The 115,343-nt window shown below is 68.3% G+C and carries 101 protein-coding genes and 2 pseudogenes (2 of these 103 cut by a window edge); 43 read left to right on the top strand and 60 right to left on the bottom strand.

The genetic code is table 11. The features are described 5' to 3' along the window. Positions 1-536, top strand: the 3' portion of a protein-coding gene (locus tag BLU77_RS16785; protein WP_175477174.1) for a DUF7537 family lipoprotein. It extends 145 nt beyond the left edge of the window; 536 of the gene's 681 nt are visible here — the last part of the coding sequence; its start codon lies beyond the left edge, outside the window; it ends in the stop codon at positions 534-536. A gap of 6 nt (positions 537-542) precedes the next feature. On the opposite strand, the gene BLU77_RS16780 is transcribed toward BLU77_RS16785, so the two are convergent. Next, positions 543-1,397: an HAD family hydrolase gene (locus BLU77_RS16780; protein ID WP_089774186.1), complete on the bottom strand. Its 855-nt coding sequence runs from the start codon at positions 1,395-1,397 to the stop codon at positions 543-545. Further along, positions 1,394-2,662 carry a serine--tRNA ligase gene (gene serS / locus BLU77_RS16775; RefSeq protein WP_089775946.1) on the bottom strand — a complete coding sequence of 423 codons (1,269 nt, stop codon included), beginning with the start codon at positions 2,660-2,662 and terminating at the stop codon, positions 1,394-1,396. The genes BLU77_RS16780 and serS overlap by 4 nt, the downstream gene beginning before the upstream one ends. A 56-nt stretch (positions 2,663-2,718) precedes the next feature. On the opposite strand from serS, the gene BLU77_RS16770 reads away from it, so the two are divergent. Together BLU77_RS16770 and BLU77_RS16765 are read left to right on the top strand one after the other, a co-directional pair. Then, positions 2,719-3,846 carry a diacylglycerol/lipid kinase family protein gene (locus BLU77_RS16770; protein WP_089774185.1) on the top strand — a complete coding sequence of 376 codons (1,128 nt, stop codon included), beginning with the start codon at positions 2,719-2,721 and terminating at the stop codon, positions 3,844-3,846. Between the two features lie 160 nt (positions 3,847-4,006). Beyond that, positions 4,007-6,268, top strand: a complete 2,262-nt coding sequence (locus tag BLU77_RS16765; RefSeq protein WP_089774184.1) for an alkaline phosphatase family protein — start codon at positions 4,007-4,009, stop codon at positions 6,266-6,268. On the opposite strand, the gene BLU77_RS16760 is transcribed toward BLU77_RS16765, so the two are convergent. Together BLU77_RS16760 and BLU77_RS16755 are read right to left on the bottom strand one after the other, a co-directional pair. Continuing rightward, positions 6,219-7,142 (bottom strand): glycosyltransferase family 2 protein, encoded by a 924-nt coding sequence (locus BLU77_RS16760; protein WP_245708916.1) that lies wholly within the window; start codon positions 7,140-7,142, stop codon positions 6,219-6,221. The two genes, BLU77_RS16765 and BLU77_RS16760, sit on opposite strands and share 50 nt — an antisense overlap. Before the next feature lie 19 nt (positions 7,143-7,161). Then, on the bottom strand, positions 7,162-8,046 hold the full coding sequence (locus tag BLU77_RS16755; RefSeq protein WP_281242115.1) for a DUF5926 family protein: 885 nt from the start codon (positions 8,044-8,046) through the stop codon (positions 7,162-7,164). A gap of 92 nt (positions 8,047-8,138) precedes the next feature. Between BLU77_RS16755 and pgm the strand changes: the two genes are divergently transcribed. Next, positions 8,139-9,818: a phosphoglucomutase (alpha-D-glucose-1,6-bisphosphate-dependent) gene (pgm, locus tag BLU77_RS16750; protein WP_089774182.1), complete on the top strand. Its 1,680-nt coding sequence runs from the start codon at positions 8,139-8,141 to the stop codon at positions 9,816-9,818. An 80-nt stretch (positions 9,819-9,898) separates the two neighbouring features. Here the strand turns inward: pgm and BLU77_RS16745 are convergent, their stop codons facing one another. After that, the gene (locus BLU77_RS16745; RefSeq protein WP_089774181.1) at positions 9,899-10,537 is read right to left on the bottom strand and encodes an MBL fold metallo-hydrolase; all 639 of its coding nucleotides are present in this window, start codon (positions 10,535-10,537) and stop codon (positions 9,899-9,901) included. 44 nt (positions 10,538-10,581) lie between these two features. Here BLU77_RS16745 and BLU77_RS16740 point away from each other — a divergent pair, with 44 nt between their 5' ends. Both BLU77_RS16740 and BLU77_RS16735 read left to right on the top strand, forming a co-directional pair. Then, the gene (locus BLU77_RS16740) at positions 10,582-11,778 is read left to right on the top strand and encodes an MFS transporter (RefSeq protein WP_245708915.1); all 1,197 of its coding nucleotides are present in this window, start codon (positions 10,582-10,584) and stop codon (positions 11,776-11,778) included. A gap of 61 nt (positions 11,779-11,839) precedes the next feature. Further along, positions 11,840-12,751 (top strand): class I SAM-dependent methyltransferase, encoded by a 912-nt coding sequence (locus tag BLU77_RS16735; protein WP_245708914.1) that lies wholly within the window; start codon positions 11,840-11,842, stop codon positions 12,749-12,751. A gap of 22 nt (positions 12,752-12,773) precedes the next feature. Here BLU77_RS16735 and BLU77_RS16730 read toward each other — a convergent pair whose 3' ends face one another. The 5 genes from BLU77_RS16730 to BLU77_RS16710 form a co-directional block, all read right to left on the bottom strand. Beyond that, complete coding sequence (locus BLU77_RS16730; RefSeq protein ID WP_089774179.1) at positions 12,774-13,337, bottom strand: TIGR03086 family metal-binding protein; 564 nt, start codon at positions 13,335-13,337, stop codon at positions 12,774-12,776. Between the two features lie 14 nt (positions 13,338-13,351). After that, on the bottom strand, positions 13,352-13,693 hold the full coding sequence (locus tag BLU77_RS16725) for an ArsR/SmtB family transcription factor (protein WP_089774178.1): 342 nt from the start codon (positions 13,691-13,693) through the stop codon (positions 13,352-13,354). After that, a complete protein-coding gene (locus BLU77_RS16720) occupies positions 13,690-14,151 on the bottom strand; it encodes an SRPBCC domain-containing protein (RefSeq protein ID WP_089774177.1) in 462 nt (153 codons plus the stop codon). Before BLU77_RS16720 ends, BLU77_RS16725 begins: the two co-directional genes overlap by 4 nt. Before the next feature lie 128 nt (positions 14,152-14,279). Next, a complete protein-coding gene (locus tag BLU77_RS16715) occupies positions 14,280-14,771 on the bottom strand; it encodes an inorganic diphosphatase (protein WP_089774176.1) in 492 nt (163 codons plus the stop codon). 123 nt (positions 14,772-14,894) lie between these two features. Further along, positions 14,895-15,716 carry an IclR family transcriptional regulator gene (locus BLU77_RS16710; RefSeq protein ID WP_175477173.1) on the bottom strand — a complete coding sequence of 274 codons (822 nt, stop codon included), beginning with the start codon at positions 15,714-15,716 and terminating at the stop codon, positions 14,895-14,897. 534 nt (positions 15,717-16,250) lie between these two features. On the opposite strand from BLU77_RS16710, the gene BLU77_RS16705 reads away from it, so the two are divergent. From BLU77_RS16705 to BLU77_RS16660, 10 genes are all read left to right on the top strand, one after another. Continuing rightward, the gene (locus tag BLU77_RS16705; RefSeq protein WP_281242114.1) at positions 16,251-17,705 is read left to right on the top strand and encodes a sulfatase family protein; all 1,455 of its coding nucleotides are present in this window, start codon (positions 16,251-16,253) and stop codon (positions 17,703-17,705) included. A gap of 325 nt (positions 17,706-18,030) precedes the next feature. Then, entirely contained in the window at positions 18,031-18,231 is a 201-nt protein-coding gene (locus tag BLU77_RS16700; RefSeq protein ID WP_139177817.1) for a hypothetical protein, read from the top strand. Between the two features lie 774 nt (positions 18,232-19,005). Next, complete coding sequence (locus BLU77_RS16695; protein ID WP_175477172.1) at positions 19,006-20,400, top strand: ABC transporter substrate-binding protein; 1,395 nt, start codon at positions 19,006-19,008, stop codon at positions 20,398-20,400. Positions 20,401-20,461: 61 nt separating this feature from the next. Then, a complete protein-coding gene (locus tag BLU77_RS16690; protein WP_175477171.1) occupies positions 20,462-21,337 on the top strand; it encodes a carbohydrate ABC transporter permease in 876 nt (291 codons plus the stop codon). 42 nt (positions 21,338-21,379) lie between these two features. Then, positions 21,380-22,252, top strand: coding sequence for a carbohydrate ABC transporter permease (locus BLU77_RS16685; protein WP_217632488.1), 873 nt, complete (start codon positions 21,380-21,382; stop codon positions 22,250-22,252). Positions 22,253-22,263: 11 nt separating this feature from the next. Further along, positions 22,264-23,862: a sulfatase family protein gene (locus tag BLU77_RS16680; protein ID WP_217632487.1), complete on the top strand. Its 1,599-nt coding sequence runs from the start codon at positions 22,264-22,266 to the stop codon at positions 23,860-23,862. Between the two features lie 540 nt (positions 23,863-24,402). Next, entirely contained in the window at positions 24,403-25,782 is a 1,380-nt protein-coding gene (locus BLU77_RS16675; RefSeq protein ID WP_139177816.1) for a glycoside hydrolase family 27 protein, read from the top strand. A gap of 47 nt (positions 25,783-25,829) precedes the next feature. Further along, the gene (locus tag BLU77_RS16670; RefSeq protein WP_089774167.1) at positions 25,830-28,004 is read left to right on the top strand and encodes a hypothetical protein; all 2,175 of its coding nucleotides are present in this window, start codon (positions 25,830-25,832) and stop codon (positions 28,002-28,004) included. Positions 28,005-28,175: 171 nt separating this feature from the next. Beyond that, positions 28,176-28,439: a hypothetical protein gene (locus tag BLU77_RS16665; RefSeq protein WP_089774166.1), complete on the top strand. Its 264-nt coding sequence runs from the start codon at positions 28,176-28,178 to the stop codon at positions 28,437-28,439. Positions 28,440-28,635: 196 nt separating this feature from the next. Next, a complete protein-coding gene (locus BLU77_RS16660) occupies positions 28,636-30,699 on the top strand; it encodes a thioredoxin domain-containing protein (RefSeq protein WP_089774165.1) in 2,064 nt (687 codons plus the stop codon). Positions 30,700-30,808: 109 nt separating this feature from the next. Here the strand turns inward: BLU77_RS16660 and BLU77_RS16655 are convergent, their stop codons facing one another. Together BLU77_RS16655 and arfB are read right to left on the bottom strand one after the other, a co-directional pair. Next, positions 30,809-31,150 (bottom strand): HesB/IscA family protein, encoded by a 342-nt coding sequence (locus BLU77_RS16655; RefSeq protein WP_245708913.1) that lies wholly within the window; start codon positions 31,148-31,150, stop codon positions 30,809-30,811. Between the two features lie 115 nt (positions 31,151-31,265). Continuing rightward, complete coding sequence (gene arfB / locus BLU77_RS16650; protein ID WP_089774163.1) at positions 31,266-31,697, bottom strand: alternative ribosome rescue aminoacyl-tRNA hydrolase ArfB; 432 nt, start codon at positions 31,695-31,697, stop codon at positions 31,266-31,268. Positions 31,698-31,754: 57 nt separating this feature from the next. Between arfB and BLU77_RS16645 the strand changes: the two genes are divergently transcribed. Further along, positions 31,755-33,308 (top strand): patatin-like phospholipase family protein, encoded by a 1,554-nt coding sequence (locus BLU77_RS16645; RefSeq protein WP_089774162.1) that lies wholly within the window; start codon positions 31,755-31,757, stop codon positions 33,306-33,308. A 123-nt stretch (positions 33,309-33,431) separates the two neighbouring features. On the opposite strand, the gene BLU77_RS16640 is transcribed toward BLU77_RS16645, so the two are convergent. Then, the gene (locus BLU77_RS16640) at positions 33,432-34,355 is read right to left on the bottom strand and encodes a ribokinase (protein WP_245708912.1); all 924 of its coding nucleotides are present in this window, start codon (positions 34,353-34,355) and stop codon (positions 33,432-33,434) included. A gap of 68 nt (positions 34,356-34,423) precedes the next feature. Here BLU77_RS16640 and BLU77_RS16635 point away from each other — a divergent pair, with 68 nt between their 5' ends. The 3 genes from BLU77_RS16635 (at position 34,424) to BLU77_RS16630 (ending at position 36,520) form a co-directional block, all read left to right on the top strand. Then, positions 34,424-35,284, top strand: coding sequence for a diacylglycerol/lipid kinase family protein (locus tag BLU77_RS16635; RefSeq protein WP_089774161.1), 861 nt, complete (start codon positions 34,424-34,426; stop codon positions 35,282-35,284). After that, positions 35,257-35,394: a hypothetical protein gene (locus BLU77_RS22195; protein ID WP_175477170.1), complete on the top strand. Its 138-nt coding sequence runs from the start codon at positions 35,257-35,259 to the stop codon at positions 35,392-35,394. Before BLU77_RS16635 ends, BLU77_RS22195 begins: the two co-directional genes overlap by 28 nt. Positions 35,395-35,551: 157 nt before the next feature. Beyond that, on the top strand, positions 35,552-36,520 hold the full coding sequence (locus tag BLU77_RS16630) for an ADP-ribosylglycohydrolase family protein (protein WP_175477169.1): 969 nt from the start codon (positions 35,552-35,554) through the stop codon (positions 36,518-36,520). Between the two features lie 4 nt (positions 36,521-36,524). Here BLU77_RS16630 and BLU77_RS16625 read toward each other — a convergent pair whose 3' ends face one another. The 4 genes from BLU77_RS16625 to BLU77_RS22965 all read right to left on the bottom strand — a co-directional run bounded on the left by BLU77_RS16625 (position 36,525) and on the right by BLU77_RS22965 (position 42,139). Then, complete coding sequence (locus BLU77_RS16625) at positions 36,525-38,813, bottom strand: heavy metal translocating P-type ATPase (protein ID WP_089774159.1); 2,289 nt, start codon at positions 38,811-38,813, stop codon at positions 36,525-36,527. A gap of 119 nt (positions 38,814-38,932) precedes the next feature. Then, on the bottom strand, positions 38,933-40,033 hold the full coding sequence (gene ald / locus BLU77_RS16620) for an alanine dehydrogenase (RefSeq protein WP_089774158.1): 1,101 nt from the start codon (positions 40,031-40,033) through the stop codon (positions 38,933-38,935). 298 nt (positions 40,034-40,331) lie between these two features. Next, positions 40,332-40,841 (bottom strand): Ig-like domain-containing protein, encoded by a 510-nt coding sequence (locus tag BLU77_RS16615; RefSeq protein ID WP_139177814.1) that lies wholly within the window; start codon positions 40,839-40,841, stop codon positions 40,332-40,334. After that, positions 40,838-42,139 carry a sigma-70 family RNA polymerase sigma factor gene (locus tag BLU77_RS22965; protein WP_089774156.1) on the bottom strand — a complete coding sequence of 434 codons (1,302 nt, stop codon included), beginning with the start codon at positions 42,137-42,139 and terminating at the stop codon, positions 40,838-40,840. Before BLU77_RS22965 ends, BLU77_RS16615 begins: the two co-directional genes overlap by 4 nt. Positions 42,140-42,445: 306 nt before the next feature. On the opposite strand from BLU77_RS22965, the gene BLU77_RS16605 reads away from it, so the two are divergent. After that, positions 42,446-43,759 carry a mechanosensitive ion channel gene (locus BLU77_RS16605; RefSeq protein WP_089774155.1) on the top strand — a complete coding sequence of 438 codons (1,314 nt, stop codon included), beginning with the start codon at positions 42,446-42,448 and terminating at the stop codon, positions 43,757-43,759. Between the two features lie 151 nt (positions 43,760-43,910). On the opposite strand, the gene BLU77_RS16600 is transcribed toward BLU77_RS16605, so the two are convergent. Next, the gene (locus BLU77_RS16600) at positions 43,911-44,777 is read right to left on the bottom strand and encodes an alpha/beta hydrolase (RefSeq protein ID WP_089775938.1); all 867 of its coding nucleotides are present in this window, start codon (positions 44,775-44,777) and stop codon (positions 43,911-43,913) included. A gap of 144 nt (positions 44,778-44,921) precedes the next feature. On the opposite strand from BLU77_RS16600, the gene BLU77_RS16595 reads away from it, so the two are divergent. Together BLU77_RS16595 and BLU77_RS16590 are read left to right on the top strand one after the other, a co-directional pair. Beyond that, positions 44,922-45,332 carry a YciI family protein gene (locus tag BLU77_RS16595; RefSeq protein WP_089774154.1) on the top strand — a complete coding sequence of 137 codons (411 nt, stop codon included), beginning with the start codon at positions 44,922-44,924 and terminating at the stop codon, positions 45,330-45,332. A 4-nt stretch (positions 45,333-45,336) separates the two neighbouring features. After that, positions 45,337-46,470 carry an RNA polymerase sigma factor gene (locus BLU77_RS16590; protein ID WP_089774153.1) on the top strand — a complete coding sequence of 378 codons (1,134 nt, stop codon included), beginning with the start codon at positions 45,337-45,339 and terminating at the stop codon, positions 46,468-46,470. Positions 46,471-46,525: 55 nt separating this feature from the next. On the opposite strand, the gene BLU77_RS22185 is transcribed toward BLU77_RS16590, so the two are convergent. Beyond that, positions 46,526-46,672 carry a hypothetical protein gene (locus BLU77_RS22185; protein WP_175477168.1) on the bottom strand — a complete coding sequence of 49 codons (147 nt, stop codon included), beginning with the start codon at positions 46,670-46,672 and terminating at the stop codon, positions 46,526-46,528. 219 nt (positions 46,673-46,891) lie between these two features. Between BLU77_RS22185 and BLU77_RS16585 the strand changes: the two genes are divergently transcribed. Next, the gene (locus BLU77_RS16585) at positions 46,892-48,544 is read left to right on the top strand and encodes a BCCT family transporter (protein WP_089774152.1); all 1,653 of its coding nucleotides are present in this window, start codon (positions 46,892-46,894) and stop codon (positions 48,542-48,544) included. 63 nt (positions 48,545-48,607) lie between these two features. On the opposite strand, the gene BLU77_RS16580 is transcribed toward BLU77_RS16585, so the two are convergent. Beyond that, complete coding sequence (locus BLU77_RS16580) at positions 48,608-50,461, bottom strand: DUF5979 domain-containing protein (protein ID WP_175477167.1); 1,854 nt, start codon at positions 50,459-50,461, stop codon at positions 48,608-48,610. Between the two features lie 183 nt (positions 50,462-50,644). On the opposite strand from BLU77_RS16580, the gene BLU77_RS16575 reads away from it, so the two are divergent. From BLU77_RS16575 to BLU77_RS16560, 4 genes are all read left to right on the top strand, one after another. Beyond that, positions 50,645-51,460: an HAD family hydrolase gene (locus BLU77_RS16575; protein WP_089774150.1), complete on the top strand. Its 816-nt coding sequence runs from the start codon at positions 50,645-50,647 to the stop codon at positions 51,458-51,460. Beyond that, the gene (locus tag BLU77_RS16570) at positions 51,457-53,886 is read left to right on the top strand and encodes a glycoside hydrolase family 65 protein (protein ID WP_089774149.1); all 2,430 of its coding nucleotides are present in this window, start codon (positions 51,457-51,459) and stop codon (positions 53,884-53,886) included. The genes BLU77_RS16575 and BLU77_RS16570 overlap by 4 nt, the downstream gene beginning before the upstream one ends. Positions 53,887-54,016: 130 nt before the next feature. Further along, the gene (locus tag BLU77_RS16565; RefSeq protein ID WP_139177813.1) at positions 54,017-54,298 is read left to right on the top strand and encodes a hypothetical protein; all 282 of its coding nucleotides are present in this window, start codon (positions 54,017-54,019) and stop codon (positions 54,296-54,298) included. A gap of 101 nt (positions 54,299-54,399) precedes the next feature. Continuing rightward, the gene (locus tag BLU77_RS16560; RefSeq protein ID WP_139177812.1) at positions 54,400-54,927 is read left to right on the top strand and encodes a hypothetical protein; all 528 of its coding nucleotides are present in this window, start codon (positions 54,400-54,402) and stop codon (positions 54,925-54,927) included. Here the strand turns inward: BLU77_RS16560 and BLU77_RS16555 are convergent. The 9 genes and pseudogenes from BLU77_RS16555 to BLU77_RS16515 form a co-directional block, all read right to left on the bottom strand. Further along, positions 54,921-55,469: a gamma carbonic anhydrase family protein gene (locus BLU77_RS16555; RefSeq protein ID WP_089774146.1), complete on the bottom strand. Its 549-nt coding sequence runs from the start codon at positions 55,467-55,469 to the stop codon at positions 54,921-54,923. The two genes, BLU77_RS16560 and BLU77_RS16555, sit on opposite strands and share 7 nt — an antisense overlap. Continuing rightward, positions 55,462-56,313: an amidohydrolase family protein gene (locus tag BLU77_RS16550; RefSeq protein ID WP_175477166.1), complete on the bottom strand. Its 852-nt coding sequence runs from the start codon at positions 56,311-56,313 to the stop codon at positions 55,462-55,464. Before BLU77_RS16550 ends, BLU77_RS16555 begins: the two co-directional genes overlap by 8 nt. Continuing rightward, positions 56,310-57,092, bottom strand: coding sequence for an enoyl-CoA hydratase-related protein (locus tag BLU77_RS16545; RefSeq protein WP_089774144.1), 783 nt, complete (start codon positions 57,090-57,092; stop codon positions 56,310-56,312). Before BLU77_RS16545 ends, BLU77_RS16550 begins: the two co-directional genes overlap by 4 nt. Beyond that, positions 57,089-58,167 (bottom strand): annotated as a pseudogene (locus BLU77_RS16540) (CaiB/BaiF CoA transferase family protein). The gene BLU77_RS16545 and the pseudogene BLU77_RS16540 overlap by 4 nt, the downstream one beginning before the upstream one ends. A gap of 160 nt (positions 58,168-58,327) precedes the next feature. Then, positions 58,328-59,692, bottom strand: a complete 1,365-nt coding sequence (locus tag BLU77_RS16535; RefSeq protein WP_089774143.1) for an ABC transporter substrate-binding protein — start codon at positions 59,690-59,692, stop codon at positions 58,328-58,330. A gap of 28 nt (positions 59,693-59,720) precedes the next feature. Next, a complete protein-coding gene (locus tag BLU77_RS16530; protein WP_089774142.1) occupies positions 59,721-60,629 on the bottom strand; it encodes a carbohydrate ABC transporter permease in 909 nt (302 codons plus the stop codon). Beyond that, complete coding sequence (locus BLU77_RS16525) at positions 60,626-61,558, bottom strand: carbohydrate ABC transporter permease (protein WP_089774141.1); 933 nt, start codon at positions 61,556-61,558, stop codon at positions 60,626-60,628. Before BLU77_RS16525 ends, BLU77_RS16530 begins: the two co-directional genes overlap by 4 nt. Further along, positions 61,555-62,406 carry an NAD(P)-dependent oxidoreductase gene (locus BLU77_RS16520; RefSeq protein WP_089774140.1) on the bottom strand — a complete coding sequence of 284 codons (852 nt, stop codon included), beginning with the start codon at positions 62,404-62,406 and terminating at the stop codon, positions 61,555-61,557. Before BLU77_RS16520 ends, BLU77_RS16525 begins: the two co-directional genes overlap by 4 nt. 2 nt (positions 62,407-62,408) lie before the next feature. Further along, positions 62,409-63,263 carry an RraA family protein gene (locus BLU77_RS16515; protein WP_217632486.1) on the bottom strand — a complete coding sequence of 285 codons (855 nt, stop codon included), beginning with the start codon at positions 63,261-63,263 and terminating at the stop codon, positions 62,409-62,411. 100 nt (positions 63,264-63,363) lie between these two features. Here BLU77_RS16515 and BLU77_RS16510 point away from each other — a divergent pair, with 100 nt between their 5' ends. Continuing rightward, positions 63,364-64,056: a GntR family transcriptional regulator gene (locus BLU77_RS16510; RefSeq protein WP_089774139.1), complete on the top strand. Its 693-nt coding sequence runs from the start codon at positions 63,364-63,366 to the stop codon at positions 64,054-64,056. A gap of 22 nt (positions 64,057-64,078) precedes the next feature. Here the strand turns inward: BLU77_RS16510 and BLU77_RS16505 are convergent, their stop codons facing one another. Continuing rightward, complete coding sequence (locus BLU77_RS16505) at positions 64,079-65,503, bottom strand: aldehyde dehydrogenase (NADP(+)) (RefSeq protein WP_245708911.1); 1,425 nt, start codon at positions 65,501-65,503, stop codon at positions 64,079-64,081. 2 nt (positions 65,504-65,505) lie between these two features. Beyond that, positions 65,506-66,237 (bottom strand): FadR/GntR family transcriptional regulator, encoded by a 732-nt coding sequence (locus BLU77_RS16500; protein WP_175477165.1) that lies wholly within the window; start codon positions 66,235-66,237, stop codon positions 65,506-65,508. Positions 66,238-66,288: 51 nt separating this feature from the next. Here BLU77_RS16500 and BLU77_RS16495 point away from each other — a divergent pair, with 51 nt between their 5' ends. The 3 genes from BLU77_RS16495 (at position 66,289) to BLU77_RS16485 (ending at position 68,984) form a co-directional block, all read left to right on the top strand. Then, on the top strand, positions 66,289-67,485 hold the full coding sequence (locus BLU77_RS16495) for a fumarylacetoacetate hydrolase family protein (protein WP_089775935.1): 1,197 nt from the start codon (positions 66,289-66,291) through the stop codon (positions 67,483-67,485). Beyond that, complete coding sequence (locus tag BLU77_RS16490; protein WP_089774136.1) at positions 67,482-68,441, top strand: C-terminal binding protein; 960 nt, start codon at positions 67,482-67,484, stop codon at positions 68,439-68,441. Before BLU77_RS16495 ends, BLU77_RS16490 begins: the two co-directional genes overlap by 4 nt. 87 nt (positions 68,442-68,528) lie before the next feature. Further along, on the top strand, positions 68,529-68,984 hold the full coding sequence (locus BLU77_RS16485; protein ID WP_089774135.1) for a hypothetical protein: 456 nt from the start codon (positions 68,529-68,531) through the stop codon (positions 68,982-68,984). Between the two features lie 26 nt (positions 68,985-69,010). Here BLU77_RS16485 and BLU77_RS16480 read toward each other — a convergent pair whose 3' ends face one another. From BLU77_RS16480 to BLU77_RS16455, 6 genes are read right to left on the bottom strand one after another with little or no spacing between them, the layout of a single operon-like run. Next, on the bottom strand, positions 69,011-70,063 hold the full coding sequence (locus BLU77_RS16480) for a LacI family DNA-binding transcriptional regulator (RefSeq protein ID WP_089774134.1): 1,053 nt from the start codon (positions 70,061-70,063) through the stop codon (positions 69,011-69,013). 51 nt (positions 70,064-70,114) lie between these two features. Further along, positions 70,115-71,053 (bottom strand): ribokinase, encoded by a 939-nt coding sequence (locus BLU77_RS16475; protein ID WP_217632485.1) that lies wholly within the window; start codon positions 71,051-71,053, stop codon positions 70,115-70,117. Then, entirely contained in the window at positions 71,050-71,916 is an 867-nt protein-coding gene (locus BLU77_RS16470) for a carbohydrate ABC transporter permease (RefSeq protein ID WP_089774133.1), read from the bottom strand. Before BLU77_RS16470 ends, BLU77_RS16475 begins: the two co-directional genes overlap by 4 nt. Further along, positions 71,913-72,863, bottom strand: coding sequence for a carbohydrate ABC transporter permease (locus BLU77_RS16465; protein WP_089774132.1), 951 nt, complete (start codon positions 72,861-72,863; stop codon positions 71,913-71,915). The genes BLU77_RS16470 and BLU77_RS16465 overlap by 4 nt, the downstream gene beginning before the upstream one ends. Positions 72,864-72,876: 13 nt before the next feature. Further along, positions 72,877-74,190, bottom strand: coding sequence for an ABC transporter substrate-binding protein (locus tag BLU77_RS16460; RefSeq protein ID WP_089774131.1), 1,314 nt, complete (start codon positions 74,188-74,190; stop codon positions 72,877-72,879). 35 nt (positions 74,191-74,225) lie between these two features. Continuing rightward, entirely contained in the window at positions 74,226-75,176 is a 951-nt protein-coding gene (locus tag BLU77_RS16455) for a nucleoside hydrolase (RefSeq protein WP_175477164.1), read from the bottom strand. A gap of 304 nt (positions 75,177-75,480) precedes the next feature. Here BLU77_RS16455 and BLU77_RS16450 point away from each other — a divergent pair, with 304 nt between their 5' ends. Continuing rightward, a complete protein-coding gene (locus BLU77_RS16450; RefSeq protein WP_089774129.1) occupies positions 75,481-77,166 on the top strand; it encodes a dihydroxyacetone kinase family protein in 1,686 nt (561 codons plus the stop codon). A 966-nt stretch (positions 77,167-78,132) separates the two neighbouring features. Here the strand turns inward: BLU77_RS16450 and BLU77_RS16445 are convergent. The 5 genes from BLU77_RS16445 to BLU77_RS16425 form a co-directional block, all read right to left on the bottom strand. Further along, entirely contained in the window at positions 78,133-80,121 is a 1,989-nt protein-coding gene (locus BLU77_RS16445) for a DUF7927 domain-containing protein (protein WP_089772531.1), read from the bottom strand. Continuing rightward, entirely contained in the window at positions 80,082-81,647 is a 1,566-nt protein-coding gene (locus BLU77_RS16440; RefSeq protein WP_089774128.1) for a CshA/CshB family fibrillar adhesin-related protein, read from the bottom strand. The genes BLU77_RS16445 and BLU77_RS16440 overlap by 40 nt, the downstream gene beginning before the upstream one ends. 586 nt (positions 81,648-82,233) lie before the next feature. After that, entirely contained in the window at positions 82,234-83,055 is an 822-nt protein-coding gene (locus BLU77_RS16435; protein ID WP_139177810.1) for a hypothetical protein, read from the bottom strand. Positions 83,056-83,191: 136 nt separating this feature from the next. Continuing rightward, positions 83,192-83,641, bottom strand: coding sequence for a nitroreductase family deazaflavin-dependent oxidoreductase (locus BLU77_RS16430; RefSeq protein ID WP_089774126.1), 450 nt, complete (start codon positions 83,639-83,641; stop codon positions 83,192-83,194). 40 nt (positions 83,642-83,681) lie between these two features. Then, a complete protein-coding gene (locus BLU77_RS16425; protein WP_139177809.1) occupies positions 83,682-84,509 on the bottom strand; it encodes a hypothetical protein in 828 nt (275 codons plus the stop codon). A 148-nt stretch (positions 84,510-84,657) separates the two neighbouring features. Here BLU77_RS16425 and BLU77_RS16420 point away from each other — a divergent pair, with 148 nt between their 5' ends. Continuing rightward, positions 84,658-86,016, top strand: a complete 1,359-nt coding sequence (locus BLU77_RS16420; RefSeq protein WP_089774124.1) for a cryptochrome/photolyase family protein — start codon at positions 84,658-84,660, stop codon at positions 86,014-86,016. Positions 86,017-86,067: 51 nt separating this feature from the next. Here the strand turns inward: BLU77_RS16420 and BLU77_RS22180 are convergent, their stop codons facing one another. The 4 genes from BLU77_RS22180 to BLU77_RS16400 form a co-directional block, all read right to left on the bottom strand. Then, positions 86,068-86,748, bottom strand: coding sequence for a hypothetical protein (locus BLU77_RS22180; protein ID WP_089774123.1), 681 nt, complete (start codon positions 86,746-86,748; stop codon positions 86,068-86,070). A gap of 99 nt (positions 86,749-86,847) precedes the next feature. Then, a complete protein-coding gene (locus BLU77_RS16410) occupies positions 86,848-87,687 on the bottom strand; it encodes a hypothetical protein (protein ID WP_089774122.1) in 840 nt (279 codons plus the stop codon). 38 nt (positions 87,688-87,725) lie between these two features. Next, positions 87,726-88,268 (bottom strand): DUF421 domain-containing protein, encoded by a 543-nt coding sequence (locus BLU77_RS16405; protein ID WP_089774121.1) that lies wholly within the window; start codon positions 88,266-88,268, stop codon positions 87,726-87,728. A gap of 84 nt (positions 88,269-88,352) precedes the next feature. Then, entirely contained in the window at positions 88,353-89,861 is a 1,509-nt protein-coding gene (locus BLU77_RS16400) for an amidohydrolase (protein ID WP_089774120.1), read from the bottom strand. Positions 89,862-89,989: 128 nt separating this feature from the next. Between BLU77_RS16400 and BLU77_RS16395 the strand changes: the two genes are divergently transcribed. Further along, positions 89,990-90,454: an SRPBCC family protein gene (locus tag BLU77_RS16395; protein WP_089774119.1), complete on the top strand. Its 465-nt coding sequence runs from the start codon at positions 89,990-89,992 to the stop codon at positions 90,452-90,454. 93 nt (positions 90,455-90,547) lie between these two features. Here the strand turns inward: BLU77_RS16395 and BLU77_RS16390 are convergent, their stop codons facing one another. Continuing rightward, positions 90,548-90,940 (bottom strand): winged helix-turn-helix transcriptional regulator, encoded by a 393-nt coding sequence (locus BLU77_RS16390; RefSeq protein ID WP_089774118.1) that lies wholly within the window; start codon positions 90,938-90,940, stop codon positions 90,548-90,550. Between the two features lie 120 nt (positions 90,941-91,060). On the opposite strand from BLU77_RS16390, the gene BLU77_RS16385 reads away from it, so the two are divergent. Both BLU77_RS16385 and BLU77_RS16380 read left to right on the top strand, forming a co-directional pair. Beyond that, on the top strand, positions 91,061-91,918 hold the full coding sequence (locus tag BLU77_RS16385) for an SDR family oxidoreductase (protein ID WP_089774117.1): 858 nt from the start codon (positions 91,061-91,063) through the stop codon (positions 91,916-91,918). A 49-nt stretch (positions 91,919-91,967) separates the two neighbouring features. Continuing rightward, positions 91,968-92,996, top strand: a complete 1,029-nt coding sequence (locus BLU77_RS16380; protein ID WP_089774116.1) for an LLM class flavin-dependent oxidoreductase — start codon at positions 91,968-91,970, stop codon at positions 92,994-92,996. Positions 92,997-93,082: 86 nt separating this feature from the next. Here BLU77_RS16380 and BLU77_RS16375 read toward each other — a convergent pair whose 3' ends face one another. Both BLU77_RS16375 and BLU77_RS16370 read right to left on the bottom strand, forming a co-directional pair. Continuing rightward, complete coding sequence (locus BLU77_RS16375; RefSeq protein ID WP_175477163.1) at positions 93,083-93,580, bottom strand: GNAT family N-acetyltransferase; 498 nt, start codon at positions 93,578-93,580, stop codon at positions 93,083-93,085. Between the two features lie 70 nt (positions 93,581-93,650). Continuing rightward, positions 93,651-94,175: a MarR family winged helix-turn-helix transcriptional regulator gene (locus tag BLU77_RS16370; RefSeq protein ID WP_089774114.1), complete on the bottom strand. Its 525-nt coding sequence runs from the start codon at positions 94,173-94,175 to the stop codon at positions 93,651-93,653. A gap of 29 nt (positions 94,176-94,204) precedes the next feature. Between BLU77_RS16370 and BLU77_RS16365 the strand changes: the two genes are divergently transcribed. Beyond that, positions 94,205-94,954, top strand: a complete 750-nt coding sequence (locus tag BLU77_RS16365; RefSeq protein ID WP_089774113.1) for an SDR family NAD(P)-dependent oxidoreductase — start codon at positions 94,205-94,207, stop codon at positions 94,952-94,954. Positions 94,955-94,972: 18 nt separating this feature from the next. Here the strand turns inward: BLU77_RS16365 and BLU77_RS16360 are convergent, their stop codons facing one another. From BLU77_RS16360 to BLU77_RS22760, 9 genes and pseudogenes are all read right to left on the bottom strand, one after another. Then, positions 94,973-95,407, bottom strand: coding sequence for a type II toxin-antitoxin system VapC family toxin (locus tag BLU77_RS16360; RefSeq protein ID WP_089774112.1), 435 nt, complete (start codon positions 95,405-95,407; stop codon positions 94,973-94,975). Beyond that, positions 95,404-95,646, bottom strand: coding sequence for a hypothetical protein (locus BLU77_RS16355; RefSeq protein WP_089774111.1), 243 nt, complete (start codon positions 95,644-95,646; stop codon positions 95,404-95,406). Before BLU77_RS16355 ends, BLU77_RS16360 begins: the two co-directional genes overlap by 4 nt. 79 nt (positions 95,647-95,725) lie before the next feature. Next, the gene (locus tag BLU77_RS16350; RefSeq protein ID WP_175477162.1) at positions 95,726-96,562 is read right to left on the bottom strand and encodes a CPBP family intramembrane glutamic endopeptidase; all 837 of its coding nucleotides are present in this window, start codon (positions 96,560-96,562) and stop codon (positions 95,726-95,728) included. Positions 96,563-96,665: 103 nt separating this feature from the next. Continuing rightward, entirely contained in the window at positions 96,666-97,637 is a 972-nt protein-coding gene (locus BLU77_RS16345) for an LLM class flavin-dependent oxidoreductase (protein WP_089774110.1), read from the bottom strand. Between the two features lie 197 nt (positions 97,638-97,834). Continuing rightward, positions 97,835-99,184 carry a sn-glycerol-1-phosphate dehydrogenase gene (locus BLU77_RS16340; RefSeq protein WP_089774109.1) on the bottom strand — a complete coding sequence of 450 codons (1,350 nt, stop codon included), beginning with the start codon at positions 99,182-99,184 and terminating at the stop codon, positions 97,835-97,837. Then, entirely contained in the window at positions 99,181-100,749 is a 1,569-nt protein-coding gene (locus tag BLU77_RS16335; RefSeq protein ID WP_089774108.1) for an FGGY-family carbohydrate kinase, read from the bottom strand. Before BLU77_RS16335 ends, BLU77_RS16340 begins: the two co-directional genes overlap by 4 nt. Before the next feature lie 3 nt (positions 100,750-100,752). Continuing rightward, positions 100,753-101,595, bottom strand: coding sequence for an HAD-IIA family hydrolase (locus BLU77_RS16330; protein ID WP_089774107.1), 843 nt, complete (start codon positions 101,593-101,595; stop codon positions 100,753-100,755). Between the two features lie 16 nt (positions 101,596-101,611). Beyond that, positions 101,612-102,070 carry a ribose-5-phosphate isomerase gene (locus BLU77_RS16325; RefSeq protein WP_089774106.1) on the bottom strand — a complete coding sequence of 153 codons (459 nt, stop codon included), beginning with the start codon at positions 102,068-102,070 and terminating at the stop codon, positions 101,612-101,614. A gap of 91 nt (positions 102,071-102,161) precedes the next feature. Beyond that, a pseudogene (locus BLU77_RS22760) lies at positions 102,162-102,982 on the bottom strand (DeoR/GlpR family DNA-binding transcription regulator). Positions 102,983-103,192: 210 nt separating this feature from the next. Between BLU77_RS22760 and BLU77_RS16315 the strand changes: the two are divergent. From BLU77_RS16315 to BLU77_RS16305, 3 genes are all read left to right on the top strand, one after another. Next, positions 103,193-104,197 carry a LacI family DNA-binding transcriptional regulator gene (locus BLU77_RS16315; RefSeq protein WP_089775929.1) on the top strand — a complete coding sequence of 335 codons (1,005 nt, stop codon included), beginning with the start codon at positions 103,193-103,195 and terminating at the stop codon, positions 104,195-104,197. A gap of 188 nt (positions 104,198-104,385) precedes the next feature. Then, positions 104,386-106,071, top strand: a complete 1,686-nt coding sequence (locus tag BLU77_RS16310) for a glycerol-3-phosphate dehydrogenase/oxidase (RefSeq protein WP_089775927.1) — start codon at positions 104,386-104,388, stop codon at positions 106,069-106,071. A gap of 254 nt (positions 106,072-106,325) precedes the next feature. Continuing rightward, a complete protein-coding gene (locus tag BLU77_RS16305) occupies positions 106,326-108,380 on the top strand; it encodes a PhoX family protein (RefSeq protein WP_245708910.1) in 2,055 nt (684 codons plus the stop codon). 104 nt (positions 108,381-108,484) lie between these two features. On the opposite strand, the gene BLU77_RS16300 is transcribed toward BLU77_RS16305, so the two are convergent. Both BLU77_RS16300 and BLU77_RS16295 read right to left on the bottom strand, forming a co-directional pair. Then, complete coding sequence (locus BLU77_RS16300) at positions 108,485-111,886, bottom strand: carbohydrate binding domain-containing protein (protein WP_089774105.1); 3,402 nt, start codon at positions 111,884-111,886, stop codon at positions 108,485-108,487. Positions 111,887-111,998: 112 nt separating this feature from the next. After that, positions 111,999-113,279: an AGE family epimerase/isomerase gene (locus BLU77_RS16295; protein ID WP_089774104.1), complete on the bottom strand. Its 1,281-nt coding sequence runs from the start codon at positions 113,277-113,279 to the stop codon at positions 111,999-112,001. Between the two features lie 93 nt (positions 113,280-113,372). On the opposite strand from BLU77_RS16295, the gene BLU77_RS16290 reads away from it, so the two are divergent. Beyond that, positions 113,373-114,377: a hydroxyacid dehydrogenase gene (locus BLU77_RS16290; RefSeq protein WP_139177806.1), complete on the top strand. Its 1,005-nt coding sequence runs from the start codon at positions 113,373-113,375 to the stop codon at positions 114,375-114,377. Positions 114,378-114,464: 87 nt separating this feature from the next. After that, positions 114,465-115,343: the 5' portion of a Gfo/Idh/MocA family protein gene (locus BLU77_RS16285; protein WP_245708909.1), read on the top strand. 150 nt of this gene lie beyond the right edge of the window; the window shows 879 of its 1,029 coding nt (coding positions 1-879); the start codon lies at positions 114,465-114,467; the stop codon falls past the right edge of the window.

Raw genomic sequence — 115,343 nt, 5'->3', positions numbered from 1 at the left:
AACCGACCGTCGACCTTGCCGACCCGCTCACGCCCGACACGATCGGCACCCGTACCGCGGACGCGATCCGCGCGGCTGGTTCGATGCAGTTCGAGCAAACCACGGTGGACGGCAGCGTCACCGGGGCGATGGCGTATCAGGGCACCGAGGTGGTGGCCATGGAGATCACCACCCGGAACCCTGACGGTGAGGTCACCCTGCACGAGTGGTTCGTCGACGGGACGTACTGGCGGGCATCGGACGGCGGCGCCGCCAGCACCGCTGGCCCTGGTGCGGCCGAGGACTTCCTCGCCCTGTGGAACTGGGCGGGCGCGCTGGAGAACGTCTACACCGACGTCGAGGCAGTGCGGCCGGTGGACGAGACCGAGCTCGACGGCATTCCGGTGACGGTCTACGAGGTGGCACTGCCGGACCGGACCGAGACCTGGTGGGTGGACGAACAGGACCTGCTGCGCCGGTACACCTACGGAGACGACCTGGGCGGAACCCTGACCGGCTTCGGTGCGGATCTCGAGATCACACCACCGGAAGGCTGAACGTCATCACTCCCCCGCGAGCAGCGTGCGCAGCACCGGCACCAATCCGTCGGTCTCCACCGGCCCGGTGACCAGGTCGGCCGCGCCGCGGGTGGTCTCGTCGGCGCCGCCCATGGCCACGCCCACACCCGCCCAGGTGAGCATCTCGATGTCGTTGCGTCCGTCCCCGGCCGCCACGGTCGCCGTCGGGCCCACCTGCAGGTACTGGCGCACCTGCTCCAGCGCCGACGCCTTGGAGACCCCCTCGGGGGCGATGTCCAGCCAGGCGGTCCACCCGACGGCGTAGCTCACCCCGTGCAGTCCGGACCGGTCCACCAGCTCGTGGAAGTCGTCCGAGCCCAGACCCGGTGCTCGCATCGTCACGCGCGAGGCCGACATCGCGCAGAGTTCTTCGAAGTCCACCACCCGCAGGGTCCCGGTGAGCTCGCCGTCCGGGAACGGGGCGGTGAGAGCGAAGCCGCGGCCGAGGTCCTCCACCGCGAAGATGCCCTCCGGCAGGTGTTCCCGCAGCAACCGCAGCGTGGGGCCGGGGTCGAAGGTGACCACGTCGTGGATCTCGTAGCCGCTGGCCAGGGTGGAGTCGAGCCGGATGGTCACCGCGCCGTTGGAGCACACCGCCCACGCATCCGTGATGCCCAGGGCCTCGGCCACCGGCAACACGGCCTGCAGGGAGCGCCCCGTGGAGAGCACCACGTGCGTGCCCGAGGCACGCAGATCCCCGACGGCGGTACGCACCTTCTCCGACAGGCTCTGGTCGTGCCCCAGGATGGTGCCGTCGATGTCCAGGGCGACCAGCAGGTCGGGCCCGGGCCGGTACAGCGCCAAGGCGCCCAGGTGGGCAGAGGGGCGGGCCGTCGTCATCGGGGCTCGAGCACCTCGAGGCCGCCGAGGTAGGGGCGCAACCCTTCAGGCACCCGCACCGAGCCGTCGGGCTGCTGGTGGTTCTCCAGGATGGCCACGATCCATCGGGTGGTGCCGAGGGTGCCGTTCAGGGTGGCGACCGGATGTGTCCCTCTCTCCCCCCGCTCACGCACGTTCAGGCGGCGAGCCTGGAAGGTGGTGCAGTTCGAGGTGGAAGTCAGCTCCAGATAGCGCTCCTGGGTGGGCAACCAGGCCTCGCAGTCGAACTTGCGGGCGGCGCTGGAGCCGAGGTCCCCGGCGGCCGTGTCGATCACGCGGTAGGGCAGGTCCACCAGGGCGAGCATCTGCTCCTCCCAGCCGAGCAGGCGCTGGTGCTCAGCGTCGGCGTCCTCGGCGCGAGCGTAGGAGAACATCTCCACCTTGTGGAACTGGTGCACTCGAATGATGCCGCGGGTGTCCTTGCCGTGCGAGCCGGCCTCGCGGCGGTAGCAGGCCGACCAGCCGGCGTACCGTTTCGGGCCGTCGGACAGGTCGATGATCTCCCCGGCGTGGTAGCCGGCGAGGGCCACCTCGGACGTTCCCACCAGGTAGAGGTCGTCCACCTCGAGGTGGTAGATCTCGGCAGCGTGCGCACCGAGGAAGCCGGTGCCGGCCATGATCTCGGGCTTGACGAGGGTGGGGGTGATCACCGGGGTGAACCCGGCCGCGGTGGCGGTGTCCATCGCGGCGTTCAGCAGGGCCAGCTCCAGGCGGGCACCGATGCCGGTGAGGAAGTAGAACCGCGACCCGGAGACCTTCGCGCCGCGCTCGGTGTCGATCGCACCGAGCCCTTCGCCCAGGGCGAGGTGGTCCTGCGGCTCGAAACCCTCGGCGGTGAAGTCACGCGGGCTGCCGACCTCCTTGAGCACGACGTAGTCATCCTCGCCACCGGCGGGGACGCCGTCGGCCACCAGGTTCGGCAGCTGGGTGAGCAGCTCATCCAGCTCTGCCTGCGCGGCATTGGCCTCGGCCTCGGCCGCCTTGACCTCCTCGGCGAGTGCCTTCGCCCGGGTGAGGATGGCGGGTCGTTCCTCCGGGGAGGCCTTGCCGACGGACCGGGAGACCTCCTTCTGCTGGGCTCGCAACTGCTCGAAGCCGGTCAGCATGCCCCGACGGCGTTCGTCGGCTGCCAGCACTCGGTCCACCAGTTCGGGGTCCTCACCCCGGGACCGCTGGCTGGCTCGGGCGACGTCCGGATCCTCGCGAAGGCTCTTCAGATCGATCACCCCACGAGCGTATCGGCCCCACACCCCTGCGTGGACTCTCGGCTACCGTTCACCTCATGACGTGGGAGCAGACCATCAGCCTGGTGGCTCTCGTGCTAGCGCTCGCCGCCCTGGTGGTCGGCCTGGTCGTGTTGCAGCGGATCCGGGAGCGGGGTGCGCGGGTGGACCCGCTGGTGACGCACGAGCCGGAACGTGATCGCTCCCCGGGGCCACCTGCCTTCGTGGTGAACCCGATCAAGGCGCGTGACCCGGTCGGGTTGCGCCGGCTGGCCGGTGAGATCGCCGACGAGCTCGAGTTGGCCGAACCGCTATGGTTCGAAACCACCGCCGAGGACCCGGGTGTGGGTCAGGCGCGTGCTGCCGTGGCGGCCGGGGCGAGCGTGGTGGTGGCCGCCGGCGGCGATGGCACGGTACGAGCGGTGGCCACCGCATTGGCCGGGACTGAGGTGCCGATGGCACTGCTGCCGATGGGCACCGGGAACCTGCTCGCCCGCAACCTCGACCTCCCGCTGGACGGGACCGCCTCGTTGGTACGCACGGCTCTCGGCGGCACCGACCATCCCATCGATATCGGCTGGCTCCGCGCGCACCGACTCTCCCCAGCCGCGGGCGCCGCCCTCCCTTCGCCGACCAGCGAGCCGGACGGGGCAGACGGCGATGAGCACCTGTTCCTGGTGATGGCCGGTCTCGGTTTCGACGCGGCCATGGTGGCCGGGGCAGACGATGAGCTGAAGTCCCGGATGGGCTGGCTCGCCTACTTCTTCGCCGGTGCTCGGCACCTGCACGGGCGCAAGCTGCATGTGCGCATGCGGGTGGGTGAGGGCGAGGTGCGGCCGTTGAAGGTGCGCAGCCTGCTGTTCGCGAACTGCGGGCGGCTGCCCGGCGGGATCGTGCTGCTCCCGGACGCCGAGTTGAACGACGGATGGCTCGACGTGGCCGCGCTGGACACCCGGGGCGGTGTGCTCGGCTGGTCGTCACTGTTCGGGAAGGTCGTCGCCCAGGGGGTAGGGCTGCGCAAGGATCTGCCGGTGAGCCCCAGTTCCATCGAGTTCTGGCGGGGCCGGGAGGTCTCGGTCAGCTGTGACCAGCCGGAGCACGTGCAGGTGGATGGCGATCTGATCGGCGAGGCGACCGCCGTCACCGCCCGCCTGCAGGCCGGCGGCCTGCGGGTACGCACTCGCTGAACTCTCCCCCGGCCCACACAGTTTCTGCACGTCGCGCCGCATAGGCTGGCAGGCGATGATCACCCCATTGGAACCGACTTCCCGCATTCGAACGGGCTTCGGACTGCCCGGAAGCCCGTTCCCACGCGGGAAGTCCGTTCGAACGGGGTGGACACTGGCGATGATCGCTGGGCTGATGCTGCTCCTCGGGTGGGTGAACCCCGCCCCGGCGCGCGCGGAGACACCCGCGGCACCGGTCGTCGTCATCGGGGTGGGCGGCCTTGCCTGGGACGACATCGACGCCGACACCCCGGCTCTCGCCTCCCTGACCCATCAGGGGGTGGGGTCCCTGGTGGTGCGCAGCGTGCGATCGTTCACCTGCCCCGCCGATGGCTGGCTGGCGCTGACCACCGGCACCCGGGCCGCTGACCAGGAGGGACCGTGCCGGTTCCTGCTGGAACCTTCCGACGGCGAGGTCCGTGGGTGGCAGGAGTACCAGGAAGCGATCGGCGGGCAGAACTTCGACGCCCAGCCCGGGCTGTTCGGGGACGTGCTCGACGAGACCGGCACGCGCGCCCGCAGCATCGGACCGGGGGCAGCCATCGCCGTCGCGGACAGCACGGGCGATGTCGCCGACCACACGAACCGCCCGGCCGACCCGGCCGAGTTGAGTGCGGCCGCTCGCGAAGCGGTCAGCGAGTCCGATCTCCTGGTGATCGATGCCGGCTCGATCCGTGACGGTGACGACGGGTACACCATCTCCTCGACTCCGCAGGCCTATCGCGCCGAGCAGATCCGGATCGTGGAGAACCGGGTTGCAGCCATCCTTGCCGGCCTGGCCGACGCCGCGACCGACCCGGTCGTACTGCTGGCCGGGGTCGCGGACTCCGGCTACGAGCCCGGGTTGCGCGTGCTGGCGATCAGCGGCCCCGGAACAGCCAGCGGGGTGCTCAGTTCCTCCTCCACCCGGCAGGACGGATACGTCCTGGCCACCGACCTGCAACCGACGATCGCCGAACTGCTCGGTATCACCGACGCGATCCCCACCGGGGCCACCATCGGGGCGCCCGCACTCCTCGCAGCAGGGCCGCCCGGCCCGGTGGCCGCGGCCGACCGGCAGGCCGCGCTCGAGGACGATGCCGTGCACGCCAGCGCCGTGCGCCCGCTGGTCCCCACCTTCTACGCCGGGCTGGTCGCCCTGAATCTGCTGCTGTTCGCAGCGGTCGCACTCGCGCTGAAACGCCCGGCAGCAGCACGGATACGCGCATGGGCCGCCCAGCGGTTCCCGGCGCACAGCCGGTGGCTGCAGCGGCTGTTCGCCCAACGGGAGCTGGCCCTGAGCGTGCTGCGGGTGGTGGCGCTGGGGATCGCCAGCATCCCGGTGGCGTCCTACCTGACCAACCTGCTGCCGTGGTGGCGCGCGAACCCTGCGATGCTGGCCCTGCTCGGCGGTACGGCCGCCTGGATCGCGGTGATCGTCGCGGTCGCTCTGGCCGGTCCGTGGCGGCGGCACACGTTCGGGCCCGCTGCTGTGGTGGCGGGAGCCACAGCGCTCGTGCTGGCCGTGGACGTGGCGACCGGGGCCACCCTGCAGCTCTCCGCCGTCATGGGCGTACCCACCCTGGTGGCTGGCCGCTTCTACGGGATGAACAACACCACCTTCGCCCTGTTCACCACGGCGAGCCTGCTCGTCACCATGGTGCTGACGAACCCTCTGGTGCGTGCCGGACGGCGGCGCCTCGCCGCTGTGGTGGTGCTCGCCGTCGGGGCCGTGGTGGTGGTGCTGGACGGTGCGCCCTCGATCGGGGCGGACTTCGGCGGCCCGCCGGCCCTGCTCCCGGCGTTCATGGTGACGGCGTTGCTCGCCGCGGGGATCAGGCTCACCTGGAAGCGTGTGGCGGCCGTGCTGCTGATCGCCGCGGTGGCCACGATGGCCATCGCCTACGTCGACTGGCTGCGACCGCCGGCCGAGCGCACGCACCTAGGACGGTTCTTCCAGACGGTCCTCGACGGTGGTCTGTGGGGGGTCGTCTGGCGCAAGCTCGACCAGAACATCTCGATCCTGTTCGGCAACCGGCCGCTGACGATCCTGGCGATCTGCGGGGTGCTCACGGTGGTGTTCGTGCTCGCCAAGCCGATCCGGCTCGCACTGACCTCCCCCGACGGCGGGGCGTTCTCCTGGCTGTCCGGCGGAAACCCGATCTCCCTGATGAGCCGGGACGTGCCGATGCTGACCCCGGGTCTGGTGGGTGCTGCCGTGGCCCTCGGGCTCGGGCTGGCGGTGAACGACTCCGGGATCGCGATCCCTGCGCTGGGCGTCGCGCTCGGGGTGCCGTTGCTGATCGCTGCCTGCGCCACCTGGATGCTCGGGCTGCACGCCCAGCGAGGCAGCCTCAGTTCCGAGACCTCCGGCGACGCTTCCGCGGCTGCGGATTCTCGGTGATCGCCCGCTCGGCCGGAGGAGCCGGCGAGCGCCCGTCCTCGGCGGGTTCACCCGAGGTCTCCCGGGTGACCTTCTGCTTGTAGTGGCGGAACTTGCGGGCGGCCACGGCCATGGCCACGTCCCGGTACTGCCCGGCGCGGTGCAACTGCCCGGCCAGGTCGCTCCCGGAGGCGCGGTGGCGCAGATCGCAGGGCACCTCCACCACGGCGAACCCCTGCAGCAGCACGTCCATCGTCATCCCGGTCTCCACGCCCCAGCCGTGCGCGAGCGGGGTGGACGCGTCGAAGGCGGCGCGGGTCATACACCGCTGCCCGGAGAGCGGTTGGGTGGGCGCCCATCCGGTCGCTCGCTGGATGGCCCGCCGGGCCAGCCCGGTGACGATCCCCCTCCCGGCCGCACCGGACTGTTTCGGCAGTACGGCGATGGAGAGGTCGGCCTTGCCCGCCAGCACCGGCGGCACCAGGGGTGCGGCATTGACAGCGGTGGCACCGAGGTCGGCGTCCACGAACAGCAGCAAGCGGGCCGGGCCGGCCTCCACATCACGCATCGCCACCACGGCGGCCCCGGTCTCCATCGCAGAGGCCTTGCCGCGGTTGTGCGAGTGACGCACCACCACGGCACCGGCGCCTCGGGCGAGGTGCTGGGTGTCGTCCTCGCTGCCGTCGTCCACCACGAGCACGAGATCGACGTGCGGGATAGCACGCACGGCACGGACGGTGGCCGCGATCCGCTCGGCCTCATCCTTCGCCGGGATCACGGCAGCGACCCGCTGATTGTCCGGATCGGGGCGCTGCACCGGGATCGGACCGGTATCGGGCGCACGCCGCCGGATGACCCGTAGCGGGTTCATCCCGTCGCCTGGCGCCCGGCTCACGATCCTCAGCCTATCGTCGTCAGCGCAGTGTGACCTGGCGCGACACGATGCCCGCCCGAGCCCGGCGCTCGTCGGCGTTCAGCGGCTCGGTCACCGCGAGCGCCTCGGCCAGACGTTCCTCGAACGCGGGGGCGACGCCCTCGAGCTCTTCGGCCTCGGTTCCAGGGGCGAGCTCCCACACCGGAACCACCAACGCGCAGGAACGGAACGCGCCGATGAACCGGGCGTCGTCGTCGATCGCCGAACTGCGGGCGGCGTGCAGGCGGGCGAGTGCATCCAGGAGCGCTTCCTCGTCCTCGGTGCGGGACCAGCGCAGGAACTCGCGTGCACCCATCCGGCACCAGTACGCGCTCGCCACCGACTCCAGCTTCACCGTCGGCACGATGGCACCGGCGAACTCCTCGAGCGCAGACGTGAGCTCCGGGGTGGGTTCGGTGTCGGGCGGGAGCACGAAGTCGAAGGTGTCGTGCAGGGTCACCTCGAACGGGGCGTCCAGATCCAGCACGTCCTGCAGGCGGGGCCCCGGGCCGGGCAGATCGAGGTGGGTCAGACTGGTGCCCGGTTCGGCATCGAGCACCTGCAGCAGAGCCGCTGCGACATCGCGACTCGGGTCCCCACTGGAGGTCACGTTCTGCAGGGCCACCAGGATCTGGCCGTCCTCGCGGTGCATCGCCGGCAGCAGGCCGGGGAGCACCGTCACCACGGTCACCTCGCGCGCACCGTACTCGGCGGTGGTGCGGGCGGTGGCGCTGGCCGCGGGAACCACCTCGCGCATGGCGACCCAGTCGGCCTCGCCGGGCAGTCCCTCGAACGATCGGCGGGGAGCCGCGAGCGCCGCCTTGCGGGCGGCTTTGCGGGCCGCCACCTTCTCATTGACCTGCCCGGACTTCTTGCGCTTTGCCATACCTGCACCCTATCGATCCGAGCGGCACTTTTTGCCATCGAGTGACCCGGTTCCTATCGCTCGCCCGCGATGGTGGTGGCACGATGGCTCCCATGCATTCCCGCGCAGGGCAGGTAGCCCTCCCCGAGGACCTGATTGACACCGATGCCGTGCTCTCGGCGTACGTCGACCGCACCCCGGACCTGGACGACCCGGCCCAGCAGGTGGTGTTCGGCACCTCCGGGCACCGGGGCTCCAGTCTGGACGGCGCGTTCAACGAGGCACACATCGTCGCCATCACCCAGGCGATCGTGGAGTACCGCACCGCGCAGGGAATCGACGGCCCGCTGTACCTGGGCCGGGACACACATGCGCTCTCCGAGCCGGCACAGCGCACCGCGCTGGAGGTGCTGGCCGCGGCGGGCGTTGAGGTGCGGATCGATGCCCGGGATTCGTACACGCCCACGCCGGCACTGTCCCACTCGATCCTGCGGCACAATGGCGCCGGATCGACCGAGGGGGTACGCACCCGCGGACCCGGTTTGGCCGATGGCATCGTCGTGACCCCGTCGCACAATCCGCCGCGGGACGGCGGATTCAAGTACAACCCGCCCCATGGTGGACCGGCCGGGAGCGATGCGACCGGGCAGATCGCCCGGCGGGCGAACGAACTGCTCCGCTCCGGCATCGGTGCGATCGCACGCATCCCGTACGAGCGGGCACTCCAAGCGGAGAACGTGCACAAGCACGACTACCTGCTCACCTACGTCGACGACCTGGAGTCGGTGCTCGACCTGGATGCGATCCGGACCGCCGGGGTACGCATCGGAGCGGACCCGCTCGGCGGCGCGGCCGTGGAGTACTGGGCAGAGATCGCCGAGCGGCACAGCCTGGACCTGACCGTGGTGAACCCGCAGGTGGACCCGCGCTGGTCATTCATGACGCTGGACTGGGACGGCAAGATCCGGATGGACTGCTCCTCGCCGTCGGCGATGGCGTCACTGGTCTCGATGATGCGAGGCGAAGGCGGCGCTGCCCCCTACGACATCGCCACCGGCAACGATGCTGACGCCGACCGGCACGGGATCGTCACCCCCGACGGCGGGTTGATGAACCCCAACCACTACCTCGCGGTGGCGATCGACTACCTGTTCGGGCACCGGCCGGACTGGTCCGACGAGGCCGCCGTGGGCAAGACCCTGGTGTCGTCGGCACTGATCGATCGGGTGGTCGCCGGTGCGGACCGGCGGCTGCTGGAGGTTCCGGTGGGCTTCAAGCACTTCGTGCCCGGGCTGCTGGACGGGTCCGTCGGGTTCGGCGGTGAGGAGTCCGCCGGTGCCTCGTTCCTGCGCCGGGACGGGTCGGTGTGGACCACCGACAAGGACGGCATCGTGCTGGCTCTGCTCGCCGCCGAGATCCTCGCGGTGACCGGCCGCTCCCCCAGCCAGCTGCACGAGGAGCAGGTGGCCGAGTTCGGGGAGAGTTGGTACGCCCGCGTGGACGCGGCCGCCACCCGTCAGGAGAAGGCCACCTTGGCGAAGCTCTCGGCCGAGGATGTGACTGCGACCGAGCTGGCCGGCCAGCCGATCACCGCCTCGTTGGTGGATGCCCCTGGGAACGGCGCCGCGATCGGCGGCCTGAAGGTCACGACGGCGGATGCCTGGTTCGCCGCGCGCCCGTCCGGCACCGAGGACGTGTACAAGATCTACGCCGAATCGTTCGTCTCCGCTGACCACCTGGAGCAGGTGCAGTCGGCGGCGAAGGATGTGGTCTCGGCTGCGCTGGGCAGCTGAGGAGTATCGACTGGCCTGAGTCGCCTGCTGCCAGATGGGGCAGCTCGCCACTCAGGACCGTCGAAAGCTCCAGGACCGGCTCACACCCGCACCGGCTCCCCGACCTCCGGGGTGAGTAGCCGCCCGCCGTACTCGGCCACCACGTGGGAGAGCCTGGTCAGGGCCATCCGTTGCCCCACCTCGGAGTTGTGCGCCTCGTGGATCGGCAGCACCAGCTCGGCGCGCGCCTCGGCCACGAAGTCCATCACCTCACCGATCTTGAGCCAGGGCCCGCTCACCGGCGCGGCGAGCAGACCCACCGCACCGTCTGGCAGGTCGAACGAGTCGCCGGGGTGGTAGAGCAGGCCGTCCACCAGCACACCGACGTTGTCGACCACGGGCAGGTCCCGGTGTACGAGCGCATGCTCACCACCGCTGAATGCCAGAACCACGGTGCCGATCGCCGCAGCGGTGCCGGGGCGAACCGCCTCCACCGGAAGCCCGTCGCCCTGCCACAGGGCAGCCAGATCGGGAGGCGCGAGCAGCACCGCCTGCGGGCTCTCCTGATGCACCCGCCGGGCGACATCGATGTCGGCATGGTCGGCGTGGGCGTGGGTGAGAACCAGCGCATCGACACCGCTGAGCGGGGGCTCCTGGGACAGGTTCCCGGGGTCGATGAGCACACGCATTCCCTGGGTACGCACGTCCAGGCACGCGTGCCCGTAGTGGGTGACCTCCATGCCAGCAGGGTAAACCCGCACCGGAGGAGTGGCAGGATCAACGGGTGCTCGCCCCGTACCGCCGCGTCCTGTCCACTCCCGGGGCACTGGCGTTCTCCACCGCCGGCGTACTGGCCCGGCTTCCGTTGTCGATGGTCACCCTCTCCATCGTGCTGATGGTGACCGCCCTGTACGACGAGTACGGGCTCGCCGGGCAGATCACCGGTGCCTATGCGGCCAGCCAGGCGGTCTTCTCGCCACGGCTGGCGCGGCTGATCGACTCCTTCGGGCAGGCGCGGGTGATGCGCCCCGCGTTGGCGATTTGCATGACGTCGTTGCTCGGCATGGTCGTCGCCGCCACCCTGGGTGCCCCGGTGGGCTGGCTGTTCCTGACGGCGGCCCTCACCGGAGCGACCACAGGTTCCGTGGGTGCGATGGTGCGGTCCCGCTGGAACCACACGCTCACCGACCCGAACCGGCTGCACACCGCGTACGCCCTCGAGGCGGCCCTGGACGAGACCGTGTTCATGACCGGACCGGTGATCGCCACCGCACTGGCCACCTCGGTCTCCCCGACGGCCGGGCTGGTGGTGGCTGTTCTCGCCGCGGGGACCGGCGGCTTCTGGTTCCTCTCGCAACGGGCGACAGAACCGGTGCCGACCGGACGGGCGGCGAAGGAGGGGCGCAGGTCCGTGCTGCGCTCGGGCGCCCTGCTCGCCGTCGTGCTGGTGTTCTTCGCCACCGGTGTGGTGTTCGGCGCCTCTGACGTCTCGGCCGTGGCGTTCAGCGAGGAGCACGGCGCCAAGGCGTGGGCCGGCGTCATGCTCGCGTGTATGGCAGCAGGCTCGCTGACCGGCGGGCTGGCCTACGGCGCGCGGACGTGGGTGATGGACCTGCGGAAGCGGTTCGTGATCGGGGTGCTCGTCCTGACCGGGGGGATGTGCCTGTTCCTGCTGGTCGACTCGCTGCCGATGCTGGCGGCGACGATGTTCGTGGCCGGCCTGGCGATCGCGCCCACGATGATCAACGGCAACGCGCTGGTTCAACAGCTGGTACCTCGCGGACGCCTCACGGAGGGGTTTACCTGGGAGAGCACCGCGATCTGGGTGGGGTTCGCCGTCGGGACCGCCGTAGCGGGAGCGGCGGTGGACGCCTTCGGGTCGGCGGGCAGTTACCGGGTGCTCGCCGGTGCCGGCGCCTTCGCGGCACTGCTCGCACTGGTCGCCGCGCCGCGCCTGCGCGCCGCGCACCCCCGCCCCTGAGTTCGAGAGGGCGAGGGGTATCCGCTGGGAGATCGCTCGTGCACGTGTCACGCTGACGTCCATGAGCATGCCCACTGACCCGTTGGTCGAGACCAGCACCAGCACCGCACACGCCTACGCCGCGAACCGGGCGAACTGGGACGGTCGCGCAGCCGTGCACGCGACCAGCGCTGCCTATGACGTCGAGGGCCTGGTGGCCGATCCGACCCGCATCTCGTCGGTGATCCGCACCGACATGGCCCTCCTCGCCCCGCACCTGGGCGGCACCCGGATCGACGACGACGCGCCTCTGGACGGGCTGGACGTGTGCCACCTGCAGTGCCACATCGGCACCGACACCGTGTCCATGGCACGCCTCGGGGCGCGGGTGACCGGCGTGGACCTCTCCCCCGGATCGCTGGCCGTCGCACGTGACCTGGCCCAGCGGTGCGAGATCGACGCACGCTGGGTGGAGAGCGAAGTGAGCGAGGCGAGCTCCGCCGTCGGGGGCACGTTCGACCACGTGCACACCTCGATCGGGACGATCTGCTGGGTGCAGGATCTCGACGGCTGGGCACGCACCATCGCGGCACTGCTACGCCCGGGTGGCACGTTCTTCTTCCGGGACCAGCACCCGGCCCTGGCAGCGATGAACGATCTGGTGCGCGACGACGTCCGGCTCGGCAACCGCTACTGGCCGCTGCCGCTGGGCCGCGCGTTCACCTACTCCGACGGAATGACCTACACTGACGGCGACTACAGCCAGATCAAGGCGGCCCGCAACTACGAATGGCCACACCCGGTCTCCCAGACCCTGCAGGCGCTGCTGGATGCCGGTCTGCACCTGGTGGCAGTGGCCGAGCACGAGTCCCTGCCGTGGCAGGCCCTGCCGGTGATGGTGCCCGGCGAGGACGGCTTCGTGCTGCCGATGCCCTGGCGGGAGCAGCTGCCGGTGGCGTGGTCGGTGGTGGCGCGCAAGCCCGCGCAGGGATAGTGCGCTGTACGGACAGCATCCCTCACGACGGGCGGCGGCCGAGGTAGGCGACGAACCGGTCGCTCGCGCTCGCCGTCGCAGCGACCGGGACGGCCGGGCCGAAGTTCGTCCCACGCGCTGTCTCGTCGAGGCGGCCCTCGATCAGGGCAAGCAGCCCGCTCGCTGTGTCTTCCGGGACGGGCCGGCCCGCCTCCAGCGCCACGGCGATGTCCCACCCGTGGGCGGCGAGCTCGTTCGCGCCGCCCTGGGCGGCGCCGAGGAGCAGGTCCTCCTGCTGTCCGCTGGCAGCCATGGTGGTCAAGGTCTCGCGCAGTGCATCGATCCGCTCCCGGGCCACAGCGACGGGATCAGGTGTGCCGGCTGACCGTGGCGTCGGCAGGGCGAGCTCACCGGTGCGGGTGAGGTCGATGACGGCGTCGGCGACGTCGGCCAGGTGCAGCACCACCGCGCGCACGTCCCAGGGGTCGCACGGTGTGGGACGGTCCAGGTCGCCGTCGGAGATCGCACCGATCGTCGCGAGGGCATAGTCGGCAGCCTGCTCGAACAGGGCAAGGCGCTCGGTCGTGGCTGGTTCTGTGGTGGTCATCTGTTCTCTCCTCGTCACTGGTCGTTCTGGGCCTGCTGAATCTGCTCAGCAATCCGCTTGACCCGGTGCAGCCGGGCATCCCAGGCATCGCCAACCGCGGCGAGCTGGGCGACGGCGCGGGCAAGTTGGTCGTCATCGACCCGGTAGCGCTTCTCCCGACCGCTGGTGGCGCCGTGCACGAGTCCGGCGCGGTCGAGCACGGCCAGATGCTTGGCGATCGCCTGCCGGGTGACCGGCAGATGCTCGCTGAGCGAGCTCGCCGTCTCGGCCGTGCCCGCGAGCAGCAGGTCGAGCATCCGCCGCCTCGTCGGATCGCCGATCGCCGACCACAGCTCGTCGTTCACGACTGCGGTCACGGCTGCTCCACGAGGGTGGCGACGTAGGGCGCGATCCGCGGCAGGAAGTGGTCCCATCCGCGCGAGTGGTCGCGGTACCACTCCTCCAGCACGGCCGCCTCCCAGCCCCTCTCCCGGAAGCCGGTCTCGCTGAACCGCAGCAGTGTTCCTGCCCCCTGCGGCACGAGGTCGATGGTCACCAGCAGCGAGTTTCCCGTTGCAGCCACCTCGTCGGCGGCGTGTGTCCAGCGGAACGAGAACCGAGTCGGTGGTTCCACCTCGACGACGGTGAGCGCCACGACCTTGCCCTCGCCGTCCGGGTCACCGAAGAGGATCTCCCCCTCGGCCCCCACCACTGCCTCGTAGCGGGCCTCGTCGGGCCACCACTGCTGGACGTGCTCAGGTTTGCTCACCACGTCGAAGACGATCTCCGGCGCTGCCTCGATGTACAGCTCACGTTCGATGGTGCCGAGCTCCATGGTTTCCTCCTGCAACATTTGGTTGCAGGTCACGATAGCGGCGCACCGCGCGATGCGCAACCCTTAGTTGCACATCGTGATCATCGCGGCGATCGCCCCCACAGACCCACCGCTGGAGAGGGGTGCGGTCACGTTCCGGTGAGCACCGCGATAGCCGCCTGTCGGTCCAGCCGGTCCAGCACCGCGACGTCCTTGGACTCCAGCATCCGGTAGGCGTGGAAGAACGCCTCGAGCTCCTCGACCGCCGCCTCCGGCAGATCGTCGATGTCCGTCAGGTGGTCGGAATGGTGATCGGCCTCGGGCACCACGAGCAGCTTGGTCTCGGCGATGTCCCCGACCTGCAGTGACATCCCGCCGATCACCCGACAGCGCATGTGCACCCCGGGAAAGGTTCCCTCGTCGATGAGCACGAGCGCGTCGAGCGCGTCCCCGTCCTCGCCGTCGGCCCCGATCACGTACCCGTAGTCACCGGGAAAACCGGCCGGTCCGCCAAGGCGACGGTCGAACCAGATGACCCCTCCATCGTCGGCCTCGTACTTGTTCCGGCTGCCGCGGGGGATCTCCACCACCACCACGCAGCGACCTGCTCGATGTTCTTGTGCCCGCTTCTCATTGGTCATCTCTGCACCGTAACCACGGCAGGTCGGCGATTCCGGGGATTCGGACGCCAGTTGCCGCTGCGCAGCAACGTAGTTCACCCACGTGGCATATCTTCCCCGGGACCTAGCCCCATACCGCCCCCGCTACGCCCCTCCCGGGTCCGTGGCGGCCGCACGAGGGCTCAGTTCGCGCGCACCTGGTCCGTTCAGCCATTCGACAGCCGACAGCTTCGAGCCGATCTCTCGAGCAGCCTCCTGAAGGTCACCGAGATGCTCCTCGAGCTGCTCCAGCGTGCATCGTTGGACGGGAACGGTGATGCTAATCCCGTACAATCCCAAGTCCGTGGTAATCGCGACCCCGATACACCGCGCACCTGGCGTCGACTCCTCGTCCTCAATCGCATACCCTCGCCGACGGGCGGCCGCCAATTGATGAAGCAGCGCATCCCGCGTCCGAATGGTGCGGCTCGTGACCGTCGGGAGCTCCTCAGGATACAGGCTGACGATCTGCTCATCGCTCAAGGTGGCCAGCATCGCCTTGCCGAGACCAGTGCCGTAGGCGGGCTTCCGGTCGCCAAGGTGCGCAACATAGCGCACCTCATGCGTGCAGTCCCGTCGATCGACATAGATCACATCACCATCGCGGAGGGCGCCAAAGTGCACGGTCTCATTGAAGGTCTCGACGAGTCGATCGAGCACGACACCAGCCACATCATGGATCGACCGGTGTCGATGGAAGGCCGCCCCCACCTCGAACGCGCCGATGCCGATCGTGTAGCCGTCCGAATCGCGCTCCAGGAACCCCGCTGCGACCAAGGACCCCAGGAGATTGTGCAGGGTACCCTTCGGCACATCCAGACGCCGTTGCAGATCCACGAAACGCATGGACCGCCCCGCCCTGGCGACCAGCTGCACGGCAGCAAGCGATCGATCCACGCTGTGGTTGGTTCGTCCGGTGCGTTCCATCACGGCTCCCTCGTTCGCGCCTGCCTGTCTTTCCGACTCAAGTTCATCATAACGAACTCTGGCCGCCGAAACGGCAGAGCGGATATGTGTCCAAATCCCGCGCATCCGTGCTGGCGAGGCGCCACGCCGGTGATTAAGCTCGCGCGAGCAGGCAATGCACACAGGTTGCTGCAGTAGGCCCGATCGACCGTTGCATCTGGCCCGGGTCAAGGCGTCGATATTGGGGCGACGACCTCGTCGGTGCCGTTGCAATGAAGCGATGCCGCGCTCATCTGGTCCGACGAACATCACCACGTTTGCCGGATCCGTCCCTGGGCCCTGCTTCTCGCCCGAGGGCGTACCGGCGGATCCGGCAGGCAACTTCGATGCAGTGTTGCGGGTTGAGGCTGAGGCCAGTCGGTTGATCGTTCTGATCGATGTCGCGATCTTCCGTGTGCACGGTCGACGGAGAATCGACCAACGACACAACTGCCTCGAATTTCGCTATAGTGAACATCGTTCACGCCGATCGCCAGTCGACCACCTCCTCTTTCGATGAAGGGACGACCACGAACCGTGCAGGCACCCAACATCTTGTTCGCCATCGCTGACGATGCTTCCCACATGAGTGCGTACGGTCATTCGTTCGTGCACACCCCGAACTTCGATCGGGTAGCGGAGCAGGGTGTTCTCTTCATGAACGCCTTCACGTCGAACCCCAAGTGCGCTCCATCTCGAGCGAGCATCCTGACCGGCAGGCACTCGTGGCAGCTCGAGGAGGCGTGCAACCACTTCGGGATCTTCCCATCGAAGTTCGCGGTGTTCCCCGACCTTCTGGATGATGCGGGATATCACGTCGGGTACACGGGGAAGGGATGGGGCCCGGGTGACTGGCGAGCCGGTGGCTGTTCCCGGAACCCTGCCGGACCCGAGTACAACGACGCGAGGTTGACACCGCCGGAGAAGACGGGGATCCGGCCCATCGACTACGCCGGAAACTTCGAGGCATTCCTCAACGATCGCCCTGACGGCGCCCCGTTCTATTTCTGGTACGGAGGTCACGAGCCGCACCGGTCCTACGTCGAGGGCGAAGGCATGCGCGCCGGGAAGGATCCCGCTGACGTCACAGTGCCCCCGTACTTGCCCGACCACGAAGTCGTACGCAACGACCTGCTCGACTATGCCTACGAAGTCGAGTGGTTCGACCAGCACTTGGGCCAGATGCTCGATCTTCTGGATCGCACCGGTGAGCTCGAGAACACTCTGGTGATCGTTACTTCGGACAACGGGATGCCGTTTCCACGCGTCAAGGGGCAGATGTACGAGGAGGACTTCCGGCTCCCTCTCGCGATCAGCTGGCCGCGCGAAGTTCCGGGTGGACGCACGGTCGAAGACCTGGTCAGCTTTATCGACCTCGCACCCACACTGCTCCACGCCGCCGGTCTCAGTCCAGGTGAGCAGATGGAAGGGAATCCCCTCACCGACGTCCTCCGATCGACATCCTCAGGTGTGATCGACCCCGACCGCGACCGGGTCTACATGGGCCGGGAGCGCCACGACCTCGGTCGCGAAGACGACCTCGGGTATCCGGTGCGATGCATACGCACTCCCGAGTACCTCTATGTGTGCAACTTCCATCCCGAACGGTGGCCGGCCGGCAACCCTGAGACCGGGTTCACCAACGTCGACGCCTCTCCAACGAAGTCCCTGGTGCTCGAACAGCACTACCAGAACGAAACCGACCGCTACTTCAACCTGGCGTTCGCCAAACGCCCCGCCGAGGAGCTCTATCGGATCGACCGCGACCCCTCCTGCCTGCACAACCTCGCGGAGGACCCCGGCCATCAGGCGACGAAGAAGTCGTTGCGGCAGGAACTGGAGCACACGCTCGTCAGTACGCGCGACCCCCGGATCCTCGGTGACGGCGACACCTTCGAGACCTACCGGTACACCGGCAGTGACGCGCATTCCTGGCGCAGTTACCGGGCGGGAACCTGGGCGCCGTTGTGACTGCCGCCCTGCGGCCGGGATATACAGACGCAGCCGCACACCAGCGGGCGATCTGATCATCCGCCCGTCACGTTCAAGCAGTCGGATGCCGACCCGACCCGACCTACTCGTGGTCTTCGGTGACCAGCATCGCTGGTGCGGCCTCGACTGCTACGGCAATGAGGAAGTCGACTCGCCCGCATTCGACGACCTGTGGGGCTGTCTCGAAGCACCCTGCTGCGTGTCCCCGCACGCGCCAGCATGCTCACCGATCAGCTCAGCCAAGCACCGGGCAATGCGCAAGTGTTGCCTGCCATGACCATGGGATCGGGCGGGGTTGTCGATCGTGAAGATCGAGGAGCTGCTGGCCCGGCAGGGTGTCGTGCTGTACCGGACGCTGCACCGCTTCGCGACCCCGCGCGGAGCGGCTACCGGGCCAGGGAGAGCCGCCGTCCGCGTCAACGATGGCGACGCCGGGCGGCAGTGGAAGATGCACGCCCTGATCTACTCGCGTGTGGCTGACCTATGCCCAGCCCGTCACGGATGATCGCCGGTTGTGAGGCGGCGGCGTGTTCTGGGTGCTGGTCCCGGACAACGTGAAGCCGGTCGTGGACGACACTGAGGCGGTCAACCCGCGGCTGTCAACCGGCTGGTTGGAATTGAGTCTGGCCCCGTTGAGTGGACATCCTGATCGCCAGGTTCGCCCCTGGCAGGAGAGGATGCCTCAGGGGTGCGAAGAGGAAGATCGACACCCCGAAGTACCGCCAGGATGCTGCCACGCACGCGATTCCGGACTCGGTCGGACGCCGTGCGACCGAGGTGAGTTGAAAGCGGTGTGGACCTCCGATATCACCTACCTGGCCACCGGTCAGGGCTAGTTGTACCTGTGCGCTGTGCGTGACGGGGCTCGCACCGGATCATCGGGGACACCTTCGCCGACAACTTGCGCACCGATCTGGTCGAAACCGCCATGCGCCGCGCGGTGACCTTCCGCGACGCAGATACCACCGGCACGGTCTTCCATGCCCGATCGGGGCGCCTTGACACGCTCCATTTCCGATGGGTAATGTCCGGAGCGAACATGGTTCGTAATAGTGAACATCTGAGCGGTCCTGCCGAGTGAGCCGGGGACCTGCATCAATTGGTGCCAACTGGGAAGCATCGACCGCCAATGGAGGCCGTCATGAATGGAATCTCACAGAGCTTGCGGGGCCGCAGTGTGAGCCGACGCCACCTTCTGGCTGGAGCAGCGGCTGCTTCAGCAGCGGGGGCATTGGGGTTGACCGGGTGTGATCCGGAGGGTGCTGCTCCGTCTACTGAGGTGGGGCAGTTCGAGATTCCGGATCCGGCGGGGGAGCTACCGACCGGTGATGTGGAGCTACGGGTTCTGGGAACGCCGGACAGCCATCCGGCCTTCTGGGCTGCGTTCGGGGGTGCATACGAGGAGAAGCATCCCAATGTCACCATCGAGTATGAGGGTGCGCCGCATCCCAGGATCAGGGAGATTTTGCCATTGGCGGTCCGGAATGGGACCGCTCACGACATGTTCCTGATGTCTGGTGGATTGGTGCCGGATGCGGTCGCGTCGGGTTGGGTTCGGCCGCTTGACGACATCATCCCGAACTTCGACGAATGGAAGGCTCAGTTCCCCGAGGGCATCTTCGTTCCCGGCGCACATCTGTTTGATGGCAAGACTTATTCCGTCCCTCTCTCCACCCGAAAGCTTCAGGCGACGTTCCTGCTGAGCAACACCTCGATCCTCGAGCGGGCCGAGGTGGAACTGAGTGAAACGCCGACGTGGGATGAGTTTCGGGACGCGGCCAAGAAGATCACCGAGGTCGGTGATGGGGAGTTCTATGGATTCGCACTGCCGGGCGTACGGATGACGAACAATGTGCGACGGCTCACTCAAACCGCCGGGGTGGGCGGACCGGGGGACATCGACACCCAGACCGGCCGACACATTGCGAGCAGTGACGAATATCGGGAAGCTGTCGAGCTGATTCTGGCGATGCAGGCGGATGGCAGCTTGTTGCCGGGGTCGGTGTCGATGACTGCACAGGAGGCGCCGCCCCGCGTGGTGACCGGGAGTGTTGGCATGATCATCGATGGTGGCTGGATGATCGAAGGGTGGCAGAACGACAGCCCCGATTTCGAGTTCGGGGTGTCGGGACCGCCGCGGCCATCTGTGGACTCGCCTCCGACCCTCGCGAGGGATCCTCAGGGCGGCTACTGGGTGAACGCCGAGACCGCCAATCCCGAGGTGATCGGCGACATCTACTCCTACATGGGTGGCTTGGAGGGTCAGATCGCCAGTGCACAGGTCAAGGGAGTGACCTTTCCTTCCTTGTTCCCCGAGGCGCGGGAGGCTCTCGCAGCCGTTGTCACGGGTCCCCGCGCGCGTGCGATGGCGGAGCACGAGCAGGTCGTCCTTCCGCCGTATGTTCAGGTCCGCAACACTGACGCGCTCATGGTCTTCGAGGAGCTGGAGGAACCGAGGATGCGCACCCCGCAGGTACTGGAGGCGATCATGGTCGGTGACGTGTCTGATGTGGGTCAGGCGCTGCAGGATCTGGGCGACGGTTACGACCGGGCGTTGGACGACGCTATCGCAGCGGCAACGGCAAAAGGTGCGGAGATCTCACGGGACGAGTGGATCTTCCCTAACTTTGATCCGACCGAGGACTACACCAGCGCAGACTATGACGCTCTCTGACCTGCAACAGAGCTCTGGGCTTGCGACGAAACTGTGGCGTGCGCGGTGGTGTTATGTATTCATGGCGCCGTCGTTGGTGTTGAGCGTGTTGTTCACGTTCTATCCCACGGTTGCGTCATGGGTGTTGTCGGCCCAGGAGTGGTCCGGGGTCGGGGACCCGACCTTTGTGGGGTGGGCCAACTACGTCGAGGTCGTGCGGGACGAGTACTTCTGGGCTGCGATGGGTCGCACGTTCCAGTTCGCGATCGTTGCATCGTTGTTCAAGTTGGTGTTGGCGTTGTTCATAGCGATCGTCCTGAACAACGCGGCGATGCGATTGCGAGCAGTGTTTCGCACCATGATCTTCCTGCCGGTGGTGACCACCGCAGCGGTGATGGGTGCGGTAGCGGTGTTGTTGTTGAACCCGTTCGATGGCCCGCTGAACCAGATCCTGACCGGGATCGGGTTGCTGGAGCAGCCCGTCAACTTCTTGGGCAATCCTGACCTGGCGTTGTGGTCGGTGGCCGGGGTCTGGGTGTGGAAGGGCCTGGGTATCACGATGGTGTTCTGGTTGGTCGCGTTGCAAACGGTGCCGCGGGAGTTGTATGAGGCGAGCTGGATCGACGGCGCTTCAGGTCTGCGGAGCCATCTGACCATCACGATGCCGTTGATCGTCCCGTTTGCGTTGTTGATCTCGTTGCTGACGTTCGCGAGCGCGCTGCAAACGTTTCCGTTGGTGCAGACCATGACTCGGGGCGGGCCGAACCTGGCTACGGAGCTGGTGGAGCTGTACATCTTCCGGATCGCGTTTGCGCCGGACGCTGGGCTGGAAGCCCGGTTCGGGTACGCCTCGGCTGTGGCGGTGGTGTTTGGGGTGTCGGTGTTGCTGGTCGCGTTGTTGCAGTTGTGGGGTGTGCGGCGGATGCGGTCGTTGCGTGCAGCGATGGGAGGGCAGTAACTCATGACAGTTGTGGGACCTGGCACCGAGGTGGAGGATCGCGTGCACGAATCGCCCGGTACCGACCCGGCGCCGCGGCTACGGAAATCGTACAAGCACAGGATCCTGGCGATCTGGCCGTATGTGTTGATGGTTCCGGTGGCGTTGACGTGGGTCTATCCGTTCGTGTGGATGGTGACCAGCTCGTTCAAGTCCAACAGTGAGATGTTTGGCAGCACCAGCTTGATCCCGGAGTCGTTTCACTGGGAGAACTGGCAGCGAGCCTGGTACCAGGTCGACATCGGCCGATACTTTGGCAACACCGTGTTCGTCACCGTGGCCACGATCTTCATCGTGGTCGCAACCTCGTCGATGATCGGATACGTGCTGGGTCGCTACACCTTCCCCGGCAAGAAGATTGTGATCGCAGCGTTCATCGCGACCGTGCTGGTCCCGGAGGGCTACACCATCATTCCGTTGTTCGATCTGATCAACAACCTCGGGTTGGGCGGATCGTTGTGGGGGGTGGTACTGGCCGAGTCCGGTGGTGCCCACGTGATGATCATCCTGCTGTTCGCCGGATACTTTCGACAGATCCCGAACGAGATTGAGGAAGCCGCTCAGATCGATGGTGCAGGGTTTGTCCGCCAGTTCTTTACGATCATGTTGCCGTTGACTAAACCCGTCGTCGCCACCGCAGTCATTCTCACGTTGATGCGGTCGTGGAACAGCTTCTTGATCCCGTTGGTGCTGACCTTGTCCAATCCTGATGCTCGTACCCTCGCTGTCGGGGTGTACTCGTTCCAAGGCGAGAACATGACCGACTGGACGGGCATGACCGCAGCATCCACCATCAGCCTGCTCCCGATTGTGATCGTGTTCTTGTTCTTGCAGCGTTATTTCATTGAAGGCATGACCGGCGCCGTCCGCGGCTGAGATCGACCAGCGTGGCCGACGCACCAGATCAATCTCGCACCATTCGTGATCAACACCGAGCAAAGAAGGGTCCATTCATGCCACCAGCCGATCCTACCCAGCCTGCGCAGCCTGGCCCGCGGCCGAACGTGGTGGTCTTCGCTGTTGACCAGATGGGTGCTGCATCCCTGGCCTGCAACGGCAACCCCGACGTAGAAACGCCGAACCTCGACGCCCTGGCCGACGCCGGCCACAGCTTCCAACGTGCCTACTGCAACAATCCCGTCTGCATGCCGTCCCGGGCAACTTTGATCACCGGCCGCACACCACGCCAGCACGGCTGTATCTCCAACGGCATGGTCCTTGATGAGCAGACCACCACGATGCCGGGAGTGCTGGCCGAGTCGGGGTATCGCACTCATGCGGTCGGGAAGCTGCATCATCAGCCCTTCGGCCTGCCCGCCGATGTCGATGCTCATTCGTGGGAGTCGAGGGCAGCGTGGGACAGTGGCGAGATCACCGGGCTTCCGGCCGGCTACTACGGCTATCAGACCACCGACTTCGTTGGCGGTCACGGCCGCGGTGTCTTCGGCGACTATGCGAACTGGCTGGATCGTGAACACCCAGGAGTGCGCGAGCTGTACTCCCCAGAGCGGGCCTACGCCGCGACCGGCCTGGGCTATCGTCTCGAGGTCCCCGCCGGGCTGCACTACAACGACTGGATTGCCTCCCGTGCGTGCGACTTCTTGAGCACGGTCGAGGACGACGAGCCCTTCTTCCTGTCGTGCTCGTTCCCGGATCCCCACCTCCCGTTCGCAGCGACCAGACCATACAGCGAACGCTACGATCCCGCTTCGATCACCCTCAGCCCCACCTGGAATGACCCGGCGGATCCGGTGCGATGGCTCGCGCGGCGACGGACCGAAGTCGCACACTTCACCCAGTTCGACCAAGCCGAACTGAGAGAAATCGTGGCCCAGACCTACGGAATGATCAGCCACATCGACGACTGCATTGGCCGCGTCCTCCACACCCTGCGGCAGGGCGGCAAGTATGACAACACCATCATCGTGTTCCTCAGCGACCACGGAGAATACCTGGGGGCCCATCACCTGTTGAGCAAAAGCGTCTGGCCCTACGAAGACCTGCTCCGTGTCCCCTTCATCTGGCGCACCCCGCACGGGACCGCGCGAGGACCAGACCCAGCAATCACCAGCCACCTCGACCTCGTGCCGACCATCCTGGACTACACCGGAGTTGGTTGCGACGCCTTCAACAATCGTGAGGGCGCCCGAAGTGACTGGCCCGGCCTGCCAGGACGATCCCTGCGTCCGCACCTGGAAGGCACCGAGACGCTACCCGACCAACCAGCACTGGTGGAGTTCGACGAGGACTGGACCCCGGGAACCATGACCCGCATGCGCACTGTGGTCAGCCGCCGCCACAAACTGGTCCAGTATGCGGGGTACACCGAAGGGATTTTGTTCGACCTCGAATCGGATCCGAACGAGACCACGAACCTCTGGAACGATCACGATTACGCTCAGGTGAGATCTGACCTGACCACGGAACTCGTCGACCAACTAGCTTGGAGCGACCCGCTCCCGGGACCCAGAATCAGCGGTGCGTGACATCGTAGCCATCTTGACGTGTGCGAAAGAGGGACTGTGTCCACGGTTCCACGCGCTTCAGGGCTGACACGACCTCGAACGAGTTGACCCGTCGAAGTGAGGGAGAATGACGCTGTGCATGGATCTCCGAATCGACGGGCATAACGTCGCAAAATGTGAGTTTTCCGGCATAAGTGCGGGTCGCGGGGAGCCTGATCTGGGTGTGACCACCAGCGCATCTCGTCGTGCGGCGCGCGTGTAGTCCCGGTGTCAGCCGGTCAGGTCAACCAGCTCGTACAGGACCCGGGTCTTCCCGGCCCGGTCAACTCTCCGGTAGGCCAGTGCCTTTTCTTCGTCACAGTCTTGCGTTGACTCATCGTCAGTTCCATCCGCCGTCGTGCTCACGCGGAGGTCCTCACCTGAGGCAAGGGCACCCCACAAGCGGAGACTTCAGATGAGTCAACTCTGGTCTTGACGCTCACAGACTCCCCGTTCTAGGGTAAACGAGTTCCTATATGCGAATATAGTTCGGATCGCTACAGGTAAGGATCACCGTTGATCATGACCGACGCAGTTGTTGGGTCCCGAGCCACGCCGGCTTCCGGCACTGGTCCACGGCTCGATGCCAAAGCTCCGTGCCCCAGGCCGCCGATGGGGTGGAACAGCTTCGACAGCTACGTGGTGTATCTCGACGAGGAAGCCGCGATGGTCAACCTGGACCACATGGCAAGAATCCTGCAACCTCATGGCTACGAGTACTTCGTGGTCGACGGCGGATGGTTCGAGGAACGTGACCTAGTCCCCGGAACCAAACGGCCACAGCGGCGGAAGGCGCAGGACTGCCGCCTTGACAAGTTCGGGCGATACCTGCCTGCCACGACATACTTCCCTCACGGGATGCAGCCGCTGATCGAGCGCACACACGCGTACGGCCTGAAGTTTGGGATCCACATCATGCGTGGAATCCCGCGCAAGGCGGTCGAGCTCAACCTCCCGATCGAGGGCACCGAGCACCGCGCCGCTGACATCGCCGACACCAGCGACGTCTGCCGGTGGTGGGACACCAACTACGGCATCGACATGTCCAAGCCAGGCGCCCAGGAATACTACGACGGATGGATTGCTCTCCTGGCTTCGTGGGGGGTCGACTACATCAAGGCTGACGACATCACCGCATTTCCAGCCGAGATTGAGGCGGTCTCCACGGCCATCGCCAGGTGCGACCGGCCCATCGTGTTGAGCCTGTCCCCGGGCCAGGACACTGACCCCGACCTGGTCGACACCTACCAGCGCCACGCGAACCTGCTGCGCACCACCCGTGACATCTGGGACGAACGCGACGACCTCGACATCGCTTTCGACGCCTGGAAACAGTGGCAGGACCGAGGCGGCCCGGGGTTCTGGCCAGATCTGGACATGATCCCGTTCGGCCGACTCAAGGTTCGCACCCCCGCACAAGCACCCGTAGTCAACGACGTAGCTCTCCAGGGACGAGGGCTGGAGAGAGACTGCTCGCTCACACGCGACCAACGGCGGACCTTCATCACCATGCGCGCACTGGCCGCCTCACCGTTGTTCATGGGCGGCGACCTTCCCACGTCCGATCCGTTCGATCTAGCACTGATCACCGACGCTGACGTGTTGGCGTGCAACCAGAATGGGGTGGTTGGTCATCTGGCGTGGGAGCGGGACGAGGTCGAGGCATGGCTAGCACCGAACGCAGCCGAATCAGGATCGGGCTGGGTCGGATTTTTCAACCGCAGCGAAGAAGCCACGACCGTGGCCACCTCGCTGCACCACCTGAATGTCCCGGGATCCACGGTGCATCTCTATGACGTCTGGGCCGCACAAGATCTCGGCACCCAGCCAATCGGTGACGACCTCACCACCGAACTCCCGCCCGACGGGGTCTGGTTCCTGCGATACACACCCGGCCCATGAGGCGTATCCGCCCGGCTCTGAAACCACACAGAACGGAAGTGATCACCATGACAGCACAGGACAACAATCACTCGACCGAACGTCCGAACACCAGCGCCCCCTTGAGGATCACGCGTCGCCAGCTGGGAGTGGCGTCAGGCTTGGCTGTGTTGGGCGGCCTCGTGGGCACGACAGCGCCGACAGCGTGGGCTGCGCCCTCGCCGACCCTGGGGACCCCCAGAGATCTGCCGCTGTTCTCCGGCGGGTTCCCTCGCTCGTTCTTCTTCCGCAGTAGCGAGGTCCTCATCGGGGGCAGAGGGTTGGAGTATGACGAGTGGGAGGAGACATTCCTTCCCCTGAACGGAATTCAGGGGAAGGTGCTGCAGGAGACACGCAGCGACTGGGTGAGCCCGGACAATGTGGTGTATTTCAACCGGTTCAAGGAGCGCCACCCTGAGAAGGCCGTGATGCTGCACTACAACGGCTCGGGGCGCGACCCACTGTATGGAACGGAGGGATTCTTTGCGGGGCACTGGCTGTATCGCGCGGGGACGCAGTCGACCGAGTCGGTGGGTGCCGATGCCACGGTGATCAAGGTCGGTGATACGGCGATGTTCACCATGCGCGCCGGCCGCCGCGGAGACCGGGGCGACGACATCTGTATCACCGCAGTGGGGGAGGATGGCCGCCCGGACTGGTCGGTCGCTGAACAGGTGCAGCTCGTGGGCATCGATGCAGCGGCCAGCACCATCACGGTTCGGCGTGGCCTGTTCGGCACCTCGGCGGTGACCTGGCCGGCCGGTGCGTACTTGGCGCCGCACGTGGTCACCGGTCCGTGGGGTCCGCCACATCTGTCGAACCTGTTGTGGAGCTACAACTTCTCCACACGTTGTCCCACCGATGCCGCGGGTCGCAACTGCGGGGACGCGCTGGCCGAGGACCTGGCAGGGCTGTTCAACCCCGGTGGTCTGTTGGAGAGCTTCGACGGCATGGAGTTCGATGTCTTCAACTTCCGAGCCATCGAGCACACCGACGGCGGAGGGCAACCTGCCGAAGACGCCGATGCCAATGGTGACGGACAGCCCGGCGGAATGTACGTCGACGGCGTGAACACCTACGGCATCGGAAGCCTGGAGTTCTCCCAGAAGCTCCGGGCACTACTGCCCAACAAAGTGATCATGGGCGATGGCCAGAACGAACTCAACAACCAGCGTGGATTCGGCGTCCTCGGCATGGAAGCCGAAGGTTTCCCATCCCTGGTCGACAGGGAGTACGTGGACTGGTCGTCAGCCCTCAACCGGATCGGCTTCTGGGTCACCAGGTCCGACGACACGGCGTTCAACTACATCAACTACAAGTACCGGGGCGAGCGATCCGCAGACATCGACTACCGCGATCTGCGCCTCAATCTCGCGGCATCCCTGGTGCTCGGCGCCGGCTTCACCTTCACCAAGCGTCCGCCACGCCCAGGCCATATCCTGGGACCCTTCGACGAACTGGTCAAGGGCAACCTCAACGAGTTGAACTGGCTCGGCGCACCCCTGGCGGACCCGGTCCATCTGGCCGAACGCCAGCCTGACCTCCTCACCGGCGCTGGAGTCTCCTGGCGCGAGTCGATGGTGTCCAAGTTCACCGGAACGAACATGACATTCACGCGCGATCTGGGTTCGGGAGACTCACCACGCCTGGTAGCGACCTATCACGGGGCGGCCCCCGAGCCCAGCCCGGAGCCACACTTCCAGCAGTTCGAGTGGGGCTCGATCGACCACCCCGGCGGCGACCTGCTGCTGGTCATGTCAGCCACAGGCACGCCCCTCGCCGACTACCCTTCCACCATTGGGCGGCGGCTCTACCTCAGCGCCATCGACGCCGAAGGCAATGGAGAGCAACTGTTCACCTGGATCGATCCGGACGCTTTCATGGCCCGGTTCTACTTCCGGGACCTGGCAGCCGGACCAGTTCACCTTCACTTCGAGGTGGAAGGAACCGAAGAGATCGTCATCGAGCGGCTCACCGCGCACAACAGTGCCGATACCGTCTACCGCGCCTTCGAGGGAGGGGTCACGTTCGCCAACCCCTCCAACCACGACCAGACTTTCGATCTGGCCTCAGAGTTCCCCGACCAGGGCCTGACGCGACTACAAGGCACACCGGATCAGGATCCGGTGGTCAACAACGGCCAGCCACTGGGAACCTCGCTGACCCTCCCAGCCAAGGACGGCCTCATCGTACGCAGAGCCTAGTTCACTCCACCGATGATGCGCGGGAGGAGCTAGCAGTCAGGATGCTGTTGCCCGGTTGCGCTCTTCCGTGCCCGCCCGCAGCGCGTCACGAGATTCGCGGCATATCCTGCGATATCCACAGGCTGTGGGTACGCTCCGCCGCGCGGGAGTCCGCTGTGCTGTGCTGGCGAGATGCCTGATCACCTCACGACGGCGGTCGTGGCCTGGTCCCCCGACCGCACCGTGGTCAGGCGGCTCATGACCGTGGCCGACCCGAGCGACACTGCGCGCATTGCGGAATTCCTCGACCACGACGAGGTCGGAGTTGATGTGCGCCAGAGCGCCGACTGGACCACCGACGTGCTGCGGGACCCCGTCAGCGTCGAGCGAGCCAAGGTGGCATTCGGCACCTTCGTCGATCCGGCGGAGATCGCCCGCGTCTTCGACGCGTGGTGAGGCATTCCCCAGGAGCGGGTGAGGCACAGGCCGGAGACAGCAACCCAGTCGAGCCACACCATCGCGACCACGCCTGCTACACCTAGGGTGGGAGGTAGCGATCCTCACAACCGGCCGTGCGGAAAACCTCCCATCCTCACGGGTGCGCCACCCAGCAAGACCGGGACGCAACCATCAATGGCAGGAGTGACAGGAAGTGGCAAACCGACTGGCAGCGGCGACGAGCCCCTACCTCCTCCAGCACTCCGGCAACCCGGTCGACTGGCACGAGTGGGGTGAGGCTGCCTTTGCGGAGGCCCGACGGCGGGAGGTTCCGATCCTGTTGTCTGTCGGCTACGCCGCGTGTCACTGGTGCCACGTGATGGCGCACGAGTCCTTCGAGGACGAGCAGGTGGCCGCGGTGATCAACGCGTCCTTCATCCCCGTGAAAGTGGACCGGGAGGAGCGCCCGGACGTGGACGCCGTGTACATGCGTGCCACCACCGCGATGACCGGGCAGGGCGGGTGGCCGATGACCTGCCTGCTCACCCCGGACGGGCACGCCTTCTACTGCGGCACCTACTTCCCCCGGGACCGGTTCGTCGACCTGCTCCGTGCGGTCACCGAGATCTGGCAGGACAAGCGTGACGAGGTGGTCGAAGGGGCCGCCGGGATCACCGCCCGACTGCAGGAGGCCACCCGCCCGCCGGCCGGTGCCTTGGCGGACGGACCGCTCGGCACCACCGGGTTGCGCGACGCCATCACCGGCCTGCTCGCCCAGGCCGACCACCACCATGGCGGCTTCGGAGGCGCACCGAAATTTCCGCCGTCGATGGTGCTCGAGCACCTGCTGCGCCACCACGCACGCACCGGTGACGACCGGGCCCTGGACCTGGTCGAGGCGACCTGCACGGCGATGGCCAGCGGCGGCATCTACGACCAGCTGGCCGGCGGGTTCGCCCGGTACAGCGTGGACGCCGCCTGGGTGGTGCCGCACTTCGAGAAGATGCTCGCCGACAACGCCCAGCTGCTGCGGGTGTACCTGCACTGGTACCGCGCGACGGGTTCCCCGCTGGCTGAGCGGGTGGTCCGGGAGACGGCCGAGTTCCTGCTCCGCGACCTGCGCACGCCCGAGGCCGGTTTCGCGGCGTCGCTCGATGCCGACACCGAGGGCACCGAGGGCCTCACCTACGTCTGGACGCCGGAGCAGTTCACGGAGGTGCTCGGCGCCGCTGACGGCACCCGGGCGGCCACGCTGCTGGGGGTCACCGAGCAGGGCACGTTCGAGGGCGGCGCGTCCACGCTGCGCATGCTCGAGGACCCACCGCCGGAGTGGCCGGGCTGGCGTCTGAGCCTGTTCGAGAAGCGCTCGCTCCGGCCGCAACCGCCTCGGGACGACAAGGTGGTCACCTCGTGGAACGGCATGGCGATCGCGGCGCTCGCCGAGGCGGGCGCGCTCCTGGGTGAGCCGTCCTGGCTGGAGGCGGCGCGCCGGTGCGCCCAGCTGGTGCTCACCCACGCCACCCCCGACGGCGCAGGTCACCTCCGCCTGCGTCGCGCTTCCCGAGATGGCCGGGTGGGTGAGGCGGACGGCGTCGCCGACGACTACGGCAACGTCGCCGAGGGGCTCCTCGCCCTGTACCAGGCCACGGGCGAGCCGCATTGGCTGGGCCTCGCCGAGGACGTGCTCGCGACGGCGCTGGAGCAGTTCCGCTCCCCCGACGGCGCGTTCTACGACACCGCTGAGGACGGGGAGCGGCTGGTGCTGCGGATGCGCGGGCGCACCGACAACGCCGAACCGAGCGGAACCTCGTCCCTGGCCGGCGCGCTGCTCACCTTCTCGGCACTGACCGGGCGATGGCGTGCCGAGGCCGAGGCCGCGATCGGTGCCGGCGGTGAGATCGCGGCACAGGACCCGCGATTCGCGGGCTGGTTCCTGGCCGCGGCGGAGGCGGCGGCGAGCGGGCCGGTGCAGGTGGCCGTGGTCGGCGACGACGCGGTCGCTCGCGAGATGATCGCGGTGGCACGGGCCGCGACCAGCCCGGGCCTGGTGCTGGCGTTCGACGGTGGTACCGAGCCAGTTCGACCGGGCTCGGGCAAGGTTGTGGCCGCTTCGGCGCCCGACACCGACCACAACGTTGCTCCCCCGGGACTGCTGGACAGCCGCGAGCGCATCGACGGTCACTCAGCGGCGTATGTGTGCCGGGGGTTCGTGTGCGATCTGCCGGTTACGACGGTCGACGATCTCCACGCCTCCCTCGCCTCGACGATCGACAGCTGAAGCCTCGGCACGCAGAGATCCGCCGCCGATCTGGTGGGTTGGCAGCGTCTCAGCGCATCCACCAGATCGACGACGGATTCTCCAAGCGTGACTCAGTGACCCGCGTGGATCACTCGGTTGCCGCGGCCCCCTCCTGGGCCGCCAGCGAGAAGCCGGTTCCCTCCTCGGTCTGGCTCGCGTCGAGCTGCTGGGTGTCGAGCAGCTCGGAGGTCTCAGGGGCGACGAACACACGCGCGCCCTCGTTCTCGATCACCTGGTCGCTCTCGGCGGGCTCCGGCACGAGCGACATCTGCAGCTCAGTGCCGCTCTCTGCCATCGCGATGCGGACGCCGCCCTCGGCCGGGAGCCCGGCCTGCTCGGTGATCGACTTGATCGCGGTCTGGGCGTTCTCGGTCAGGGTGAGCATGACGCTCCCTCTCGTTCCTTCGGCATAGACGCTGACGAGCAGCATGCGCTCTCACTACACGCGTTGCGCCTGGGGCGAATCCACCGAAACACCCCGCCGGTACTCATCGCAACTGCAGCGTCCAGTAAGCAAGACCACATCGACCACATGGCAGACATCGTCAGCTGTGATCGGGCCGGCGCCGCCACTGCTTCGTCTGCGCGTGCTGCTTCTTCGCCCGCAGCCGGCGTTCCTTCGATCCGCGGGTGGGCTTCGTCGCTCGCCGCCGTCGTGGCGGCGGTGCGAGACCGCCTGCGGCCAGCTCCGCCAGCCGCGCCCGGGCCGCATCGCGATTGCGCAACTGCGCGCGGTGCTCGGACGCTGTGACCGTGAGCACCCCGCCGGTGAGCCGCGGTTCCAGCCGGTCGAGCAGCCGGGCACGCTGTCCGTCCTCGAGCACTGCGGAGCGGGCTACGTCCCAGCTCAGCTCCACCCGGGAGTCGGTGGTGTTCACTCCCTGACCGCCCGGACCGGAGGAGCGCGAAAAGCGCCAGGCCAGCTCGCCGTCAGGAATCGTGAGCGAGCCGTTCACTCGCAACCCGGACCCAGCCATACCCCTCGACCCTACTCGCCCTCCCGCTCCGTCGTCGGCGTGACCTACTCTGGGGCCATGCCCGTCACGCACGGCCTGGTGACCCGCGCCCGGCACCGCCTCATCCATGCTCTCGGTGGCCAGCTTGCGCCCGAACCCGCCCCTCCCCCACGGGACGTCATCGGTCTGGCCATCGCCGGTGGTGGCGCCCGGTCCAGCTTCGAGATCGGGGCGATCGACTACCTGTTCTCCCGGGAGGGCATCACGCCGTCGGTGATCACCGGCACCTCGGCGGGGGCGATCCTGGCAGCCGTGATCGCCCAGTACCCGGACCGGGCCGGCCAGGAGGCCGCCGTGGCCGAGCTGGGCCGGCTGTGGCGGACGATGCGAGATTCCTCGGACATGTTCACCGAGCTCCCCTGGTTCACCAAGTTGAACGAGCACATGCCCACCTGGCGCAAGGTGATGGCGCTGCGGCACCGGGACGCACGCGCCGAGCAGAACGCGCAGCGCGCCCGGACCGAGCAGTCGATCAGAGCCGCCGCCGGGCGCCTCGCCGACCGCGCCACCGACCGCAAGCGCCCACCGGATGCGGGCGATCCGACCCCGCCCGAGCACGGTCTGAGCTGGTCCGTCACTAACGTCTTCGACACTCTCTCCACGCTGTGGGAGGCAGGCCGGACCAGTACGGATGTGGACCTGATCCTGGGTGGGGCGCAGAAGGAGCGAGCCGCCTTCACACCGGGCCCGCTGGTGAAGCACCTCACCAACCCCAACCTGTTCTCGTCCGAACGAGCAGCCGCATCGGGCGTCCAGCTGCGGATCGCCACCGTGGCGCTGGAGTCCGGGGAGCTGCGCTACGTCACCGAGACCGGTGAGATCCGGGACCGCCTCGATCAGCCCGTTCCCGGCGAGCCGGTGGTGGACCTCGTATCAGCGATCCAGGCCTCATGTGCCATCCCGAGCGTGTTCGCCCCGGTGCAGCTCGGTTCGGAGCACTACGTCGACGGCGGAGCTCGCGAATCCCTACCGGTGGAGGTGGCCATCGAGCACCTCGGGGTGAACCGCTGCTACGCCGTGGTGGCTTCTCCCTCCGGCCTCAGCCCGGCCACCAGCTTCGCCGAGAAGGACATGCTGGAGATCGTGATGCGCGCCGGCTTCGGGGTGATGACCGACGAGATCCAGGCCGATGAGGTGCGCCGGGCGCGCGCGGCGGGTGCGGTGGTGATCCAGCCGGAGCTGGACATCCACGACATCTTGACCGTGGATCCCGGGTTGGTGCGCATCTCGATGGACTACGGCTGGATCCGCGCTGCCGAGGTATGCACCGGCGTGGACGCGCAGCGGCACGCCGCCACCACGGCGATCATCGCGCTCCGGCGGGAGATCTGGGCGATGGAGAACACCCTGCTCCGACCGGAGGGCACCGAGGGCCCGCGCGCCGAAGGTGCGGCTGCCGCCGGCGCTGCCCAGCCGACACCCGATCTGCACCAGCTCTCCCGCCTCAAGAGGCAGCTGCGAGACGCCGTCCTCGCTGCCGACCCGGCCCTGCTCCCCCCGCACGCAGACGGCTGGTGGCGCGACTGGGAAGGCCACCCCTACGAGCTCCCCGCACCCGCCTGGCTGACCTGAGACCTGGCGCCCTCCCGCATTCGAACGGGCTTGCGTCGTTGGAACGGCCTTTCGTGCGCACGGAAGCCCGTTCGAATGACGGAAGTCCGTTCCAACGGGTGCGGCGAAGAGCGGAGGCTCGGACTACCGGGCTGCGCGTACCTCGTCGGCGTGCGGGACGCCGTCCTGTGCCCCGGGCCGCTGCACGGCCAGCGCCGCGGCCACCGACCCCCAGCGGGCTGCTTCCACGAGGTCGTCCCCGAGCGCGAGGCGTGCACCCAGTACGCCGACGAAGGTGTCCCCGGCCCCGGTGGTGTCCACCGGGGTGACCCGCACTGCGGGAACCTGCGTGCGCCGTCGGTCCTGCAGCACCAGGCACCCCTTGCCGCCCAGGGTGACCACCAGTGCGGAAACGCGCTCGGCGAGCCGGTCCACGGCCGCGTCCAGGTCCCGGTCCGGGGCACCGAGGGACTCGGCCAGGTCGGCCGCCTCGTGCTCGTTCACCACCAGCACGTCGACCTCGGCCCACATCTGTTCGCTCAGCGGCGCGGACGGCGCGGCGTTCAGCACGAAGGTGGCCCCCTCGGATCGGGCCTGCGCGGCGGCGAGCACCACCTCGGGGGCGATCTCCAGCTGAGCGAGCAGCACATCGGCCTGCCCCACCCGCTCGCGCTGCTCGCCGGAGAGCTCGGTGAAGTCGGCGTTCGCACCGCCCACCACCACGATCGCGTTCTCGCCGTCCTCGGCCACGGAGATCAGCGCGGTCCCGGTAGGCGCGTCGGAGACGGAGATCACACCGGTGTCCACCCCGGCGTCGGCAAGCCCTTCGCGTAGCGCGTCGCCGTCGGCGTCGCGGCCCAGAGCACCGACGAAGACAGTCTGCGCGCCGCCGGCACGCGCAGCCGCAACCGCCTGGTTCGCGCCCTTCCCGCCACCTCCGCGGGCGAAGGAGAGCGCGAGCAGCGTCTCCCCCGGCCCAGGGATGCGCGGCACCCGCGTCACCACGTCCATGTTCGCGCTGCCAACCACCACGACGCCCATCGCGTCTCCCATCACCTCGTTCGGCACAACCCCAGGCAGACTACGACGGATACTGGCACCAGCAGTACGTCACCAGAGACCGAGGGGGCACATCCATGGCAGGGCCACGTGCCGCCGTCGTCTATCACCCGGAGAAGCTGACCGGTGCTCGCTGGCGCCGGGTGATGGCGCGGGAGGAACGCCGCGCCGGCTGGGAGGCGAGCCTGTGGGTACCCACAGCGGCCGACGACGACGCCGACACTCTGCGCACCCGGCTCGCCGAGGCGGGCGGGGCGGACGCGGAGGTGGTCATCGCGGCCGGTGGTGACGGCACGGTACGGCTGACGGCGGAGGTGCTGGCCGGTACGGATCGGCCCCTGGGCGTGTGGCCGGTCGGGTCCACGAACCTGTTCGCCCGCAACGTCGGTCTGCCGGTGCTGGACCAGATCGCGTCGTTGCGCGCCGCCCTGACCGGGGTGGAGCGCCGGGTGGACACCGGGCACGTCACGGTGGACCTGTCCGACGGCCGGCGGCTGCACCGCATGTTCCTGGTGCTGGCCGGTTTCGGTGTGGATGCGCAGATGGTCGTGCACACCAGCGCCGAGGCCAAGGAACTGCTGGGCTGGCTCGCCTATGTGGCGGGGGTGACCCGTGGGGTGACCCGCTCGGACCGGATCGACGTGACGTACAGCCTCGACGGCGACCCGCCACAGGATGCCCGGCTCCTCACCCTGGCCATCGCCAACGGTGGGGCGCTGCCGGCCGGTCTGGTGCTGTTGCCGGACGCCGAGGTGGACGACGGTGAGTTGGACGTGCTGCTCCTGCACGCCGACGACGTCCAGGGCTGGGGGAGGTGGCCTCGTGGTTCCTGCAGGAGAACGGGCTCGTGCGGCGACTGCGCCGCAAGCACGGCCGGCGCCGTCCGCTGCGCACCGGGGCTGCCGTGCTGGTGCGACGGACCCGAGACATCAAGTTGACGCTGCGGCGGCCCGAGCACTTTCAAGTGGACGGCGAGTACCTCGGCGAGGCGACGGCGCTGCGGGCGCAGGTGGCCGGCGGGGCGCTCGTGGTACGCGTACCCCGCTGACGGAGGACTGGTCCGGCATTATCCGGGACACCGTCACCGACCAGCGCCTAAGATAACGATTGGGAGAACGGTGAGATCTCTCAGCGGAGGGATGCGGCGTGGCACTGGTGGCGTCGGTCTGATCCGTCGGCTATTCAGGCATTCGGGAGGACCTTGCGTGGTCTCGATCACTGCGGCGGGCGCCGCCGTTCACGACCGGACCTGCGGCGCGCTCCTCGGACTGGCGCTCGGCGACTCGATGGGACGAGCCGGTCGCGGCTGGACGCAGGACCAGGTACGCCACCAGTTGGGCTGGGTGAGCGGGCTGCTCCCCGGGAACTCCGGAGGACAGGCCGGCACTGTCGGCTCCGGCACCCGGGCCGTGCTCCAGATGGCGTCCGGGTGGCCGCACCGCGGGCGCACCGACCCGGTGGCCGCGCGCGATGCTCCCCTCGACGCCACGGACGTTCTTGAAGACACCGTCCCTTCCTCGGCGGTCCTCCGGCGAACGGCAACACGCGCCGTGGACGCCTCCAGCGGCCTCGCCCAACGCGCCGTCCCCATCGGGATCGCGTTCAACGAGACGCGCTCCATTGCCGCGCGTGTGGCCGAGGTGGCCGGACCGGGAACAACCTCCACCGCCCTGGCCGCGGCGGGGCTGGTCGGCGGGCTGATCTCCTCGGCCCTGGACGCGCCGACGGGCGCCGAGGACCCGGTCTTCCTGGCGGCCCACCTGGAGATGGGGTTCCGGTCCGCGGAAGCCACGGCGGGCTACGGTGCCGAGGATGCGGTGCCGTCAGTGATCGAAAGCGCGCTGCTCGCCCGGGACATCGCTGTCCGAGCCCCCGACGATGCGGTCTTCCTCCAACGTCTCTACGACGTGGTGGGCGTCTCCGCCCTGTGCACCGAGGCCGTGCCCGCGGCTGTGGGGATCCTGTTCCGGGCCGGCGGGCACCCGGCACGCACCTGTGTGCTCGCGGCGAACCTGGGCGGGGAGACGTCCCGGATCGGGGCCCTCGCCACGGCCATGGCAGGTGCCGTGCTCGGCCGCGACGCCATCCCCGCCGAGCTGAGTCAGCAGTTGGAGCAGGTCAACCATCTCCGCATCGCGGACCTGGCCGTGCAGCTGGTGCAGCTGCGCGGCTGAGGCCTCAGCGCAGCGCCGTGCGGAAGGTCCGTAGCCGCAGGCTGTTCGTCACCACGAACACCGAGGAGAACGCCATCGCGGCACCTGCGATCATCGGGTTCAGCAGGCCCAGCGCAGCGATCGGGACGGCCGCCGTGTTGTAGGCGAACGCCCAGAACAGGTTGCCCTTGATGGTGCTCAGCGTCCGGCGGGCCAGGCGGACCGCGTCGGCTGCGGCCCGCAGGTCGCCCCGCACCAGGGTGATGTCGCTGGCCTCGATGGCCGCGTCGGTGCCGGTACCCATCGCCAGCCCCAGGTCGGCAGTGGCGAGCGCGGCCGCGTCGTTCACACCGTCTCCGACCATCGCCACCACCCGGCCGGACTCCTGCAGGCGCCGCACCTGATCCACCTTCTCGGCGGGCAGCACGTCGGCGATCACCTCGTCGATCCCGACCTCGGCGGCGACTCGTCGCGCCGCACGCTCATTGTCACCGGTAAGCAGCACCGGCCGCAGGCCCAGGTCGCGCAGCATCCGGACCGCCTCGGCGGAGGTGTCCTTGACCGTGTCGCCCACCTCGATCAGCCCGTAGGTGCGCCCCGACCACCCGACGGCGATCACGGTGGCACCTCGCGCACTGACCTCGTCCCACACATCGGTGGGCGCCGGCGCGTACCCGGCCTCGGCGAGCACGGCCGGGCGGCCGACGAGTACCTCGACCCCGTCCACCGTTCCGCGCACGCCGCGTCCCGCGAGATTCTCGAAGTCGGTGACGGCAGGCAGGTCACCGAGCCGCTCCCGCGCCGCGTCGGCGACCGCTGCGGCGATCGGATGCTCCGAGGCGTGCTCGACGGCACCCGCCCGGCGCAGCACGTCGGCCTCGTCGGCGCTGTGGACGGCGGAGACCGAGAGCATCGCCATCTTCCCGGTGGTGACGGTGCCGGTCTTGTCGAGCACCACGGTGTCCACCTTCCGGGTGGACTCGAGCACCTCAGGGCCGCGGATCAGCACGCCGAGCTGGGCGCCGCGCCCGGTCCCCACCAGCAGCGCCGTCGGGGTGGCCAGGCCGAGCGCGCAGGGGCAGGCGATGATCAGCACGGCCACGGCAGCGGTGAAGGCGCTGGCCGGCTCGCCGGTGACGCCCCACCACACGGCCAGGGTGGCGAGGGCGATCACGATCACGATCGGCACGAAGACTGCCGAGATCCGGTCGGCGAGCCGCTGCACGGCGGCCTTACCGTTCTGCGCCTCCTCCACCAGGGAGGCGATCTTGGCGAGCTGGGTGTCCGCGCCGATCCGAGTGGCGCGTACCACAAGCCGGCCACCCACGTTCACCGAGGCGCCCACGACGGCGTCCCCCGCCTCCACCTCGGCCGGCACCGATTCTCCGGTGAGCATCGAGACGTCGACGGCGGAACGTCCGTCGATCACTTCGCCGTCCGTGGCGATGGTCTCGCCCGGGCGGACCACGAACTCGTCGCCGACGGCGAGCTCGGCAACCGGGCGGCGGATCTCCTGACCGCCATGCAGGATGGTGACGTCCTTGGCACCCAGGTCCAGCAGGGCGCGCAGGGCCGCTCCGGCGTTGCGGCGGGCACGCAACTCGAAGTAGCGCCCGGCGAGGATGAATGTGGTGACGCCGGCGGCGACCTCGAGGTAGAGGGCACCGGAGGGATCCTCGGTGCCGAGGGTGAGGCTGAACGGGTGCGTCATCCCCGGATGCCCGGCGGTGCCGAGGAAGAGTGCCCACAGGGACCAGGCGAATGCCGCCGAGGTGCCCATCGAGATGAGCGTGTCCATGGTGGCCGCGCCGTGCTTGAGGTTCGTCCAGGCGGCGCGGTGGAACGGCGCGGCGCCCCACACCACCACCGGCGCGGCCAGGGTGAGGGAGAGCCACTGCCAGTTGGTGAACTGGAGAGCCGGCACCATGGCGAGCACGATCACCGGCACCGAGAGCAGGGCGCTGACGATGAGCCGGTGGCGCATCGCGGCCAGGCTGTGCGGGCCGGTCTGCTCCTCCTCGGCGACGGACCCGCTTTCGGCGGGGCCGCCGTCGGACTGGGCGTTCTCTCCCGGCGCGCGCAGCTCGTGCGCGCTGTACCCGGCCTGCTCCACGGCCGCGATCAGTTCCGCCACGGTGACCGATGGCGGATGGAAGATCCGCGCCTTCTCCGTGGCGTAGTTGACGCTGGCAGTGGCGCCGTCGAGCGTGTTCAGCCGCTTCTCCACGCGCGCCGCGCAGGAGGCGCAAGTCATCCCACCGATACCGAGCTCGATGCGCTGCAGATCGTCCTGCGTCTGTTCGGTGGCGCTCATGGCTACCTCTCTCTGGCTCAACGCCTCACTCATATACCTCTAGGGGGTATCTCGACTATACCCCCCGGCGGTATTGAACGACAAGGGGAGGTGGGGCGCCGAACTGGGAGGGAGCCGCCTCACAGGGGCGTGACGTCGATCCCGTGCGCCTGCCCGACGGCACGGTTCACGAGCAGTCCCTCAGTGAGGTTCACCCCGCGAGCGAGCGCCGGGTCGGCCTCGACGGCGTCCTGCCAGCCCGCATCGGCGATCCGCAGGGCATAGGGCAGCGTGGCATTGGTGAGCGCGATGGTGGAGGTGATCGGCACCGCACCGGGCATGTTCGCCACGCAGTAGTAGAGCGAGTCGTGCACGCCGAAGACCGGGTCGTCGTAGGTGGTCGGGCGGGACCCTTCGAAGCAGCCGCCCTGGTCGATCGCGATATCCACCAGGACCGAGCCGGGGCGCATCGTGGCCACCATCGCGTCGCTGACCAGACGGGGCGCTTGGGCCCCGGGAACGAGCACGGCGCCGATCACCAGGTCCGCCTCACGCACCTGCTCGGCCACGGAGTAGGCGTTTGACCGGCCTGTCTGGATCCGGGAGCCGAACCGGGCGTCCAGCTCGCGCAGCCGGGACAGCGAGACATCCAGCACGCTCACCTGCGCCTGCATCCCGACGGCGATCGTTGCCGCCTGCTCGCCGGCTACGCCGCCCCCGATCACGAGGACCTTCCCCCGGGGGGTACCGGGAACGCCGCCGAGCAGCTGCCCTCGGCCGCGATGGGGCCGCATCAGGTGGAACGCGCCCACCTGCGTAGCCAGGCGCCCAGCCACCTCACTCATCGGTGCGAGCAGGGGCAGCGACCCGTTCGGTGCCTGGACCGTCTCGTAGGCGATCGCGGTGGCGCCGGAATCGAGCAGCGCCCGGGTGAGCGTCTCGCTCGCCGCCAGGTGCAGGTAGGTGAAGACGGTCAGGCCCGCACGCAGGTACCCGTACTCGGCCGAGACCGGTTCCTTGACCTTGAGGACGAGTTCGGAGCTCTCCCAGACCTCGGCAGCCGTGTCGACGACGTCAGCACCAGCCTGTGTGTAGACCTCGTCGATGAACGAGGAGCCGACGCCCGCACCGGCTTGGACCCGTACATGGTGGCCGTGCTCGACCAGCTCGTGCACCCCGGCCGGGGTGGCCGCGACGCGGTACTCGCTGTTCTTGATCTCGGTGACGATGCCGACGTGCATGGTGTGCTCGCTTCTCTCGTCCGCTGCTCGCGGCGCTGGTCGTCCCGGGGGTGGTGGGACCTGACCTCAGCGTGGCACCGGAGCACACCGGGCGCCACCAGGTCAGCGCGACGGGCGGCCGTGGGCGACGGGAACGACGCGCCGGGCGCGAAACACCCCCCTGCGGTGTTTCGCCCCCAGCTATGACGCACGACCCGGCAGCGGCCCAGACATCACGCCACCAGCGACGTGATATCCATCACAGTAGCCCAGTGGGTGTCGGCACTCACGATGTCCGCAAGCGACCAGGGTGGTCACCTCAGTCCGGCTCCACGGCGGTGACCGTGGTCGTCACGGTGGGACCGACCGCATCGGTCTCGGGATCGGCGTAGTGGATGCCGAGCTCGTAGGAGCCCGGATCGAGGTTCGGCACGTACCGCTGCGTCTGTCCTGGAGTGGCGATCATCGTTCCGCCGACGTCCTCCCCGTCGATCAGGACCCGGGCCTGCGCATCGCGTTCGCCGCGGAACTCGATCGGTAGCTCCGCCTGGACCCCGTCCCCGTCGAGGTCCTCCAGGATGCGGCTCGAGTCCCGGAGCGCTGCCGACCACACGGGCTCGTCGTACTCGAACGGGCCAGCGGGCTCACTGGCCGGCGAGGAGCCGGCGAACTCGCCGGACTCCGATACCTCCTGCGTGGCGGTGAAGGTCTCCGCGGGAGCGTCGGGAACCACGGCCCACGAACCCTGCTCGTCGGCCGTCGCGACACCGACGGCGGCACCGTCGCCGCGCACGGTCACCGTGGCCCCCGGCTCGGCAGTCCCGGTCAAGGGCGGGGCAACCAGCACAGTCCCGGCGGGGTGGCGATGGTCGGCGGATCTGGGGTCGGCAGGGACGGCTCCGGGGTGGGAGTCGGTTCTGGTGACGGCTGCGGTGTCGGATCACGTGTTGGATCTGGCGCCGGCCCGGGTGCCGGGGCCCGACGCTGATCCGGCGCCGGAGCCGGATCCGGGTCGGGCGTCGGCTCCGGCGTGGGTGTCGGATCCGGGTCGGGCGTCGGCTCCGGCGTGGGTGTCGGCTGGTCGTCGGGTGCTGTGCTGGACGGCGGTACGGCCGGTGATGACGGGGCGGTGGCGGCCGGAGCGGAGGTCGAGGGCTCTGAGGGGGTGGCGTCAGCAGGGCTCTCACCACCGGGTGAGAGCCACATGAACGCGGCCGCCACAATCACGCCGGCGGCCACGGTGCCGCCGCCGGCACTCAGGGCGACCTTCGGGTCGTGGATCGCGTGCCGGGCCTGGCCGATCCCACCGACCAGCAGCACGCCCGCCTTGGCCAGACCGCTCCCGAACACCCACCAGATGGCCTTCGGGGCAAGGATGACGATGGGCAGCAGCAGTACCCCGAGCCGTTCCGAGACCGCGGTCAGCTCGGCGATGAGGGCCGGGCAGGCGGCACAGCCGTCGAGGTGGCGTTCCACCTCTGCGCGCCGGCGAGGAGACAGTCGCCCGGTCTGGTAATCGCCGAGCCGGGCGACCACCGGGCGACACTCTGCAGGGACGTCGCCGGAGCGCACGTGCGCCTGCAGCCAGGCCGACCGGAAGCCGTGGCGAGCGCGCGCGGAGAGGGTGGAGACCGCCGTCGGGCGCATCCCCATCCGGTCCGACAGTTCTCCCGGCCCAGCACCTTCGACCTCGGTGAGCCAGAGCACCTCACGCCATCGGGGCGGCAGTTCCTTGAACGCATCCGAGACCAGGCCCCGGTCCAGGGCCCCGTCGGCGTCGTCCTCGACCACCCACAACCCGGGCGGGCTCAACGCCTCGATGTCGTCGGAAGGCACCTCCCGGCGCGTGCCTCGGTCGATCCGAAGGTTTCGCAAGGTGCGGAACAGATAGCCGGCCACGTCCTCGGTGGGGCCGCCCCCGTTGCGGATGGCGCGGAGCACCCGGGCGAACGCCTCCTGGACGAGGTCAGGGCCGTCGTCGGGACCTGCATCTCGGCGTGCGATCCGCAACGCCTCGTCCTTGTACCGCTCGTACAGCACCGCGAACTCGCCCACCCGACCGCGGCGAACAGCAGCGACGATGGCTTCGTCACTGTCGGGCGCCTCCAGATCGTGGGCGAGCGACACGGCAGACTCCAGTCAAGTGTGGGGGAACGCGCGGCGAACACCCTGCAATGTGCCACGCACCGTCGCCTGGGCGACGAGCCTGCGCCGCCGCCCAGGCGGGGCGAACGAGTACAGACCTGTGGTTGAGCGTACGAAGAAATCCGGCGGCGCGCCAGGGATGAGACGGCGATCACGTCGCCCGTGGACGCCCTGGGTGACGGCGAGGGCGTGCCTCTCCTGGTGCGGGCTCCCACCAGCGCTGCTAGCGTGCCACGCGCGTACCAATGCCTCAGCGGCGTCCGGCACAAAGTGACAAAGGAGTAGGCGATGGACTTCGGCAGTATTGACTGGCTAGGGATCCTCGGGAAGGTTCTGCTAGCAGTTGTCATCCTCCTGGTGACGTGGATCATTGCGCGCGTCGTCCGGTGGGCGATCGGCAAGCTCGTCGGGAAGGTGGCGTTCCTGCAGCGGCAGGGTCAGGACGGTCAGACGGTCGGTGAGTCACTGGGGACGGTGGCCTCGCTGCTCGTGTGGCTTTTCGGTCTGACGGCGGTGCTGCAGCTGTTCGCCCTCACCCAGGTGTTGGCTCCGATCCAGTCCCTGCTCAGCGGTGTGCTCGGGTTCTTGCCGAACCTGATCGGTGCCGCGTTCGTCTTCGTGATCGGCTTCGTGCTCGCGAAGATCGTGCGCCAGTTGGTGGAGACCGCCATCCGCGCCATCAACTTCTCCAAGCTGAGCGAGAAGGTGAAGTCCGGGACGGACACGGTGCTCGACGAGGCCACCGGCACCGACCCGGCCGCACCCGCCCCTGCGCAGCAGGCTGACGGCGCCGGCTTCGACGCGAACAAGATCGCGAGCCTCGTGGGCAACCTGGTGTTCGCCATCATCCTGATCGTGGTGTCCATCGCGGCGCTGCAGATCCTCGGCATCTCGGCCATCTCCGAGCCTGCCGAGCAGATGCTGAGCATGATCCTGAACGCCATCCCGGCGATCATCGCCGCGGCGATCATCCTCGGCCTCGGCTACCTGATCTCCACGTTCGTGAGCAACCTGCTCGAGTCCACCCTGCAGGGCCTGGGCACCGATCGCGCGATCGGCAAGCTCGGCATCGTGCCGGAGGGGCAGAGCGCGTCGGCGATCATCACCCGCATCGTGCAGGTAGCGATCATGGTGTTCTTCGCCATCATGGCGGCCCGTGCACTGAACTTCCCCGAGGTCACGAACATCCTCAACGAGGTGCTCGCGCTCGGTGGCAAGGTCGTCTTCGGTGGCGTGATCATCGCCGCCGGGTTCCTGATCGCCAACCTGATCTCGAACCTCGTCGGCAACGGCACGGCGAGCACGGTGATCAAGTGGGTCACCATCGCACTGTTCACCGCGATGGGCCTGAAGTACATGGAGATCGCGGACTCGATCATCAACCTGGCCTTCGGCGCCATCGTCGTCGGTGGCGCTCTCGCCGCTGCCCTGGCCTTCGGCCTCGGTGGCCGGGACGCCGCCGCGCGCACGCTGGCGAAGCTGGACGAGAAGAAGGCCGAGGCGGCCGCTGCACCGGCCCAGCCCGCTGCTGCCCCGCCGTCACCGGCCACGCCGCCGCCCGGCCAGCAGCCGCCCAGCCAGCAGCCGCCCAGCATTCCCTGACGAGGGGCAGTTGGCACTCAACCCGTGACAGGGCGCGGCGGGGCATCCACCATCTCGGTGGGTGCCCCGCTGTCCTGTGCGGGGACGCCGACAGTACGGCGTGGGGTGCCTTGTCGTCGCGGAACTCGACTCTGACGACGCGAACGCACCCCTACGGAGAGAGCACCTCGCGCAGCCGCTCGGCGAACTCGTCCGGCTTGCCCGGGTACCCGAACTCGTCGTCCAGGAAGCCGCCGTGGCCGCCGGGGAAGAGGACCGGCTCTTGACCGAGCAAGGAGGCCAGCGCTGCCGTGGTCCTCCCGGTAATGGTGGTGCCGGTCTCCTCCCCCACAGCGACCACCAGGCGGGTCGTCGCGGCCGCGAGCGCCTCGGCATCCGGGCGGTAGTCGGTGATCGGCGCCCCACGCCCCGAGAGCAGCGGGTCGTCCCGGCTGCCGTCGTCCTCGGTGGGCATGCCCATGGCCGCCGGGTCGGTGGCGTCCTGCGCGAAGTACGCCTCGGTGAACTCGCCCGACCACATCGTCATCGCCACGAACGCCGCCATGCCGTGGCCCCAACCGCGCTCGGCATAGGTGCGGTTCACCTCGTCGAAGGCGCGTGCGGCAGCTTGGGCATCCGGGAGCAGCGTGATCAGCGGCGGCTCGTGCGCCACCAGAGTGCGGACGTCGTCGGGGTAGGCGCTCACCCAGGCGAGGCCGGTGACGGCGCCCCCACTGCTGGCGAAGACGTCCACCGGTCCTTGATTCAGGTGGGCGACCAGGGCGTGCAGGTCCTCGGCCTGGGTCTGTGGGACCGAGTCGACCCGTCCGTCCGAGCGAGTGGACCGGCCCAGGCCGCGTGGGTCGTAGGCCACGACGGTGCGGTCCGGGGACCGGGCCGCCAGTGCGGCGAAGCCCGAGGCGTCCATCGGCTGACCGATTGCCACCAGCGGCGGGCGACCGTCCGCCGTCGGGAGGGGGCCGTGCACGTCGTAGACGAGCTCGACGTCCGGCAGGCTGAGCGTATGGGTGGCTGTCATGAAGGGATTGGACCACACGGGCGAGCCAGGCAGAAGACCTGCCCGGCAGATTCGCCGCCAAGCGATGTCGAGAACGAGGCGACGGCTCCGTCTCTGGGGTGATGGCGGCAGACTGGCCGGCACGAGACACAAGGAGAAGGAACCATGGCGAAGTACCTGTTGCTCAAGCACTACCGCGGCGGTCCGCAGCCCACCGCGGAGGGAAGTGTGCCGATGGAACGGTGGACGCCGGAGGAGGTGGACGCGCACATCGCGTTCATGAACCACGTGGCCGACACTCTGCGTGAGCGGGGCGAGTTCGTGGACGCCCAGGCCCTCTCCCCGGAGGGCACCTTCGTGCGCTACGACGGGGAGGGGAAGCCGCCGCTGACGGACGGGCCGTTCGCGGAGTCGAAGGACCTGATCGCCGGGTGGATGATGATCGATGTGGACTCGACCGAGCGTGCCCATGAGGCCGCGGCGTTCCTGTCCTCCGCACCCGGGCCGGGCGGGCGCCCGATCCGGGAGTGGATCGAGGTGCGCCCGTTTATGTCGGAGCCACCGACGATCGACTGAGTTCATGGACGATCTGCTGCGCACCCTCGGGCCGCGCACCCTGGCCGTCCTCGTCCGCCGTGGCGCTGAGTTCACGGCGGCCGAGGACGCCGTCCAGGAAGCGCTCGTGGAGGCGACCCGGCGCTGGCCGGAGGCGATGCCGACCGAACCGGCCGGATGGCTGGTTCGGGTGGCATGGCGCAAGTTCCTGGACGCGGTGCGCGCCGACGAGGCCCGCCGACGACGGGAGGAACGGTTCGGCGCGGAGCCTGCGCCCGGCCCCGTCGAACAGGCGGACGACACGTTGCTGCTGCTCACCCATTGTTGCCACCCGGACCTGAGCCCTGCCTCGGCGATCGCTCTCACGCTGCGTGCGGTGGCCGGGCTCACCACGGCGCAGATCGCGCGGGCCTACCTGGTACCGGAGACGACGATGGCGCAGCGGATCAGCCGCGCCAAGCGCACGCTCGCGCAGCACCGGTTCGATCAGCTCGGCGAGTCGAGCACGGTGCTGCGGGTGCTGTACCTGGTGTTCAACGAGGGGTTCACCGGGGCGGTCGACCTGGCCGAGGAGGCCATCCGGCTGACCCGCCAGCTCGCCGCCGCCGAGGACGACCCGGAGACCCGCGGCCTGCTGGCGCTGATGCTGCTGCACCACGCCCGGCGAGCGGCCCGGTTCACCCGGACAGGGGAGCTGGTGCCGCTGGACCAGCAGGACCGTTCGCTCTGGGACACCGCGATGATCGCCGAGGGTGTGGACATCCTGCAGCACGCACTCGCCCGGGACCGGGTGGGCGAGTACCAGGCGCAGGCTGCCATCGCCGCCCTGCACGATGACGCCCCGCGCGCCGAGGAGACGGACTGGCCGCAGATCCTCGACTGGTACGACGAGCTCGTTCGGCTCACCCCGGACAACCCGGTGGTGGCACTCAACCGTGCCGTGGCCGTCGGCCAGGTGGACGGCCCGCACGCGGGCCTACGAGTCCTGAACCACGTGCCCGACGACGTCCCTCGCCGTGATGCGGTGGCCGCTCACCTGCATGAACGCGCGGGTGAGCATGACACAGCCGCCCGGCTGTACGCCGTCGCGGCGGGCGTAGCCAGCAACGAGGCGGAGCGGGTGCACCTGACGAAGCAGGCGGCACGGTTGCGGACCTGATCGGAGCGCCGAGCGCCGCCGAAAACGGCGCGCGCGGTCGCCACGTCAGCCGCGTTCAGCGCTTCTCGCGATCGGCCCCGTGCGGGTCCGGCTTTGAGCGGAGCAGGTCAGCGGCCTCCTCCTCCGGTCGCGGCGGGATGGTCTCATCCTCCTCGAGCAGAGGCACCTCGTCGAAGTCCGCAGGCTCGGCTGGTGTAGACATCGCGACCTCCTCACGCCGTGGTGTGACGGTAGCGCGGACTGGGGTCGGGCGCGCGGGCAGCCGAGGCGAGCGCGACGAACGTCGCTTCACCCACTCAGTTTCCAGTTGCCGCACCAAGTGATCCACGCCACAGTGGATCGGATCGATCGGCTCGGACGGGGCACAGGAGCCATCCCGCACGGCTGACGTCAGTTCTGGCAGCTACCGAAGGGCACGCACATGACGGACCAGTCCGCCGACCAGCGCGAACCGCGCTCGGGCCTGACCCGCACGTTCCAGTCCTGGGCCGATCGGCTCGGGCTGCGGACGGACCCCACGATCTTCTTCATCGCGGCAGGGCTCATGGTCCTCTTCCTGCTCGTGCTGGTGCTCTTCCCCACACCGGTGGGTAACACGTTCAAGGCCGGCCGCGAGTGGATCGTGACGAACCTTGGCTGGTTCTTCATCTTCGGAGTCTCTGCCTGGTTGATCTTCCTGATCGGTCTGGCGATCAGCCGGTTCGGACGCATCCGGCTCGGCGACGACGACTCCAAGCCGGAGTACGGCAACGTCTCCTGGTTCGCCATGCTGTTCGCCGGTGGGATCGGCACCATCCTGATGTTCTGGGGCGTGGCCGAGCCGATCACGCACTTCGCCAATCCCCCGCGCAATGACGTCGCACCGTTCACGATCGAGGCGGCCGAGGAGGCGATGGGCTTCTCCATCTACCACTTCGGCCTGCACACCTGGGCGATCTTCACCCTGCCCGGTCTCGCGTTCGCCTACTTCGTCTACCGGTTCAAGTTGCCGATGCGCGTGAGCTCGGTGTTCTACCCCCTCCTGAAGGACCGGATCCACGGCCCGATCGGCAAGACGATCGACATCTTCGCGATCCTCGGCACCCTGTTCGGGGTAGCCGTCTCGATCGGCCTGGGCACCCAGCAGATCAACTCCGGTCTGACCGAGCTGCTCAACGTTCCTGACTCGGTGCTGGTGAAGGTGATCATCATCGTGGTGCTCACCACCGTGGCGGTCACATCGATCGTGAACGGTCTGGACAAGGGTGTGAAGCGCCTCTCGAACATCAACATCGGGGCCGCCGTCGGGCTGATGGTGTTCGTGTTCATCGCAGGCTCCACCGTGTTCCTGGCCCGGCAGATCGTGGAGAGCCTGTCCATCTACGCCACCTCGATCATCCCGCTGTCGTTCTGGAACGACGCGATGTCCCGGTACACCAGCGACGGCTGGGGCTGGCAGGCCGACTGGACGGTGTTCTACTGGGCATGGACGGTCACCTGGGCACCGTTCATGGGGATTTTCCTCGCCCGCATCTCCAAGGGCCGCACCATCCGCGAGTTCGTGATCGGTGTGCTGTTCGCGCCGACCTTGTTCACGGTCGTCTGGTTCGCGATCTTCGGCTGGTCCGCCATGGACTTCGACGGGATCGGAGGCAGCGGAGGGGAGCTCACCCAGAAGGTCGTCACCGAGGAGAACGTGTCGCTGGCAATGTTCACCTTCTTTGATCAGTTCCCGGTGCCCGACGGCGTGACCACACTCATCCAAGGTTTCGCCGTACTGATCGTGGCCGTCTTCTTCGCCACCTCCTCCGACTCCGCGTCGCTCGTGGTGGACATGCTCTGCACCGGCGACGCCGGCACCGGACCGGTGCGGCAGCGGATGTTCTGGGGGATCGCCGAGGGTGTGCTCGCCGCCTCGCTGATCGTGCTCGCCGGTGACGCCGGACTCTCGGCCCTGCAAGAAGTGATCACCGTGATCGGCCTGCCGATCTTCATCATGGTCTTCGCCATGGCGTTCGCGATATTGCGCGGGATCCAGCAGGACCGGCGCGTCAAGGCGGCAGAGTCCGCCTTCATCGCGGCGAAGGAGGAGTAGGCCACCGTCTCGTGCAGTACGGGAGGGCCGGGCCGCTCAACGCCCCGGCCCTCCCGTTGCGGGTCAGGCCCTCCGCGCCGCCCGACGCCGGGCCACCAGCAGCACTGCCCCGCTCACCAGGAGCAGTCCGGAGATCCCGGCCACGACCGTCCCGTCCGCTCCGGTGCTCGGGAGGCTCCCGGCCGTCGCCGGCGGGGTGGGCGCGTCCGGCGGCACAGTCACATCCGTCGACGGCACGGTGTCGTCGCCCGACGGTGCTGTCTCTGTCTCCGACGGCGGTGACGTGACGGTGATCTCATTCGTCACGCTCATTTCAACCACCTCGTCGGCGACGATCCTGACCGACTCCGTCGAGTACGTCACCGCTCCCCACGAGGCCCCAGCCACCGCGCCGGGCTCCTGCTCGACCACGGTGACCTCCGCCCCCGCGGGGATCATCGGTGAAGTCACTGCCGTTCCGTCAACTGGAAGCACCAGCTCGCCGGCGCCGCTCTCGAAGCCCGGGCCAGCCGGGAACGAGTAGTCCAGCGTGAAGGTGGCGTCCGCGGGAACCTGGGCTGCGCCGTCACCGGTGAGCAGCTTCGCTGCGGAGAACTGCCCCATCAGCACGCTGGCCTCATTCGTCAGGCTCACGTCGCGCACGACCCCACCGTCGAGCACGAACTCGGTCTCGGAGAACACAGGGTCGGCCCACTGCACCTGTCCCGTGCCGGTCGGCGGGTCCTCACCGAGGATCACCACACGGGTGCCGGCCGGGAACTCCGGACTCACCCATGTCTCGCCGTCCATCACCTCGAAGGTGTGCTGGGTCGGCTCGGCACCCTCGCTCTCCTGCACCTCGTAGGTACCGGTGAAGACTGTGCCCTCGAGGCCCACGGCGTCGCCGATGACCTCCTTGGTGAGCGCAAAGACACCCACATCGGTGCCGACCCCAGACGCAGACCCACCGTGGGACTGGGACCGGGCGGAGACGGTGCGCACCTCCTCACCGGTCACCTCGATCGTGGCCGCGTTGTCGTAGGTGCCGCGCAGCCCGCCGTCGGTGATCTCCGAGACCACATCCACCACATAGAAGTAGCCCTCCTCCGAGGTGAACGTGACGGTGGTCCCATCCGCAGACACCTGGTAGGAGTCCACGGGCGCTTCGACCCAGTTCGCGGGCGAGGGGTACCCGTTGCCGTTCACCACCACCTCGTTGGTGCGGCGCAGGACCGTCTGTCCAGGGACCACCTGATGCCCGGGCGCCACGGTGTCGGTGACCACGACCTCCCGGCCACCCGGCATGCCGGTCTCATCCTCGGCACCGACCCTGACGACCCACAGGAAGTTCCCGGACTCCGGGTCGTAGTCGCCCCATTTCACGGTGCTGATGTTGCGGACCTCACAGTTCTCGGTGCAGGGCTGACTATCGGGCCTTGGCTCGATGGTCACCGACGCCTCCGTCGCACCGAAGTCGTAGGTCACCTCGGTCTCCTCGGTGACCTCCGTGGTCACCGTCACCCAGAATCGGAAGTCGCCCTTGAGGTCCAACGGATGCTCGGCCACATACGCCTCGTCGAGGTCGCAGGTCAATGACGTCCCGTCAACGACGCAGGAGCCCATCTGCTCGCCGCTGGGCGTGCGCATCGGGAACTCGGTTCGAACGCCCTGCAGACCCTCCGGGAGCGCCATGGTGAAACCAGCCGGGGTGGCGGGATTGTCGGGCAGTGACCACGAGCCGGTCAGCTCGGCCGTCGAGCCGGTCCGGACCACCTCGGAGGTGAACTGCAGGTCCGTCACCTCTGCTTCGGTCTCGTACGGCGGAGCCGCCGTCGCCGTGGTCACGCCGACCAGGGTGAGCACCGCACCGAGCAGCGCCGTGACGACGGCGCGCATCGCCTGCCGTGGCAGGCGTGCAACCTCACTGGAGCTTGTCATTTGTCGTCCTCCGGGGGATGAGGGAATCAGCGGCGCACGACTGCGCGCCGTGAAGTACGTTCCGCGAGCGCGACATTCGTCACGCCCGGCCGGCATTCTGTGACGCACACGACAGATGACTCACCGTCGCGCCCCTGACGTGCACGTTCGCCACGACCCGGACCCCGCCACTACCGTTCTCCCATGCCTTCCCAGACATCGCTCGCCGAGCTCGGCCTGCCCGCACAGGTCCGGGCGTGCCTGTTCGACCTCGATGGCGTGCTCACCCGCACCGCCACCCTGCACTTCGCCGCATGGAAGGAGACCTTCGATGCGATCCTCACCGCCCAGGGCCTTCCTGAGTTCACCGAGTCGGACTACGCCGCCCACGTGGATGGCCGACGGCGGTACGACGGTGTGCGTACGTTCCTCGCCTCCCGTGACATCACCCCGCCGGAGGGCACCCCGGACGACCCGCCATCGGCCGAGACCGTGTGCGGGATCGGCAACCGCAAGGACGCCGACGTGCGCCGAATCCTGGACGAGCGCGGGGTGGAGACCTTCCCCGGTTCGGTCGCCTACCTCACGGCAGTGCGCGAGGCCGGGATCCCGACGGCGGTCGTGACCGCGTCCGCGAACGCCGTCGCCGTGCTCACCGCTGCCGGTCTGATCGACCAGTTCGACGCCCGGATCGATGGCGTGGTGGCAGCCGAGCAGTCCCTGCCGGGCAAGCCTGCCCCGGACACCTTCCTCGCTGGGGCCGCCGCCCTGGACGTGCCGCCCGCCGAAGCCGTGGTGATCGAGGACGCGATCGCCGGCGTGCAGGCCGGACGCGCCGGCGACTTCGCCTTCGTGATCGGCGTCGATCGTCTCGGGCACGCCGATGCCTTGGCCGAAGCAGGTGCCGACGTGGTGGTCAATGACCTGGCCGAACTGGTCCACGACCGTTCCTCACTGGAGCAGCCCCCCGTCGACATGCCCGCCGGCGGAACGGCCGCGACCCCCGAGGAGGACCGATGACGAACGGCCACGGCCAGCACCCCGAGCAGTCATATGCGGGCGAGACCGGCGACTCCATCGAGTACGCCGACCAGCGCCGCGGGTATGGAATCCACCCCTGGAAGCTGACCCGTAGCGGCTTGCTGCCCGACGACGTCGCCGCCAGCGAGACCCTGTTCACCCTCTCCAACGGGCACTTCGGGATGCGTGGCTCCCTCGAGGAGGGTGAACCGCGGGTGGTGCCCGGCACCTACATCAACGGGTTCTACGAGCAGCGTCCGCTGCCGCACGCCGAGTCCGGGTACGGATTCCCGGAGTCGGGCGAGACCGTCGTCAACGTCACCGACGGCAAGCTGATCCGCCTCTTTGTCGGCGACTCTCCGTTCGACCTGCGCTACGGGACCACGCACAGCCACGAGCGCGCGCTCGATCTGCGCACCGGCACCTTGGATCGCAGCACCGAGTGGACCTCACCGAACGGGCAGTCGGTGCGGGTGACCTCCCGGCGTCTGGTCTCGTTCGTGCACCGGTCCCTGGCCGCGATCGAGTACGAGGTGGAGGCGCTCGACGACAACGTCTACCTCGCGATCTACTCCGACCTGCTCGCCAACGAGCAGAACGCCACCGCGTCCTCGGATCCTCGGGACGCGGCCGTCCTGGACCGTCCATTGAAGTCGGAGGACTCCGGCGCCCGCGGTCAGCAGGCGGTGCTGCTGCACCGCACCCGTCGCAGCAAGTTGCGCATGGCAGCCGGGATGGATCACGTGCTCGAGGTGCCCCAGGGCGCCGAGACAACGATCGAGGCGGGTGGCGACCTCGCCCGCTACACGGTGACCGCGCAACTGCCCAAGGGCAGCAAGCTGCGCATGATCAAGTACCTCTCCTACGGGTGGTCGCATCGGCGATCCACGCCCGCGTTGCGCGACCAGGTGGAGGCGGCTCTCGCCGTCGGGAAATTGATCGGGTGGGACGAGCTGCTCGAGAAGCAGAGAGCCTACCTGGACGAGTTCTGGCAGCATGCCGACGTCGAGATCGACGGCGACCCGGGCCTGCAGCAGGCGATCCGGGTCTCCATGTTCCACGTGCTGCAGTGCTCGGCCCGGGCAGAGGGCCAGGGGCTCGGCGCCAAGGGACTGAGCGGGATCGGCTACGACGGGCACACCTTCTGGGATGCGGACCTGTTCGCCCTGCCGATGCTCACCTACACGAAGCCGTCCGCCGCGCGCGATCACCTGCTCTGGCGGCGCAACACACTGCCGGAGGCGCGCGCCAGAGCGGCCGAGCTGGGCCTGGCCGGTGCGGCATTCCCGTGGCGCACCATCACCGGGAAGGAGTGCTCCGGCTACTGGCCGGCAGGCACCGCCGCGTTCCACGTGAACTCTGCCGTGGCAAACGCGACCGCCCGGTACGTGGCCGCCACCGGGGACCGTGAGTTCGACGCGGGCGCCGGTACTGAGCTGCTCACCGAGACCGCCCGGCTGTGGATGTCGTTGGGGCACTTCGACGGTGCGTTCCACATCGACGGCGTCACCGGTCCGGACGAGTACACCGCGATCGTGGACGACAACCTGTACACGAATGTGATGGCCCAGGCGAACCTCACCGAGGCCGCCGATGCGTGCGAGCGCAACCCGGGCACTGCCTCCGAGCTCAGGGTCACCGCGGAGGAGATCGCCGAGTGGCGCAAGGCAGCCGCCGCGATGGCGATCCCCTACGACGAGAAGCTCGGCGTGCACGCCCAGTCGGAGGACTTCACCAAGCGGGACGAGTGGGACTTCGAGGACACGGCCGACGAGTTCTATCCTCTGCTGCTGCACTACCCGTACTTCCAGATCTACCGCAAGCAGGTGATCAAGCAAGCGGACCTCGCGCTCGCCATGCAGCTGCGTGGCGACCTGTTCACACCGGAGCAGAAGGCCCGCAACTTCGCGTACTACGAGGCCCGGACGGTGCGGGACTCCTCCCTGTCGGCGGCGACCCAGGCGGTGCTCGCGGCCGAGACCGGGCACCTGGACCTCGCTTACGACTACTGGGCGGAGGTCGCCTTGGTGGACCTGGGCGACCTGCACGGCAATGTCGACGACGGCCTGCACATCGCCTCGATGGGTGGGTCGTGGCAGGTGGCCGCGTGCGGGTTCGGTGGGATGCGAGATCACGGCGGCGTCATCTCGTTCGCGCCGCGCCTCCCGCATGCCCTGGACCGGCTCCGGTTCCGGATCCGGAGCGAGGACCGGGTGGTCGAGGTGCAGGTCACCCGCACCGGCCAGGAGCAGACGGCGACGTACCGGCTCATCGAGGGCGAGTCGTTCGCGACCACCCACCACGGGCAACCGGTCGAGCTCTCCGGGAGCGACGCCGTCGAGCTCGCCGTACCCGCAGTCCCGCAAGTGGAACCGGTGACTCAGCCCGCGCGCCGCGAGCCCACCCGGCGCCGACCGCAGCGATAGTTCTCCCCATCGCCGGCCCTGGCGCACGAGCCGGCGATGGGGCCAGAGTTGCGCTCATGTCCCATCCTCCGTCCCCACCGTGCCGCCGGCGCGGAACACCGCCGGTCTCATCTCGCTGATCCTGGGCGTGGTGACAGTGGCAGTCGGGCTGGCGCATCAGATGGTCGCCTATGCGCTGCCGCGCCTCATGGCCTTGTCCAGTGTCAGCGTCGGCTCTGCGAGCGCCGTCCTCGCCCCGTTCCAGATCACGACGGCGGTGCTCGCCATCGCTGCGTGCGTCACCGGGGCGGTGGGTCTGCGTCAGAGGAATGCGCCTCACCGGGCCGCCGCTGCTGGCCTGGCGCTGGGCGCGAGCGCGGTGCTGGGAGCGCTCGTGGGGACCCTCGGTCCACTCCTGGTCGCGGCCATGTGAGCTGCGAACGCGAGCCCGCTCACCGTGATCACCGCCCCCGTGGTCAGTTGTCCCCATCGCGGGTCGTGGCATCCCCACTGCGCCTGGGCCACACTCGAACGATGTCCCACCCACCAATGAGTCAGCAGCCTCCCGATCAGCCGAACGACCCGTTCGCAGCACCGCACCAGTACGGCGCCACCGCGCCGGACGGTGCGACACCGCAGAGCGCTCCGCTGCAGGCTGGTCCACCGCAGCAGGCCGGCGCGCACCAGCAAGCCCGCGGACCCTACGGCGCACCGACCGGATCAGCGGGATCGGCCTCGAGCAGGAACACCGCAGGGCGGCTAGCTCTGGTGTTCGGCCTAGTCTGCGCCGGGATCTCGACCCTCGCTCAGCTGGTCTGGTCCTTCGGTCCGACGAGCATGTACGGGACCGCGTTCTACGACGTCTTCCTCATCGGCTACGACATCGTGGTGACGATCACCAGCCTGGCCGCCTGCATCCTGGGACTCATCGGCCTGCGCCGCTCCAACCTCCCGCAGCGCGCGGCGGCCATCGGACTGGGCCTCGGGCTGGCGACCTTCGGGCCGATGGTCATCTATCTGTTCGGCCGACTGGTGCAATCGGTGTTTCACCTGCACTACTGAGGTGGCGCGTCGGCGGGCGCGACGCGACGGGCCTGCCGATGCCGATGCGCCAACGACACGTACTCACCCGCCGAGCGCCGGAGGTTCGCGACCTCCTCTTCCGTCAGGTCACGGCGCACCTTCGCCGGCGCCCCGACGGCGAGCACCCCGGCAGGGATGGTCATCCCCTCCGGAACCAGGGCACCGGCGGCTACCAGAGACCCCGCACCGACGCTGGAACCGTTCAGGAGCCTCGCGCCCATGCCGATCAGCACACCGTCGTCCACCTGGCAACCATGCAGCACGGCGTTATGGCCGACCGTCACCCCTGCGCCCACGCGCAGCGGGATACCTGGGTCGGAGTGGGCGACCACCCCGTCCTGCAGATTGGACCGGTCCCCGATCGCGATCTCCTCCTGATCGGCACGCACGACGGCCCCGTACCAGATACTGGCATGCGCGCCGAGCGTGACGTCCCCGATCACCACGCAGCCGGGCGCCAGCCATGCCTCGGGATGCACGTGCGGGACCGCGGAGCCCAGCTGCCAAGGACGCTCACTCATCGTCGATCACCGCAGCCAGGCCGTACCAGCGCTCGGCGGTCCCGCCGCGCACCGCCGCGCCCTCTGTGGCGTCAAGGCCGAGCCGGGTCAGGGTGGCATCGAGGTCCTGCCAGGCGCGGATGTAATCGGCGCGCAGGGTGATCACCGGCCAGTTGCTGGCCAGCATGCACCGCTCGGGTCCGAAACGGTTCAGCACGTGCCGGAGCGGGGCGTCCAGAGCATGGACGTCCCAACCCTGCCAGCCGGTCAGCACATCGATCCCGACGGACACCTTGATCGCAATGTTCGGGCAGGCCGCGAGCGCGCTGATGCGCTTCGCCCACCCCTGCCGGTCTCCGCCATCGAGTGGCGGGCGGGCCAGGTGATCCACCACGATGCGCAGCTCGGGTAGTGCTCGGGCGACGTCCACCACGGCATCCACCTGGGCAGCGGTCACCGGAACAACGTCCCAGGACAGGCCGTCCGCGGCGAGCCGGCGCAGCAGCCGGCGCACGCGCGCCTGCCCGAGCCACGGCACGTCGTCGCGCCCGATCAAGCACCGCACGCCGGACCAATGGTCAGTGCGGGACCGGTCCAGCTCGGCCTCGGCCGCGTCAGGCGTGGCCAGCGGCAACCAGCCCACGACCCCACGCACGAGATCCGCGGCGGCGAACGCTGTCAGTCGGTCATTCTCGGCGGGCTCATCCACGCTCTGGACCAGAACAGTCCCGGCGACGCCGGCCTCCTGTAGCAGCGGCCGCAGATCCTCCGGGAGGAAGTCCCGCGCCAGCGCCGCATGGTCGTGAGTGCGCCACGGCTGCTCCTGCGCCGCGAGACGCCAGAAATGATGATGAGCGTCGATCATGCCCCGCTCCATCGTGGCCTCCTCTTCTCGGTGAATGCCGTGATTCCCTCACGGAAGTCAGCGCTCCCGTAGACCCGGGTGAGCAGGTCCTCGTCGCGCATATCCCGTGTGGCCAGCCGCCGAATCATCGTCTTGACTGTCTGCAAGGTCAGCGGTGCCCCCGCTGTCAGGTCCGCGACCGTCTTCTCCACCAGCGCCGCCAGGCCGTCGGCCTCGCACACGCGGTGGACCAGGCCGGCAGCGCGGGCATCGTCAGCCGCCCAACGCTCCGACAGCAGCAGCAGCTCCCGCACTCGGGAGACTCCGACGGCCCGCTCGAGCCGGTCCACCACCGCGATCGGGATGCAGTTCCCGAGCGTCTGCGCGATCGGTGCGCCGAACCGCGCCCGATCAGAGGCGACCACCAGATCACAGCACGCCACCAGCGCCAGGCCCCCGCCCATGGCGGGCCCGTCGACGGCGGCCAGTACTGGCACCGGGATCGCCTCGATTGCTGCGAATACCTGCTCGAGCCGTCGTTCGTACGCGAGCCCGTCGGCGCCGTCGGCGGAGAACTCGGTGAAGCCACGCACGTCGGTCCCCGCGCAGAAGGCTCCCGGGGTCCCGGTGATCACCACGCATCGCAGATCCGTGTCCGAGCGGGCCCGGTGCGCGAGCGCCTCCAGTGCGTCGTACATCTCGGCAGTCAGGGCGCCGCGCCGCTGAGGATGACTGACCCGGACCGTCCAGACGGAGGTGCCCTGCTCGACCTCGATCTGCGGCTCCAGGGAGGTCCTCACTCCGACCCCTCCAGCAGTTCGGCCGTGTGCTCACCGAGCAACGGTGGTGCGAGTCGGATGCGCGGTGGCGTGCCGGACATCCGCAACGCGGAGGCGAGCACGGGGACGGCACCTTCCACGGGATGGTCCACCTCGGCGATCATCCCCCGCGCACGCACATGCGGGTCCTGATCAAGCACCTGTGCGTAGTTCTGGATCGGGCCGGCCGGCACGCCCGCAGCCAGCAACCGTTCCACCCATTCGTTGGTACCGGCCGAGTCCAGCTCGCGCTCGAGCACCTCCTCGAGCACGGCGCGGTTCTGCATGCGCGCCGTGTTGTCGACGAACCGGGCGTCCTCGATCAGCCACGGCGCGCCGATCGCGTGGCACATCCGGCGCCATAGGCGGTCATTGTTCGCCCCCACCGTGACATAACCATCCTGAGTCCGGAGCGCCTGATAAGGGGCCGACATCCGGTTCGCCGACCCCAGCGGTTCCGGTACCCGGCCGGTAGACCAGTACTCCGTGGACTCCCAGACCGAGAACGAGAGCGCCGACTCGAACAGGGAAAGCTCCACGTACTGCCCCTCCCCGGTCTCTTTGACGTGCGACCAGGCGGCGAGGATGCCGATCACGGCGTAAAGGCCCGCACCCAGATCAGCCACCGGCAGGCCGGACTTGACCGGCCGCCCCCGGGCTCGCCGGTGATCGACATGACGCCGGACATGGCCTGGGCGATCAGGTCATACCCAGGCCGGTCCGCATAGGGGCCGCTCTGCCCGAACCCGGTGATCGAGGCGTAGATCAGCCGTGGGTTGACTTCACGGAGCGTGGCGTAATCTGCGCCGAGTCGCTCCGCCACGCCGGGCCGCCAGTTCTCGATCACCACGTCCGCGGTCCGAACCAGTTGCCGGAACTGCTCCCGGCCGGACTCGCTCTTGAGGTCGAGCGTGACACTCCGCTTGTTCCGGTTCAGCGACATGAAGGCCCGGCTATCCTCCCCGAGACCGGGACGCCCCCAGGACCGCCGGGACTGGTCGCCGGAGTCGGGGTTCTCCACCTTCACCACGTCCGCACCCAGGTCACCGAGGATCATCGTGCAGAACGGTCCCGCCATGATCTGGCTGAGATCCAGCACGCGCATCCCGGCAAGAGCGCCACCGCTGTCGGTGGGCGTGCCCGTGCGTCCGGTATCCGCCGAGTTGGTCTGATCGTCCGAGTTCACCGCGCCTCGCTCCCCGTCGCGCCCATCTCCATCACTCCTCCTGAGCGGCATCGGCGAGCGAAGCATTCACCTCGGTGAAGAACGCCTCGGCGGCCTCCTGCACGTCCGTCCCGCCGAAGGCGATCGACTCGTAGGCACGCCCGTAGGCGTCCTCAAAGGCAGCCTGGTATCCGGGCGGGTACACCACAGTAGGTGGCTCATTCGCGGCGATCTGGCCGTACAGTTCCAAACTGTGGGCCTGCAGCTCCGGCATGTCCGAATCGGCGAGCTGCTCCTCCAGGTGGCTGGTGTTCGTCACCGCACCGTTGTTGGAGGCGAACACTGCTGCAGCCTCGTCGTCGGTGGCCCAGAAGTCGATAGCAGCTGCCGCGCTGGGTACGTTGTCGCAACTGGCCGCGATCCCGAAGCCGGAGGTGAACAGCACGTTGCCCGACCCTGCTGGTCCGGACGGCAGCGCCACGGTGGTCAGCGCTCCGCCGTCACCGGTGCCGTCCAGGGTGGCCTGGGCGTTGACCAATGCGTTGCCCGGTGCCGTGTCCGCGAGCGTGCGTCCTTGCGCCACGTAATTCTGGTCGGGCGCGGAGGGCATCTCGGCATCCTCCTCCGGGGTGATCGTGACGCCCTCAGTGCGGGCTTCCTCCCACTGGCTCCAGTACTCCACCAGCAGTTCCTGGGAGAAGCCGAGCTCACTGCCCTCGAAGAGACTCTCTCCCGAGGCGGCGACGTAGCTGATCAGGAAGTTGGGCCGCGACCCACCGAGGTTGAGCGCGTTCATCCCGTCCGGAAGCTCGGCCTGTGCCTGCGCGGCCCAATCGAAGAAGTCCTCCCAGGTGTACCCCTCGGGCGGAAGGCCCACGCCGATCTCCTCAGCCACGGACTCGTTCACCAGCAACGCGTCGTATGCCGCGCCGTAGGGGATCATGTACAGCTCGCCATCAAGCCCGCGGCCGGTGTCCAGTACTTCGGCCGGGATGTCGCTGACGTCGATCGCCCCGGATTCGATCATCGGGTCCAGCGGCAGCAACAGATCGCGGGTGGTGTAGTCGTTGAGCTGACGCCCCTGCAGTTGCGGCAGGCACGGCATGTTCCCGCTCGAGGCCTGCACGTTGAGCCGTTCGAAGTGCGCCCCGAAGTCAGCGAACTCGCGCTCGACCGTGACGCCGTCGTTGGCCTCCTCGAACAGATCGAAGACGGCGTTGGTCACCTCGTGCCGGGGAGCCGATCCCCACCACGCGGCCCGTACGGACCCGGTCACCTCGCCGGTGCCGTCCTGACCCTCGGCCGGGGTTGGGTTCTCCTCGCCCACGCGAGTGCCGGACGAGCATCCAGCGGCGGCGATCAGCGACGCCGCTGCCACGCTCGTGGCAGCGAGACGCACCATGTGTTTCCGATTCATCGGACAGTCCCTCCTTTGGGATTGGGTGTCATTTCAGACCGCTCGTCGCGATGCCCTCGATCAGGAGGCGCTGGGCCGCCAGGAAGAACCCGACGATCGGCGCGATCGAGAGCGCGGCCATCGCGAAGAGCTGGCCGTAGGCAGACTGCGTCGTGATGTCCACGAACGAGTTGAGCCCTTGGGCCACGGTCCACATCTCCGGCCGGTTCAGGTAGAGGAGCGGGCCGAGGAAGTCGTTCCAGGTGTTGATGAAGGTGAACAGTGCCGTGGTCCCGATCGCGGGGATGGATAACGGCAGCACGATGCGACCGAAGATCCCGACGTATCCACATCCGTCCAGGCGTGCGGCGTCATCGAGCTCGCGCGGCAACGTGCGCACGAACTGCACCATCAGGAAGACGAAGAAGGCGTCCGTGGCCAGGAACTTCGGCACGGTCAGCGGCAGGACGGTGTTGATCCAGGCCAGCTCGTTGAAGAGCACATACTGCGGCACCATCGTCACGTGGTACGGGAGCAGCATGGTGCCGAGCATCAGCGCGAACATGAAGCGCTTGTACGGGAATCGCAACCGCGCGAAAGCAAACGCGGCGAGTGAGCACGCGACGACGTTTCCGACAATGCACAGGCCGGTGATGACGAGCGAGTTGAGGAAGTACCGGCCGAAGGAAAGGCTGCCCGCGTTCCAACCTTCCACATAGTTGTCGAAAGTCAGGTCCCCCGCCCACAGCCCCAGGGTGGTGAACGTCTCGTTCCCGGGGCGCAGCGAGGCACCGATCATCCAGAGCACCGGGTAGAGGATCACGAACAGCAGCGAGAGCATGCCTGCGTGCTTGGCGAGCCCGATGACGATCCGGTTCCGGGAGAGCCTCGGCCGCAGGACCGGCCGCAACGGCGAGCGCGTGGAACGGTTCGGCGCGGTCGTGGCAGTAGCGTTCATCGTTCGTCTCCGTAGTGCACCCAGTACCGCGACGTGGCGAACAGCACGGCAGTGAACACCGCGAGCCCGAGAACGAGCACCCAAGCCATCGCTGCGGCGTATCCCATGTCCAGATTCGCGAAGCCGCGCTGGTAGAGGTAGAGCGTGTAGAAGAGGGTCGAGTTGAGCGGTCCGCCGGTTCCCTCGCTCACGACGTAGGCCGGTGTGAACGCCTGGAAGGAGTTCACCGTGGTCAATAGCACGTTGAAGAAGATCAGAGGCGAGATCATCGGGATGGTGATGTGCCAGAACCTCCGAGCCCGCCCAGCACCGTCGACGGCGGCCGCCTCGTAGTATTCAGGCGGCACTTGCCGCAGCCCGGCCAGGAAGATGATCATGGTGGAACCGAAGGTCCACACATTCAGGATCACCAGGGTGTGCAGCGCCGTGTCCGGGCTGCCGATCCAGCTGCGCCCCTCGATCCCGACGTATTCCAGGACCTGGTTGACGATGCCGTTCAGGCCGAAGACCTCACGCCATAGCAGCGCGATCGCCACGCTCGCGCCGATCAGCGAGGGGAGGTAGAACGCAGCGCGGTAGCCCGGCAGGAAGCGCAGGCCTCGGCTCAGCACCATGGCCACGGCGAGCGCAGCGATCAGCACCAGCGGCACCGAGGCGGCCACGTACTTCACTGTGACCTCGGCGGACGCGAGGAATCGGTCGTCAGCGAGCATCGCCTCGTAGTTGGCTAGACCAGCCCACTCCGGTGGTGTGAGGAGGTCGTAGTCGGTGAACGACAGGTACAGCGAGTACGCCATCGGTCCGGCGGTGAGGGTGAGCATGCCGAGGATCCACGGACTGAGGAATCCGAACCCGGCCAGCGCCTCCTTCTTCTCGCTCCGAGAGAGGGCGACCTTCGTCCGGCCCGCGGTGACCGGTGTGGCGGTCATCGCTGCCCCGCCTCGCGCTCGATCCGTTCGCCGATTGTCCCGGCCAGGGCCAGGGTCCAGGGCAGAGTCAGCCCTTGAGTCTCGGCGGCCGCCGCGATCTCGTCCAGGTCCTTGAACCAGGGGCGCTGCGCCGTCGGCGTGCCCAACTCGTCGTAGGCACGGGCAGTCTCCGGGAAGAACCCCCAGTGCTCGGTCACCCACGAGGCGCCAGTGCTGCTCTGCGCGACCTGCAGGAGCGCATCGGTCTTCACCCCGTGCGCCGAGGCGAGGTCGATGGCCTCGAACACGCCGGCGAGGGCGCTGAACATCATGACCTGGTTCCCCAGCTTGGCGGCCGCACCGGCGCCAGGTGGGCCAACGTGCACGAGCGTGCTGGCCACCGATTCCACGACGGGCCGCAATTCCTCGAGCGCTGTTGCGGTCCCGCCCACCATCGCCGTGAGGTCGCCCTCGCGTGCACGAGCCGAGCCACCGCTCACCGGTGCATCCAGGACAGCGATGCCGCGGCCCTCGCACGCGGTCGCGATAGCCTGCGCAGTCTCCGGCAGCACCGTGCTGTGCAGGACGACTCCCCGACCCACGGCATCCCGGTCGAGCAGGCCGCCGGGCTCGAGGATCACCGAACGTGCTGCCGCATCATCGGTCACCACGACCACGACGATGTCGGCGGCGACCGCCGACCCGGACACTGCCCGAGCGCCGAGCTGGTCGGCCAGCGCCACCGCCCGCTGCTCATTCCGGTCGGAGACCGTGACCGGCCAGCCGGCCGCCACGAGCGCGTGGGCGACCGGCGCACCGAGGTTGCCGAGGCCGACCACTGCCACCGAGGAGGTCTGCGGACTGATCATCGTCACAGATCGGCGTAGTAGGCGATCACGGCCTCGACGTCGACGGTCTCGTCGTCGGGCCGGGACTGCGCTCGGTAATGCTTGCGCCGCGCCTCCATGTCCGCGAGGAGGACGGCACGCGCATGGGTGGCGACCTCTTCGGCAACCTCGGCCGGCACCACGATGAGGCCGTCGTCGTCGCAGCCGACGATGTCGCCCGGTCGCACCTGGACCCCGCCGACGGCGATCGTGCCCTGCACCTCCACCACCTCGATACGCCCGGGGATGATGGTGCGGCCGCGGCCACGGACACAGATCGGATTCTGCTGCAGGGTGACCTCGGCAGTGTCGCGGCAGTAGCCGTCGGTGACGATCCCGACCGCTCCGGCGCCGATCGTGCCCATCACGTTCTCGGAGCCCCAGAAGCCAACCTCACGGCCGCCACCGGACTCCATCACCACCACGTGACCGGGCAGTTCCTCCTGCGGGAGCCGGACCGGCGGGTACTTGTCGAACCACTCACCGTGCGCTCGCACAATCTCCTCGGTGGTCTCCAGCTGCCACATCGGCTTGTTGGCCGGGACCGCACGGATAGTGGCGGCCGGGCCCCAGAACTTCATCCCCTCCCACAGGGGCCGGATCTCCTGGGAGACCAGGGTGATGTCGAAGTACCCGATGCCGTCGAGGGCGTCGGCCACGTCAGCGACCCGCAGGTACTTGTACAGCGACGCGACATCGTTGGCGTCCGCACGGTCGGCGGGGGCAGGCGAGTTCATCAGTTGCTTCTCCATCGTCGTTGGTGAGTGCGGCACGGGATCGTCCTCGGATGCCCGGCCGTCGGCGACCACGAGCCGCCGAGCGCGGTGACCGTCGGTCACGAACTTGCTTCGCCTATTGTCTACAACAGACAGTAGGCGAAGCGCAAGGCATAATGGGTCAGAAGATCGATAGACGGACCAGCACAGACGGAGCAAGCAGATGGCATCCACACGCCCCCCGGCGCCGGCAACGCAGCGGAATCGCGTCGACCCACCGAGCGTCGTGTCGCTGGCACGAGACGCCATCCGCACGATGATCGTCGCCGGCGACCTCCAGCCGGGTGAGCGCCTCATCGAGGAGCGATTGACCGATGAACTAGGGATCAGCCGGCCTCCGCTGCGCGAGGCGATGCGCCAACTGGAGAGCGACGGGCTGGTCGAGATGCGCCCGCGGCGGGGCTGCGTCGTGACCACGATGGACGAGCACGACGTTTTCGAGGTGATGACCCTGCGGGCCGGTCTGGAACGCATCGCGATCGAGAACGGCGTCCCGGTGACCGAACCCGACCGCCTGGCCCCGGTGCGCGCCTCACTCGCACGCATGGAGGCCGATGCAGAGGCCGAAGACCGTCCCTCACTGGTCCAGGATGGCTACGAGTTCCACGCCTCGATCGTTGACTTAGCCGGGATGCGGCGGCTGACCTCGATGTATCGCTCGATCCAGGCGCAGATCGTGGTGTGCATGTCCCGCAACCTCTACACCAGGGAGCGGTACTACGAGAGCCTCGTGGAGCACGTGGCGCGGCACCGGTTCCTGGTGGAGCTGATCGAATCCGGCGAGCCCGAGGCGGTGCTCGCCGAACTCGCCGTACACGGCGAGCGCTCGTTCGAGCGCCCGCCGCACACGCCCTGAGCGCAACCAGGGCGTCATTACCTCAGCCGACGGTGGCTCCATCCACCTGCCGGGGGATCCCGAGCGGGTTGCCATCCCGTAATGCAAGCGGCAGGCACGCCTCGGGCACGTCCTGGTAGCAAAGGGGCCGCAGGAACCGCCGCACGGCCGTCGTACCCACCGACGTGTGCACTGAGGTTGACGCCGGATACGGCCCGCCGTGGTGTTGCGCGGCAGTCACCGCCACGCCAGTGGGCCACCCGCCGAAGACCACTCGTCCTGCCCGCTCAGTGAGCGCGGCCATCGCGGCCCCGACATCCTCCCCCTCTGCTGTGTGCACGGAGGCGGTCAGGCTCGCCGGCAGAAGCGTGAGCACGTCGTTGAGGTCAGCCTCGTCCCGATACTCGACGATCAGCGTGGTCGGCCCGAAGACCTCCTCCAGGAGCACCTCCGGCGCCTCCCGGACGCGGTCGGTCGAGGTGCGCAACACCGCCGGCGCGGTGTCGCTGTGATCGGAGACGCGCTCCACGCCGTCGGTGGTCAGCATCTGCGCCAGCCCGTCCCGGAAGCCCGCGGCGATTCGCTCGTTCAACAACGGGTGTGGAACGGGCCCGGCGTGGGCGGCCACCCGGTCTGCGAGGCCGGAGCCGGCCGGGGTGAGCACCAGCCCCGGCTTCGTGCAGAACTGCCCGGCACCGAGGGTGAACGAGGCGGCCAGGCCCGCGGCGATCTCCTCGGCCCGTGCCTCGGCGGCGGCCTCGGTGACCACCACCGGGTTGAGGCTGCCGAGCTCGCCGTGGAACGGGATCGGGTCAGGGCGGGCCATGGCGAGGTCGAACAGGTAGCGCCCGCCACGCTGGGAGCCGGTGAAGCCGACCGCGCGGATACGCGAATCCTGCACCAGGGCGACCCCCTGTGCCTGCCCCTCGATCATGCCGATCAGCCCGGCAGGCGCGTCCTGCACTGCCTCCTGAGCGAGCTCGAGCACGCGGCGCGACAACACCGGATGCCCCTCGTGCGCCTTGACCACCACCGGGTTGCCACCGGCAAGCGCCGAGGCAGTGTCCCCACCGAGCACGGAGAATGCGAACGGGAAGTTGCTGGCGGCGAACACCGCCACCGGGCCGAGCGGCACCAGCATTCGCCGCAGGTCCGGCGCGGGCGGCGTGGCATCGTCACGGCGATGGTCGATGATCGCTTCGAGGAAGGCACCCTCGCGCACTGCATCGGCGAACATCCGCAGCTGACCTGTCGTCCGGACGACCTCCCCGGCGAGTCGCTGCGCACCAAGATGGGTCTCCCGGTCTGCGATGTCGACCAGTTCGTCCCGGTGCGCAGTGAGAGCCTCGGCCAGGCTCTCCAGCCATCCCGCACGTTCGGCGTACGGACGGGCCGCGACCTCGGGCGAGGCCCGGTGTGCTGCCTCCACGACACGCTCGGTCTCGGGGTCCATCACTGTACTGCTCACGTTCAGCTCCTCTCGTCGCGGTCGGTCGGGTCAGCGTCAACAAGCACCGGCGCATCGCACGTCACCCGCGCCAGGTGCGTCGACGCCGCCTGCGCCGCCGCCGCCGGGTCCTGCGCCCGGATTGCTCGGGCGATCGCCCGGTGCTCTTCGATCGTGGCCGGCTGCGTCGCCAAGTAGCCGGTCGGGTCCGTGTAGGTCTCGCGCAGCACCCGGTTGATCGGTTCGACGAAGGCGACCACGAAGCGGTTTCGGGTGGCGACGGCTACCAGACGGTGGAACTCCATGTCGGCGTCGAGGCACGAGGCGAAGTCACGGGTCGCATCACTCGCCGCATCGACCGCCTGCTCGATCGCGTTGACGTCGGCCCCGGTCCGCCGTCGCGCGGCCTCAGCGGTCATCTCCGGCTCGAGCATCTGGCGCATGTGCATCAATTCGGAGAAGCCAGCCCGGTCCCGACGCAGCACGGACTGGTACCGGTCCACGAGGACGTCCATTCCCAGCGCCGCCACCGTCATCCCCCGGCCGGGACTGATCGAGACCAGCCCCCGGTCCTCGAGCAACCGGGCCGCCTCACGCACCACCTGACGGGACACGTCATAGTCCTTCGCCAGCGCAACCTCGGTGGGCAGCTTCGTCCCAGCGGGCGCGGCTGCGCGGACCACCTCCGCCTCGATCTGGTCCGCCAGCCACTGGGGCAGCCGCCTGGGCCGTACTGTCGATGATTGACCGTTCATACGGATCATCATATGATCTGCCGCACTGACCGGCAACCGTTGGAAGGCACGATGACCACCGATCTGCGTCGAGATCCCGCCACCACCCTCCCCACCGTCGACGGCGCCACGCTCGCCGGCCGCATCTTCGTCCCCGGGCACGGTCCCAGGCTGGTCGTGGTCCGCGGCGCGGAGCTGGTCGACATCACCGACCTGGGGCCCACGATGGCCCACCTGACCGAACTGCCCGACGCCGCGGCCCGGATCGCGGCGGAGGCAGCCCGGAGCACCCGGACGGTTCACGACCTCGCCACGGTGTTGGCCAGTACGGCGGCCCGAGCGGACAGCGCTCGCGGCACCGACCCCGCGCCAGAACTTGCCGAGCCCGTACTGCTGGCACCCACCGATCTGCACGCGCTCAAGGCAGCCGGCGTCACCTTCGCCCGCAGCATGCTCGAGCGAGTGATCGAGGAACAGGTCGGCGGAGACGCCGCAATGGCTGTGCAGGTGCGCGACCAGATTCAGGACCAGCTGGGCGAGTCCGTGCGGGACGTGCGACCCGGCTCGCCCGAGGCTCTCGCGGTGCTGGAGGTCCTGCGTGGAAACGGCCTGTGGTCCCAGTACCTCGAGGTGGGACTGGGCCGCTACCCAGAGATCTTCACCAAAGCCCAGGTGCTCTCTGCCGTCGGACATGGTGCGGACGTGGGCGTCTCCGCGATCTCCTCATGGAACAACCCCGAGCCCGAGTTGGTCCTCATCGTCGACAGCACCGGCGTTCCACGCGGGGTCACGCTCGGTAACGACGTCAACCTCCGGGACGTCGAGGGAGCTAGCGCCCTGCTGCTCCCGCTCGCCAAGGACAACAACGCCTCCGCCTCCCTCGGCCCGTTCATCCGCTTCTTCGACAATTCCTTCGAGTTGGACGAGGTGAGTTCCCTCAGCATCACGATGCGCATCGACGGCACCGACGGGTTCCATCTGGAGGCAACCGCCCCACAGAGCGAGGCGTCCCGCTCGGCTCAGGATCTGGTGACGCACGCGATCGGTCGGCGGCACCAGTACCCGGACGGTCTGGCGCTGTACTGCGGCACACCGTTCGCACCCACGCAGGACCGGGACGCACCGGGCTCCGGCTTCACCCATCACGTCGGGGACGTCGTCCAGATCGCCGCACCCGAGCTCGGAACACTGGTGAACCATGTCGTCACCAGCGAGGAGGCCCCCCGGTGGGAGTACGGCATCCGCGACCTGCTCCGGGACCTGGCATGACAGCACCGATCATCGCGGTGACCGACACGGCAGTCGCCAACGAGACCGCCGAGCGCGAACTCGCCGAGGAGTTCTCCGCGACCTACCGGACGATGACCGACGGCTCGACCACCATCTCCGCATGCGTGGACGGGGCAGCGGTGCTGTTCACGAACTTCCATCCGATCACCCACCGCGAGCTGGCCGCGCTGGCCCCACGCGCAGTGGTGATCAGATACGGCGTCGGGGTGGACAACGTGGACCTGGACGCCGCGCAGCGCCTGGGTGTCCGGGTCGCCAATGTGCCCGACTACGGTTCGAATGTGGTGGCCGATCACACCGTGCTGCTGATCGGCACCCTGCAACGCCGGATCCGCGAACTCTCGGACCGCCTCCGCCGGGGCGAGCACGTCACGCCCGCGGAGTTCGGGTCGATCCGGAGCCTGGAGGCCACCACGGTGGGCCTGGTCGGCGCCGGACGGATCGCGAGACTCACGGCGCAGCGCCTGCAGGGTTTCGGCTGCACGGTGATCGCATCGGACCCGTATGTGGACGCCGCGGAGCTGGCGGCGATCGGTGTGGAACACGTCGAGCTCGACGTGCTCCTGCGCCGCAGCCACGTGGTCTCGGTCCATGCCCCGCTCACCCCGGCCACCGAAGGCTTACTGGGCGATCCCGAGCTCGCCGCGATGCGCCCCGGCGCCATCCTGGTGAATACCTCGCGGGGCGGACTGGTCGACACCGGCGCCCTGATCCGGGCGCTCGAATCGGGCGAGGTGGCCGGAGCCGCGCTCGACGTGACGGACCCCGAACCGCTTCCGACCGACTCCCCACTACGACACCGCGACGATGTGATCCTCACCCCGCACGTGGCGTTCTACTCCAACGAATCAATGATCCGCCTCCAGGAGCTCGCCGTGGCAGAGGGCCGCCGCGCCCTGCTGGGTGAGGGTCTGCGCTCCCCGGTGCTGGCCTGAGCAGACAGAGGCACTTCTCCCCATCGCACCCACTGGCGGAGGGACACATCGATGGACCAGACTCGCGAAATGTCTTACCCACCGGAGATGAATCAGCAACAGCCGTCTCAGCCGAATCAACAGTTCGGCACCCCACAGCAGTACGGAGCACCGCAACCGCCGGGGGCGCAGGAGCACGGGGCACCGCAGCCGTACGGCGGGCCCGCCAGCCCGGCTCGAACCGGCCGAAACACCGCGGGAATGCTCGCTCTGGCGTTCGGCCTCATCTGCCTCGCGATCACGGTCCTGGCCCAGATGGTGTGGTCCTTCCTACCGGGCGTGCTGTACGGCTCGGCGATCGAGCGCGCGTTCAACATCGGCTATGACGTGCTGGTCCTCGGCACCAGTGTCACGGCCTGCATCCTCGGGGCCATCGGGCTGCGTCGCTCGACCCTCCCGCAACGTGCAGCGGCCGTCGGGCTCGGGCTCGGGCTCGCGGGCTTCGGACCCAACGTCATCTATGCGCTCGGCAGGTTGCTGCACAGCGTGCTCAGCCAGTTCTGAAGCGCAGCACCCCAACTGTGAGCCTGTCAAGGCGTCTCAGGCTGGTACACCCCGCACCCACAGGTCTCACCGATCACCAGGTTGCCCGCAAACATCCTGTCGGCTGGGCCATGCGGGGAGCCACCGGTCCGTTCGAGGAGTAGTTCAACAGCCGTTCGGGCCATATCAACAATCGGCTGCCGGACACTGGTCAAGGGAGGGTTCGCGAACCTTCCGGTGGCGGTCCCGTCAAAGCTCACGATCGCGACATCCTCCGGGACCTGCAGTCCCAACTCACGGCACGCGACAATCGCTCCGAACGCCTGCACATCGGAGGTCACGAACAACGCCGTGGGCCGCGGCGTGTGCGCAGCGTTTCTGCGGGAACCGGAACCGAGCAGCGCCAGTGTCGCCTCGCGGCCGCCGGCCTCAGAGAAGTCGGCGTGCTCGATCAGCTCAGACGTCTCGCGGAATCCGAGAACCTGCTGCTGAGTACGCCACCCCTGCACCCGGTCCTCGACCAGCGGGACAGGCCATGGACCCGCCACGCACCCGATGACGGAATGTCCGTGAGCCTGCAGATGTTCGACGGCGTGCCGTGCACCTCTCTCGCTGTCCACATAGACCCGTGAGCACGAGTTGACGGTCTCCTCGTTCACCCTGTCGATCAGCAACGTCGGGATATCGGAACGGTCCAGATCGCCCAAGGTCCGAACGAGGTGCGCGGAGGTGAGGATGATCCCATCGACCCGGCGGTCGAGAAGAGAACGCAGGTACAGGCGCTCCCGGGACTGGTCGTCGTCCGTGATTCCTATCGACAACGTATTGCCTTGGCGGAACAGTTCCCCGACGAGCGCTTCTGCCAGCTCGGCATAGAACGGATTTCTGGTGCTCGGTGTCAACAGACCGATCGAGCGCGTCATGCCTCCGCGCAACGCGGCGGCGATCCGGTTCGGGCGGTAGCCGAGCTCGTCGATGGCCGCCTCGACACGCATGCGCGTGCCTGATGCCACAGGTCGCGGTCCACCATTGACGACGTAGGAGACCACGGCCGGAGAAACCCCGGCCTTGGCCGCGACCTCGGCACGCGTGACTGCCACGAGTCTCCCTTCCTCAAGGAACTGCAGACAGTATCAACGCCGCCCCGCGATTCAGCCTGCTACGTGCTCATTCATCTCAAGATCAGATGCCATCGCGTACGAGGACTGCGCGCCGTCCCTCGTGACGGCGAACGTCCCCGCGGCGACCCCGATACCTACCGCCTGCCGAAGCTCGGCGCCGGCCGCGAGCCGCACCGCGAGCGCACCAACAAAAGCATCCCCGGCACCGGTGGTGTCGACGACATGAGGTACAGCCTCGGCCGGGACGACGCCGTCGTCGTCCGGATCTGCCCATACGGCTCCCTGCACCCCCAGGGTGATCACCACCGACCTGACCGCGCGACGCAGTTCACGAGCGATGCGCCTGGCGTCGGCCAATGACGCGATTGACTCGCCAACGAGTGCCTCAGCCTCGGCCTCGTTCATGACCAGCGGATCGCACAGGGCAGTCACGCGTGCCGGGAGAGCGACAAAAGGGGCGAGGTTGAGCACCACACGCGCACCGGACGATGCAGCCTGTTCAACGGCAGCGGTCACGATAGACGCCTGGATCTCAGCCTGGAGCACCACCAAGCTGGGAGGTTCAGCTCGCCCCAGGACATGAGCTACCCGGGACTCGGTGAGGGCGAAGTTGGCGCCCGGGACCACCATGATGGAGTTCTGGCCACTCCGTTCGACCGCTACGACGGCCATCCCGGTGTGATGGCTCGTGAAGATCTCGACGTCGCCGATGTCGACGCCTTCGGCCCTGAGCTCGCGCATCAAGAGGGCGCCGTCATTGTCGTCACCGACACATCCGACGAACCGGACGTCGCCGCCGAGCCGCGCCGCAGCGACCGCCTGATTCGCGCCCTTGCCGCCCGGTGCCTTCAGCATCGACCGCGCGAGAACTGTCTCACCCGGGCGCGGTCCCACGTCGACGCGGATCAGGTAGTCGAGGTTCGCCGAACCGATCACCAGGATGGGCGAAGGCCGCACCTGAACCGTCACTTCTCCCCCGACGCCAGGGATAGCCCTCCGAAGGATCGCTGCAGGATGAACATGGTCAGCGCCGGCACCAGGGAGAGCACCACAGCACCGGCGAAATTCTGGCCGTAGTCGAAACTGTGCTCACCGAAGGTGCGGGCGAGCGCCACCGGCGCCACCTGGAGTCGCTGCTCGGACACCACCAGCAGCGGCCACAGGTAGGCGGTCCACTGGCCGAGGAAGATCAGCAGCGCCGAGTTCGCCAGCGCGGGCCCACTCAACGGCACGTATACCGACATCAGCACCCGCGGCTCGGACGCACCGTCGATAGTGGCAGCCTCCCGGTAGGAGCGCGGCACCCCGAGGAAGTACTGGCGCAGGTTGAAAATCGCCAGGCCGTTGCCGATGCCGGGCAGCACCAGGCCGATGAGTGTGTTCGTCAGTCCCCACGTGGTGAACAGCTGGGAGAGCGGGATCGCGATCGCGTCGAAGGGGACCATGAAACTGATCACCACGAACGCGAAGACCACCGCGCGCCCGGGGAAGTGCAGCACGGAGAGCGCATAGGCCGCCGTCGCGGACATCGCCAGACCCAGCGCGACCGTGAGCAGGCAGACCAGGAACGAGACACCGAGCGCCCGGCCGAAGGGCCCGGTGACCAGCGCTGCGTAATTCTCCAGGCTCACCGAGCTCGGCACGAGGATCCGCCAGCTCAACGGGTAGATCGAGGAGAAGATCTCCGAGGACGGGCGCACCGACCCGATCAGCATCCACAGGGCGGGCAGGATGAACAGGGCGGCGGTGACGATGGCGACGATCGTCAGCACCGGTGACCGGCGCTGCAACGGCCGCCTCCGCGGCGCGCGCGCGGGAGCGGACGTCGTCATGACCGGTCCTCCTTCAGAAGGCGGAACTGCAGGGCGACGAAGGCGAGCATGATCACGGTGAGGATGACCACCTCGGCGGCTCCCAGGTTCCTGCTCGAGTACGTGTACGTGGTGCGGAATGCGTTGAACATCTGCATCGTGGTGCTGTTCTCCGGCCCTCCGTTGGTGAGTAACTGGATCGGGACGAAGAGCACGAAGTTCGCCACCGTGGCCGCCACCAGAACGAACAGCAATGGCCGTTTCAACAGCGGGACCGTGATCGAGACGAACGTGCGGACCGGGCCGGCACGGTCCAGCCGGGCCGCCTCGAAGTACTCCGGGGAGATGGACTGCAGGCCCGAGATGAGGAAGAGCATCCAGTAGCCGACGCCGATCCAGGAGATCACCAGCATGATCGAGGCCATTGCCTGACTGGGTGAGGTGAAGAACGGCTGCGGCGACCCGCCGACCATCTCGATCAGGCCGTTGACCGGGCCGCGGTCCCGCAGTGCGATCCCCCACACGATGCTCGACCCCACGATCGGCACCGTGGCGGGGACGAACACGAGCGTGCGCCACAGCTGCGGGGCCACGATCTTGCGGGTGAGCAGTACGGCGATCATCAGCGCGATGAAGATCTGCAGCGGGTTGATGATCACGTTGAACACGATCGTGCGGATCACCGTGTCCACGAAGATCTCGTTCGAGAACAGGTCCCTGTAGTTGCGCAGGCCGGCGAACTCGGCGGGGCGCACCCCGCCCGGGAACCCCCGGTGCAGACTCGTGACCACAGCGTCGATCGTCGGGGCGATCCGCAGGGCGACGATTGCCAGGAGTGCAGGGGCGAGGAAGGCCGCCGCCCAGGCGATCTCCTTGGTGCGACGGTGGGCGACGTTGCGGGCCGGGGCCCCCGCGCCGGGTGCGGCGCGCACCCGGCCGCGGGTGACCCCTGCGTCTGGAGCAGTCATCGATGATCCCGGGCTACTGGTACTTGGCCCAGGCTGTCTCGAGCTCTGCCGAGGCCGCCTCGAGAGCCTGTGCCGGGTCGGTGCCGTTGGCCACGTCGGAGTAGGCCCGGCCGAGGATCTCCTCGAACTCCACGAAACCCACGGTCTGCACCCGCGGCACCGCCGTGTTGGAGGACTCGAAGTCGATGATGGCTACGGCATCCTGACCGGAATCGGAGGCGAACACGTCCCGTTCGAAGTAGGCGACCTTGCCCTCCGGGGTGGCCGGGAGCTCCGGTGCGGCCATGTTGTTCGCATAGCCTCCCCCGCCCTCGACGGACATCCAGTGCATGAAGACGGCCGCCGCCTCCTTCTCGTCGCTGAACGGGCTCATCGCCAGCGACCAGGAACCGGTGGGTGTGGCCGCCTCGCCGCCCTCGAAGTACGGGTGTGGCGCCACTCCCCACTCGAAGGTGGCGTCCTCGAGCTCAGGCAGCAACCAGGGACCCTGCACGATGTAGGCGGTGTTCCCGGTGAGGAACTCGGCATTGGACTGCTCCGGTGGCACCCCGAGCGGCGAGATGCCGTCGGCGAAGATCGACTGGTACCACTCCATCGAGTCGACCCAGGCCTGGGAGGTGATGTCCGGCGTCAGGTTTCCCTCTCCGGTGGCGCCGACCGAGCCGCCGAGCGAGACCGGCAGCGGTTCGAGCTGGTAGTAGCGGTGCGTCTGCCCGAACAGCAGGCCGTTGGTCGCTCCAGCGTCGACGGCGGCCTGGGCACGCTCGGTTGTCTCCGCCCAGGTCATCCGGTCCTCGACGGCCGCGGACGGGAGCTCGTCACCGGCCGATTCGACCAACTCCTTGTTGTAGTAGAGCAACTGGGTCGAGTTCGCGATCGGCATCGCCCAGAGGCTGTCCTCGTAGGAGCTGGACTGCAGTGGCGCGGGGTCGAAGACGTCCGTGAACTCGCTGAACTGCTCCGTGATGTCCTCGGTGTACCCGCGAGCGGCGAGCGCCGGGATCCGCGGCTGGTCGGCCCAGAACACGTCCGGATTGCCGTCCTGGTTACCAATCCGGGCGTCGAGCACGGAGTTGAGCTCGTCGAACGGGACGGCCTCGTACTGCACGGTGATGTCCGGGTGTGCCTCGCTGAACGCGTCGAACACGGGCTGGAGCTCGTCGGAGTCCTGGTGTCCGAGCACCTGGATGGTGGCGGTCGGGTCCGTCTCCGGGAAGGACCAGTCGCCGTCTCCTCCGGTGGCCGGTTCGGAGCCAGAGGAGCAGGCAGTGAGCAGCAGCGCCACGGCTGCGCTGGTGGTGGCGAGCCGAACGGTGGGGGTCCGCATGGCAGTTCCTTTCATGACGTCGGTGTCATCGGTTGTTACAGGGCAGAGATCCGGTCGAGGAAGTAGTCGAGGAAGCGGTCGGTGTCCACGTCGGTGGCGATCTGTGCGTTCGGTGCCGGTGCGTCCCGGGCGGTCTGCAGATCCGCGATCGCCACACCGCGGCCTGCTTCCTCGGCGGTGAGCACGTCCAGGTGAGCGGGAGCCCAGGTCACCAGGTCCGGGTGGGGGATCACGGCGACGGCGAGCGGGTCGTGCATCGCACAGGACTCGCCTGCCTGGGGGTCACCGGGGTTCTCCACTGCGAGCCGGTCGAGCCAGGCGACCGTGCACTCACCCGCGAACGCCCCGAACGGCCGCCCACTGGCAGCCATCTGGGTGGCGTGCTCGCGAGTGAGCCGCACCTTGGTGGTGACGTCCAGTCCGACGAGCCGGATCGAGGCCCCGCTGGCCAGCACGGCGCGGGCGGCGTGCGGGTCGACCCACCAGTTGAACTCCCCCGGCATCCGCCGCTGGTTGGTCTGCCCCTGGAAGACACCGCCCATCACCACGATCTCCTTGATCGCGGTCGCCACCGCGGGATCGAGGGCGATCGCGAGGGCGAGGTTGGTCAGCGGCCCGATGGCGATCACGGTGATCTCGCCCGGGGAATCGAGCACCCTCCGAGCGATCTCCGCGGCCGCGAACCCGGGCTCCGCGCGATGGTGCCCAAAGGCGTCCCGCACCGAGACCGGCGCGGAACGGGCACGGTGCGGCTCGACCATCGGAGCCGCCGCGCCACGGACGACGGAGATGTCCTCGCGGCCGAGCCGGCGCAGCATCTCCACGCTCAGGTAGGTGCCCGACTCGACGTCGATGTTGCCGTTGACCGAGGTCACCAGCTCCAGCTCGAAGGACTCCTCTGCCAGCAGCAACGCCAGCGCGAACCCATCGTCGATCTCCGACCCCGGGGCACCCATGCCCATGTCGGTATCCAGAATCGCCCGCATCGCCCACTCCCTCGTCAACGTCCGTGTCAACTCGTGTTGCATCAACTGTGACACGTGTTGAGGAGCACGGACAACCGATCTGAGATCGATCCCACAATGTGATACATACGCGTATCGCAAGCCCGGCAGTGCGCACGCCCCCACGCGTGCCGGCAGGACCGTGCCCTGGGGCCGCCGTCTCACCATGACGACGGCCATGGCATCACCGGTCACAACCAGGCAAGATGAGCACGTTCACACCACGAACCATGCGCGACGAGGCGATGCCCGTACCCGCGTCGCCGCTCGCAACAAGGAGTGCTCGATGACGACGGTGTTCAACGATCCCACCCAGTTCGCCCAGGACATGCTTGCCGGCTTCTGCCGCTTGCATGCCGACACGGTGGAACCCGTGACCGGCGGTGCGATCCGTGCCACCGAGACCCCTGAGGGCAAAGTGGCCGTCGTGATCGGCGGTGGCTCCGGGCACTACCCGGCATTCGTCGGCTGGGTCGGGCCAGGAATGGCCGACGGGGCCGTCGTCGGAAATGTGTTCTCCTCCCCCTCCACCCAGCAGGTGCACGCCGTGGCCACGGCGGCCGAGCGCGGCGGTGGCGTGTTCCTCTCCTACGGCAACTACGCCGGGGACGTGTTGAACTTCGATCTCGCCCAGGAGCGGCTGATCACCGACGGCATCCCCACCAAGACCGTCGTCGTCTCGGACGACATCACCTCGGCCAGCACCGAGGAGCGGCACAAGCGCCGCGGCACCGCGGGTGATCTGGTGGTCTTCAAGATCGCCGGGGCGGCCGCCGAAGCCGGGTATGACCTCGACGGCGTGGTGGAGGTGGCCGAGCGCGCGAACGACGCGACGTTCTCGTTCGCCGTAGCATTCGCCGGGTGCACACTGCCCGGTGACAGCGAGCCACTGTTCACCGTTCCCGCCGGACGGATGGGCGTGGGCATGGGGGTGCACGGCGAGCCCGGAATCGGCGAACAGGACGTGCTGCCGGCCTCAGAGCTGGCCACGATGCTGGTGGACAAGCTGCTCACCGAACGACCCGAGGGCGCCACCCGCGCCGCCGTCTTGGTGAACGGGCTCGGGGGCACGAAGTACGAGGAGATGTTCGTGCTGTGGAACAGCGTCGCCCCCTTGCTCGACGAAGCCGGCGTGGAGATGGTGGCTCCCGAGGTCGGTGAGCTGATCACCAGCCTGGACATGACCGGGGTCTCCCTCACGCTGTTCTGGCTGGACCCCGAGCTGGAAGAGCTGTGGCTCGCTCCGGCGCAGACCCCGGGGTTCCGGCGGGGTGCTGCCGTGGCTACCACCCGGCGGACCCGCACAGCAACGGACGCCGCCGCCGACACCTCATTCCCGCCCGCGAGCGAGGCTTCGCAGGCGAGCGCGCAACGCCTGGTCGAGATCGGCACCCGCCTCGCGGCGGTGCTGCACGAGCACGAGGAGGAGTTCGGCAAGCTCGACGCGATCGCCGGCGACGGCGACCACGGCCGCGGCATGACCAACGGCGCCGACGCCGCGCTGAACGCACTGACGGCGGCCGTCAACGCGGGTGCGGGCGTCGCCTCCGCCTTGGCTGCCGCTGGGGACGCCTGGGGTGACCGGGCCGGCGGGACGTCAGGCGCCCTGTGGGGGGCGGGGCTACGGGCCGCGGCCGGTGCACTCTCCGACGAGGAGGCGCCGTCGGGTGCGGCGGTGCGCGCGGCCGTTCGTGCGGCGCTGGACCAGCTGCTCTCCTACGGCAAGGCCGAGCGGGGCGACAAGACGATGCTCGATGCGCTCATCCCGTTCACCGAGGCCCTCGAGCAGGACGATCGGGACCTGTCCGCGGCGTGGTCGGCCGCCGCCGACATCGCGACAGAGCATGCCCAGGCGACGGCGGACCTCACCCCGCGGATCGGGCGTGCCCGACCGCTGGCCGAGCGCAGCATCGGGCACCCGGACCCGGGCGCTGTCTCCCTCGCCCTGGTGATGCGGACTGCCGCTCCCTGACAAACGGACAGGGAGACGTCGGTCAGTCCAGGATGCCTCGATGGGAACATCAGCCGTTGACGTGAGGAACTGGATTGTCGGCTGAGCAGCGGTCAGGTCCGAAAGGGCTCCCTGCACGCGATAGCGATGCCGAACAGTTATTCTCGCAGCCGCCAGCGCCTGATCGCCTCGATCTGAGAGACGCTCAGCGAATTGCGCACCTCAGTTCCCAGGTCATGGGTGCGGAATCACTCAGGACAGCGTGGAGGAGGCCGTCGGTGCGGCGGCCGATCCTGTCTCGCGCACGCCGCAGACCGGCAGCGCAGGTCTGCGAACGTCGCCTCGTCAATGACAGCACCACTGGTCGCGGCGACGACAGCGTAACTGTGGGTCCCGGGCGCGAGTATCGACTCCGACGACGTAGCGGTAGATGTCGGCCACGGTGGCAGGCAGGCCCCAGGCCACCCACGAAGGCTTACAAGAGCCGGAAATGGCACCTGCGAGTGTGAGCGATTAGACCCGCGCGGTGACGTATCCAAATCGCACCGGGTTCCCCGCTCGGGAACGGTGTCAGAGGTGAAGTAGTCGGAGTCAGGGTCATACACGGATGCCGCCGTGCACCAGCTTCTTTCGCGTCCTCCTCGATCGCACACAACACAACTGCGGCAATCAGGTCGTCAATCTCACTGTCTAATTCAGCGATGGAGCGCAGCGTCTCCACATCTCCAGCCATCACCACGGTGAGCGTCTGCGCTGGTTTGGGGCATGTTGCACGGGGATCGTAGGCGATATAGGTGGAGTAAGTTTCCCGTCGACTGAGCTGGGAAACACGATTGCTTGAATAGCGCCCAGGGAGGTTGCCTAGGAGGATCCAGGTCGTTCATCGGAGAGCCACTCAGGAGTCGACGCAGGATGACAGCGTCTTCCTGCCGGGCGTGAACCGTGCCGCCGGGCGCTCTAGAGTGCGGTTGCCCGGCGGCACGGTCATCACATCAGGTTGCCGAGTGTTGCCTTCTGTGAGGGTTCTTGCAGGGTGTTTTTGCGGCGTCGTGCGAGGTGGGTCATCCCGGCTCCGATTCCGAGCAGGAGCAGTGTTGCGAGTAGCACGGTGGTGGTGTCTGCACCTGTGTTGGGCAGGTTCCCACCGGGCTCTTGGGGTGGTGTCGGGAGTGCCGGTGGCTCGGGGATCTCGTGCTCGGTGCACAGCGATGAGTCGTCGACGCAGACCGGTTCCTCACCGGTGACGGCGATGACATTGTTGAGTTGGTGGTTGCCTTGCTGGTCGTAGGCATTCACTGTCACGGTGTAGTTGACCGTGTGCACTGCTCCGGCGGGCACCGTGCCGGTGATTCGGATCGTCTCGCCCTCGGTGATGGCGGTGAGGTCCTGGTTCGAGGCCGTGGGGCCTGCTGTCAGGACGGCATCGTCAAGGACGTCGGTGAGGTGGTCGGTGTAGTCCACAGCGCCTGCTGCCTCGCCGGTGTTGGCGAAGGTGAGCGTGTAGGTGACCTCTTGGTCGGCCGTCACGGACGAGCCCGATTCTGGGTCAGAGGACTTGCTCGCCTCGACCTGCGGTAGTGGGGTGGTGGTGCAGTCGGTGGCCCCGTCTTCGCATTCGGCCGGTGGGGTATCACCGGGGGTAACGAGGAAGTTGTCGGCTGTGTTGTTACCGCGCTCGGTGTCGGCGTTCACGGTTGCTTGGTAGGTGATCGTCGCAGTCTCACCAGCAGCGAGCTCACCACCGATCTGGAAACGGTCCTCGGCCACGTCCGAGATGGTCACCGAGTCGGTGTCCGACTCCGGAACACTAGTCAGTTCCGCGTCGTCGAGTACGTCGGTCAGGACATCCTCACGAGAGAGTGGGGCGGTGGCCTGGCCGGTGTTGGTCACCGTGATGGTGTAGGTCAGGACCGTGCCCGCGGCCACAGGATCACTCGATGCCGTCACGTTCTTGGTGTACTCGACTGCGCCGATGGGTGTGCTTGTGCAGTCGGGGAACTCCGTGTCGGTGGGGTTGCATACTGGCTCTTCTGGGGGCGTTGGTGGGTTGTCTGGGTCGTTGACCAGGAGGAAGTTCGCCGCGATGTCGTCTCCGCGTTGCCCATCTGGCTTCACCGTGACCTGGTAGGTGGCGGTGCGTGTCTGCCCCGCGGGCACGTCGCCGGTGATGGCGATCTGGTTGCCGTCGCGGGAGACGAGGAGTCCGTCTGTGCTTGTCGGTTCTGAGGTGATGTCGGCGTCGTCGCTCACGTGGGCTAGGTCGTCGATGTGGTCCACCGTCGCGGTGGCCTCGCCATCGTTGGCGAAGAACAGTGTGTAGGTCAGTACGCTGCCTGCGACTGCTGGTTCGTCGCTGGAGTCGACTTGCTTCCATGCGGTCAGCCCCGCACCGGGGATCTGCACGGCGTCACATGAGGCCTCATCGGGTGCGGTCTCGGACTCGGGGACGCAGGCGAGGTTGCGCAGGTTCTGGTCTGCCTCACCGGTGTAGGTCACCGAGTAGGTGATGGTGGCTGATGCGCCGGCCTCAAGTGCCCCCTGCCAGGACAGGGTCGGTTCGTCGTAGGAGACCTCGCCGGTGGTGGCGGTCGCGTCGTTGTTGAAGGTCGCGGCGTCGAGGACGTCTTCCAGATCGTCGGTGAGGGTGGCCGGTGAGTCTGCCGTGTAGGCACCGGGGCCGTCGTTGGTGACCGTGATCGTGTACTCGACGCTCTCGCCGACGGCGGGCAGTTCGGCGCGGTCGGCCGTCTTCGTCACCGTCAGGCGTGGCAGCAGATGCTCGGTCTGCGCGCACGGCTCACCGGTGTCGGGGTCGGCGCCTTCCTCGGGCGGGTCACACTCCGGTGGCACCGGGTTCTGCGGGTCCTCCGGCTCCCAGGCGACATTACGGACGATGCCGTCACCACCGGGTTCGACAGTGACGGTGTAGCTCAGTTCTACGCTCTCGCCGGCACCGAGCGCACCGGTCCAGGACACAGCGGTTCGGCATAAGACACCTCGCCGGACTGGTCCGCCGCCGCGTCATTGTTGTAGGTCGCGTCGTCCAGCACACCGGACAGGTCGTCGAACACCGCGGCCGGGAAGTCTTCGGTGAACGCGGCATCGCCGGTGTTGGTCGCCGTCACCGTGTACGTGACCGTATCGCCAGGGCGGGTGTTCTCAGTGGCATCGGAAGTCTTCTCAATTTCCAAGCCGGGCAGGGCGATGTTCACCGCATGGTCCTCAACCTCACCGGACGTGGACATACCCGTCGCACTGGCGACGCCAGCCTCATCCTGCGCGATCCGCAACCGCAGGAAACTCAGATCGTCACCGCTTGAAGTGACGGTGTCGGCCGGGACTGTCCAGGTCAGATCCACCGCGCCACCGGCGGCAACCACATCGGACTGCTCGCCATCATCGAAGACGCCGTTGCCGTTGAAGTCAATCCACCCGGACACGTATCCGGTGCCGCGGGACTCGACGCCCTCAAGAGTATAGGTCTCGCCCGGGGTGACGTGGATCGTTCCGGGCGGGTCAAGTGCATCCTCGTCCCCCTCACGGTTGGCATCATCGCCAGTAGCGTCCGCGGTGTGCTGGTGCTCCGACTCAGAGTCAACCATCGCGCCGAGACGGAGAGCCGGCTCCCCAGGCGCCCCGACTTCGAAGTCATCACCGGAGACCGCAGTCGTCCCGACGGGGACTTCACCGCCCTGCCACCCCCGGTCGAACAACGCACCAGCCACGCCGTAACTTTCCGGAGCGTCACCAAAATCACTCGCAAGGACCACACCAAGCGCGATCGCGCTCTTGCCGCCACCCTGCAACGCCACGCTGGCGCCGGTGGCGCCTTCCATGAAGCCGACCGCCATCGGCCCGTCCTTGCCACCAGGCCGGTAGACGCACTCATCACCGTCTGCGGTGAAGCGCAGCTTGTTGCTGCTGTCGACCGACGCCAACGTCGAGGCGTCGCAGCCGTCCGCCCGGAACCGGTCGATCACCCGCCACGTCGAGTCCGCACTGTTCGGGGTGGCCTCAATGAACTCGTCCTGCAAAGAACCATTGCCGGTGTTGCTTGCTTCAGCATCGGCGATCACGAGCCCTTTCAACGGCACCGGCACACCGTCGAGGGTGACCTGGCAGTCGAAGTTGAAGCTCACCTGCGTGCCGGGGTTGGTGTTCGAGATGCCCGAGATGAGCTGGTTGCTGGTGCCAGTGCCGCCGATGTTGTACAGGTTGTCCAGCCCGTCACCCTCCCAGGTGCCGGACCGATACGCCTCGGCCTGCCCGTTCAGCCCGGAGATCGTGCACGTCGTGGCCAGGTCCGTGCCGGCGACGGTGCGCGTGTTCGTCACCGTCTGGTTGCTCAAGCCCTCGCCGTGCTCGCCCCACTCGAACCAGTCGATCGAACCCTGGTACAGGCCGTCACCACCGGCGGCATACGCCGCGCGCGCGGGAGCAGCCGTGACCAGCGAAGCACCGGCGCCCAGGACACCTGAGACAAGGGCAAGAGCACCCGTCATAGCAACCAAGCGCTTCAGCGCCGACCACTTCAGGAAAGGACGGTGAGCATTACCACTCGAGTTGAGGGATCGTCTGGCAACAGGGTGTTGCGAGGCGCGATGTTTCACGAGCGTTCCTTTCACGTCAGGCGGTCAGTGTCAACATGTAGGCGGCATAGATCGCGCGCGAAAAGGCCTCGGGAGGTCCGCTTTTTGAGACGCAGGCATCGAGGCATAGGAGAACGGGTATGGCAGCCTGTGTTGAGCCTAGACGGAATCGTGGAGCACTATGACTGGTTTGGGGTACCAGATTTTAGAGGGCTCCCAAAAGGCATGCTGGTGCTGTCGCAATCACTAACGAGGAGCGGTCATATGTCCTGATGAACCGCACTGGGTTCAGACCCGTGCCAGTTGATGGTGGTTTCGGGGTTTTTGCCGTGTCTGTGCTGGTCAGCGGGTTGTGGTCGTCTCATTGACACACCCCGTGGCCGATACGGTCGGGAGTGTGGTGTGCGGAAGTCTCAGGGCCGGTCGGAAGTGAACCGCACTGTCAGTCTTCGTCAACCGCCTGGATCCCCGGGGAACCTTGCTACCTGCAACCGTCGGTTCAGGTGCAACCCTCGAACCCCGGCGCCAGCGCCCGCACGTACACATCCTCGGGCACCTCCCCGCCGTCGAGCAGGTAACGGTAGAGCGTCTCTGCCTCGGCACCGGAGAGAACCGCACAGTCCTCCGACCCGAGAAGTTCCTCGATGGGCTGGACCGGCCAGGCCTGCGGTGTCGAGACATCAACTGGACCCAGCCGCCAGTGCAGCAGCAGACCCGTCGCCGGTGCCACGTGGTCCGTCGCACGGGCGCTCTCGGCGATCGCTCCGATCAGTTCCAGCCTCTCCCGGGCCGCCCGCTGGCTCCGTGAGAGACCGCCGTCGTTCCCAAGCATGTAGACGCTGACGCGGGTGTCCTCGCCGCCGTCCCAGTAGCTGACAGAGGTCGACAGCCCATCGGTGGCCTGCGGACTACCGAAGTCCACCTCCTCCTGGATCGTCGATCCGGCCAGCTCGATGAGCATCTCCAGCTCACACTCGGAGAGGTAGGAGGCCTCCCAGGCGCCGGCATCGCCGTCGAAGCCCGGCGGCGGTGCCACACGCGCACCGGGGGCGAATCCGCCGTCGCGGGCAGGGCCCGGAGTCAGTACCCAGCCGTCGTCATAGACCACCCAGGCGTTCCCGTACGGCCACGCGCCCTGGCTCGCGAGCAGCTCACCGCTGCCCGGCTCCGATGCAGGCGGCGATTCCGGCGCCGGACAGGTGGCCGGGTCCGGGACGGATGGCTCCATGCACCCGCTCAGCGTGGCCGACAGCAGGGCCGCGAACGCGCCGGCTACCGCGCCGACAGTGCTGCGTCGCCGCACCCGATGGACTCCCCGCATGATGCCTCTCCCCGTACCGACTGAGCTGTTCCACAGGTGAGACTATGGCGTCAGAAGCCTCGCGAGGCGCCGGTGACATGGGCAGGCCTTCCCATGTCACCGACCAGATCATCTCGGTGGGGCACCGACGGCGTGCCTACTCCTCGACCGGTTCCAGCAGGAACACGGGGATCAGTCGGTCGGTCTTCTCCTGGTAGTCGGCGTACGGGGCATACACGGCCACCGACCGCTCCCACCACTCCTGTCGCTCATTGCCCTCGGCCAGGCGTGCGCGGTACAGCCGCGGCTCGGGCCCGTCCTGCAGCTCCACCACCGGGTGGGCGATGAAGTTGTCGTACCAGACCGGATGCTCCGGTGCCCCACCCTTGGACGCGACGGCCGCGTACACACCGCCGGACTCCACCCGCATCACCGGGTTCTTGCGCAGCTTGCCGGTCTTCGCGCCCTGGGAGGTGATCACCACGATGGGCCACTCCGGCCGGTTCATCAGGGTGTTCGCCTCGCGCCCGCCGCTGGCCTCGTAGTCCTCGACCTGCTCGCGTACCCACGCACTCGGGCTGGGCTCGTAGTCGCCATGAAGTGCCATGGCGAGGTCAACCAGGCGTGCGTGGCGCACATTCCCGGTCTCAGCACGCCGGGATGCCCGGTGGAACGACCGCGACCTTCGTCCACCCCAGATCGTCCGGTTCTCCGAGCAGGTAGTCGTACACGGCCTGGGCGTCGTCGCCGACGAGCTCACCGCAAGGCTCCGACCCGAGGATCTCCTTCAGGGGTGGACCCGGCCAGCCCGACGGCAGGTTGTACTCCGGGTCACCCCGGACGCTCAGGGTCGTCACCTCGAGCACCTCACCGGTCGGGACGGCATCGGCCGCGATATCACGGAGAGCGATCAGTCCTTCTCGGGCATCCTGCTCGCCTCGGTCGAGGCCGGAGGCGTCGGCTTCCCTGCCGAGCGCGTACGCCTGCACTCGCACCGGTTCGCCCGATCCGTACCGGGTGACGTAGGTGGTCGGCTGGTCGGTGATCATGGGGTCACCGAACCGTGCGTTCTCGGTGACGACGCTCTCGGCCAGGTCGGTCACCTGCTCCATCGCGCACTCCCCCAGGTATCCGATCTGCCACGCCATCGGACCGTCGTCGTATGGGGACGGGACATACCGTGGGAGGCGCACGGCAGCCAGCGCCTCCGGAGTGGCCTCGGCCAGGGAGAGCACCCACCCGTCCTCGTACAGCACGTGGGTGAGGTCCTGCGGACCCTGCCCGACGGCGACCGTCACCAAGGGGTCGGCCGCACCGGGGGCACCTTCAGACGGGGAACCTGCCGGTGGGCACGACTCGGTCGGCAGGGCGGGTCCGGAGCTGTCCAGCAGGCCGCACCCGGTCAGGGTCATCACCAGAACGGCTGCCGCTGTTGCAGCGGCCCCATGGCGGCGCTGCACTGTCGACGTCGTCATCGCTGGTGTCTCCCTCGCCTCGGCCCGTGGCATGAGCCTACGACGGCCGCGATCGGCTGCCGATGGGCAGGAGTGCCCCACGATCGGCCCGGGCCCAGGGCTCCTGAGCCTCGAGACAGGCCCAGGCTGACAATGCAAGACTCCTCCCGTGACCGCCCCCACCGTGCTCTGGCTGCGCCACGACCTGCGCCTCGCCGACAACCCAGCTTTGCTCGCCGCCGTCGACGCCGGCGCCCCGGTGGTGGTGCTGTATGTCCTGGACGACGTGACGCCCGGGGTGCGTCCGCTCGGTGGCGCCTCCCGCTGGTGGTTGCACCACAGCCTCACCGAGCTCGGTGACCGGTTGGCACGGCGAGGCGGAAGACTGGTGCTACGGCGGGGCAGCGGAACCCACGTGGTGCACGAGGTGGTGGCACAGACCGGGGCGAGCACCGTCGTCTGGAATCGGCGTTACAGCCAGGGTGGGCGCGCCGCGGACGCCGGGCTGAAGGAGAGCTTGCGTGCCCACGGGGTGCACGCGGAGAGCTTCCACGCGAACCTGCTGTTCGAACCCTGGACCATCCAGACCGGAGCGGGGAAGCCGTACCAGGTGTTCACGCCTTTCTGGCGGGCGTGCGTGAACGGGCCGCCACCACGGGACCCGCTGCCCGCACCCAAGCATGTGCCTGCACCGGCCGATCCGGTGGCCTCGGACCGCCTGGACGACTGGGAACTGCTGCCCACGCGACCGGACTGGGCCGGCGGCCTGCGCGAGAACTGGACCCCTGGGGAGAGGGATGCTCGCCGACGCCTGGAGGAGTTCGCGACGGACACCCTGGCCGCGTACGGGCTGCGGGACGAACCGGCACGCGAGGTCACCTCCAGGCTCTCCCCGTCACTGGCGTTCGGGGAGATCAGCCCGTTCCAGATCTGGCACCGAATGCACGAGGCCTTGTCGACGGCGGCACACCAGCAACGAGGCAAGTTCCTCAGCGAGGTGGGCTGGCGGGAGTTCCACCACCACGTGGCCTTCCACGCGGAGGATCTCGCAACCGTGAACGTGCGGCGCCGGTTCGACGACTTCGGCTGGGAGACACCGGGGGACGAGGAGCTGGACCGGTGGCGCTACGGACGCACCGGGATCCCCCTGGTGGACGCGGGGATGCGAGAGCTGTGGCACACCGGGTACATGCACAATCGAGTGCGGATGGTGGCCGCCTCGTTCCTGGTGAAGAACCTGCTGGTGGACTGGCGCGTCGGCGAACAGTGGTTCTGGGACACGCTCGTGGACGCCGACGAGGCGAACAACCCCGGAAACTGGCAGTGGGTGGCGGGCTCGGGCGCCGACGCCGCGCCCTACTTCCGGATCTTCAACCCCCGCGCCCAGGCCGACCGGTTCGACCGCGACGGTGAGTACGTGCGCCGCTGGGTGCCCGAGGTCGGCACAGGCGACTACCCCGAACCCATGGTCGATCTGGCCCAGTCGCGCCGGGACGCGCTGGAGGCGTACGAGCAGATCCGACGGTAGTGCGAGGGCCCCGGGCGGTCATCCCGGGGCCCTCGCCACGCTGCCCTGAACTCAGACCTGGGCGATCGTCAGCTCGGAGAGAGCCACAACCTGGTCGACCTGACCGCCCTCGCCCGCGATCATCACCTGGAACACGCCCCCATCCACCTGGGAGAAGGCCACCACGGTCGGCAGGCTCATGTTCTCGCCGGTGACTGTCGCAGCGCGCGTGGCGCCGGCGACGGTAACCTCTTCGGGCTCGCTGGCGTCGGAGTAGGACGAAGTGGCCGCCTCGACGTTGCTGTCGAAGTCGCCGCCCATCGGGATCCACTGGATCAGCACGCTGGCGGCGGCCCCGTCGGTCGCGGCGAAGGTGCACATCTGCGAGCCCATCATCTCCTCGCCTGACCCCTCACTCACGGTGAAGCCGACGATCCCACTCACCTCGTCGGCCGTGACCGCGGCGCACGGGTCGAAGTCCTCGGCCGGTGCGACCGCACCAGCGTCCGCCGCTTCGTCACCGCCGTCCTCGGTCTCCTCAGAGGTGTCTTCCGTGGTGTCCTCGTCGGTGGCTGCGGCCTCCTCCGCGCCGCCGTCACCCTCATCCGCGCCGCTCTCCTCCGAGCTTTCCTCGGTGGTGGTGTCCGGCTCCTGGGTCTCCTCGGCGTCACCGCCACACGCGGTCAGCGCGAGCAGCATCCCGAGCCCCGTCGCGGTGGCGAGGTGGCGGGTGCGCGTCGTGAACGTCTTCATGATCTCTCCCCTCCGGGCCGTTGATCGACCCGGGTACGTGTTGGCGGATCGAACCTAGCGAGGTCCGGCGCGATCATGAATGGGCAGAACTTCCCGCCCTCAGTTGCAGCCAGAGACTCCCGGCGGCAGTGCGCGTGCGTGCAGGTCCGCGCCGGCATCCCCGAGGCCATCGGTCACGGCATAGGTCCAGGCGTCGATGGCTCCTTCGTCAGCGAAGGCTCCGCACCCGGCGTCCCCGAGCAGCTGTTCCGCCGTCGGACCCGGCCAGGTGGAGGGCAGCACCGCACCATCGGGCATCTCACCGTCGAGCTGGACACCAGCCACGGGCACCTCGTCGCCGGTGATCACCAGGTTCACCCGGAGCAGGTCGGTGACCTCCCGCAGCTTGTCGCGGGCGCGACGTTCGGACCACTCCAGGCCTTCGGTGAAGCCCAGGTCGTAGGCGTGCACCTCCACCGATGCCGAGGAGATGCCGTTGTCGTAGCGCAGGTAGGTCCACTCCTGGCCGGAGAGATCGACCCGCCCGAACTCGGGACCGCCGAACATCGCCCCCTCGGCACGTTCACGCAGCTCGGTCACCGCGCACGGGAGCAGGTAGCCGGAGACCCACGGGCTTCCTGTCGCAGGGGCGGCGGTCGCGTCGGGCGAGGCGGACTCAGCCGCGGCGGCGGCGGCGCGCACATCAGCGGCGCTGGACCCGTCGGGGGCACGGACCACCACGCCGTCGGAGTAGACCACGGTGACCAGGTCCCAGGCACTGGTGCCCTCGGCCACGGTGAGCAGTGCGCGGGCTTCACCGGGCGCCGTCGTGGGGGCGGACTCCCCCTCGCACGCCAACGGTTCGTTCGGCTCGAGGCCGATCACGGAGCAGCTCGCGAGGCTAGCCGTCAGGGCCAGCACACCGAGCACGCTCCCCAGGCGTGCGGACAGACTGTGCATGCGACTGAGCCTAGCGGCCGACAGCCCGCCGATATCGCCTAACGGAGCAGCTCGGGCGGGATCTGCTCGGCGCCGCGGACCCCCTCGAGCAGCTCGGGCTCGATGCCGTCACCGCGGCGGAGCACGCTGATCGCCCCGGATGGTTCGAAGATCACCGCTGCCACCTCGTTGCGGTGCCGGACCCCGGCCTGCCGGAGCCTCGATGCCAGCTCGTGCTGGACCACGTGGCATCGCTTCATGTTCTCCTCGATCACGGTGGCGCCGGCCATCAGCAGCACCGGAGGCACCGCGACCGCATGGTGCCCGGAACGGGTCACTCGGATCATGCCCGCGATCGCCTGGAGCAGGATCAGCGTGGCGAGCGCGAGCACACCTGCTGCGAGCCGGGGCACCTCACCCAGGCTGGCCCGGCCGATGATCGCACCGAAGGCGACCACGGCGGCGAGGTCGTAGCTCGACATGGTGGCGAGCATCCGCTGACCGAGCACCTTGACGAGCACCACCATGGCGACGTACATACCGACGGTGCCGAGCACGACGGCGAGCGCCTCCGTCGGTGTGATCAACAACAGGTCGTTCATGACTCCCTCTCCGCGCGTACGCTCGACCACCGTAGCGAGCAGGGGATCGGCGCGCCGGGGTATCTCAGCACCCGACGGCGCAGCTCACCAGGTCCGGTGCGTCCAGCGGCCGCCGAGCAAGGTGCCGAGAACTTCCATGGTTCGCAAGGCGGACGGATCGCAGCGCAACGGGTCCTGTGCCACGAGCACCAGGTCGGCGACGTCCCCTTCATGCACGGTCCCGCGGGTCGCGGTGCTCGCGGTCAGCGCCTCGGCGAGGGTGATCCGCTGTTCGGGGTGCCAGGGCTCGCGGCCGTCGCGAGTGCGGGTGACGGCCGCGCCGATCGCTGCCCAGGGGTCCAGCGGTGCGACCGGGGCGTCGGAGCCGAGGGTGATCGATGCCCCGGCATCGAGCAGGCTCCGGGCCGGGAACGCCCACTGCGTGCGGCCGGGCCAGTACTCCTCGGCGATGTCCCGGTCGTCCATCGCATGCTCGGGCTGCATGCTGGCGGTGATACCGAGTGCGGCGAACCTGGGCAGATCGTCGGGGTGCACGAGCTGGGCGTGCTCGATGGTGCTGGTCAGTGCCGGCGCTGGGGCAGCGCTAGCCGCGTAGGCGTCCAGGGCGGCGGTCACGGCCGCGTCACCGATAGCATGGACGGCGGTGCTCAGGCCCGCGTCCCGGGCGCGGGTGACCAGGTCGGTGAGCGTGTCGACGTCGTACTCCAGGTGCCCGACATCCCCGTGTTCACCGTCGTGCCCGGCCACCAGGCCGCTGTACGGGTCGCGGCAGCACGCCGTCCGGGTGTTGAGGGAGCCGTCCGCGATCACCTTCAGCGGTCCGACCGTCGCCAGGCCGGCCGCATTGAGGGCGTCGCCGGAACGCAGACCGGCATCGATCACGGCATCCAGCCGGTCCGGGTAGAAGCCGGCCCGGACCCGGAGGGCGTCCACGCCATGGTCGATGCGCTCCGGCCAGGTGGCGATGTTGTCGGCCATCTCCACGTCCATGATGCCGACGACGCCGCGCGCTGCGGCAGCGTCGGCGGCCCGGCGCAGCGCACCGACGTCGCTCTGCTCGCCTTGGCCTGCCTCGTCGAGCCGCCGGGAGGTGGTGAACCACTCGGCCTCGCGCACCACGCCGTCCGGGTCCGGATGCACGCCGAGCCACCGGGCGGCGGCGGTGGACAGCCAAGCGCAGTGCAGATCCCACGCGATGAGCACCACCGGGCGGTCACCAGCCACGGCGTCGAGGGCCTCCTGGGTGGGCGGTTCGGGCCAGGTGGCGTCCCGGAAGCCGTACCCGACGAGCGGTTCGTCGAGGCGCGGTTGGGCACGGACCAGATCCAGCACGGCGCGGGCATCGGTGGCTTGGCTGAGGTCGAGGCGCTCCCGCCGCAGCGCCCACTGCCGGAAGTGCACGTGGTGGTCCCACAGGCCGGGCAGCAGCACGGCGCCGTCGGCGTCGATCGGCTCGACGGGGCTGGAGCTGGAGGGATCAACGGTGCCGGTGGGTGCGATCCGCGCGACCCGCCCATCGGTGATCAGTACGTCCAGCAGATCGTCGCTGCCCGGGCGGCGCACGCGCCGCAGCAGCAGGGGCGGTTCACTCACCCGGGAACCCTAACCCCGGCGCCTCTGACACACCTCCGGCAGACTGAGTCACCGCCGCCCTGGGTCAGACTGCGCTCGGTATGTCAGATACGGGGCGGGGCGAGCGGGCGCACTGGCACACTGCACCTATGCCCGTCGTGCAGGCCGAGGTGACCGTCGATGTCGACCCGGCGACAGCGTTTGCCGTGTCCCAGACCACGGGAGAGGTGCGCCTGCGCTGGGACCCGTTCATCCGCCGTCAACAGTTCCTCGACGGCGCCACGGCACCGGCGAAGGGAGTGCGCACGCTGACCGTGCACCGCAGCAGGCTGCGGATGGTGAGCGAGTACGTCTCCTACGCGCCGCCGCGCAACGTCGGGATGCGGATGCTGGGCGGGCCCTGGTTCTTCTCGCACCTGGCCGGTGGGTGGCGCTTCGAGGCGGCAGGCTCCGGCACCCGGGCGGTGTGGAAGTACTCCTTCTCCTGCCGGCCCCGCTGGCTCGCCCCGGTGGCCGAACGGATCGGCACCTGGGTGCTCGGACGGGACGTACGCCGTCGGATCGACGGATTCGCGGCGGGCTGTGCCGACCCACAGGTGCTGGACTCGCTCTGATCCTCAGAACGAGCCCACCCGTTTGCGAGGGTGGCATGAGTGTCGAGATCGTGGCGATCTGCGACATTAAGGCCACCCAGCGCGGGCCGGGCGTCAGTGGTCGGTGGACGTCGCGTCGGCATGTGCAGCCACCCAGCGCAACAGCGGCACAAGGTGGCCGGCCAGCTCCCGGCCCGGGTCGGTCAGGCTGTAGTCCACCCGGGGCGGGATGGTCGGGCGAGCCTCGCGGAGCACCAGGCCGTCGCTCTCCAAGGTGCGCAAGGTCTGGGCGAGCATCTTCTCGCTCACCCCGTCGACGGCGCGGCGCAGCTCACCCCAGCGCAGTGTGCGGCTGGTGAGGGCGACGAGGACGAGCACGCCCCACTTGCTCGTGACGTGGTCGAGAAGGGTGCGGGTCGGGCACTGCTGGGTGAAGGTTCCCGATCCGAGATCGAGGACCTGCGCGATGACCGAATTTGGGCTCGTGACCTGGGTACTTACCTTCATATCAGTACCTTACTGATAAGTGGGTACGGCGGTTTGGGAAGTTACCTCAGGGCGAACTGGTTCACAGAGCAGCAGGTCCCGCCATCCGGGCGGGACGCTCGAGGAAAGGACTCATCCGTCATGACCATTGCCGTCACCGGAGCCTCCGGCCACCTGGGCCGACTGACCGTGCTTGCCCTGCTCGACCGTGGGGTACCTGCGGGTGAGATCGTCGCCATGGCACGCCGCCCCGAGTCCGTCACCGATCTGGCCGATCGGGGGGTGCGCACCGTCGTCGCCGACTACGACGACCCGACCACCCTGAGCACCGCGTTCGTCGGCGTCGAGACGCTGCTGTTGGTCTCCGGGAACGCAATCGGTGAGCGGGCACGCCAGCACGGCAACGTCATCGACGCCGCCGTGAGCGCGGGCGTGCAGCGGATCGTCTACACCTCAGCACCGCACGCCGACACCTCCGCCCTGGTACTCGCCCCCGAGCACAAGGCTACCGAGGAGCTGCTGGCAGCCGCCCCGGTCGCCACCACGATCCTGCGCAACAACTGGTACACGGAGAACTACACCGATGCCGTCGCTCGCGCAGGTGAGACCGGCGAACTCGTGGCCTCGGCAGGAACCGGCAAGGTGGCGAGCGCGACCCGGAAGGACTACGCCGAGGCTGCTGCGGCCGTGCTCAGCACGGACGGGCACGCGGGCGCGATCTATGAACTCGGTGGCGACGTGGCGTGGACGCACGACGACCTCGCAGAGGCAGCGTCCGCCGTCGTGGGGCGCGAGGTGACGTTCCGGAACCTGACGCCGGCCGAGCACGAGGCGACCCTGCGCGAGGCCGGGCTGGACGAGGGGACGGCCACGTTCGTCGTCGCACTGGACCAGAACATCAAGGACGGGCTCCTTGCCGAGGTGACCGGCGACCTGACCCGGCTGATCGGGCGGCCGACGACGCCGCTCGCGGACGGGCTGCGTGCGGCACTGGCATAAGTCAGCATTCACCACAGGACTGACCCAAGACGGGAGGCACGACACCCAGATGAACGCGCGAAAGAACATCGGCTTCCTGTCCTTCGGACACTGGAACCCGCATCCCACCTCCGCCACCCAGACCGCGGCGGACGCTCTGCTCCAGAGCATCGACCTCGCGGTCGCCGCCGAGGAGCTGGGCGCGGACGGCGCATACTTCCGGGTGCACCACTTCGCTCGGCAGCTCGGCTCGCCGTTCCCGCTGCTGGCCGCGGCAGGCGCAAAGACGAGCCGCATCGAAATCGGCACCGGCGTCATTGATATGCGGTACACGAACCCGCTGGCCTTCGCCGAGGATGCCGGAGCAGCGGACCTGATCGCAGGCGGAAGGCTCCAACTCGGGATCTCACGAGGGTCTCCGGAGCAGGTGATCAACGGCTGGCGATACTTCGGCTACGAACCCGCCGAGGGCGAGTCCGACGCCGACATGGCGCGCAGGCATGCCGGGGTCGCCCTGGAGGCGATCTCGGGAAAGCAGTTCGCGCAGCCGAACCCGCGGCCGATGTTCCCGAACCCTCCGGGAATGCTGCGCGTCGAGCCGTACTCGGAGGGCCTGCGCCAGCGCATCTGGTGGGGCGCAGGTTCCGATACCACGGCGCGCTGGGCGGCGCAGCAGGGGATGAATCTCATGTCCTCGACGCTCAAGGACGACGAGTCCGGTGAGCCATTCCACGTACAACAGCGTCAGCAGATCGAGGCGTTCCGCGCGGAGTGGGCGAAGTTCGACCACGGCTTCGAGCCGCGGGTGTCGGTATCACGGTCGATCTTCGCGATCGTTGACGACCAGGACCGGCGCTACTTCCTCGGAAGTGGGGACCGCAACGACCAGTTCGGGTACATCGAGAGCACGCGATCGGTGTTCGGCCGCGCGTACGCCGACGAACCCGAGACTCTCGTCGAGCAGCTCCGAGGCGACGAGGCGATTGCAGCGGCGGACACGGTACTGCTCACGGTGCCGAACCAGCTCGGCGTTGACTACAACACTCACGTTCTTGACGCGATCCTCACGCACGTCGCGCCTGCGCTCGGTTGGCGCTGAGGAGATCTCCAGGAGCGCCGGGCACGCCGACACACGCGGACCAGGCCGTTGCAGGACGTCGATCCTCACCCTCAGTTCCGCGCCCCCTAGGAAAGGTACCGGCACATTTCTGCATGGGGGATGGAGACCCCGCGGACCATGTTGTCCGGGCGATCGGCAATCACTGTGAATCCGAGGCGTTCGAACGTCGGCTGAGCGCTCCGGCTGGCAAAGGTCCGCAGTTCGGTGAACCCACGGGAACGCGCGTCGTACATGGTGGCGGTCAGCAGGGCGCGTGCGATACCCCTGCCGCCTGATCGCGGATGAACGAACAGCATGTCGACCAGGCCGTCCGGGAGCAGGTCCGTGAAACCCACGACGGTGTTGTCGACCTCTGCGACGAGGGTCGACGCCTCTCCTCGCCGCCTGTCCCAATCATTCAGGTCGGTCGGAGCGGGGCCAGCCCATGCTTCCACCTGGCCCGGTCCGTAGACCGACGAGGCCGTCTGACGAATCGCGGCCTGGAAGACGGCGTAGGTCGCCGCGGCGTCATCAGGAGAGCGATATGCGCGAATATCACACGGCAGTGGCGGCGCGGTCGACACCGCCGCAATCTACACCGCTGCCGCCCGCCGTGGACGCGACACGGCGGCACCGCCGTGACTCGGGAGACCCCTACGCGTCGTTCCTGTGCTCGAGCCCTGCCATGAGCCGCCGCAGCAAGTTCCCGAGCCGAGCCACTTCCCGCTCGTCGAGCCCCGCCACCAGCTCCGCCTCATGCTCGAGCAGGTCACCGACCACGGCATCGATCCGCTCCCGCCCGGCATCGGTCAAGGTCACCTCGACAGCCCGCCCATCGGCACCCGCTCCGCGGCGCCGCACCACCCATCCGTCCCGCTCGGCGCGCGACACCCACTGCGAGACAGCTCCCGCACTGACGCCGGCCCTACGGGCGATCTCCGAGGGAGCGAGCACATAGGGATGGCCCGCCCGGCGCAGGGTGGCGAGCAGGCTGCGCGTCGACACTTCCATCCCGAGGCGCTGCATCGTGGCGCGCCGATCGTTCTCGAGCAGGTGAGCGATCCGCCAGATCCTCGTGATCACGCCAATGGACTCCACCGGAGCGCCCGGGAGCTCTCGGCGCCACGCCTCGGCGATCTCGTCGACGGCGTCGCGCGCCTGTTCGTCCTGTGCCATCATAGAACTACTTTAGCCCTAAAGGAGGAGAGATGACGAACTCTGGACGCATCGCCGTCGTGACGGGTGGAGGAACCGGGATCGGGCGCGCCATCGCCGCCGATCTGGCCGCCTCCGGGCACGACGTGACCATCGTGGGACGCCGACCCGACGTGCTCGAGCGCACCGCCGCCGAGCTCGACGTCCGTGCCGTGGCAGCCGACCTCGAGGATCCAGCGGACATCGCGCGCCTCGCCGACGCCCTCCCCACGCGCATCGATGTCCTCGTCGCCAACGCCGGCGGGAACCCCACGGTGACCGACAGCGACACGACGGACGACCACCCCGTCGAGGCAGCTGCCCGGCGAACCGCCACCACGTGGACGGCGACGTTCACACGCAACGTGCTGACCGCCGTCGTGCCGGTGACCGTGCTGGCCGACCGCCTGGCTGAGGAGGGCCGCGTGGTGGCCATCGGGTCCATCGCCGGCGCCCAGGGCAGCGGCGCCTACGGGGCGGCGAAGGCGGCACTGGAGTCGTGGGTCGTCGGACTCGCGCGCCAACTCGGCCCCCGCCGCATCACGGCCAACGTGGTGGCGCCGGGCCTGGTGACGGAGACCGAGTTCTTCGGCGATTCCATGTCCGTCGAGCGCCGCGAGCGGCTGGTCGCCGCCACGATGACCAAGCGCGCGGGCCATCCGGAGGACATCGCGGCCACAGTGGCGTTCCTGGCATCCCCACAGGCCGGCCATGTCACCGGTCAGGTGCTGCACGTCGACGGCGGAGCCACCCACCGCCAGTAGCCTCACCCGGCGAGGTGGTCAGCCGGCGAGCGGGTTGTGGGTGGAAAGTTCGGGGAAGTAGCTGAAGTCACGATCGGCGGTCCAGAGGGTGTCGACACCGTGCGCGAGACAAATCGCCGCAATGCGGGCGTCATGCACCTTTGGGCCCACCACCTGCGCCGCCGAGAGGAGTCGAGTGAGGACCTCGGGGTACTCCGACGTTTCGCCGAGCAGCAAGACGCCGGGAAGGGTCCGCAGATCCTCGACCGCGCCGAGCGCCTCGCGCGGAGGCGTCGCCGGCCGGTAGATGCGTGGGTGGGTGACGATGGCCAAGAACTCGTGCACACATGGCCATGGCACCACCCAGCGGCGCCGCGAACGGACCAGCCCCTCGAGCGCCTCACGACTGCGTTCGTGATGTGCCGAGTCCAGCCGATGTGCGTACACCAGCAGATTGGTGTCGACAGCGATCATCGCGACAGGCCGTAAGAGAGCTCGATCACCTCAGCGGGGTCGAGCTCGGGATCGAGCCCGTCTCCACCGAACGAACGAAAGACGAGCCCGGATGGCGCCCCCTGCTCTCTCTGCTCCCACCGCTCGAGCTCGCTGTACAAGCCGTCGATCATGAGCTCACGCATGGTGACTCCTCGCTCGCGCGCCGCAGCTCGCACGCGACGCACCAGCGGGTCCGGGAGGTCGATCGTGGTCTTCATATGCTCACCCGTATCCGTCGATATGGGCACCCATACTAGGTCCCGTCACCGACATCCGGAAGTGGCGACGCGAGGCCCCTCACCCCACCAGGAAGAAGCCCATCACTCCGGGGTTGTGCGCATGCACGATCGAGAGGAACACCACCACATCGAACAGCAGGTGAACGATCAGCACGTAGGTGAGCGAGCCGGTCTTGGTGAAGATCCACCCCTGCAGAAGTGCAAACGGTGCGGTGAGGAGCGGCCCCCACTCCCGGTAGCCGAGCTCCCACAGGAACGAGACGAAGATCGTCGCCTGCAGCAGGTTCGCCAGCCATACCGGGAAGTGCCGCCGCAACAGCGCGAAGCAGGTGCAGATGAAGAACAGTTCGTCCCAGGTGCCCACGAAGTTCACGCCGACGAAGAAGCGGGCCAATTCGCTGCCGTCGGTGATGTACGGCCAGTTCAGGTAGGTACCGGAGGAGATGAAGTAGAACGGCAGGATCAGCCAACCCAGCAGTGGTACTGCCACCAAGTAGCTCTTCTCCAGGCGGGACCACTTCTGCCCGGTCCGCCACGGGAACCGGATCGCGTGCCGCCGGTACACCAGCCGATCGATCAGCGACGGCGCAAGCACCGCGAGCAGCAGCACGATCCCGATGGTGAAGAACCGGTCCCAGTGCACGTCCGCCTCGACCGACGTGATCGAGACAATCGCGATGCCGATCCCGATCAGGCTGAGGTCCTTGCCCAACTCACGGGAGACCCACCAGGCCGCGGCAAGGCTTAGCACCAGCAGGCCGTGCCCCCAGCCGGGCAGCATCAGTCCGAACAACAGGAACGCAGAGAGCGAGACCCCGACGGCGGGGAGCACCGTAGTCAGGGAGAGCGCAGCTCGATCGGTGGTCGGGAGGGAAGTCGGCAGGTCCGCGGGCACCTCACCAGCATGCCAGCCCACCAGCCTCACTCCGCCGCCGAACGCAAAGTTGTGCGGCCCTCTTCACCGAAACGCCGCATAGAATTGCGTTCGACGTGAGGTGCTAGAAGGCCTCCGCCACGATCTCTGCAGCCCGCACCCGCTCGGCCACCCCGTCGGCGTGCAGCGCCACCATCAGCTCGTCGGCGTCGGCGTGGGTGGCGAAGGACCGCAGGTACTCGGCCACCTCGCCCTTCGTCCCGACCGCCGTGTAGCGCATCATCTCCAGCAACTGGCGGCCCTGCGGTGAGGCGAGCACCATGTCCGCCTCGTCATCGGTGACCGTGCGTCCAGGTGGCAGCAACAGGCCCACCCGGCGACGCTGCGCCGTCAGGAGCTGATCGGCGGCCTCGGCCGAGGTGTCCGCAGCCACCACGCCCACAGCGGCGATCACGTACGGCTCGGCCAGCTGCTCCGACGGCGTGAACTCGGCCCGGTAGGTGGCCACTGCCTGCTCCAGTGCCGCCGGCGCGAAGTGCGAGGCGAAGGCGTACGGCAGCCCGAGCTTGGCGGCAAGCTGGGCACCGAACAGCGAGGATCCGAGGATGTACAGCGGCACATTCGTCCCGATCCCCGGGTAAGCATTCACGCCCTCGATCGTGGTGCGTCCGCGCAGATACCCGTCGAGCTCGGCCACATCGGCCGGGAAGCTCTCCGCCGAACGCGCGTCCCGCCGCAGCGCCAGCATCGTGTTCTGGTCAGTTCCGGGGGCACGCCCCAGGCCGAGGTCGATCCGGTCCGGGTGCAGGGTGGCCAGGGTGCCGAACTGTTCGGCGATCACCAACGGCGCATGGTTGGGCAGCATCACGCCACCCGCCCCGAGCCTGATCGAGCTCGTGTGCGCAGCCACATGCGCGATCAGCACACTGGTGGCCGAAGAGGCGATCGCCGGGTTGTTGTGGTGCTCGGCATACCAGACGCGCTCGTAGCCCGCCTGCTCCGCGGCTCGGGCGAGCGCCACCGTCCCGTCCAGACTCTCCCGGGTGGTCTGCTCCCGTCCGACGACGGCGAGATCGAGCAGGGAGAGAACGGACATGAGTGACCTTCCGGGAGCAGGTGGCGTGGATCAACTGGCACAGATGCACAACGCACTGGCCCGGTCATGTCATTCCGTGAGAAGGCACTCGCAACGCGGCGAGTGCGGCCGATCTCGCCTATATCTCAGGGAATGAGCGAATTCGGCGGCACTCGCGCTGGGGGTGGGGGTGCCGGTGGCGGGGCGGTAGAGCGGGGTCAGGACCAGGGGCGCTCGGCCCAGAACCCGCCGTCGGCGAACAGCTCGTCCACGCACTCGGTCAGCAGGCCCGTCTCGAACAGCAGGTCCAGGAGCGTGTAGCGGCTGCGGATCGCCTGGGCCCGGAAGTACGTCTCCCGGAACCGGCCGGCATCCACGCCGATCTGCGCCGGATGCGTCACCGCACCCACCACATCCAGGATCCGCTCGATCTCGGCGGCCGGGAGCAGCTGCTCGCGCACCCGCTCGGCGATCTGCGGCCACTTCTGCTGCACCAGTGCGAGCCGCTCGCGCAGCTGCTCGGCCTCCAGGTGCTTGGCCCTGCTCTGCGCCACGGTCGCCTCGACCAGGTCGTCGGGGAAGGTGGCGCGGATCTGGGCCTCCCGCTCGGACCAGCTCGGCCACGCCGCAACCGCTGCCTCCACGTCCACACCCGCCAGATCGCGCCGGAGCACCACCTCGTACAGGGCACACAGCGAGATCGTCCCAAGTCCCACCTTCATCCCGTGCGAGAGCGGCGGCTCGTCGTCCATGCCGAGCTTCTCCATCTCCCACAGGTGGGAGAACTGGTGTCCCGCTCCCGACGCGGGCCGGGAGGACTGGTAGGCCTGCATGCTCAGCCCGGACATGATCAGCCCCTCGGTGAGCCCGGAGATCGCGTCGGTATCACCGTCACGCAGGCCTTCCGGATTGCTCAGCGACGCGCGCAGGGGGCCCTGCACCAGGTCCCACACCCCCTGCTCGATCGGCTCGATCCCGAGCTCGTCGGCGATGATCCAGTCCGCACCGGCGGGCACCTTCTCGATCAGGTCGCCCACCCCGGTGGCGGTAAGCCGCGGCGGCGCGGCGGCGAGAATCCGCTGGTCGGCCACCAGACCAGCCGGAGCCGGGCAGAAGATGGTCTGCTTGAAGCCGTCCTTGGTGATCGATGAGCCGTATGCGGTGTATCCGTCCATCGAGGCCGCGGTGGCCACGTTCAGATACTCGCGCTCGAGCTCCCCGGAGGCCAGCTTGGTGAGGTCGTTGAGGGTGCCGGAGGCGATGGAGACCGCGATCGCATCGAGCGGACGCAGGTGCTCGCGCAGCGTCGAGACGTTCTCATAGCTGGCGTACAGCGTGGGAACCCCGGGGAAGACGTACGGCTCCACCAGCGGAACCCCGGCCGCCTCCAGCGACGAGGTCACCGCGGCACCGGCCACCGCCCAGGTGTTCTCGTCGGCCACCACGATCGCCGTGCGCGTGCCGAACAGCTCGGCGTACACGGCGCCGGTGCTTTCCAGCACGTCGGTACCGATCGCGATCGCGCGGGTGTCGGTGGCGTCGGCGAGGGCTTGGTCGATGAGACTCATCGTTCTCCTTGGTCAGCGAGCGCGTGCATCGTGCCGCGCAGCAGCGGATAGGTCTGGGTGTAGGCGTCCACGTACGGCCGGTAGGCGTCGTGGCGCCCGGGGTCGGGTTCGATCACGACGGCGGTGCGCACCATCGCGTCGGCCGCCTCGCTCACGCTCGGGTACAGTCCGGCAGCCGTGGCCGCGAGGATCCCGGCACCGAGCACGACGGCGTCACTCACCTCGGTCAGCTCGATCGGCACCCCGGTCACGTCGGCATGCATCTGCATCCAGTCCGCGCCCTTGGTCGCGCCACCGCAGGCCACGATCGTCTCGACGCTCAGGCCCGCCTGCCGCATCGTGCGCAGGTTGTGCTCGCTGCCGTAGCAGACGGCTTCCTGGATGGCCCGGTACAGGTGCTCGCGGGTGTGCCGCAGGCTCATCCCCCACAGGATCCCGCGTGCCCGCCCGTCGGTGTACGGCGTGCGGTTGCCCTGGAAGTACTCGTTCATCACGAGCCCTTCCGCCCCGGGAGGCAGATGCGCGGAGCGTTCGTTCAACAGATCAAAAGCACTGCAGGCGCTGCCCGTATTCTCGGCCGTTCGCGTCTCGGCCTCGGCGACCACATCCCGGGCGAAGTTCTCCACGAACCACTTCAGCACCGAGCCGGTGGAGACCTGCCCCGCCTCCACGGTGTATTGCCCGGGCATCACCGCGTCGGTGTAGGCGCCGAAGAAGCCGGGGCCATTGATCGGTGCGGCGCTCTGTCCGGTGAGCACGTGCGAGGAGCCGGTGATCAACGCCATCCGGCCGGGTCGGAGCACGTTCAGCCCGATCTGCCCGGCCCACGCGTCGCCACAGCCCTGCGCCACCGGGGTACCGGCGGGCAGGCCGAGCTCAGCGGCAGCGCCCGCGGTGAGGCCACCCACTCTCGTGCCCAGGTCGACCACCCGTTCCGGCACCTTCGCGAGCGCAGCCTCAGCACCGACGTCGTCGTAGAAGTCTCTCGGCCACCCACCGGCGTCCCTGTTGTGGAACATCCGCAGGGCGGCGGTGTTGATGTTCTGTGTCCACTCGCCAGTGAGCCGGTGGGTGAGCCAGTCGGGCGCATCCACCAGATAGTCGGCACGATCGAACAGCTCCGGCTCGTTCTCGGCGAGCCATGCCGCCTTGAAAGGGAACCACTCGGCGCTGGCTGGTGCTGCGCCGTCACCGATGTATCGCACGGCGACCGACGACGATGTGGCGGCGCGGCCTGCCTGCTCCACCGCGCGCACGTCCATCCACAGGATGGCGTCCGCCAGGTGCTCGCCACTGGCGGCCATCGGCACCACGGTCATGGTGGTGGCGTCATACCCGATCCCGATGATCTGCTCGCCGCTCACGCCGGTCGTTCGCAGCACTTCCGCGGTGGCCGACCGCAGCGCGGACCACCACTCATCCGGGCTCTGGGTGGCCCAGCCGGGGCGGGCATGCGTGGTGGTGTACCCCGTGCTGGCCACGCCCACGATCCGACCTGCTGCATCGATCACGGCAGCGCGGCAGCTCTCCGTACCGAAGTCGATGCCGAGCAGGTAGCCGGTCATGGATCAGTCGGTCCAACCGAGCTCGGCGCGCTGCGCTGCCGGGACGAGGTGGTCGATCCGCTCGAGCACGAACGTGGGCTGGTTCGCCTCCGGCAGCGCCTCCGCCTCGACTCGGGTGGAGTCACCGGTGAGCACGAGCGTGGAGACCATGTCGGTGTTCACGGCCATCTGGATGTCGGTACCGAGCCGGTCCCCCACCATCATGGCCCGGCGCGGATCCACGTCCAGGCCGGCGAGCGCAGCGGTGAGCATGTCCGGGTCCGGCTTGCCGACGTTCTTGGCGAGGGTGGCTCCCGTGCATGCCTCGATCGCGGCCACGATGGCGGCGGCGTCCGGCTCACCACGCCCTCCGGGGAACGGGCAGTACTTGTCCGGGTTGGTGGTCACCAGGATCGCCCGCTGGTGATACCAGATGGCGTCGAAGGCGATCTGCAGCTTGCGGTACTCGAAGGTGCGGTCGTAGCTGGCGATCACGATGTCGATCTCGGCCGGATCCTCGGAGATGGCGATCCCGGCCTCGCGCAGGGCGCGCACGAGCGGTTCCTCGGCGATCGGGAACACCGTCTTGCCGGGGTGGTTGGCCTGCAACCAGCGCACCATCACCACCACGGTGTTCGCGATCTCCTCCACCGCGGTCGGCAGACCGAGCCGGTCCAACTTCTCGGCGTACTGGCCGGGATCCTTCGTGGGGTTGTTCGACAGGAACCGCACCGGGATCTCCCGCTGCCGCAGCTCGGTGATCAGGCGCTCGGCACCAGGCAGCAGGTCCTCACCCAAGTAGATGGTGCCGTCCATGTCGAACACATAGGCGTCATACAGCTGGGTGGGCTCGATCCCTTGCGTCATCGGTGGCGCTCTCCGGTCAGTCCGTGGGCTCGTAGGAGCAGATCGCGTCGACCTTCTGCTTCGAGGGCGAGCTCGGGTCGAAGACGTGCTCGAGCCACTCCCCGGCGAGCTTGCGGGCCAGCTCGAGGCCGATCACCCGCTGGCCGAAGGTGAGCACCTGGGCGTTGTTCGACTTCACCAGGCGCTCCACGGAGAAACTGTCGTGCGCCACGGACGCCCGGATCCCCGGCACCTTGTTCGCGGCGATCGCCACGCCCATCCCGGTACCGCAGATCAGCAGTGCCCGGTCCGCCTCGCCGGCAGCCACCTTCCGGGCGGCGTCGACGGCCACGTGCGGGTAGTCGACGTCCTCGTCAGATCCGACGCCGACGTCGACGACGGAGTCGACCCGGTCATCGGCCTCGAAGTCGGCCTTGATCTTCTCTTTGTAGTCGAACCCGGCGCTGTCAGCACCGACGATGATTCGCAAACCCATGGCTCTCCTGCCTTCCCGGCGCCTCTGCGCGCGACGACTTCACTCAGATTATCAGCGGTGGCGCAAAAAACTCCATGGATTGTGAGAAGAACTACGTGACGGGTGCCGCTACCTCGACGTGCACCCCAGCCTCACCCAGTCGTTCCAACACCTCCGCAGGTGTGCCCTCGTCGGTGATCACCATGTCGAAGGCCGTCAACGGGGCCACCCGGTGCAGTGCCCGACGGCGGAACTTGGTGTGATCGATCAGCGCCACGCTGCGCGCCGAGGCGGCCATCATGGCCTTCTTCACAGCGGCGACCTCCGCATACGGGTGGTACGTGACGCCGTCGGTGATCCCCGAGACCGAGACCATGCAGACGTCGGCCGCCAGAGACCCCACCACGGTGGCGGCAACCGGTCCGAGCAAAGCCTCGGCCCAGGCCTCGTACTCACCACCGGTGAGCACCAGCTGCACCCCGGGCGCCCGCGGACCTCCTCCGCCACCAGCAGCGAGTTCGTCACCACCGTCACCGGCGTCTGCTCCCGCAGCTCACGCGCGGCCAGCACCCCGGTGGTGGAATCGTCCAGCATCACTGCACTCCCGCGCGGCACCGCGGCGGCGGCGTGATGGGCGATGGCCCGCTTGGCCGCCTCGTGCTGGCCGAGGCGGAACCGGGCCGGTGCCTCCTGCAGGTTGGAGCCGGCAGCCGTGACGACGCCACGCTGACGTACGACCATGCCGAGGGACTCCAGGTCGGCCAGATCCCGATAGATCGTGACCGGCGAGACCCCGAAGGTGGACCCGAGCTCGTCCACGCTCACCGCGCCGTCGCGCAGCACCAGGTCCACGATGCGGTTCCGCCGCTGGGTCGCCTCCGCGGGCGCACAGCCACGGCCGGACGATCGACGTTCCTGGGCAGCTGGGGACACGGTCACCTCCCGTTCTCCCCGCCGAGACTACTGCCCGACCTCAGCTCCCTGCGCACGAGGTTCCGTCGACGGCTCCCAGCCATCGCCTCTTCGCACCGGACCGAGCGACCAGTCACTTCGGTGCGTATCCCACCGTCGTGACGGGTCAATGACAGGACGCCGAACGATCACCATCTGCCAGGATGAGGCCGTGATGACATGGAGGTCCGCATGACGGAAGCGGCCCGCGCCGACCGGGTGACGATCAGAGATGTGGCACGCGCGGCCGACGTCTCGCACCAGACCGTCTCGCGGTTTCTGAAGTATCAGGGTGCCGGGATGAAGCCCGCGACTCTGGAACGGATCAGGTCCGCTGTCGCCGAGCTCGACTACCGGCCCAGCCTGGTGGCGCAGGCGATGCGCGGCCGCCGCACCGGACGGCTCGCACTCGTTCTCCCCTCGGGAAACGCGATCAGCTCCCTGGAGGTGCTCAACGGCGCCACAGATGCCGCGCGGCAACAGGGATACGACGTGGAGGTGGTCCTCCTCGGCGGCGACGACTCCGAGCGCGACCAGCGCTTGCGTGCGATCGCCGAGTCCACCCTGTTCGAAGGCGTGCTCTGCCTGACGCCTGTGCCGGCCGAGACGTGGACATCGGCAGCCGTGCCCGTGATGGTCTCACCCGACTACGACGCCGAGATGCGCGGGATCGGCCCACTCGCCGACGCCTCCCGGATCGGCGACTTCCTGGACCGCCTCGCCGAGCTCGGGCACCGCGACGTCCTGCACGTCTCCGGCGACTACCGGCACACCTCCGCCCGGTCGCGTCGGGACGAGTTCATCGCCTCGGCCCGACGACTGGGCCTCACCTACCGTGTGGTGGACGGCGACTGGTCCGGGGAGGTGGGGCGTCGCGCCGTCCTCGCACTGCCGGAGGACTCCGGTCCCACGGCCATCGTGGCCGCGAACGACGTGGTGGCGGCCGGCGCCGCACGCGGGGCCCTCGAACGCGGCTGGCTGGTACCCGGCCGACTGAGCCTGACCGGGTGGGACGAGCACCTGCTCGGCGAGTGGCTCTCCCCCCGGCTCACCACTGTGGCCATCGACCACGTTCGCCTGGGAACGCGTGCGATGGACTCGCTCGTGGCGGCCGTGCGGGGGACCGAGCACGTACCGGACCCGGAACCGATCACCCGGATCGTGTGGCGCGACTCCGTCGGCCCCCCACCCTGGTGATCGGCATTGACGCGCGCATCGTGCGACGTGACCTCTGACGTGTGCACGTTCGTGCAAGTCAATTGCACGTCAGTGCGTTGGGCGGCACCATCGGAGCGGAAGCACGTCGAGGCCCACGATCCATCACAGGAGATGCAGTGACACGCTCAGCGCTGACGAAGCACAGCCGCGCCGCCGCCCTCGAAGCGATGACGTCCGGTGAACCGCTGGACATCCTCGTCGTCGGGGGTGGAATCACCGGGGCGGGAATCGTGCTCGACTCGGTCACCCGGGGCCTGACCACAGGCATTGTGGAAATGCAGGACTGGGCCGGTGGGACGTCGTCGTGGTCCTCCAAGCTGGTGCACGGCGGCGTGCGCTATCTGTACAACCTCGACTTCAAGCTCGTGGCCGAGGGGCTGCGCGAACGCGGGCTGCTCCTGACCAAGACCGCGCCACACCTGGTCAAGGCGCAACCGTTCCTGTGGCCGCTCAAGCAACCGGTGATCGAGCGCGCCTACAGCGCCCTGGGTATCGGCCTGTACGACGCGATGGCGGTGGTCGGGCACCGCGGGATGGCCGTGCCGATCCAGAAGCACTACTCCCGGGCCGGGGTGCAGGAGCTGTTCCCGGACGTGCGCGCCGACAAGCTGGTCGGCGGCATCCGGTTCTATGACGCCCGGGTGGACGATGCCCGGCTGGTGATGACCCTGGTGCGCACCGCCGCCTCGTTCGGCGCGCACGCCGCGGCCCGCACCCAGGTGGTGGACTACATCAACGAAGGCGGACGCGTCGTCGGCGCCGACGTGATCGATCTGGAGACCGGCGCCCGGCACACCATCCGCGCGAAGCGGGTGATCAACGCGACCGGCGTCTGGACCGAGGACACCGAGGCCCTCGGGGGGAACGAGGGCGGACTCCAGGTGCTCGCCTCCAAGGGCGCGCACGTGGTGATCCCGAAGGAACGCATCTCCGGTGACGTCGGCCTGTTCCTGCGCACGGAGAAGTCCGTGCTGTTCATCATCCCGTGGCAGCGGTACTGGATCATCGGCACCACCGACACTCCTTGGGACGAGGAGCGGCTGCACCCCGTGGCTACCCGCGCAGATGTGGACTACATCCTCGACCACGCCAACGACGTCCTCTCCTCCAACCTCACCTTCGACGACGTGATCGGCGTCTACGCGGGCCTGCGCCCCCTCGTGCAACCCGGGACCAAGGACGGTGGCGCTGCGTCGACGAAGGTCTCTCGTGACCACACGGTGGTGGAGTCCACCCCTGGCCTGACCGTCATCTCCGGCGGCAAGCTCACCTCGTACCGCCTGATGGCCGAACATGCGGTCGATCACGCCCTTGGCGAGACCCAGGCGAAGCGCAAGCCGTCGGTCACCCCGGACACACCACTGATCGGCGCGCCCCGCCTCGAGGCGATCACCCGCCAGGCGCCGCAGATCGCCGCCCGGTACGGCTGGGACAAGGCGCGGATGGAGCACCTGCTCAGCCGGTACGGCTCGGACCTGAACACGCTGCTGGAACTGGTGGACGCCGACCCCGAGCTGGGCAAGCCGTTGGAATCGGCTCCGGCGTATCTGCGGGCCGAGGTCGTGATGGCAGTCCGCTACGAGGGGGCTCTCCATCTGGAGGACATCCTGATGCGGCGGATCCGACTGTTCTTCGAGCAGCGCGACCGCGGCGTGAGCGCGCTCGAGGAGATGGCGCAGATCGTCGCACCGCTGCTGGAGTGGGACGAGCAGACCGTTCGCCGCGAGGTGAGCGCGTACGCCGAGATGTCCGCAGCCGAGGAGGCCGCGCTGGGCACGATGACCGACGCCGAGGCCGAGGCGGCCCGGCTCGCCGTCGCTGATCTGGTCCCGCTCGCCGAGCTGGAGGGCTGACCCTCCCTCCGGAATCGCACGTCGATCTGGCGGTTGCCGCTGGTGAGCACAGCCGCCAATTCGACGAACACTTCTAGGTGGTCGTTTTACGAATGGCCAATCTTTCATTAACACGGAGTCGGCTCTCCGACCATCCTGGGCAACAGATCGTCAACGAGCTTTCATGTCTCGTTCATCCAGAGGTCAGATGATCGACCGGCCACGCTTCGTAGCGTCTGGGGCGTCCAACCCCTCAGATGCGAAGGAGCACACTCGTGGTGCGCCGATCTCTGCCCCTGATCACCCACACCGGCGGCCGGTCCGCCATGACCTGTCGCGCCAAGTGCGGCGACGCCTGCTTCCAGGAGGCCCCGAACACCTCAGGGAACCCGTACTTCGGCGACCTGGTCGCCGGTGCACTCTCCCGCCGATCCGTGCTGCGCGCCGGGATGGTGCTCGCCGGGACCGGCGCCGTCGGCGCTCTGGGTGCCACCGCACCAGCGGCCGCAACCCCGGGCAACCCGAGCACCGGGGCGAGCGCCGCCCCCGGGCTCCGGTTCACCCCGGTCCAGCCGAACACCGCCGACACCCTCACCGTGCCGGACGGGTACGCCTGGGACGTGGTGATCCGCTGGGGCGACCCGCTCTTCGACCCCGACGACGAGTTCGACCCGTTCGACCAGACGCCCGAGAAGCAGCAGCGCCAGTTCGGCTACAACTGCGACTTCCTCGGCTTCCTCCCGCTGCGTGGCCGTCAACAACTGCTGGTCAGCAACCACGAGTACACCAGCGAAGACATGATGTTCGATGACTACGACCCGGCGAACCCCACCGACGAGCAGGTGCAGGTGGCCTGGGCGGCACACGGTCTGAGCGTGGTGGTCGTGGAACCGCCGCGGGGCGGCCCGGCCGGTCTGCAGCCGGTGGTCGGGCACGAGCTGAACCGGCGCTTCCACAACGGTTCGCCGTTCGAGCTCACCGGCCCAGCCGCCGGCTCCGAGCACCTGCGCACCACGGCCGACCCCGAGGGACGGACGGTACTCGGCACGCTGAACAACTGCGCCGGTGGCCTCACCCCGTGGGGCACCTGGCTCACCGCCGAGGAGAACTTCAACCAGTACTTCGCGAACGCGAACCAGGTGAGCGACCCGGTGGTCTCCGGGCGCCTGGCCCGGTACGGGATGAGCGGCGGCGCTACGGGGCGCAAGTGGGAGGACTTCGACCCTCGGTTCGACCTCGCCCAGGAGCCGAACGAGGCGAACCGGTTCGGCTGGGTCGTGGAGATCGACCCGTACGACCCCACGTCCACCCCGAAGAAGCGCACCGCGCTCGGCCGGTTCAAGCACGAGGCGGCCCAGCCGCGGATCACCAACGACGGCCGCGTCGCCGTCTATATGGGTGATGACGAGCGCTTCGACTACTTCTACAAGTTCGTCTCCTCCGGCACCTACCAGCCGGGCAACTCCGCCGCCGCCAAGGCGAACAACGCCGCGCTGCTGGACGAGGGCACGCTGTACGTGGCCCGGTTCACCGGCAACTCCCCGGCCGAGGAGATCACCGGCACTGGTGACCTGCCCTCCGACGGCGCCTTCGACGGGTCTGGCGAGTGGATCGCCCTGGTCTCGGGCACCGAATCCTTCGTGCCCGGGATGAGCGCGGAAGAGGTGCTGCTGTTCACCCGGGAGGCGGGGGACGCCGTCGGGGCGACGGCGATGGACCGCCCGGAGGATGTTGTGCCGAGCCCGACGTCGGGGCACGTGTACGTCGCACTGACGAACAACAGCCGCCGCGGCACCGGATCGAACCCCGGAGTGGACGAGGCGAATCCGCGTGTGGGCAACAAGCACGGCCAGGTGCTCGAACTGGTCGAAACAGGCAACGACGCTGCGGCCGACACCTTCTCCTGGTCGCTGTTCCTGGTCTGTGGGGACCCGCAGGACCCGAGCACCCACTTCGCCGGTTTCGACCCGGAGCAGGTCTCCCCGATCTCCTGCCCGGACAACCTCACCTTCGATTCCTTCGGCAACCTGTGGATCAGCACCGACGGCAATGCGCTCGGCGCGAACGACGGCCTGTTCGGCGTGGCCGTGGAGGGCCCGTACCGCGGCCAGGTGAAGCAGTTCCTCACCGTGCCCTTCGGTGCGGAGACCTGCGGCCCGTGGGTGGACGACCGCCAGGTCTTCGTGAACGTGCAGCACCCGGGTGAGACGGACGGTTCCAGCTTCGCGAACCCGTCCTCGCACTGGCCCGACGGCGGCTCTTCCGTTCCGCGCCCGTCCGTCGCCGTGGTCTGGAACACCGAGGGTGGTCGGATCGGCCAGGGCTCCTGATCAACGAGGAGCCACCTGGATTCGAGCCTGCGTGACGTCAGGGTCCGCCGATCGCGATCTGCTCGCGATCGGCGGACCCTGACGTCACGTGCGACAGAGCCGCACTACAGGTTCGCGCACTGTCCCGTCGCGGGCCCACGAACTGTGTTGGTGATGCCTTCATCGTCGGCAGGCGTGTCGTTGTCGGAACAGATCAGCGGCCCGCGGACGGTGTTCCCTGCCAGGACCACTGTTCCTGACGTTCCCGTGATCGCGGTGCGGCCGTGCACGGCGCTGTCCCGGATCTGTATCGTGTCAGCGCCGTCGGACGTCACGCCGCCGTTGATCTGCACATCGCTCGCCAGGAGAGACCCACCCGGCTCCACGTCGAGTGGGCCGTTCACCTGCGAGGCCTCGAGGCAGGTCACCGTGTCGGCAGGGACGACGAGCCCGCTCGCGACCAGGCCGGTGTGCGTCTCGTCGCAGGCCGTCTCGACCGGAACTGTGTACCTGAAGAGATAGACCGAGGTCGAGAAGTACAGGTTCCCCGCGCCGTCCACCGTGAGGTTGTCCACCGGCGTGTTCACCACCAGGCTGTACTCCATCGTGTCTGGATCGATGCGGAACAGCGAGGACCGGTTCGTGCCGTAGACGTTCCCGTCCGCTCCCACGGCCAATTGCGCGTAGGTCCACACCGTGCCGCCGCCATACCGGTGCCCGAGCATTGCCTCGGAGGAGGCCATCTCCTGGGACTGCGGATCGTACCGGAAGACCGTGTCCTCCGACACACCCCAGATCAACCCGTCAGGTCCGACGATCAGACCTGTCACACCTTCGTCGCCGGCCACCGGGACGATGTCCTGCACGACTTGCTCCGTGTCCGGATCCCAGACGATGAAGTGGGCGTCGGTCTGACCGGAGTCCGGCGCATCCAGGGCTCCGTCGAGGGTGGTCCCGAGATATACGAGCCCGTCGTGGTGCAGAACGCTGATGATCGACTGGTCGGTGACGATCTCGTCGGTGAACACCTCGGTCTCGCCGGTCGCGAAGTCATGCACAGCGAGTGCACCCTGGTTGTGTCCGTAATGGGCGACCGTGCCCATGAAGACGCGGTCCGTGCCCGGGTCGTAGTCCATCCGCGGCCGGTCCTGGAGCTCGTCCACCAGGGTGAAGATCTCTCGCGGCGAGTCTCCGGCGGCGGGGTCGTACTCCAGCAGTCGGGCGTTGCCGTAGGCGGCGAGCAGCAGTGTGTCGTCGCGCACCGCGGCGGCCTCGTACTGGCCGGACTGGTGCGTCTCCCCCGCCTCACCGGTCATCGAGTCGAAGGGCGTCAGGCCACGCATGTACCCCGAGGCGTACATCGAGTCCGGCCCGTTGAAGATCTGCTGGATCCGCACCGGGTTCAGGAAGTCGACCGGGTCCGCGTCCGAGGTCCCCGTCTCCAGGTTGAGCCGGATCACGCCACCGGACGTCGCCGCGAGCATGGTCCAGCCCGGCCACGCGGGGTCGTCCAGTTGCGTCCAGGTCGAGTCGTTGAGAGAACCGTTCACCGCGATCCCGAGGTCACTGGTGGTCGCCGTGGCGGAGTCGTACTCCCAGAAGGTCCCCGAAAAGGTGAAGATGTACCGCCCCGGGGCGTCCGGGCGCTCGCTGACGTGGTAACCGAATGCCTCCTTGTCCCCGCCCTGCCAGTACTCGATTTCGTCGTCGGCGGTGATCACGATGAGCTGGCTCCGCTCGGTCCGGGCGAAGAGGCGATCGCCGGAGAACGTGAACGAGGTGACGAACGAGTGCTCTGTCGCACCCGGGGTGCGCTCCTCACTGAGCAGGGCCGTGGTGGTGCCGTCCGGCTCCACCTTGTAGATCTGCCCCTTGTTCCCGCCGGCGCCGACGTAGAGGTTGCCCCGCTCATGGTCGTAGGCGAGGGAGTGGATATACCCCTGGGTGGGGTCGATCTGGCCCATGTCGGTGATCGAGTCGTCAGCGGGGTCGTAGTGGTAGAGCCGGCCCTGAGAGTACGTGCCGATGTACATCGACCCGTTGGCGCCCTCGGTGAGCGACCAGCCGACGGTGGTGTTCGGGTCGTCGGGGTTGATCAGGCCGATGCGCCGCACGTCGGCGATCTCCGGGTCGTAGACCCACAGGCTGTTCGTCCCGGTGGTGACGAAGTAGATCTTGCCGTCCGTGGACCTGGCGATGTACCGCGAACCGCTCACCCCATCGAGTGGGAACGTGCGGACGATCTCCCCCGTCATGGTCTCCGCGACCACGAGGGTGCCGGGGGTCTCGGTCCCGGCGACACCGGAGTAGACGCCGTAGGACATGGACACGCCGTTCTCCATGCCGAGCTCGGTATTGGTGACCACCTGGCCCATCACCGGGGTGCCCAGGTAGGAGATGTCGGAGTCCTGTGAGGTGATCTCCTCCGGCAGCGACGGCTGCGTCGGGACAGTGCCGGAGGTGGGGCCGAAGTAGAGGTCGTCGACATAGGCGTCGACCAGTCCGCCGATCGAGCTGTAGATCATCACCCGAGCCACGGCGGCGCCGCTGGGCACGGTGTACTCGAACCCGGCGCGGCTCCACTCACCGACGGGCGTCCGGACGATCTCATAGGAGGAGGTGATCCGCTGTCCGTCGGCGTCGTCGAAGTAGACGTAGGGCTGAAGGACGCCCGAGGTCGTGTAGTGGTCGAAGCTCAGCTCGTAGACCTCTCCCGGCTCGACGGGCATGTCGGAGGAGAGCAGACCGGCACCCTGATCGGCTCGATCGTCGAGCACGTGCAGGCTGCGGTCACCGTCACTGGCGGTCTCGGTGGCGACCTCGAGATGGTTCGTCGAGGTCGATGACCACGGCGCCCAGCCGGGCAGGTCGGTCACGCCGGTGCCGTGCTCGAAGCTGTGATTGACGACGGCGTTGTCCGGATTGTCCGGGTCGCGCGGTTCGTCCGGGGTACTGGTCCCGAGCGCGAAGGAGACGTTGTCGATCGAGGCGTCGACCACGCCACCGATCGAGGAGTACGGGGCCACCCGCGCGGCCACTGCACCCGCCGGCACCTCGAACGTGAGCGTCACCTGCTCCCACTGGCCGGCCGTCGTGGTGACCGAGTTCATCGGCTGACTCACCACCTGGCCGTCGGCATCGTCGAAGTACACCAACGGGTTCAGCACACCCGAGACCAGGAACATGTCGAAGCTCAGCTCATAGACGGCGCCAGCCTCGACCGGCACCGCGTCGGCCACCATGCCACCCCCACCGTCGGTGCGCTCATCCAGCACCCGCAGGCTCCGAGCACCCTCGCTCGCCCGCGTCTCGTCCAGTTCGAAGTACTCCACCGACCCCGGCCAGATCGGCGACCAGCCCGGCAGACTCCCCACTTCGGAGCCGTCCTCGAACGAGTGGTTCGCCAGCAGGTTCGATGGGTCCTCGGCTGCGACTGAAGCGGTGTCTGCGTGCGCGACCGCAGCGACCGTAGTCGAGAGCAGCGCTCCGACGGCGAGCGCAGCGGGGAGTCGGCGGAACGGGTGCATCGTGATGTCTCCTCGGGCCGGCGGTCGAGTGATCGTGGAGGCCTGTGCAATCGGTTGCAACGAATTGAGCGACGACCTTACACACCACCTATGCACTGTGGCAAGGATCACATCACCAAGGCGCGAGCTCCACAATCTGCATCAGGTTCCGCGTGATGTGGAACGGATCCTTCACCGGAAGTGCCACGACCTCATCGCGCGGAGATCCATCCCGATTGCGAATCTGCACCCACTCCTCACCCTCATCCCCGCCAGGGAACGTGCTCATGGTGTAGCGCCAGATCCGGTCGAACCACGCAGCAGCCTCCGGGCGGTCGTACCGCCAGGCCGCCGTGGCGGCGACGGCTGCTGCTTCGGTGTGCACCCACCACAGCTTGGTGTCCCAGGTGGTCTGCACCAGACGTTCATAATCGCTCACCCCGGCCACACCGGTGGGCGGGCCGCCGGCCTCGTCGACGTACCGGAACAGCCCGCCGTGCTCACCATCCCACCCGAGTTCGCACAGCGGGGCGATACTCGCCAGGGCAGTCTCCCGATGTGTCGCATCGCCGAGCAGATCCATCGCCTCGAGGGCGATCCACATCGCTTCCAGCGCGTGGCCCGGTACGCGATGCGTGGCGACCAGGCCCGAACCGGACGGGCCAACCGAACCCTCGCCGGGTGCGCCGGAGCGAGCCCTCCCCAACGGAGGCATCTCCCGAAAGCCGTGTCCGCCGTCGTGAAATGACATCACCGCATCGAGTTCGGAGGCGAGCGCCTCCCGGCGTGAGATCGGCACCTCCAGACTCCGCTCAGCCTCACTCAGGACGAGGAGCGCATTCAGGAGGATCAGGTGGGGCCCGAAGGCTCGGTGCCCCTCCGGAATCGTGTACGGCGGCGTGGGCGCAACCCGCTGGTGGATGTCCTCCCGAGCGCGGTCGACGATGAGGCGCACCGGTTCCAGCCACCGCTGCGGCCCGCCCTGCCGCGCGATCTCTGCGAATCCCATCGCGACAAACAGATCGGCATAGACGCTTCTCGCGGGGTGGCCCGCCGCTTCGGCGGATCCGTCGCGCACGAGCGCGAACGAGCAGGTGCCGTCGGGGCGAAGGGCGTATTTCTCGAGGAAGTCGGCGCCGCGGGTAGCGCACGCCATCAACGCATCAGCGTCGAAGCCGTCAACTGGACGGAGCAAACCTGCGCGGGTCAGGGAAGCAGCCCGCGCCAGCATCCACACGAATCGACCCTGCGACCAGGTGAACTTGTCGCCGGAGACCTGGGTGCGGCCGCGGTTGTCGAAGCACGTATGGAATCCCCCGCGCTCGTGGTCGATCCCGTGTGCCAGCCAGAACGGCAGCACCACCTGCTCCAGCTGGTCCCGGGCGTCGACGGCGGCACTCTCGAGGGTCGTCATGCTGCACGATCGTAGGTGATTCGTTTCCGTGATTGCAACCGATTGCAACGATGTGCGATAGTCGTGCAGACTGACTTCGAGAACAGGAGCATCATGAGCGCCCGCATCTTCGTCGCGATCACCGCGGATCAGTTCGCCCGCCTCTACGATGAGCAGACCCAGGCGAAGCTCCACGACCTCGGGGAGGTCGTCTTCGGCACCGAGACTTCCGGGAAGGTTGCCGTACCCACAGACGTCGGCGACGAATTCGATGTGCTGCTCACCTCATGGAGCACCGAGCCCTTCGATCCGGCCGTCCTGGCTGGTTCACGGCTTCGCCTGGCGGTGCACAGCGCCGGATCGGTGCGCAAGCTGTTCCCTGCGGAATGCCTGGGCGACCGGCTTCGCCTGGCACAGGGTGGCGCCGATGCGATGGCGCTTCCGGTGGCCGAGCTGGCACTCACCTTCACACTCGCGCATCTGCGCAATCTCGTGTGGCACGATCGGGCTCTTCAGCGCACCCGCGACTGGCGCGAGGGCGGCCAGGGCGTCCTGGGTCAGAGCATTGCCGCGCAGCGCATCGGCATCGTCTCCCTCAGCCGCGCCGGCCGGCATTTCGCCTCCCTGGTCCAGGGACTCGGCGCCACGTCCGTGCGCGCATTCGACCCGTACTGCTCGGCCGACGACGCCCGCCAGCTCGGCGTCGAACTGTGCGAGCTGGACGAACTGTGCGCGACGAGCGACGTCCTCTCGATCCATGCTCCCGTCACGGCCGAGACCGTCGGAATGCTTGGCGCCCCACAACTCGCGCTGCTCCCCGACGGCGCGATCGTCACCAATACCGCACGCGCCCAGGTGACCGACGAGGAGGCACTGCTCGCCGAGGTCACGGCCGGTCGACTCAAGGTGGGCCTCGACGTGTTCACCACCGAGCCGCTTCCGGTGGAGAGCCCGTTCTTCGGCTTGGACAATGCGATTCTGACACCACACGTCGCCGGCGGCACCGTGCAGGCACGGTTCGCGCAAGGTACGACCGTGGTCGCCGAGGTGGAGAGCTTCCTGCGGGAGGGCACACTCCGTGCTGAGGTGACACCCGAGAATTACGATCGGCTCAGCTGAGCTCGAGTCTTCGACGGTGCCACGGAAGCAGACTCATCAACGTGCAATCGGTTGCAGCACCGGGGCGAACTCTCGTAGGGTGAGCCCATGCGGCAACACACGATGGCAGAATCGATCGGCGTCGGAATCGTCGGCGCCGGGAGTATCGGCACCACCCACGCGCGGGCGTTGCAGCAGGTGGCGGCCACCACACTGGTCGCCTACAGCGGGGGCAACCCGGAGGTGATCTCCGGGTGCGGATGGCCGGCGGCACGTCAGTGCAGTGCCGACGAGGTGATCGACCATCCGGATGTCGATGTCGTCGCGATCTGCACGCCGTCGCAGACCCACGCCTCGCTCACGCTCGCCGCTATCGCCGCCGGCAAGAACGCCGTGGTCGAGAAGCCTCTCGCCACCACGGCTGCCGATGCGGACCGGATCGTCGCCGCGGCACGCGAGCACGGGGTCCTCGTCGCGATGGTCGCCCAACGCCGGTTCGAGCCCGAGGTCGCCGCCGTCAAGCAGCTGCTCGATTCCGGCGAGCTGGGTGAGATCCGGCTCGCCGTTACTCAGGTCCACTGGAGCCGTGACGACGACTACTACCACGCAGCCCCCTGGCGGACCACGATGCCCGCCGGCGGATCCCTGATGAATCAGGGCGTCCACAACGCCGACCTGCTGCGCTGGCTGTGCGGCCCGGTGGAAACCGTGACCGCGCAGCAGGCCACTCTGGGCCATGACATGCCAGCCGAGGACACCACCGTGGCGACCCTCAGGTTGGCGTCCGGCGGCCTGGGCCTCATCAGTACCTCGACGGCCACACCTCCGGGCTCGCCCGCGACCCTGACCCTGCACACCTCGCGCGGCACCGTCGAGCTCGGACAAGGGGAGATCCTGCGCTGGGACGTTCCCGGAGTCCCACGTCCCGCCTCATCAGCGTCGGTCACCAGCGGATCCGCCGATCCGGCCGCCATCGGCATCGCCGGG

The organism is Ruania alba (assembly GCF_900105765.1).
In the GTDB taxonomy this organism is placed as follows: domain Bacteria; phylum Actinomycetota; class Actinomycetes; order Actinomycetales; family Beutenbergiaceae; genus Ruania; species Ruania alba.
The sequence above is the reverse complement of the archived record's forward strand: the minus strand, read 5'-3'. Positions and strand labels throughout refer to the sequence as shown.

Bases quoted from the DNA above. Each gene is read 5' to 3' on its own strand.
- BLU77_RS16575 (WP_089774150.1), top strand. From the start codon at position 50,645: ATGCCTTCCCAGACATCGCTCGCCGAGCTCGGCCTGCCCGCACAGGTC.
- BLU77_RS16635 (WP_089774161.1), top strand. From the start codon at position 34,424: ATGGCAGGGCCACGTGCCGCCGTCGTCTATCACCCGGAGAAGCTGACC.
- BLU77_RS16715 (WP_089774176.1), bottom strand. From the start codon at position 14,771: ATGACCAATGAGAAGCGGGCACAAGAACATCGAGCAGGTCGCTGCGTG.
- BLU77_RS16730 (WP_089774179.1), bottom strand. From the start codon at position 13,337: ATGACCACCACAGAACCAGCCACGACCGAGCGCCTTGCCCTGTTCGAG.
- BLU77_RS16580 (WP_175477167.1), bottom strand. From the start codon at position 50,461: ATGACAAGCTCCAGTGAGGTTGCACGCCTGCCACGGCAGGCGATGCGC.
- BLU77_RS16410 (WP_089774122.1), bottom strand. From the start codon at position 87,687: ATGCACAGTCTGTCCGCACGCCTGGGGAGCGTGCTCGGTGTGCTGGCC.
- BLU77_RS16675 (WP_139177816.1), top strand. From the start codon at position 24,403: ATGACCGACGCAGTTGTTGGGTCCCGAGCCACGCCGGCTTCCGGCACT.
- BLU77_RS16470 (WP_089774133.1), bottom strand. From the start codon at position 71,916: ATGACGACGTCCGCTCCCGCGCGCGCGCCGCGGAGGCGGCCGTTGCAG.
- BLU77_RS16495 (WP_089775935.1), top strand. From the start codon at position 66,289: ATGACCACCGATCTGCGTCGAGATCCCGCCACCACCCTCCCCACCGTC.
- BLU77_RS16600 (WP_089775938.1), bottom strand. From the start codon at position 44,777: ATGACAGCCACCCATACGCTCAGCCTGCCGGACGTCGAGCTCGTCTAC.
- BLU77_RS16360 (WP_089774112.1), bottom strand. From the start codon at position 95,407: ATGATCGCTGTCGACACCAATCTGCTGGTGTACGCACATCGGCTGGAC.
- BLU77_RS16310 (WP_089775927.1), top strand. From the start codon at position 104,386: ATGACGTCCGGTGAACCGCTGGACATCCTCGTCGTCGGGGGTGGAATC.
- BLU77_RS16395 (WP_089774119.1), top strand. From the start codon at position 89,990: ATGCCCGTCGTGCAGGCCGAGGTGACCGTCGATGTCGACCCGGCGACA.
- BLU77_RS16555 (WP_089774146.1), bottom strand. From the start codon at position 55,469: ATGAGTGAGCGTCCTTGGCAGCTGGGCTCCGCGGTCCCGCACGTGCAT.
- BLU77_RS16550 (WP_175477166.1), bottom strand. From the start codon at position 56,313: ATGATCGACGCTCATCATCATTTCTGGCGTCTCGCGGCGCAGGAGCAG.
- BLU77_RS16645 (WP_089774162.1), top strand. From the start codon at position 31,755: ATGCCCGTCACGCACGGCCTGGTGACCCGCGCCCGGCACCGCCTCATC.
- BLU77_RS16585 (WP_089774152.1), top strand. From the start codon at position 46,892: ATGACGGACCAGTCCGCCGACCAGCGCGAACCGCGCTCGGGCCTGACC.
- BLU77_RS16455 (WP_175477164.1), bottom strand. From the start codon at position 75,176: ATGCGGGCGATTCTGGATACCGACATGGGCATGGGTGCCCCGGGGTCG.
- BLU77_RS16335 (WP_089774108.1), bottom strand. From the start codon at position 100,749: ATGACCGGCTACCTGCTCGGCATCGACTTCGGTACGGAGAGCTGCCGC.
- BLU77_RS16355 (WP_089774111.1), bottom strand. From the start codon at position 95,646: ATGAAGACCACGATCGACCTCCCGGACCCGCTGGTGCGTCGCGTGCGA.
- BLU77_RS16465 (WP_089774132.1), bottom strand. From the start codon at position 72,863: ATGACTGCTCCAGACGCAGGGGTCACCCGCGGCCGGGTGCGCGCCGCA.
- BLU77_RS16590 (WP_089774153.1), top strand. From the start codon at position 45,337: ATGGACGATCTGCTGCGCACCCTCGGGCCGCGCACCCTGGCCGTCCTC.
- BLU77_RS16655 (WP_245708913.1), bottom strand. From the start codon at position 31,150: ATGCTGCTCGTCAGCGTCTATGCCGAAGGAACGAGAGGGAGCGTCATG.
- BLU77_RS16520 (WP_089774140.1), bottom strand. From the start codon at position 62,406: ATGATCAGTCCGCAGACCTCCTCGGTGGCAGTGGTCGGCCTCGGCAAC.
- BLU77_RS16570 (WP_089774149.1), top strand. From the start codon at position 51,457: ATGACGAACGGCCACGGCCAGCACCCCGAGCAGTCATATGCGGGCGAG.
- BLU77_RS16745 (WP_089774181.1), bottom strand. From the start codon at position 10,537: ATGGAGGTCACCCACTACGGGCACGCGTGCCTGGACGTGCGTACCCAG.
- BLU77_RS16625 (WP_089774159.1), bottom strand. From the start codon at position 38,813: ATGAGCGCCACCGAACAGACGCAGGACGATCTGCAGCGCATCGAGCTC.
- BLU77_RS16315 (WP_089775929.1), top strand. From the start codon at position 103,193: ATGACGGAAGCGGCCCGCGCCGACCGGGTGACGATCAGAGATGTGGCA.
- BLU77_RS16460 (WP_089774131.1), bottom strand. From the start codon at position 74,190: ATGCGGACCCCCACCGTTCGGCTCGCCACCACCAGCGCAGCCGTGGCG.
- BLU77_RS16290 (WP_139177806.1), top strand. From the start codon at position 113,373: ATGAGCGCCCGCATCTTCGTCGCGATCACCGCGGATCAGTTCGCCCGC.
- BLU77_RS16440 (WP_089774128.1), bottom strand. From the start codon at position 81,647: ATGACGGGTGCTCTTGCCCTTGTCTCAGGTGTCCTGGGCGCCGGTGCT.
- pgm (WP_089774182.1), top strand. From the start codon at position 8,139: ATGCATTCCCGCGCAGGGCAGGTAGCCCTCCCCGAGGACCTGATTGAC.
- BLU77_RS22180 (WP_089774123.1), bottom strand. From the start codon at position 86,748: ATGAAGACGTTCACGACGCGCACCCGCCACCTCGCCACCGCGACGGGG.
- BLU77_RS16770 (WP_089774185.1), top strand. From the start codon at position 2,719: ATGACGTGGGAGCAGACCATCAGCCTGGTGGCTCTCGTGCTAGCGCTC.
- BLU77_RS16535 (WP_089774143.1), bottom strand. From the start codon at position 59,692: ATGAATCGGAAACACATGGTGCGTCTCGCTGCCACGAGCGTGGCAGCG.
- BLU77_RS16705 (WP_281242114.1), top strand. From the start codon at position 16,251: ATGAAGGGACGACCACGAACCGTGCAGGCACCCAACATCTTGTTCGCC.
- BLU77_RS16430 (WP_089774126.1), bottom strand. From the start codon at position 83,641: ATGGCACTTCATGGCGACTACGAGCCCAGCCCGAGTGCGTGGGTACGC.
- BLU77_RS16560 (WP_139177812.1), top strand. From the start codon at position 54,400: ATGTCCCACCCACCAATGAGTCAGCAGCCTCCCGATCAGCCGAACGAC.
- BLU77_RS16490 (WP_089774136.1), top strand. From the start codon at position 67,482: ATGACAGCACCGATCATCGCGGTGACCGACACGGCAGTCGCCAACGAG.
- ald (WP_089774158.1), bottom strand. From the start codon at position 40,033: ATGCACGTCGGCATCGTCACCGAGATCAAGAACAGCGAGTACCGCGTC.
- BLU77_RS16605 (WP_089774155.1), top strand. From the start codon at position 42,446: ATGGACTTCGGCAGTATTGACTGGCTAGGGATCCTCGGGAAGGTTCTG.
- BLU77_RS16385 (WP_089774117.1), top strand. From the start codon at position 91,061: ATGACCATTGCCGTCACCGGAGCCTCCGGCCACCTGGGCCGACTGACC.
- BLU77_RS16530 (WP_089774142.1), bottom strand. From the start codon at position 60,629: ATGAACGCTACTGCCACGACCGCGCCGAACCGTTCCACGCGCTCGCCG.
- BLU77_RS16380 (WP_089774116.1), top strand. From the start codon at position 91,968: ATGAACGCGCGAAAGAACATCGGCTTCCTGTCCTTCGGACACTGGAAC.
- BLU77_RS16485 (WP_089774135.1), top strand. From the start codon at position 68,529: ATGAATCAGCAACAGCCGTCTCAGCCGAATCAACAGTTCGGCACCCCA.
- BLU77_RS16690 (WP_175477171.1), top strand. From the start codon at position 20,462: ATGGCGCCGTCGTTGGTGTTGAGCGTGTTGTTCACGTTCTATCCCACG.
- BLU77_RS16720 (WP_089774177.1), bottom strand. From the start codon at position 14,151: ATGGAGCTCGGCACCATCGAACGTGAGCTGTACATCGAGGCAGCGCCG.
- BLU77_RS16325 (WP_089774106.1), bottom strand. From the start codon at position 102,070: ATGGGTTTGCGAATCATCGTCGGTGCTGACAGCGCCGGGTTCGACTAC.
- BLU77_RS16330 (WP_089774107.1), bottom strand. From the start codon at position 101,595: ATGACGCAAGGGATCGAGCCCACCCAGCTGTATGACGCCTATGTGTTC.
- BLU77_RS16300 (WP_089774105.1), bottom strand. From the start codon at position 111,886: ATGCACCCGTTCCGCCGACTCCCCGCTGCGCTCGCCGTCGGAGCGCTG.
- BLU77_RS16670 (WP_089774167.1), top strand. From the start codon at position 25,830: ATGACAGCACAGGACAACAATCACTCGACCGAACGTCCGAACACCAGC.
- BLU77_RS16405 (WP_089774121.1), bottom strand. From the start codon at position 88,268: ATGAACGACCTGTTGTTGATCACACCGACGGAGGCGCTCGCCGTCGTG.
- BLU77_RS16780 (WP_089774186.1), bottom strand. From the start codon at position 1,397: ATGACGACGGCCCGCCCCTCTGCCCACCTGGGCGCCTTGGCGCTGTAC.
- BLU77_RS22185 (WP_175477168.1), bottom strand. From the start codon at position 46,672: ATGTCTACACCAGCCGAGCCTGCGGACTTCGACGAGGTGCCTCTGCTC.
- BLU77_RS16390 (WP_089774118.1), bottom strand. From the start codon at position 90,940: ATGAAGGTAAGTACCCAGGTCACGAGCCCAAATTCGGTCATCGCGCAG.
- BLU77_RS16365 (WP_089774113.1), top strand. From the start codon at position 94,205: ATGACGAACTCTGGACGCATCGCCGTCGTGACGGGTGGAGGAACCGGG.
- BLU77_RS16710 (WP_175477173.1), bottom strand. From the start codon at position 15,716: ATGGAACGCACCGGACGAACCAACCACAGCGTGGATCGATCGCTTGCT.
- BLU77_RS16500 (WP_175477165.1), bottom strand. From the start codon at position 66,237: ATGAACGGTCAATCATCGACAGTACGGCCCAGGCGGCTGCCCCAGTGG.
- BLU77_RS16735 (WP_245708914.1), top strand. From the start codon at position 11,840: ATGAGCATGCCCACTGACCCGTTGGTCGAGACCAGCACCAGCACCGCA.
- BLU77_RS16370 (WP_089774114.1), bottom strand. From the start codon at position 94,175: ATGATGGCACAGGACGAACAGGCGCGCGACGCCGTCGACGAGATCGCC.
- BLU77_RS16755 (WP_281242115.1), bottom strand. From the start codon at position 8,046: ATGGCAAAGCGCAAGAAGTCCGGGCAGGTCAATGAGAAGGTGGCGGCC.
- BLU77_RS16425 (WP_139177809.1), bottom strand. From the start codon at position 84,509: ATGACGACGTCGACAGTGCAGCGCCGCCATGGGGCCGCTGCAACAGCG.
- BLU77_RS16510 (WP_089774139.1), top strand. From the start codon at position 63,364: ATGGCATCCACACGCCCCCCGGCGCCGGCAACGCAGCGGAATCGCGTC.
- BLU77_RS16765 (WP_089774184.1), top strand. From the start codon at position 4,007: ATGATCGCTGGGCTGATGCTGCTCCTCGGGTGGGTGAACCCCGCCCCG.
- BLU77_RS16435 (WP_139177810.1), bottom strand. From the start codon at position 83,055: ATGCGGGGAGTCCATCGGGTGCGGCGACGCAGCACTGTCGGCGCGGTA.
- BLU77_RS16340 (WP_089774109.1), bottom strand. From the start codon at position 99,184: ATGAGTCTCATCGACCAAGCCCTCGCCGACGCCACCGACACCCGCGCG.
- BLU77_RS16525 (WP_089774141.1), bottom strand. From the start codon at position 61,558: ATGACCGCCACACCGGTCACCGCGGGCCGGACGAAGGTCGCCCTCTCT.
- BLU77_RS16345 (WP_089774110.1), bottom strand. From the start codon at position 97,637: ATGTCCGTTCTCTCCCTGCTCGATCTCGCCGTCGTCGGACGGGAGCAG.
- arfB (WP_089774163.1), bottom strand. From the start codon at position 31,697: ATGGCTGGGTCCGGGTTGCGAGTGAACGGCTCGCTCACGATTCCTGAC.
- BLU77_RS16595 (WP_089774154.1), top strand. From the start codon at position 44,922: ATGGCGAAGTACCTGTTGCTCAAGCACTACCGCGGCGGTCCGCAGCCC.
- BLU77_RS16450 (WP_089774129.1), top strand. From the start codon at position 75,481: ATGACGACGGTGTTCAACGATCCCACCCAGTTCGCCCAGGACATGCTT.
- BLU77_RS16295 (WP_089774104.1), bottom strand. From the start codon at position 113,279: ATGACGACCCTCGAGAGTGCCGCCGTCGACGCCCGGGACCAGCTGGAG.
- BLU77_RS16665 (WP_089774166.1), top strand. From the start codon at position 28,176: ATGCCTGATCACCTCACGACGGCGGTCGTGGCCTGGTCCCCCGACCGC.